This is a genomic window from Streptococcus sp. oral taxon 061 (assembly GCF_964211575.1).
Taxonomy (GTDB): Bacteria; Bacillota; Bacilli; order Lactobacillales; family Streptococcaceae; genus Streptococcus.
Genome location: NZ_CAXOQQ010000003.1, coordinates 1 through 115,343, shown reverse-complemented (window position 1 = coordinate 115,343; position 115,343 = coordinate 1). Strand labels below are relative to the sequence as shown.

Below are 115,343 nucleotides of genomic sequence, written 5' to 3'. Positions count from 1 at the left end.
TAGTAGGTTGTATCTGGCAAGATAGTTCCTGGAGCACTAGCCCAAAGAACATTGGTTCTAGCATCCATAAAGTCTGGTGATACACCAAATGGAAGGAAGTTTGGTTTGCCAGCTAATTCAAACACTGCTAATTTGCTTGCGAAGTCCTCAAAACTTTCCAAATCTTGGTATTCCTTGAGCAAAGGAAAGACTGGCTCGATCCCATCAGCTTCTCGCTTGTCGAAATCTCTCACCATACGATGGTATTTGACAAAGTTTGTTAGGATAGGATCTTCTGGAACATCTTCTCCTGCCAACCACTTGTCCGTCGTCGTTAGCATCAACTCTTCGATTTCTTCGTCAAGGTCGATAAAACCACCCGTTCGTGATTTATCAGCTGGAATGACTGCAGTCTTTTCCCATTCACCATTTATAGCATCATAAAAATCATCTTGATAACGTGTCATCTTGTTCTCGCTTTCATTTTTCACTTATTCCTAGCTTAGCAAAAATCCCTGGGGAATGCAATTAAAAATGGCGCCTCCTCCTATTTGATTTTATTATTAATATTTTAAATTTTTAAGAAAATTAACTTGACTTAATTTTTTTTTTAATGTATATTAAAAGGCAGGAGGATTACAACTGTATGATACGTATCGAAAACCTCAGTGTCTCCTACAAAGAAACGTTGGCACTAAAGGATATTTCACTAGTGCTCCAAGGACCAACGATTACCGGAATTCTTGGTCCAAACGGTGCTGGAAAATCAACCTTGTTAAAAAGTATGTTGGGTATTATCCCACATGAAGGACATGCTTTTATCGATGATAAAGAAATGAAAAAATCTCTTAAGAAAGTTGCTTATGTCGAGCAAAAAATTCATATCGACTACAACTTTCCTATCAAGGTAAAAGAATGTGTCTCTCTGGGACTCTATCCATCCATTCCACTCTTTCACACTTTAAAAGCAAACCACTGGCAAAAGGTGGCTGAAGCACTAGAAATTGTTGGACTTTCTGACTACGCAGATCGTCAGATTAGTCAACTCTCTGGTGGCCAATTCCAGCGTGTCTTGATTGCCCGTTGTCTAGTTCAAGATGCTGATTATATTCTCTTAGACGAGCCCTTTGTGGGGATTGACTCTGTCAGTGAAGAGATCATCATGAACACGCTGAGAGAACTTAAAAAAGCTGGCAAGACTGTCCTTATCGTTCACCATGACCTCGGCAAGGTTGCCCATTATTTTGACCAAGTACTCCTTCTCAACAAGGAGCTAATTGCCTTTGGTCCAACAAAGGAGACCTTCACCCAAGCCAATCTCAAACAAGCTTATGGTGACCGACTCTTTTTCAATGGAGGTGACCTATGATTGCAGAATTTATAGATGGATTGCAGAACTTCCACTTTCTCCAAAATGCCTTGATTACAGCTGTTGTGATTGGTATTGTTGCTGGAGCGGTCGGATGCTTTATCATTCTCCGTGGTATGTCCCTTATGGGAGATGCTATCTCGCACGCTGTCTTACCTGGTGTAGCTCTTTCTTTTATTTTAGGAATTGACTTCTTTATTGGTGCTATCATCTTTGGACTGCTTGCCTCTGTCATCATCACCTACATCAAGGGGAACTCTATTATCAAGAGTGACACTGCCATTGGGATTACCTTTTCATCTTTATTGGCTCTGGGCATTATCTTGATTAGTGTGGCTAAAAGCTCGACTGACCTCTTCCATATTCTCTTTGGGAATATCTTAGCTGTGCAAGACATAGACATGTATATTACCATCGGTATGGGAGCTCTCATTCTATTGATTATCGGGATTTTCTTCAAGCAACTCTTGATTACATCCTTTGATGAACTCCTAGCCAAAGCTATGGGCATGCCAGTTAATTTCTACCACTATCTACTCATGATACTCTTGACTTTGGTGTCAGTGACTGCTATGCAAAGTGTCGGAACCATCCTTATCGTAGCCATGCTGATTACTCCAGCCGCGACAGCTTATCTTTACGCCAATAGTCTAAAGACCATGATTTTTCTTTCATCAGGCTTGGGAGCTCTAGCTTCTGTCTTGGGACTTTTTATCGGTTATAGCTTTAACCTGGCTGCAGGTTCAAGTATCGTGCTGACATCTGCAAGTTTCTTTCTCATCAGTTTCTTTATCGCACCAAAACAACGTTATCTGAAGCTGAAAAATAAAAAAATCAAACAATAATGAGGGAGCCCCTCTGGAGGAATATAATGAAAAAATTAGGTACATTGCTTGTTCTTTTTCTTGCTATCATTGGATTAGCTGCCTGTGCTAGCGGAAAAAAAGACACAGCATCTACAAACCAAAAACTAAAGGTTGTAGCAACTAACTCTATCATCGCTGATATTACTAAAAATATCGCAGGAGACAAGATTGATCTTCATAGTATCGTGCCTGTAGGACAAGATCCACACGAGTACGAGCCACTACCAGAAGACGTCAAGAAAACTTCGCAAGCCGACTTAATTTTCTACAATGGTATCAACCTTGAAACAGGTGGAAATGCCTGGTTTACAAAATTAGTTGAGAATGCTAAGAAAACTGAAAACAAAGACTACTTTGCAGTCAGTGAAGGCGTTGATATCATCTACTTAGAAGGCCAAAATGAAAAAGGGAAAGAAGACCCACATGCTTGGCTCAACCTAGAAAACGGGATCATTTATGCGCAAAACATTGCTAAGCAACTCATCGCTAAAGACCCTAAAAACAAGGAATTCTACGAAAAAAATCTCAAAGAATACACTGAAAAACTAGACAAGCTTGACAAGGAAGCCAAAGAGAAATTTAACGCTATTGATGCGGACAAGAAACTCATCGTAACCAGCGAAGGATGCTTCAAATACTTCTCTAAAGCTTACGGTGTCCCAAGTGCTTACATCTGGGAAATCAATACTGAAGAAGAAGGAACACCTGACCAAATCAAGACTTTGGTTGAAAAACTTCGCCAAATGAAAGTTCCATCACTATTTGTTGAATCCAGTGTCGATGATCGTCCAATGAAGACTGTTTCACAAGACACAAACATCCCAATCTATGCTCAAATCTTTACGGACTCAATCGCTGAAGAAGGTAAAGAAGGCGACAGCTACTACAACATGATGAAATACAACCTTGAAAAGATTGCTGAAGGATTGGCAAAATAAACATTTAAAAAACGTCATTCTCCTTGTATTGGCGTTTTTTGTCTAATCAATTTTCGGTCAAACTATTGGAAAAGTCTGAACGTTTAATGTAAAATGAAAGAAAAAAGATTGGAGTAGCTTATGACTACATTCCTCGGAAACCCTGTTACGTTTACAGGAAAACAACTACAAGTAGGAGACAAAGCACTTGACTTTTCTCTTACGACAACCGATCTCTCTAAAAAAACGCTAGCCGACTTTGATGGAAAGAAAAAAGTCTTGAGTGTTGTCCCTTCTATCGATACTGGTATCTGCTCAACGCAAACACGTCGTTTCAACCAAGAACTTGCCAACCTTGACAACACGGTCGTTCTTACCGTTTCTATGGACCTACCATTTGCTCAAGGACGCTGGTGTGGGGCTGAAGGCCTTGACAATGCCATCATGCTTTCAGACTACTTTGACCATTCTTTCGGACGTGATTATGCCCTCTTGATTAACGAATGGCATCTCCTTGCACGTGCCGTCTTTGTTCTCGATGCTAACAATATCATCCGTTATGTAGAATACGTTGACAATATCAACACGGAGCCAGACTTTGAAGCTGCTATTGCTGCAGTTAAAGAACTAAACTAAAATCACAAGCATTATGACAGAAAGCTAGAGAAATCTGGCTTTTTTTGATATACTAGTTACAGATATTAAACAAGGAAAAAGCAATGACCCCAAACAAAGAAGATTACTTAAAATGTATTTATGAGATTGGCATGGAAGTTCCTAAAATCACCAACAAAGAAATTGCTGCTCGGATGCAGGTATCTCCTCCAGCTGTAACTGAAATGATTAAGCGCATGCAGTCTGAAAATCTCATCTTAAAAGATAAGAAAAAAGGATACTTGCTAACCAATATTGGTCTAACACTTGTATCAGAACTTTATCGTAAACATCGTCTGATTGAGGTTTTTCTGGTTCACCATCTAGACTATACCAGTGACCAAATTCATGAGGAAGCTGAAGTATTAGAACATACCGTTTCAGACTTTTTTGTAGAGAGATTAGAAAGTATGCTAGGTTTCCCAAAAACTTGCCCTCACGGTGGTACCATTCCTGCTAAGGGAGAGCTTTTGGTTGAAATCAACAACCTACCACTATCAGAAACCAAAGAAGCTGGAACCTATCTCCTAACTCGGGTTCACGATAGCTTTGATCTCCTAAAATATCTGGAAAAACATGCCATCAATATCGGAGACAAACTCCAAGTTCAACAGTTTGATGATTTCTCTAATACCTTTACTTTGATTCACAAGAATGAAGAACTCTTGGTAAGTCTAGAAATCGCCAAACAGCTCTATGTTGAAAAAATGAACTAAATACGTCACAAAAAAACCAAGCTAACAAGCATGGTTTTTTTTATCTATTTTTTGTATCAAGGATGATAGTTACCGGCCCATCATTGACCAGTTGAACCTGCATATCTGCTCCAAAGGCTCCTGTCTCAACAGGAACTTCCTTGGCTAGTTCCTTGTTAAAATCTTGATAGAAGGCCTCAGCCATATCTGGTTTAGCGGCGCCTGTAAAGGCTGGACGATTGCCTTTTTTGGTATCAGCAAACAGAGTGAATTGAGAGATGGAGAGAATTTCTCCTTGGATATCCTTAACAGATAGGTTCATCTTGCCTTCGTCATCCGAAAAGATCCGCATATTGACCAGTTTTCTAACTGCATACTCCAAATCCTCTTGCTGATCCTCAGGTCCAACACCCACTAGGAGCAAGAGGCCTTGTTTGATTTGAGCATGAATCTGCCCCTCAATAGAAACCTGAGCTTGCTTGACTCGCTGAACGATGATTTTCATAGAAATCCTTTCTGACTGTATCGATCATACTTAACCATTGGTCCGTTTAACTGAGTACACTTCAGGTACACTCTTAATCTTATCAACCACCGTTGTCAACATTGAAAGGTTAGAAATTCCAAAGGATACATGGATATTAGCAAATTTCATATCCTTGGTCGGTTGGGCATTAACCGAAGAGATATTCTTAGTTGTGTTTGATAGGACTTGCAAGATATCATTCAAAAGGCCAGAACGGTTGAGTCCATAGATATCGATATGAGCCATATATTCCTTGGTTGAGAATTGGTCTTCCCATTCAACATCTAGCAGACGTTGCTCGTAATTTTCCTGCGAACGAAGGTTCATACAGTCAACACGGTGGATGGCAACTCCGCGACCTTTGGTAATATAACCAACGATATCATCACCCGGAACAGGGTTACAACATTTGGCAATTCGGACCAAGAGCCCAGAAGCACCTTGGATGACTACTCCACCCTCATGCTTCACCTTAAGCGTGTCCTTGTTCTCTACCTTGACTTCACCACCCTTGACCAGTTCTTCTGCTTCTGCCTTAGCCTTGGCACGCTCTTCTTCACGACGTTCTTTTTCCGTCAAACGGTTGAAGACGGTAATGGCTCCGATTTCTCCAAAACCAATGGCTGCAAAAAGGGCTTCTTCTGTCTTGTAGCTGGTTTTTTGAAGGACTTCATCCATGTGGCGCTTGTCCATAAATTTATTGGCCACATAGCCGTTTTCTTGAAGCTGACTAATCAGCATTTCACGACCTTTATTGATGGATAATTCTTTGTCTTGATTTTTAAAGAACTGACGAATTTTGTTACGGGCCTTGCTGGTCTTCACCATATTGAGCCAGTCACGGCTTGGTCCAAATGAATTTGGATTGGTGATGATTTCAACCTGGTCACCCGTTTTCAGCTTGGTAGTCAAAGGTACCATACGACCATTGACCTTGGCACCAGTCGCTTTTTCCCCAATCTTGGTATGAATCTCATAGGCAAAGTCAATCGGTCCAGAATCCTTTGGAAGAGAACGAACCGCCCCATCTGGAGTAAAGACATAAATCTCTTCTGCCAGATAGTTTTCTTTGACAGTATCTACAAATTCCTTGGCATCATCCGCCTGGTCTTGGAGCTCCATCATCTCCTTGATCCAGTTCATCCCAATGGCAGATTCCTTGCTATTAACTTGACCTTTCATTCCTTTTTTGTAGGCCCAGTGAGCCGCAACCCCGTACTCAGCAACCTCGTGCATTTCCTTGGTACGGATCTGGAACTCAATTGGTCCTTTTGGTCCATAAACAGTCGTATGGATAGACTGGTATCCATTGGCCTTACGATTGGCAATGTAGTCCTTGAAACGTCCTGGCATTGGTTTCCATAGCTCATGAACGTAACCCAACATGGCATAGACATCACTCTGAGTATCTAGGATACAGCGAATGGCAATCAGGTCATAGATTTCCTCAAATCGTTTTTTCTTGTCCTGCATCTTACGGTAAATAGAGTAGATATGCTTAGGACGGCCATAGATTTTTCCTGTAAGATTGCGCTCAGATGAATACTCCTCAAGTTTTGTCACAACTTCATCGACCAAGGCTTCACGTTCTTGACGTTTCTCCTTCATCATATGAGTTATCTTGTAAAACTCTGTCGGATTGAGGTAACGGAAGGAAAGATCCTCTAGTTCCCACTTAACACTTGAAATCCCCAGACGGTGAGCAAGTGGTGCGTAGATTTCCATGGTTTCTCGGGAAATACGTTCTTGCTTGTCCTTACGAAGATGAGTAAGAGTACGCATATTGTGCAGGCGGTCAGAGAGCTTGACCAAGATAACGCGGATATCCTCTGACATGGCCATAAGCATCTTGCGGTGATTCTCAGCCAACTGCTCTTCGATAGACTTGTATTCGACCTTACCAAGCTTGGTAACGCCGTCTACAATCACTCGAACATCATGGCCAAACTCGCGCTCTAAGTCATCCAAAGTAGCATCTGTGTCTTCTACCACGTCATGCAAAAAACCACAGGCAACAGTGACAGCGTCCAGCTTGAGCTTAGCCAAGATACCTGCTACCTGGATAGGGTGGATAATGTAAGGCTCGCCTGATTTACGATATTGGCCACTGTGGCACTCTACAGCATAAACCAAGGCCTTATGGACAAAAGCCACATCTTCTTTCGATAAATATTTTTGCGTTAAAGCGACGACTTCATCGCCAGAATAAATTACTTCTTTTGGCATGCATACTCTCCAGTTCTTCCTACCATTTTAACACTTTTTAGTGAATAAGAAAACTAGTAAAGTCTCCTTCTATCCGAGTTTCTAAACTTTATAAAAAAACACTACTAGAAAAACTCTAGTAGTGTTGTTTTATTCAAATCTATCTTAGTAAACTGTCTTTTCAGTTTCTACGTCAAAGAAGTGAGCTTTATTCAAGTCAAATCCAAGTTCCACAGTTGCACCAGCTTGCAAGTAGTCACGTGCGTCAACCTTAGCAACGAATTCATCTTTACCAACTTGGCAGTATAGGTGAGATTCTGAACCAAGCAATTCTGATACAGAGATAGTTGCTTTCACAACTGATTCTGGGAATGTTTCAAGGAAAGCAGGTTCTGCGTTCACGTCTTCTGGACGGATACCGAAGATCAATTCTTTACCTTCGTAACCTTTATCGCGAAGAACTTTCAAAGCACCTTCTGGAACTTTCAAGTTAAAGGCGTCACCAACGATGTGGTCACCGATCAATTTTACGTTGATGAAGTTCATAGCTGGGCTTCCGATGAATCCTGCTACGAATTTGTTAACTGGGTTTTTGTAAACTTCTTGAGGAGTACCGATTTGTTCAACACGTCCGATAGTACCAGTACCAGCAGGGTTTTTAGTAGCTGACATGATAACGATACGGTCTGCAAGTGTCATCGCTTCTGTTTGGTCGTGAGTTACGTAGATAGTTGTAGCTCCGATACGACGGTGGATTTTAGCGATTTCAGCACGCATAGATACACGAAGTTTCGCATCCAAGTTTGACAAAGGTTCGTCCATCAAGAATACCTTAGCGTCACGGACGATCGCACGACCCATGGCAACACGTTGACGTTGACCACCTGAAAGGTCAGCTGGTTTACGATCCAAGAATTCTTTCAAACCAAGAATTTCTGCTGCTTCTTGTACACGTTTGTCGATATCTTCCTTGCTGTATTTACGCAATTTCAAACCAAATGCCATGTTATCGTATACAGTCATGTGTGGGTAAAGAGCGTAGTTTTGGAATACCATGGCGATGTCACGGTCTTTTGGAGCTACGTCATTGACAACAACGCCATCGATAGATGCAGTACCTTCTGTGATATCTTCAAGACCTGCAATCATACGGAGAGTAGTTGATTTACCACATCCTGAAGGTCCTACGAAAACGATAAATTCTTTGTCTTTGATGTCCAAGTTGAAGTCTTCAACTGAATAGTGCTCGCTGTTTGGATATTTTTTGTAAATGTTTTTAAGATTTAATTCTACCATTTCGGTGAACTCCTTTTATTTTTGATAGTTTTATTATAAATGAAAACGCTTTACATTTCTATGGCAAGGTGACCAAAAAAATAAAAAAGTTCTGTGCAACTTGCACAAAACTTTAAATAATATCTGGTAAAATCAATTGATAACACAAGGTCAAATCTGTCAATTCTTTCAACTGAAGTCCTGTCAATTCTTCCCATTTATCAATCTTGTATTGGAGAGAATTGCGGTGTAGATAGAGCTGCTGTGCTGTTTTAGTTAGGACTGCACTATTTTCCCATAAGGAGAGAATGATTTCCTGAATTTGATCCTGATCCAAAATCATCTGGTGGAGATAATCTTTTATCAAACCAAGATCCACCATTTTTTCACCCATACCCCAAAGGTAGAGCTGAGAAAATGTATGGAATCCTTGGTGACCTTGACGCCACCAGTTTTTAAATAAGTCACGTTCTGCTTTGATGAGATCTGTCAAACTCTGATTTCCTGTTTGCGACCAGACCTGACCAAGCATGATGGATAAGCGAACCCCAAAGTCATACTCTACTGCTTCCAAGGTATCTGTTAAGATAGACCGAACAGAAGTGTATTTGTCCTGTTGGAGAACAAACAGGTAATCCTGAGCTCCCACCTGAAGCACTGTCTCGCAATTAGGAAAGAGGGTTCTCATCATATCCAACCAAGAAGTCAGGTTTTCCTGTTGGTAATAGGAAAGGTGACAATAGACAACTTGTAGCTTTTTAAAACTTTGCGGTGCTTGTCCCTTGCCCTCAATCAAATAACTATACCAAGGATTTAAAGAGATGGTTTGTTCCTGCTGGGTTAAGAGAGCTACCAACTGTTTCTCACGTTCACTGAGTCCAACTTCCTCCAGTAAAATCCACTGTTGGGAGGAAACTGGTAGCGTAAGAAAACCTTCCTTATCAATTGGCTGGTCTACGATTTGAGCTTGTGGAAACCAATCTAGTAATTCTTTTGCAATCATTCCTAGCCCTCCACTTTTTGGATACACCAAGAAATCAAGGTTTCAAGGCGCTCCACATTTTCAGTCATATGAAGATAACCCATGACCGCTTCAAATCCAGTTGACATACGGTAGGTCACTACATCTGCGTTCTTTGCCTTGGTATGACTATTGGTATTGCGACCCCGTTTATAGATTTCTTCTTCCTTTTCCGTTAGGACTTCTTCTTCCAGCATGAGGGAAATCAAGCGTGCCTGAGCCTTGGCCGATACATACTTGGTCGCCTCTTGGTGGAGTTTATTGGGCTTGGTCATGCCTTTTAGGATGAGGTGACGACGAATATACATAGAATACACCGCATCTCCTTCAAAGGCTAGCGCAATCCCGTTAATGAGATTGACATCAATCACGTGTCCACCTCACTCCATCCTTGGTATCAAGCAATTTAATCCCTTGAGCAGCTAATTGGTCACGGATTTGGTCAGCTGTCACAAAATCACGATTGGCACGCGCTTCTTGGCGTTTTTGAATCAAGGCTTCAATCTCTTCATCCAAAACTTCCTCGACAAAAACAATACCAAAGACCTCTAACATAGCCGTAAGTGCTTCCTTAACCGCTGCATCATAGTTGCCTGAGTTGATCCACTTGGCCATTTCAAAGACGACTGTGATACCATTTGCTGTATTGAAATCCTCATCCATAGCAGCTACGAACTTATCTTTAAAAGCTTGCAACTCTCCCGCATCTACAGTTCCAGTAAATGGTTGCTCATAGGTATTTTTCAAATACTTGAGATTAGTCTCCGCATCACGCACTGCTTTTTCCGTAAAGTTGATCGGTTTGCGGTAGTGTTGAGTCGCAAAGAAGAAACGAAGCACTTGGCCATCAATGGTCTTGAGGGCATCATGTACTGTGATGAAATTCCCCAAGGACTTAGACATCTTGACATTGTCGATATTGACAAAGCCATTGTGCATCCAGTAGTTAGCAAAGGTCTTACCTGTCTTGGCTTCTGACTGGGCAATTTCGTTGGTGTGGTGTGGAAACTCAAGGTCAGCTCCACCACCGTGAATATCGATAGTATCACCCAAAATCTCCGTTGACATAACCGAACATTCGATATGCCAGCCTGGACGACCAGGACCCCAAGGGCTGTCCCAAGAAATCTCACCTGGTTTGGCTGCTTTCCAAAGGGCAAAGTCCACAGGATTTTCCTTGCGAGCCGTTTCTTCATCTGTACGACCTGAAGCACCTAACTCCAAGTCTTCTAGGGTTTTATTGGCTAACTTAGCATAGTTATGGGATTTTTCCACACGGAAATAGACATCCCCTTGACTCTCATAGGCATAGCCTTTTTCAATCAAGTCAGAGACAAAGCGGATGATATCTGCCATAAACTCGACTACACGAGGATGACGAGTCGCAGGCTTAACACCAAGAGCCGTCACGTCTTCACGAAAGGCAGCGATGTACTTGTCCGCTACTTCTTGGGGTGTGATACCTTCTTCCTTGGCACGGTTGATAATCTTATCATCCACATCCGTAAAGTTAGAAATATAGGCAACCTCATAGCCACGGTACTCAAAGTAGCGACGAATGGTATCGAAGGCTACTGTCGAACGGGCATTCCCCACGTGGATATAATTGTATACAGTTGGCCCACAGACATACATCTTGACCTTGCCGTCCTCGATTGGGACAAAATCTCGCAAATCACGAGACATGGTGTCATAGATTTTAATCACTCACTGACTCCTTTCTGTGTCTTGTTTATCGTAAAGAGTCGTTTCAATCCAACTCTCTAGCAATTACTAATGCTATCTCAAAGAAAGTCATAGCATCTGCTTTTCTTTCTTCGTATCTTGCATCCCACTCATGATTATGATGGTCAACATAATCAGCTGTATAAAAAAATTGATAAACTTTTGCTTGTCGAAATTGTGCCCAAGCCATGATTGCTGAGGCTTCCATATCTACAACAGTCGCACCTGCTGCTAGTCTACGTTTGACCTTATCAGCTGTTTCACGATAAAAAGCATCTGTGGTCCAAGCCTTTGTTCGAATGTGCTCAATATCAGATTTGTTTAAAGCTTCTTCTATGGTTAAGAGTAGAGTTTCATCATAAGCTATTTCATCACTTGCAGGAGCGTAATGGTAACTTGTACCTTCATCACGTAGAGCTGAACTTGGTAGGATAATCTTATCTGCCTGAATAGACTGATCTAGAACTCCGCAAGAACCCAAAACAATAAAGTTCTTAAATCCTCTTGCTTTGAGTTCTTCTAAGAGTCCAACAACCATCGGGGCTCCAATCGTAGCTATAGCAACTGCTACCTTACTCCCATCTTTTTCATAGATATACCATGGAAATCTACCATTTAGATTGGTTAGATAGCCACCTTCGTAAACATCTTCAAACTGCTTTACTCGTTCAACGATTTCTCCATTAAAAGATAAAATAATCGTATCACAGATTTCTCCACCACTAAGGAGGCTTCGATCAGTTGGCTCGATAACAGCAGGTACATTTTCAAATTCTTCTAATAGCATCGGCCTAACCTCCTAATTAAAGAGTCACTTCTCATTACAAACCAGACGACCTGTGACTGGCTTCTCTAGCATGCTCAAGTTTATTGACGTAGTATTCACGTTTTTCTTCGACTTCGTGAATGGTTGGTTCATCCTTTTGCCCATGTACTCGGACAATCTTAGCAGGAATGCCAACAACCGTCACATCACTAGGAACATCTGCTACAACAACCGCAGCGGCACCGACTTTGGCATTTTCACCGATTTCTACAGGTCCGATAACTTGGGCATGAGCAGAGATAAGAGCTCCTTTGCGAACAGTCGGATGGCGTTTGCCACTATCCTTACCTGTCCCACCGAGAGTCACTCCGTGGTAGAGAAGAACACCTTTTTCAACGATAGCTGTCTCCCCAATCACAAGTCCTGCTCCATGGTCAATAAAGACACCTGATTCGATCTGGGCTCCAGGGTGAATCTCAATCTGAGTCCAAAAACGCCAAAACTGGCTATGCATGCGAGCTAAAAGCTTAAAGCCGTGTTTCCAGAGAAAATGAGAGAGACGGTGAGCAGCCAAGGCTTTGACACCCGGATAAGTCAGCAAGACTTCCAAGGTAGTGCGAGCCGCTGGATCATTTTCTTTGACGATATCAATGGTTTCACGCCACCATCCCATACATTTCTCCTTTCTTATTCTGAGTCTTTTGGTGTTTCTGTAGTTTCTTTCTTAGGTTTGTGGTCCTTGTGGTGGTGACGAGGACGATCGCCATGACGATGACCTTTTTCCCCTTTTTCTTCTGAACGTTCAGGTTTTGGCGGACGCGGCAAGAGTGCCTTCATAGAAGCATCTACACGACCTTTTTCATCGATCTTAATAACCTTCACATCTACAAAATCACCAATTTGAACTAAATCTTCTACATTATTGGTACGAGTCCAAGCCATTTCAGAGATGTGTACGAGGGCATCTGTCTTATCAAAGAGGTTGACAAAGGCACCAAATTTCTCGATACGAACAACTTTGGCATGGTAGACTTCGTCCACTTTAGCTTCACGAACCAAACCAGCAATGATTTCTTTAGCACGGTTGATGGCATCTTGGTCGCTAGAGTAGATAGATACGTTACCTTCTTCGTCGATGTCAATCTTAACGCCTGTTTCAGCGATGATCTTATCGATGGTTTCTCCACCCTTACCGATGACAATCTTAATCTTGTCAACATCAATCTTGATGGTATCAATTTTCGGAGCTGTTGGAGCCAATTCTGGACGAACTTCTGGAATAGTAGCTTCAATCACATCAAGGATTTCAAAACGAGCTTTCTTGGCTTGAGCAAGAGCTTCCGTCAAGATTTCTGCAGTAATCCCTTGGATCTTGATATCCATCTGAAGGGCTGTAATACCATCACGAGTACCTGCAACCTTGAAGTCCATATCTCCAAAGTGGTCTTCCAAACCTTGGATATCTGTCAATACTGTGTAGTTGTTACCATCTGAGATAAGTCCCATAGCAATCCCTGCTACTGGCGCCTTGATTGGCACACCACCAGCCATAAGGGCAAGAGTTCCCGCACAGATAGATGCTTGAGATGAAGAACCGTTTGATTCCAAGACTTCTGCTACCAGACGGATAGCGTATGGGAATTCCTCCAAGCTTGGCAATACTTGAGCAAGAGCACGCTCCCCAAGAGCACCGTGACCAATTTCACGACGACCAGGTGCACCGTAACGTCCAGTTTCACCTACAGAGTATTGAGGGAAGTTATAGTGGTGCATAAAGCGTTTCTTGTACTCTGGATCCAAACCATCGATGATTTGCGTTTCACCCATTGGCGCCAAAGTCAAGATAGAAAGAGCCTGAGTTTGTCCACGAGTAAAGAGACCTGAACCGTGCACACGGGGAACGAAGTCAACAACCGCATCCAAAGGACGGATTTCATCGACCTTACGACCATCAGGACGAACTTTGTCTTCAGTAATCAAACGGCGCACTTCTGCGTGTTCCATTTGTTCCAAGATTTCAGCCACATCACGCATGATACGGTCAAATTCTTCGTGGTCTGCATATTTTTCTTCGTAAACTGCTGTGACTTGGTCCTTGACTGCTTGAGTCGCAGCTTCACGAGCCAATTTTTCTTCAACTTGAACAGCTTTTTGAAGGTCGCTGTTGTAGGCTGCGATGATTTCTGCTTGCAAGTCAGCATCTACATGAAGCAATTCAACTTCTGCTTTTTCTTTACCAACTGCCGCTACGATTTCTTCTTGGAAGGCAATCAATTCTTTAACAGCTTCGTGTCCTTTGAGAAGAGCTTCCAGCATGATTTCTTCTGACAATTCTTTGGCACCAGACTCTACCATGTTGATAGCGTGTTTCGTACCAGCTACTGTCAATTCAAGAAGCGATTGCTCTGCTTGTTCTTGGGTTGGGTTGATGATGATTTCCCCATCGACATAACCCACTTGTACCCCAGCGATTGGTCCGTCAAACGGAATATCTGAGATAGAAAGTGCCAATGATGAACCAAACATAGCTGCCATTGGTGCAGATGCATTTTCATCGTAAGAAAGAACAGTATTGATGACTTGCACTTCATTACGGAAACCTTCCGCAAACATTGGACGGATTGGACGGTCAATCAAACGCGCTGTCAAAGTCGCATCTGTTGAAGGACGTCCTTCACGTTTCATAAAGCCACCAGGAAACTTCCCAGCTGCATACATTTTTTCTTCGTAGTTGACTTGAAGCGGGAAGAAATCCCCAGTTGCCATCTTCTTAGACATAACAGCAGCAGTCAAGACAGTTGACTCACCGTAACGTACCACAACAGAGCCATTTGCTTGCTTAGCAACCTGACCAGTCTCTACGATCAACTCACGACCCGCAAAAGTCGTTTGAAACACATGTTTTGTCATTTTAATCCCCTTTGGATTGATAAAATTATACGCCTTGCCTACAAAAATCAAGATATTTTGGACGTTTCGGCTTGCCGAACATTTCTGTAGAAAAATAGGAAGGTGACGCCGCACTCGATGAGTGCTAGAAAGCTTATCTTTTTTCCTAAGAAATGAGGCCAAAATTCAATTATGAATCTTTTTTATATTTCTCTGAAACAGTGCGGACGGGAGGTAAAATTATCCAGTGGATGATTTTAGAAATCCAAGGAATTTCACTATAGCGTGAAATATCTTTTAACACTCACTTCGTTCGTATTTTTTATAGACACCAATTTTTAGATTTTGATTAAAAATTAATCGACTATTAAAAATCGTTAAAACCTAAATACCCTCATCTTTGTATCAAGTACGTACAGAGTCTATTTTATCATATTTTTCTTAAAAAGTACGGTCTTTTCTATAAAAAAGGAACCATTCTGCTATGAAAAGAAGAATGGTTTGCTTTTGATTATTTTAAGGTTGGTGATTGAACAAGGCATGGGTTGCTTGGTGAATGTACTGAGCAGTGTCTGCGTTGTTCATGGTGTAGAGATGCACGCCTGCTACGTCTTGCGTTACCAAGTCCACGATTTGATCTACTGCATAGGCAAGTCCTGCTGCTCTGAGTGACTCAGGGTCATTCTCATACTTGTCCAAAATAGCCTTGAACTTACGTGGGAGATGGATATTCTCACAAGTCTTCAAGAGACGAAGCGCTTGGTTACGATTGAGGATTGGCATGATACCTGCATGAATGGGAACATCAATCCCTGCCAAGGTACACTTGTCTTGGAAATCGTAGAAACGCTCATTATCAAAGAAAAGTTGCGTTACTAGACTAGAGCATCCTGCATCCACTTTTTTCTTGAGATTTTGGATATCTGAGATTTGGTTTGGCGAATCCGGGTGCCCTTCTGGGTAACAAGCTCCAATAATATCAAAGTGTGGCGCCTGTTCAGTGATAAACTCAATCAAGTCTGTGGCGTAACGGAAATCCTTCTGTGGCTCAACACCTGGAATGATATCCCCACGCAAAGCCAAGATTTTCTGAACACCAACTTTATCCAAATCCGCAATGGTCTCAGCCACCTTATCCTTAGTCAAATAGATAGCTGGCAAGTGAGCAATGGTTGGAATCTCCAAGTCATTTTGGATATAGTCTGCCAAACGAACCGTCGTCTCTTTGATATTAAATTTATTATTACTAGCAGTCACACTGATGAAGTGTGGTGCCAAGCCCTGCATGTCTTTCAGGGCTGCGATAATTTTGTCATTGCCTACTTCTGGGTTTGGAGGGAAAACTTCAAATGAGAGGGACGGTGTTTGACGTGACATATGTATGAACCTTTTCTAGTTGATTTCTTACTGATCAACCGTGTAGAGAGAACTGTCTTTTCTTACAATTTCTCACGCGCAGCTTTCGCAGCGTCTACAAGGCGGATCAAGCTTTCTTTCGTTTCTGGGATACCACGTGTTTTCAAACCACAGTCAGGGTTGATCCATACTTTCTTGCTTGGTACTTTAGCAAGGATGGCTTCGATGGTGTGGTCGATTTCGCCTTCGTTAGGCACACGAGGAGAGTGGATATCGTAAACTCCAGGACCCACTTCTGTCTGGAAGTTTTGAGCTTTGAGTTCGTCCAAGATTTCAAGATTTGAACGGCTAGCTTCAAATGAGATAACGTCCGCATCCATGTTGTCGATAGCTGGGATGATATCTGTAAATTCTGAGTAACACATGTGAGTGTGGATTTGTGTATCTGGTGCTACTGTTGAGTGTACCAAGCGGAAGGCTGGAATAGCCCAGTCAAGGTAGTCTTCGTACCAGTCGCTACGACGGAGTGGCAATTTCTCACGAAGAGCAGCCTCGTCGATTTGGATGATTTTCACGCCTGCAGCTTCAAGGTCAAGAACTTCATCCTTGATTGCAAGAGCAATTTGAAGAGTAGAATCCTTGATAGAGATGTCTTCTCGTGGGAATGACCAGTTAAGGATGGTAACTGGTCCAGTCAACATACCTTTAACAGGTTTGTCAGTACGGCTTTGTGCATAGCTAGACCATTTCACAGTGATAGGGTTGAGACGAGTGACATCACCCCAGATGATTGGTGGTTTAACACCACGCATACCGTATGATTGTACCCAACCATTCTTAGAGAAGAGGTAACCTGACAAGTTTTGACCGAAGTACTCAACCATGTCATTACGCTCGAATTCGCCGTGTACAAGCACGTCAAATCCAACTTCTTCTTGCCATTTGATCCATTCGTCGATAGTTTCAGCAAGGAAGGCATCGTATTCTTCTTGAGACAATTCACCCTTACGGAAGGCCAAACGTTTAGCACGAACTTCTTTTGTTTGAGGGAATGAACCGATGGTTGTTGTTGGAAGAGCTGGAAGTTTGAAGGCATCTTCTTGGATAGCTTCACGTTCTGCAAAGGCTGGCAAACGAGTGTAGTCTGCATCTGTCAATCCAGCGATACGAGCACGAAGTTCCGCATTTTCGCCAACACGTTCAGTCGCAAAGAGTTCTTTGTTAGCTGCAAGAGCCTCTGCTCCTTGACCGTTGCGGATAGCATCCAAGTCACGGATTTCATCCAATTTTTCAACTGCAAATGCAAAGTGGTTCAAGATAGCTGGTTCAAATTCTTCATTAGCAGTTGTAAATGGCACATGAAGAAGTGAACATGAGCTTGTCAAAACGATGTTTTCAGCTGGGATTTGCTCAAGAACAGCCAAGCTCTTTTCGTAGTTGTTACGCCAAATATTCTTACCATTGACAATACCTGCATAAAGAGTCTTGTCAGCTGGGAAGCCACCTTTAACGAGTTCAAGAGTTTTCTTACCTTCAACAAAGTCAAGACCGATCGCATCTACTGGCAATTTCACAAGGTCAGCGTAAACGTCACGAACGTCACCGAAGTATGTTTGAAGCAAGACTTCAAGGCCTTTTTTGTCAGCCAAAAGCTTGTTGTAGATGTTCAAGAAGAGTGCTTTTTCTTCTTCTGTCAAATCTTTGACAAGAGCAGCTTCATCGAGTTGGATACGAGTCGCACCAAGTTCAGCCAATTTAGCAAAAACATCTTGGTAAGCAGCTACTAAGCTATCTACGAAATCTTCTGCTTTCACACCTTCTTCAAAATCTGATAATTGAAGGAAAGTGAATGGACCTACAAGGACAGGACGAGTGTTGAGACCAAGTTCTTTAGCTTCTTGGAACTCATCAAAGATCTTGTGACCAGCCAATTTTACTTGAGTGTCTTTTTCAAATTTAGGAACGATGTAGTGGTAGTTAGTGTTGAACCATTTCTTCATCGGAAGGGCACGCACATCCCCTTTTTCTCCTTGGTAACCACGTCCCAAAGCAAAGTAACGTTCAAGATCAGACAATTCTAAGTTTTGTACTGATGCAGGAACTACGTTGAAAAGGAAAGCAGCATCAAGGAAGTTGTCATAGTGAGAAAAGTCATTTGATGGGATTTCAGTGATGCCTTTTTCTTTGACGATGTTCCAGTGTTTCGCACGTAATTCTTTAGCAGCAGCCAAAAGTTCTTCTTCTGAGATTTCTTTTCTAAAGTATTTTTCAGTTGTAAATTTTAATTCGCGGAATTCACCCAAACGAGGGAAACCGATAATTGTAGTTGACATGTTTTGTCCTCCAAAAATTGTTGTTGAAACTATCTTAACAGAAAAGAAACTGTCTGTATAATTGTAAAAAATTAGGCTTTGATATAGTTTGAAACTATATCACGATTTAAAAGACAAAAAAAGATTTAGAGAAGATTCCCCAAATCCTTTGGTAAATATAGATTGATAGCCTTTCAAGGTTGCTATATTCTTCATAAAATGACAGTGAACTGACAGATACCTATGGCTTGTTATTATAAAAGACTATAGGTTGATCCCCTTTTCACGGAGATTAGCCAGACACTCCTCATAGTAGGCATGGTCATGCTCACTATAGATAGGACTTCTCAGCTTTTCCTCTGCTAAGTCTTGATAAGGAGGGCAGATCTTGCCACGGTAGTTCTTATCCAGCCACTCTGTACTGACCTTGTAGCCACGGTCAGTCATCTCCTCCATGATCAAGCGATGATAGGCATAGAGACGATAGGGCGAGTGGGTAAAGACATAGTCAACCGTCGCATGCTTTCTGCCCCAGCCATTGCCACGAAGGGCGCAACACTCTCGATGTTGCCCCAAGAGCTGAGGGCGGGGAAGTTGTGGTATCAAAGCTTCATGCCAAAGTCTCATGGGAGTCTCCTTTCAACAAGGTCGAATCTTGCAGATAAGCATTTGGGTAACGCTCAAGCAAATCTCTCGTCTTAGCAATTAATTCTTCTTTGGTGGCTTGACCAGAGTGATAACGATCCAGTAAAAACATATAATCCTTGCGTTCAGTCTCCGTTGCTTTCTTCTTAAAATAGCCCCAAATATGCTGAAAGGCATTGCAAACCTGACCCCTGTGCTCTGGAATCTGGCAGGCACGGTCAATCATCTCTTGAACCTGACTCACTTCTACCACTTCTTGCTTGAGATACTGGCGAATGTCCTTGTAAATATTGCTGGAATGGCTCAAAACAAGGTATTTGTTTTCCGCCCAGAGTTGCTGACAAAGGGCACGTTGGTTGTTATTTTCCATATTTCTCCTTAACTTCTACTAGTTCCCAGGAAATACGGAAACAAAGTTATTACTAAAAAATGAGCGAATTGATTACTCCATCATCCTTTAAAGTTTTTCAAAAACTCTTTGAGTTCAGCATCGGCTTCTGGTGTAGTTCCGTGGAGTTGGTTGAGCATTTCAAGCAATGAAGTTGTTTGGCTTTCGATTGCTTTATTTGTCTTGTTAATCTTGCTGACGATGTCTGTCAATGGCTCTACTTCTTCTTCCTCAAAGGTATCTACATAGCGAGGGATATTGAGGTTGTAGTCATTTTCGACGATTTCTTCATAGCTTGCTAAGTGGGCAAACTTGTCAATCTCTTCACGAGACTTGTAGGCTTCCAGAATCTTCTCGATATGAGCATCCGTCATGATATTCTGGTTTTTACCTTTATCAAACTCCTTAGAAGCATCGATAAAGTAAACATCACGATTGGTACGGTTCTTTTTAAGAATGATAACCGTAGTCGGAATGCTGGTATTAAAGAAGATATTGGCTGGTAGACCGATAACCGTATCAATAGCTCCTTCTTCTAACAAGGCCTTACGAATGGTTCCCTCCGCATTTCCACGGAAGAGAACACCGTGAGGAAGTACGATAGCCATGACTCCATTATCCTGCTTGAGGTGGTAATATCCATGCAGGAGGAAGGCAAAGTCAGCCTTGGACTGGGGCGCCAATTTCCCAAAAGGAGAGAAACGAGGGTCAGCCATAAAGCCAGAGCTTGCAGACCACTTAGCAGAGTATGGAGGGTTCATGAGAACCCCATCAAAGTTGGTCGGTTCTTGAGTTGGCCAGTCTTCATCCAGTGTATCGGCATTGTGTAGGAATTGATTCTCAACAGGAACGCCGTGTAGGATCATGTTCATCCGAGCTAGGTTATAGGTCGAAGTATTGAGCTCCTGACCAAAGTAGACGACTGTCTGCGGTTTATGAGAATATTTCTTGGCATTGAGCAAGAGAGAGCCAGACCCCATAGTCGCATCATAGATGGTAAAACCTTCCTGATCCTCACGACCCAAAAAGGCAATCTGAGTCATGAGCTTGGCAACAGGCTGAGGTGTATAGAACTCACCAGCTTTCTTACCAGAGTCGGTCGCAAACTGACCGATCAGATACTCATAGGCATCCCCCAGCATATCGCCAGCATGACCAGCCACATCTAGCACAGCCAACTCTTTCATGACTGCTGCTACCGTTTGGTTTTGCTTTTGCGGAGTTGCTCCTAGCTTTTTAGAGTAGAGGTCGATATCTTCAAAGAGATTTTCATAGAGGTCGTCACTCTGCTCGATATCACGAAAACCTTGAGCTAGATCTTCCAGCTGAAAAGTTCCCTCATTGACACGTGCTACCAGAGCCGTAAAGGTCAAGTCTGGCTTGATGATATAGTTGAGCTCGTCGTTCATGACAGAGACTAGATCCTCATGAGTATCCGAATCCTCGTAGTAGTTGCGATAGACCTCAAGCGCATCTTCAAGACTATCCGTCCCTTCTTCCATGGTCTCCGCCACGAAAAATAGCATCTTGTCAGATAGGTATTTGTAAAAGACCATGCCCAAGAGATAGGACTTGTAGTCGTTGGCATCCATCTTGGAGCGGAGAACATCCGCTGAGTTCCACAGGGCTTGGTAGAGCGACTGGGAAGTTTGTGTTGTTTCCATAATGTTTCTTTCTAATTTTTTAAAGAGATTGATATTAGTTTATAGGTCTCCAATCATTATCAATCCTGTTCTTAGATACAACCCATGAATTAGTAATTTCAAAAATTTTAAACTCATGGTATTTATCTTTTGAATCAAAATATGATATTCTAACCTCATCAAAATCATCGTTAACTTCTTTTTTATAAATAGAAAAACATAGGTCAAATCTTTTGATTTCATAGGCATCAATTAGAAATGAATATGCTCCATTATCGCCATAAAATAATATCTGATCGAATTTTTCATAAGAATTCGCTTGTTTCATTTTCACAACTTGTCTATTATTCTTATAGAGGACTAGATTTAGATTTCTAATAATTTGTTTCTTTGCTGTTGTATTATGTATTTCAATCCATAGAGGAACTGTAAAAATCATTCCACTTGCTGAATTTTCAAATCCCCAAGGCCTGCTAGATAGTTTATGATAAACCGATTTAATATAAACTTTAACTTTTCCTCTATTGGATAAAATAGTTGAAACGATTACTTGCAATAGAAATCCTATAAAAGAACCTATGAGTGAAAATAAAGCAGAATAAACTAACAAGGTAAACTCAAAGTGCTGAAATAAATCATTCAAATTAATTTCCCCCTATATAAACATATCCTGCAATAATTTCTTTTTCAGTGTTTCAAGCTGAGAAATTTTTTCTTGGTGGTCAGAGATGAGGTCATCGAGGTTGGAGAAATAGGCACTGATGGCACGTTGTTCCTCCATAGACGGGTAGTGTAAAACAACTTTTTCTAAATCGTTATTTCTTAAATGTACAACTGATTTACCTTGTGCTCTTTTAATCAATTCTTTCTGTTGACTCCCATTTGAAATGGTTAAAGCTAAAAAGATAGAATTCACTTTATTTTCATCTGGATAGATTATATTTAAATCACCACCCAAAATAATTCCTGATTTCTCAACAACTGATGCTCTTGAAATATCTTCTGCAGTTTCACCAGATGCTGGAACTATAACTTCTCCACCTTTACTAATCACAGTATTTATTTTTACTGTAGTAACAAAAGTATTAACTTTAGAAATTACAGTTTGATAATTAGTATAAAGTCTACCATATAGAATTATCTCTTTGCCCGAATTAACCAAGTCATTTTTGGTATAACCATTCCCTTTAGAAAAACTAGCTAATTCTTTTAAAGCTTGAACTTCCCACTCACCTTCAAATCCATTCAAACGAATCTCAGGAACTGTCTGTCTAACTTTAGGAAACATCTTGGAGAGCATGGTCACCTTGAGAGATTGGTAATTGACAAGATTGTTCTTGTAGCTAGCAAGAAGATCGTCGAGGGTGCGAAAGAGGGAACCGATAGCGGATTGTTCGGGATAGGATGTCATGCCAATCTTCCAATCTCCATATTCTTTCCCATTAACCCCTGGTTGACCTGAACGTTGTGAGGTGATCTCAATAAACTGCTTATACTTATCAGTAAGCGTCTGTTGAAAAATAAAATTCCCATCATATGAATCATGTAATCTTGCTCTGATTAAGAATCCAGCATAATAAACTTCACCATCTGATTCTCTGTAAAGATAGGTTTTCCCAACACTTGCACCAGTACGTGCGAATAGGAGATCATTAATCCGCAATTTATAATTTTCATATTCCTCTTCAGTAAAATTGACATCTGGAGAACTAAGTTTATCAGTTAAAAACAATCTAGAAGAATCATCTATATCTGTGATTCTAAGATATTTATGAATACCATCAAAATCCTTAGCAGAAGCATTTAAACCATATTCAATAGAATTTGAGACTTTACTCAAACAATCTTTAAACCAATTATGTTCGAATTTCTTAAATCTTATATTAGGAGTTTTTTCTTTTTTCATAATTTACAGACACATATTTTATAAAAAGTTTCCGACAGAGCATTTAACTTTATATATTTCTTTCTTTCTTTGACCTCATGGTTGATCATATTGGATGTTTTTATTTCACAATTTAACTTTTCGTATGTCTTAGCATACGTTGAGGATAAACGTACTAAATCATAATTCGAATCATTATTATAGTTATAACCATCAGGAATTTCAATCAAGCCTAATCTTGCCAAATTTGCTAATGCAACCAAAACAACATCATAATCTCTATTTAGCCATGTAATATTTTCAATTGTAGAAACTTCAGAAACTTCATCACTATTAGAAACATATAAATCAATAATAGGTCTTATTGGCATCTCCATTATATCTTTAAACACAATCGCATCTATCGGACTAAGCTGTTTTATTATCTCAATAAAAGATGGATGAACTTTGTCTTTCTTTCCTAATACCATTGCTTTTGATAATAAATTTGCATACAAGTCTCTAAGTTCCTCACTATCCATCGAATACGAGAGCGCAATAATTGCAGGTATAGCGACATGTGGCTCTGGGCTAACCAAATCATCTTCCTTAACATGCTTTAATCGTTCTGCCAAAAGTAATTTAGTTTTTTCAATATTATATTCTTTATTCAGTAACCACATATCTAAAGGCTGAAAAAGAGCATTAATCAGTTTAAGAGGCCTCGCGATAAATTGACCTACCTCCCTTATAGCTGGTTTCCCTCCGTCATCATAAATATTCGGAATTACTTCCTTACCGATTTTAATAAGATCCTCTTCCTCAAACATTAAATACCTCTACAATAAAATCTAACTAATAAAATTTACAAAGAACTTATTGCTCTATACTTTTCAAAACTATACATATAAATTTCGTCAACTCTCAGCATCTGATATTTTTCTTTAACTTTTACAAAGTAAGAGCCAATTAGTTCCTTTGGAATTACCTCATTAGATGGTTCTTCTGCTTTCGAATCACCACGCATAGTCAACCATGGTTCTTCTTCATGAGTAAATTCTTCTAATACTTTTCCATTAAATATAGCAAAATTCTTCAATATACTATCGATCAAACTACGTTCAAAAAATGTAAGTCCATCTCCAGGATTACTATTTAAATTCAATTGGATTGGATTATATCCAAAACTGCTATATTTAAAATAAACATCTCTATATACAGGACCATGTACCCACGCCTCACAGTCACTAAGAAAAATATAATCTTTCTTAAAAGCAAAATAAAATCCTTGTACATAATATAAAAGTTTTTGTAAAGCTAACGGTGTAATCTCATTATTTTTTGATAATAAATAGTGAATAACTTGAGTAAGTTTATCATCATTTTCATTATTTAAAATTTCGTCAACCTTTTCTACACTCTTATTAAATGCTACATCTGAAATATTATCTTTATTTGTGACCAAAATTTCTTTAAAAGTATCGGGTTTTTCTAATATTTCTTTCAATTTATCAGAATAAGCAGGTTTTGGAATATCACCAGTTAAATATCTTTGAATAGTATTAACTCCCCATCCCAAAAGTTGAGCTAATGGTTTAGCTCCAATACTATATTTTTTCGTAATATTTATTATATCTTCATTGGAGATAATACCATTCTCGCTCCTAAAAGCTTCATAGATAGCTTGTTTATTATATTCGTTAATTTCTTCAACATAAACAGGCTTATTACAATTAACACAATAAGCAGTCTTACCTGAAAAAGTATATTTTTTTCCTTTTAATGACCGTGTTAATTCTTCATCCACTACTTTATAATTTACAGACTCTAAGCAATTTTCGCATAATATTTTTTTATTATTCATTATTAGTCTCCTTTCAAGAGAGAGGTCTTCTCTTAAAGAGGGAAAATTTATTTGAATTGATAATTCAACGCTTTTGATTCATCCGGCCTATGAAAAGATACAACAACTAAAAAAGGTTGGTTTGCCTTATCATTTTTAATTATTATTTTAACGTAAACAATAACTTGCAACTCGTCACCAAATAAATCTGTTAAAGTAAATTCAGGCGCAAACAGATAATAATCTTCATGATTCCGTAAAACATCATACGGATGTAAACACTCACAAAAATCGCTATACTCGATTTGCATTAATAACTTACAAATTTCTTCATCCTTCAAATTAAATTCACTCATGAATTCTTCGTTCTTTTCACGATTTTCTCCAGTTGAAATCATGTAGCTTTTACTCTGAATTAGGCTTTTAATTTCTTCTAATAAATCTTCGATTTCTAATTTACTATACATTAAAAAGTATTAACCTTTCTGTTTAATTGCCATTTAGTTCCCTCCTTAATTACACATTAATAGTAACATTTTTTTTAAAAAAAGTCAAAAAAAGCACTATTTTTTTAAAAATAGTGCTTTTTATCTCCCAACCCTGAGTGGCTCAATCACTTCTTCAATCAGTTGGGTATAGGCTTCTTTGATTTGTTTTTTATAGAGGAGTGGGTTGAGGGCATCTGTCACCTCAACTTTATAGTCCTTGTAGCGCTGACTCTTGGTCAGTTGGCTTTCTCCTAGTTGTTTTTTAGCTCCCTTGCGGTAGTGATTGACATAGTAGCGGAGTTCATCTTCACCCACATACCAGGTCTTGCTAAAGTCTTGGATATGTTGCTGGATGACTGCTTCAATCATCTGGTCAAGAATATTAGCGATGGATTGACCTCTGTAGCGGTCAGGATTTGCCTGTACTTCTTGCCAAAGCTCTGAGATGATCTGGGCAAGGTTTGGATTGGTCTTCTCCAGACTTTGGATATAGGTATCCACTGCTTCTCTGTCCTGTACGCTGAGACTCTTTTCCTGACTTTGCTCTTGCTCGATCAGGCTTTGGATCAGGGTCAGTATATAGGCGTAGTTAATCTCATCGACTTGGATAGACTCTAGTTCGTAGTGGATATCCAGTGGCTCCCCATCCTCATCACCATCTTCTGAACGACTTTTAAGTTCGGCAAGGATATTTTGATAGAAGCCTAGATAGTTTTCCAATTCTTCTGCGGTTAGTCCAGTCTCTGCATAGATTTCTTCCTCGTCGTACTCTTTATAAACTCGGATAGAAGCCAAGTATTTATCAAAGGATTGATAAGCCTTGGCTAGTTTTCTCAATTCAGGTGTAGAGATTTGTTCGATTTGGAGTCCTTCTTCGGGGTCATCGGTGATTAGATTTCGGAAATCACTACAACTTCTCAAAAAGTTTCTCTTTTCTTCTTCCCAGCTAGGTGCTAGGACATCATTTTCTCCACCATTTGAGTAGAGTTTGAGGGCATTATCCACCGCTTCCTTAAAGGCTATAGGCTTTTGGAAAGTAATGATATGCCCATAGGTCTTACTAGAATCAAAGATACGGTTAGTTCGGCTAAAAGCCTGAATCAAGTCCTGCGGTTGCATGGGCTTGCGGTCGATAAAGAGGGTCGATAGACAAGGTGCATCAAATCCTGTTAAGAGACGATTGACCACGATAACCAAGTCTAGCTGTTCATTGCGATAGAGATACTTGTCTTGCTTACGGGCAAGGCGGTTATTAACATCAGTATTAAAGCCACGAAGATCCGCCATAGTAAAGTGAGTATCAAACTCTTGGTTATAGTCCTCTAAGACCTGTTTCATGTGGTCTTGGTTGGCTCTTGAGTCTTCTTCATTTTCAGTGACAGAGTAGGTGATGGTCGCCTTTGGGAAGTCCGGAAGAACCATCTTGACCCTCTCAGATACCTTGACTCTTGTCTGACCAGCCTTGACTCTTTTTAGAAGGTCATAGTAGGCTTGGGCTTGAGGGATGGACTTAACCGTCAGGATGGCATTGTAGGTATTGCCGACTCCTTTTTGGAAGCCTAGTTGTTGGCGGGATTTATTGATAATGGCATCCAAGACTTCCAGCATGTGCTCCTCATTCTCGTAGACGGTATCTGGTATTTCATTTTCAGACTGGTCTGTAATGAGGGTATTGCGATAATCCACCTTAAATCCTAGGACAGCTCCGTCATGGATGGCTTCCTTGACTGTATACTCATGGAGGCGGTCTCCATACTGTTGCTGGGTGGTTTGAGCTAGGTCGCCGACTTGCTGGCGTTTATTTTCCTTAAAGATAGGGGTGCCTGTAAAACCATACCAGAGGGACTGAGGGAAAAAGACTTTAATGTCCTTTTGTGTTTGTGGCGTCACGGCACGGTGGCATTCATCTACGACAAAGGCCACTCGGAGTCCCTTGATTTTGTCCGCATCTCGTTGGTAAAGGCCTTGGTCAAACTTGCGCATCATGGTAGTGATTTTCTGGATGGTAGTCACCACGACACGCTTATCATTACTACCTAGTCGCTTGACCAAATCATGGGTATTATCCGTTTCATCGATATCAATGACATCATTGGTGGCATAAGAGAGGAAGGATGAAGTGGTCTGTTGGTCCAAGTCCCTGCGGTCAACGACAAAAATCGTCTTTTGGATAGATGGGATTTGAAGGAGGTTCCTCGCCACCTTATAAGAAGTCAGGGTCTTTCCTGAACCAGTTGTATGCCAAACATAGCCTGATGCTTGTTGGCGAGAGGCTTCTTGCACTGCTTCGATGGCATGGATCTGGTAGGGGCGCAAGAGGATGAGAGACTTCTTGCTATCATCAATGACAGAATACTGCATGACCATCTGATGGGCACGAGGGATAGAAAGAACTTCATGGGCAAAACTAGTCAGGTTTGTCACAGGATGATTATCCTTATCCACCCACTTTGTTAGAAATTGCTTGTTGAGTTTATTTTCACGAGCTGCAGCGATATAGCGAGTATCTACTTTGTTCGTCACAACAAACATCTGCAAGCTAGAGTAGATGCCACGGAATTTTCCTTCACGGTCATATTTTTTAATCTGATGAAAGGCATCGATAAATGCTGCTTGGGTGCTCTTGAGCTCGATTTGAATCATGGGTAAGCCGTTGATGAGAAGAGTAACATCCAGTCTACGGTCTTGGTCCAGAGGATTTACTTTTTCTCGTTGGACTTGATTGACAACTTCGTAGCTAGACTTTCCTGCTGCGATATTGTCACGCCAAATGACTGACAAACGGATGGTACCTAGGCTCGCATCTTCTCTTTGAACCTCGACTTTGGCAATGCCGTTTTCACCGACCAACCACTTGGCAGCATCATAGTAGCTGACAAAGTTGAGTTGGTTCTGAATTTGGCGTTTTTCCTGCTCAGTCAAGGGATGGTCTGCTAGCAGAGCAACGTTGTTTTGGGCTAGTTTCTCAAAGAAATTGTCCCATAGTTGTTCTTCTGTTTTTAGGTCTTCTCTATAAGTCCATTGGCTTTCACCAGTTACCAGCTGGTTTATCAGTTGTTTTTCTATTTCCAGTTCTGGTTTTACCTGCATCTATATTTCTCCTTCAGGGACAAAATTCTCCCTATTATTATATCATATTCCTAGAAGAAAACGCTCACTTCCTTCTATTTCAAAGCACTTTTGACCTTTTTCTTGGTGATGATGCGTTCGTTTTTGTTGGCTAGGGATTTGAGTCTGGCTTCGAGCAGGATTTTTCGGCCTGCTTCGTTGCGGGTGTAGACGAGTTGGTAGTTGCCTATGTGTGGTGCAACGGCATTTTGGAAGAGCTGGGCATCTTCCTTGCGTTTTTCAAAGAGGCTAGGGACTACGAAATACTTGGACTGACCTGCTGGTGCTTTTTTAGCGACTAAGAGGTAGCGTTGATTGTCCACTGGGGAAAAGAATTCTCCCAAGGTCTTGGAAAAAAGCTCCTTGTCTCGCATACTGCCACCTTTTAGATAGGCAAAGACGTTAAAGCTTTCCTTGTCCTCATCGACCTGCACGCGCGACTGGTCATCAGACAAATGTCCGGCAGTCACCATGGCTTTGCGAATAGCTTCACCGATCAGGCGCAAGCGTTTATAAGGACTCTTGTAGCTGTAAAAGCGAAAGGCAGTGATAGCTAGGAAGAGGACACAAAGAGCTGTCAACCATGGCAAGGCAAATAAGGTTAGTCGAACGACATAAGCCAGGAGACTAATGGCAAAGACCATCAGAGCGTAGCGAAGCCACTTTTCAGCATCCGCTAGGGCGAGCAGAGGGATTCGTTTGCTGTCGGTCGCCACTTCATTGACAATCTCAATCTTATCAGCAACAATGAGAGATTCCTGCCATTTTTTACGTAAGGAGGCGCGATCCTTGGATAGTTCCATGATTTTCTCGTTATAGTCTTCGAGTTTCTTTTTCTTAAATGGGAACTCAGGAAAGTTCAAGCGATCCAGACCTGTTTCAATGGTATCTTCCTTATAGGACAAGCCAAGGAAATGGTCCATACGACGGGCAAGAGTTTGGAGGTCCTGATATGGATTGAGGTCTAGTTCTTCTTGATCCTCCTTAGAAAAGACTGGATTTTTGTATGGTTTGATGGCTACTAGGTGCCAGATGTTGCTGGTCTTATCTGGATGTCCTGGCCAGATACGGATGGCACGGCCCCGCATTTGATTGCTGAGCATAAAGCTTCCGACAAAACTTCCGAGGATGAGAGAGTTGACACAAGGTGCATCCCATCCTTCTCCCAAAAGAGACTTGGTTCCGACCAAGACCTGGATAGAACCACGTTGGAAGAGCTCGGTCACTGCTGCGACCATCCCCTTAAAGCTGGATGGAAAGCCTACTTGGAGATAGGCACCTTGATCGAGTTTTCCGATGGCAGAGAAGCTTAAGCTAGTGTTTGGAATGAGTGCTTGAAGTTCTGCCTTGACACTGGCAGGTATGATCACGACACTACCAGAAAGGACTGCTATGGGGACAGAAATACCTTGTTTTTGCGCACTTCTACGAATGGTTTCAAAGTATGGGAGGACACCTAATTGCGTGATTGGTGCTTGGTCATCTCCCAGATAACTGGCAAAATCCTTGCGGATATAGTCCGCTAAGACTAGCTGTCTCAAGTCCTGACCTAGACTGGCATACTCAGTCTCAAAGATAGATGCGATGCCAGCCAGTTTTCCTAGAGATTGGTTGAGGATTTGGTCATTGGCCTTGGATTTGACCAAGAAGACCTGACGTTTTTCAATCAATCCTCTTGATTTCAATTCGGCTTCTATCTTTTTCTTTGTCTCCTGCGGGTCCTCATACCAGTCAGGAGTCTGATAGAGAAGGCCTTGCAAGAGAACTTCTAACCAATAATAATTGAGGGCAGGCAAGCCCTCAGCACCTAGTAAATCTCGTAGATACTTGGGAATTTCCAGTTTTTGAGCATGTAGATAAACGAGAAGGGCTGAGAGATACTTGGGATCTTCGAGGAGCATATCCGCAGATATTTCCCCTTTAAGAACCTTGGAAGACCTAATGAGCGTCTGAAAATCAGAATCAACCACTAGTTGACTGACATACTGCCACTTGGTGTCTTCAAATTCTTCCAGGCGCTTGTCTTCTTCCTTGGTCGGAAAACAGATATAGACAAAGTCCTGGTGAGGGCAGAGGGTGTCTTCCTTGACCAGTTCTGGCACTGTGATTTCTTGGTCGATCTCGCCACACATCTGGAGATAGCGATCCCAGAGTTCTGGCTCACTGTCATATGGCGGTGTTGCAGTGAGTGAGATGACTTGTAGTTGCGGGTAATTTTTACGGAAATCTTCTAGGCTTTTCCACCATTCATTTCTCAAGTGATGGCATTCATCCAGACAAAGAGTCTCTACTCCCTTTTCCTTGAGTCTAGCAAGCAGGTCAAAGCCGACAAAGTCTTCAACTTCGCCATTATCTTCTTGAGATTGTAGCTGTTGCATAGCGCTATGAAAGGCTTGATAGGTGGCGATGGTGATTTGCTTCATGTCCTTGAGATTTTGAGACACAAGACTTGTGACCTGGTCCTCATCCTCTAAAAAAGCCTGACGAATCCTGTCCACCCATTGTTCCCGAATGGTAACAGTCGGTACCAAAACGAGAGCAGGCTTATCAAAACGGGCAATCAACTCGATACCAATGGTTGTTTTCCCAGAACCTGGTGCTGCCACCAAGTGGACATGCCCATCTGCTTGGTATTCCTGAAAGTTGTCCAAGACCTGTTTTTGGTAGTTGCGCCAAGTGCCATTAAACTTCAATCCTAACATGATTTCCCTCATTCTAAGCTGTCATTTTCTTATTCCCATTTTACCATACTTGAGGCAAAGTCACACGAAGCATCCCATATAGTCTTTCTCCTCAAAATATGATATAGTAGAATCATACTACACAAGAGGAGTTTACATGTCACACGATAAAGAAATGAAAGCTGTTTCTCCCCTTCTACAGCAAGCAATCAATATTTCATCCATCATCGGTGGAGTTGGTACTTTAATATTCTGTATCTGGGCCTATCAAGCTGGTATCTTGCACTCTAAGGAAACCCTATCTGCCTTTATCCAACAGGCGGGTATCTGGGGGCCACCACTCTTTATTTTTTTACAGATTTTGCAGACAGTTGTTCCTATCATTCCAGGTGCTCTTACCTCCGTTGCAGGTGTCTTTATCTATGGGCATATCGTGGGGACTATTTATAACTACATTGGTATTGTCATTGGTTGCGCCATTATCTTTTACCTGGTGCGTCTCTACGGAGCACCCTTTGTCCAATCAGTCGTCAGCAAACGAACCTATGATAAGTATATCGGTTGGTTAGACAAGGGCAATCGCTTTGATCGATTCTTTATCTTTATGATGATTTGGCCAGTTAGTCCAGCTGACTTTCTCTGTATGTTGGCAGCTCTGACCAAGATGAGCTTCAAGCGTTATATGACTATTATCATCCTGACCAAGCCCTTTACACTGGTCGTTTACACTTATGGCTTGACCTACATTATCGATTACTTTTGGCAAATGGTTGGCTAATAGACAAAAAACTCAAGGATTCTCCTTGAGTTTTTCTTTGTTAGGCTTCTTTTTTCAATAAAAGGGAAATAATGATTGATGTGCCAATCATCCATGCTCCTAGAATGATAAAGGTCATTCGACCATCTGTAGTCACCAAGCCAATCCCTGAAAGAACGAAGGGTGTTAATGATGCTCCAAAAGAACATCCCAAAACAGCATAGGAAGTTGCTTTATTGAGGAGTTTTGCTGGGATTCGCTCAGATATCAACTGAAAGACTGTCGTCAGAGCGATGCTGTAGGCAAATCCTCCTAAAACAGAACCTGCAACGACAACCCAGAGTGATGGTGCTAAGGCAATGATGATTTGTCCGATTCCAAAGGTAACTCCTGAGACCAATAGAAGTTTTTCCTTGAAGGCCGAGATGAGGAATGAAAAGCTGATTCCTGCTAAAATACCGATCAACTGCATGGCACTAAGGACCAGACTAGACAACTGAGCATCTCCAAAACCTGCCTCAATCATGAGGCTAGGAATACGGAAAGTAATGGCAGTATTTGTACACACGACGACAGCAGCACCAATGGCAAGGAAGAAAATCAGCTGTAGCATGGAGCGAGTTAGTTTGGCTGCTTCTTCTGTCTGATGCTTGGACTCATGAGTTTCTCCTTTTCCATAAGGTACAAAGAGAAGAAAGAGTACGAGAACCACTAGACCTGCTGCATAGGCTAGGAAGGTTGCGGTCCAACCAAATGCTAACAGTTGCCCAACTGCCAATGTCAAGATAGAAGCTCCCACTACCTCAGCTGATCCACGAAAACCCAGCATCTGGATACGAGTTTTACCATGGTAACGTTCACTGATGATTGAGATGGCCTTGGCGTTCAGCATCCCCACTCCAATCCCGAAGAGAAGACGTGTAGCAAAGACAAAGTAATAACCCTGATACCAGAAGGGAGCGATCCCGCTGATTGACAAGATCAAAAGTCCTAAGGTCAACTGGAGGCGTTCAGGAAAAATACGCTCTAAAACTCCATTCAATAAAAGCATGGCCATAATTCCAAAGGATGGGAGGCTGACCAAGAGTTCGACCTGACCAGTCGAATAGCCCTGATAATAGTCAAACATGGCAGGTAGGGCGCTCGAAATAGAAAACGATGTGATCAATACTAACGATAGGGAGAGTATGCTCACTTTTTCCAAAAATTGTTTCATCTTTTCCTCATTCATTGTTCATTTTTCATATTAGTAAAAAGGTCCTTTCCTATCATACACTCTTTAACCAAAATTGGCAAGCGACTGAGCACCAAGACCAAAAGAAAAAGCGGGGCATCAAGAGCTGTGAAGTCTTGATGACATCCCACTTTTTTATGTGTTTTATCCAGTTATGTGACTTAGATTTTCAAGAATCGACGCATTGAGATTCCTGAACCAAGTGAACCGATACAGATTCCGATGAGGAACAAGAGACCGATCATCATTGGAATAAAGGTATTCGGTGTAATCAAGGATAGGTTTTGACCAACCAAGGATGGGTTGACAGATTGGAAGACTTTATTATAGATAAAGTAAACCAAAGCTGATGGAAGAGCAGCTCCCAATAGTCCGATAAAGGCACCTTCTAGCAAGAATGGGCCACGGATGTAGCTGTTCTTGGCACCAACCAAACGCATGATTTGGATTTCACGACTACGTGAAATGATAGTAATACGGATGGTATTTGAAATCAAGAAGACTGCGATGAAGATCAAGAGTCCTGCAATGACCAATCCCCATACACGGATGAAAGAAGCCAACTTGAAGAGACGTTCAGTATTGGCACCACCGTCTTGAACTTCAGAGACACCTTCGATTTTCTTAGCTTCTTCAGCTACTGGTTTTACATCACTTGGTGAATTGGTATCTACGATGTAGGCATCATGAAGAGGGTTTGCGTCTCCTTCAAACACCTTCCACTCGTCACCCATGGTTTCAGTCAGCTTTTGGTACTGTTCTTCTTTACTTGAGAAGGTTACATTTTTAACAGCTGGCAAGGCTTTGAGGGCATTATAGACCTTGTGGTAGTCATTGTTCGTGACTGTCTGGCCTTCTTTTACAATGGTTTCACTGTTGTCTTCAACGTCTTTACGAACATAAACCATGACGCGGACGTTGTTTTCGATATCAGTTGCTAATTTCGCAGTGTTAAAAATAACTGAAGCAAAGATAGCAACCAAGGTCAAGGTAATCATTACTGAACTGATGGCAGCAATGGTCATCCATCCATTACGCTTTAAACTCTTTAAAGCTTCAAACAGATGGCGGAAAAATCTACTAATCATCGTATCCGTACTCTCCTTTCGCTTCATCACGTACCACGCGACCATTTTCGATGGCAATAACGCGGTGGCGCAAGGTATTTACGATTTGGCTGTTGTGGGTCGCCATCAAAACAGTTGTCCCTTGAAGATTGATACGTTCCAAGAGGTTCATGATTTCCCATGAGTTATCTGGGTCCAAGTTACCTGTTGGTTCGTCGGCAATCAATACTTTAGGATTGTTTACGATGGCACGCGCAATGGCGATACGTTGTTGCTCACCACCTGAAAGCTCATTTGGGAATGAACGAACCTTGTGCTTCAAACCGACAAGGTCCAAGACTTCCATAACACGTTTTTTGATGTTACGACGACTTTCACCAACAACCTCCATTGCGTAGGCAATGTTCTCATAAACGGTTTTCTTTGGCAAAAGTTTGTAATCCTGAAAGACTACTCCGACGTTTCTACGCAAGAACGGAATATCTTTCTTTTTGATCTTAACCAGGTTATAACCTGCAACTTGCAAGCTTCCTTTATCGATTTTGACCTCACGATACAAGGCACGGATAAAGGTTGATTTACCAGCACCTGAAGGTCCTACGATGTAGGCGAATTCTCCTGCATCGATATTTACAGTGATGCCACGTAGGGCTGTTGTCCCGTTGTCATATTTTTTGACAACATCTCTCATTTCAATGATTGACATGTGACTTCCTTTCTTTTAACTGATACGCCATTTCAGATAAGCATCGATGAAACCATCTAGGTCTCCATCCATAACCTTATCTACTTGCGCTACTTCAAAGTTTGTACGATGGTCTTTTACCATTGTATAAGGCGTAAATACATAGGAGCGGATTTGGCTTCCCCATGTAATTTCCTTTTTCTCACCCTTGAGCGAGTCTACCTCAGCAGCTTTCTTTTCCTGCTCCATCTGGTAAAGTTTTGCCTGAAGCATCTTCATAGCACGGTCACGGTTTCCGTACTGGGTACGATCGACGGTTGATGCTACGACTATACCTGTCGGAATGTGAGTCAAGCGGACACCTGTTGAAACCTTGTTGACGTTTTGTCCACCTGCTCCACCTGAACGGAAGGTATCCATCTTGATATCATCCTCACGGATTTCAACTTCGATGGTATCATCCAACTCTGGCATAACTTCTACAGAAGTAAATGAGGTGTGGCGACGTTTAGCAGAGTCAAATGGTGAGATTCGGACCAAACGGTGAACTCCCATCTCTGACTTGAGAAGACCATAAGCATTTGGTCCTTCAAAAGACAAGGTTACTGACTTGATTCCTGCCTCATCACCTGCTTGGTAATCCAAGACCTCAACCTTGAAGCCTTTGGCATTTCCATAGCGAGTATACATACGAAGGAGCATATCGCCCCAGTCTTGAGCCTCTGTTCCCCCTGAACCCGGATGGATTTCTAGGATAGCATTGTTGTGATCATACGGCTCTGACAAAAGAAGGGTCATTTCATAGCTGGTCATCATTTGAGCTAACTCATCGAGTTTTTCGACCAACTCATCCTTCACGGATTCATCTTCTGCCAAAAAGTCTAGTAAAATCTCAACTTCATCCTGCAACTCATCCATCTTGTGGAAGGTATTATAGGTATTTTTGAGTTCGTTTAATTCTTGCGACGTTTTTTGGGCCGCAACATTATCGTTCCAAAAATCAGGTTCTGTCATTTTGTTTTCCAAAATGGCAATTTCTTCCTCTAAACCTTCGAGGTCAAAGAGACCCCCTGAAAGAAGCTAATTTTTCACGATTTGCGTCAATTTTTTGACGAATTTCTGAAATGTCCATACATACTCCTTTAATTGTATCGTTTTATTATACCACAATTTTTCTTATTTATCTAATCGGTGTTTCTCCAATTTATTATCCGTATATTTCTGTAAGAGGTCAAACCAGCAATTCCATAAGCAAAACTAGAAAATCTCACAAGAATTTTCCCATGAGATTTAGCAAATTTATACTACTTTTTTACAAGTTAACAGTCAACACTTGACTGTCTTTCACGACTTGCTCACCAGCGATATAGACATCATCAACATCACTGGATTTGACAGCGTAAACGAGGTGAGATAGCATGTTTTCTTGAGGTTGGAGATGGATTTTCCCTTGGGGTTGGATGACTAGAAAATCAGCCTGCTTACCGACTTCTAAACTACCAATCTCATCTTCCATTCCCAACACCTTAGCTCCTTCAATCGTCAGTGCCTTGAGGGCAGTTTCAATAGGAAATTGACTGGCATCACCGCTCTTCATTTTCTGTAAAAGAGCTGCGGTGCGTCCTTCCTCAAACATATCGAGGTTATTGTTAGAAGCAACTGAGTCCGTCGCAATACCGACCGGTACTCCTGCCTTTTGAAGTTGAACGACTGGTGCAATCCCCGAAGCTAGTTTGAGGTTGCTGATAGGATTGTGGGCGATAGCGACTTGTGAATCTGCCAAGCGCTCAATTTCCCTTTCATTTAACTCCACACCATGGGCAAAGACAACTTTATGATCTAAATATCCGAGCTCATCTAGGAAGGCTAATGGGCGTTTGCCATAGCGTTTCAGGATAATGCCTGACTCTTCCTGGGTTTCTGCCACGTGGATATGAAGAGGAATGTCTTCTTCTTTTGCTAGTTCTAAGCTAGCTTCCAGCAATTCTCGACTACAACTGTAGGGCGAATGCGGAGCCACCATCACCTTGAAATTGGGATCCTGATAGCCTTTAATTGTCTCGATAACAGCACGCGTTCTTGCAACAGTTTCATCTGTCGTCTCCACGTCTGAAGAAAAGAGGGTTGGAGAAAAATAGCAACGCATCTTGGATGCCTTGACTGCTTCATAAATCTTCTCTATCTCTACTCCATTAGGATTATACATATCATTGAAAGTTGTCGTTCCCGACTGAAGCATCTCTGTTAGCGCCTCTTTGACGGCCTTTGTAGTCATCTCTGGTGTGAACTCTGCTTCTGCTGGCCAGATATAGTCCTCCAGCCATTCGTGAAGATTGCTATCATCACGAATGCCTCTCAAACCTGTCATGGCAGAGTGGGTATGACAATTAACCAAGCCAGGCATGATCCAGGCACCTTGATAGTCTATGATGTATTCTGCTTGATTGAGAATCTCTGGATTTTCCTGACCGACATAAACGATTTGGGATTCTTTAACAGCTAAAATCCCATCCAGATAAACGTGGAAATCTTGGTCACAAGTCACGATATTTACATGCTGAAAGACTTTCATCACTAGGCTCCTTTTCTATATAAGTATTCATACTGGATAATTTTTCTAGCTATTGTAACAAAAAAGTCACCCGAAGGCAACTTTTCTTATTGTTTATGGGGTTTAAAGTAAGAAAGTAATTGTTTCATGTGTCCCTTCTATTTCCAAAATGAAGAGAGTGTGACAAAAGCCCTAGCCTCTCAATTGTCTTTGGATTGTCGAGAAAGACGCAGTGGTTGAGTGGGCTCTACTACGCTGATTTCATCAGCTTTTACAGCCCTACTCAACTGTGCGGAGGTGGGACGACGAAATCGAATTCTAACGAATTAACGATTTCTGTCCCACTCTCTCTTTTTACTTGTTCAAATATGGAAGCAGGTAGCCATAGCCGGCTTCCTCCATTTCACCCTTAGCGATAAATCGTAAGGATGCAGAATTGATACAATAGCGTAAACCACCTAGTTCCTGAGGTCCATCTGTAAAGACATGTCCCAAGTGAGCATTTCCTGAACGTGAACGGACTTCGATTCGCTCCATACCGTGGCTTAGGTCTTGATAGTAATGGATAAGTTCTTTCGAAATTGGTCGGCTAAAACTTGGCCAACCACAGCCTGAGGCAAACTTATCCTTAGCAAAGAAGAGAGGCTCACCAGTCGTGATATCGACATAAATTCCTTCCTCAAAAGTTTGGTCATAAGCATTGCTAAAAGGAGCTTCCGTCGCAGCCTCTTGGGTAACTCGGTAGGACTCTTCTGATAAACTTTCTCGTAAAACTGCCTGACTCGGTTTTTCATAGTTGGCGGCATCTATCAGTGGTTTCTCAGCATCCCTCACATCGATATGGCAATAGCCTCCAGGATTTTTCTTGAGGTAGTCTTGGTGATAGTCTTCAGCCAAGATGTAGTGACGTAGTTTCTCCACTTCCACTGCAATTTTACGACCGATGAGGAGTTCTTGTTCACGAACCACTGTATTGATAGTCGGTAAATCCTCTTCATCTTTGTAATAAATCCCTGTGCGGTATTGACGACCACGGTCATTCCCTTGTTGGTTGACAGATAAAGGATCAATGACTCGGAAATAATAGAGTAGAATCTCACGGAGCGAGACCACCTTTTCGTCGTAGACGACTTGCACAGTCTCTGCGTGATCTGTTTCTTTGATTAATTGATAATTGGTAGTTTCAACTTGACCATTGGCATAACCAACACTGGTTTGCAGCACTCCAGAAATACGTGAAAAGTATTCTTCCAAGCCCCAAAAACAACCGCCTGCTAGATATATTTCTGCCATTTCAAATCCTCCTTGACCGTCTGTCGGACGCTAAACACGGGAATCATTTCATATCCCATGTTTCATTTTCAAAAAAAGGACAGGAAGCCTCTAATAGAGAGTTTCCCCATCCCATTGTTCTGTTTATTTTGCTTCGACGCGAACGCCTTCTGTATCTACTTGCAACTCATGAAGTTTGCCTTTGAACGGTTGCTTTTCAAGCTCAGCCTTAATCTTAGGCATCTTGTCAGGATCAGCCAAGACCATAACAGTTGGGCCAGCACCAGACAAGTAGGTCGCATAAGCACCATTTCTCTTAGCAACTTTCTTGATGGTCGCAAATTCTCTCACCAGTTCTTGACGGTAACGCTCATGGAAAAGGTCACTCTCAATAGCCTGGCCTGCTTTGACCATATCTCCAGTCAGTAGGGCTGCAATAGCCACATTGGCGATAGAACTTGCAGCAACGGCTTCCTTGTAAGAGAGTTTCTTAGGCAAGACACCACGACTATCGCGAGTTCGCAATTCATAGTTTGGAATATAAGCTAGGAAGGCACACTCTGGGAAAGGCGCCACAACAGCTGAAACCTGACCTTCTACCGAACTGGCAATGACGAGGTTTCCATAGATAGCAGGTGCAACATTATCAGGATGCCCTTCGATTTTAGTTGCCAATTGTAATTTTTCATGTTTGCTTAGTTTCAAGTTTCCGAGTTGATTTGCCAGTTCAATCCCAGCAACGATGACCGAGCTCGATGAACCTAGTCCACGCGCAAGCGGAATATCACTGACCATCTTCAGACGTCTAGGTTGGAGGTCTGGAACAATTTGTAGAGCAATCTTCAGCAAAAGATTACGTTCATCACGTGGAATCCATTTGCCTAATTGGTGCTCAATCATCCATTCTTCACGTTCCTCACAAACCTGAATTTCTAGATACTTAGTTACAGCTACACCAACCGAGTCAAAGCCAGGACCCACATTGGCACTTGTAGCAGGTACAATAATCTTCATCTTAGTCTCCTAAAACCTTGAAGGTGTTGAGAAGTTCAAACTCGGCTACACCCTTCAAAGCTGCTGTAATATTTTCAAGTTGCGCCTTGTTGATTTTATGAGTGATGATGACAACACGAGCCTTGCCTTCTTGCTTACCATCTTGAAGGATTTGCTTGAAGGAGATATCTTCTGCATTAAAGAGCTCAGCCAATTTCAAGACTTGACCTTTTGAATCTGGAGCCAAGATTGAGAAATAGTAGTTAGCTTTGACATCTTCTGGCTTAGCCAAGACTACTGGACGGCTGTATTCATTAAAGGCTTTTCCAATTGTTCCATCATTCAGACGACGAACGATGCGGGCAATATCAGCCACAACACTTGTTGCAGTTGGTTTTTGACCAGCACCTGGTCCATAGTACATAGACTCCCCGATACCGATAGACTCTACAAAGACTGCATTCATAACACCATTAACACTCGCAAGTGGATGTTCTTTAGGAAGGAAGGTTGGCGTAACCTCAGCAGCAATACCAGATGCCGTTTCTTCAACAGAACCAACCAATTTGACTACGTAACCAAGTTCTTGAGCTACTGCTACATCTTCTGGAGTAATGTTGCGAATTCCTTGGTGGCCTACATCTTCAAACTTGACATTCATCCCAAAGGCGAACTGACTGAGGATGACCATCTTGTAAGCCGCATCAATCCCGTCAACGTCATTGGTAGGGTCGCTTTCAGCAAAGCCAAGTCGTTGAGCTTCTGCCAAAGCATCTTCATAAGACCAACCTTCTGTTACCATTTTGGTCATCATGAAGTTAGATGTTCCGTTGACAACACCAAGAACACGTGTGATTTTGTCTGATGCTAGTGAGTTGACCAAGGTACGAAGGATTGGGATTCCTCCTGCAACAGCTGCTTCATAGTATAGGGCAACATTGTGAGTTTTGGCAATCTCAAGCAATTCTGCACCATGAACAGCCAAAAGGTCCTTGTTAGCTGTCACGACGTGTTTCCCTGCTTCTAAAGCACGAGTGATAAAGGTTTTAGCAGGTTCGATACGCCCCATCAACTCAACAACAATCGTGATGTCTTTGTCTGACAAGATTTCATCGATGTTTGTTACAAAATTAAAATCATTTCCTGCTTCAAGCAAGCGGGCTTTCTCTTGATCGTCTTTGACCAAAACTTTAGCTACTTCAATTTCTGACTGGGCTGCTTGAACAATTTTTTCTCTATTTTCCTTTAGCAAGAATGGTACGCCACTGGCTACTGTACCAAATCCAAGTAAAGCAATCTTAACTGACATGTTTGTCTCCTCGAAATTTTCTAATAGTCCTATTATACCAAAATTGTGAGAAAATTCCTACCATTCTAAATAAAAAATAGCAAGGCCAAATCATAAAAAGCTTGCTCCTATAAAGATAGGGAGCAAGCTCTTCTTTCATTCTATTTTACAAAGGCCAATTCCTTATCACTAGACAAGTCTTCTCGATAATTGAAACCTGCAAAGCTGAGCTTTTTAATCTCTTCAACCGAGGTTACCTGATTTTCCATCAAGGCTGTTAAGAAAGCCCCTCTAGCTTTTTTAGAAATGGTTGAGTGGATTTTTAGTTTTCCATCTCTTTCTTCCATGAACTTGAAGGTCACCATTTTCTCACGGATTTCTTTAGGAAAGACAGTTTCAAACTCTGAAGACAAGAGTGAAAAGATTAACTTCTGGTCTTTCATTGACTCTTCATAGGCTGCCTTCCAATGACTTTTCAGACTTTTCCCAACGACTTTGAGCTTCATCAAAAAGTCCAGTCTGTGAGGTGCAATCGGCGCAAAGGCTGGGATCACACCATAGAGAGCTGACGTTATCATGAGATGTTTCTCGAGATAGGTTTGCTCCTCCTTGGTGAGATCGTCCCGTTTGATGTTGCGATACATGAGTCCATCAAAGAGGTGCAAGGCTGGATAGTTTGTCGCAGTTTCATTTTTCAAGGCCTGGATATGGTCATACTCCTCTTGCGCTTTTTCGGCAGATATTTTGTAAAAACTCTCCAGCTCTTGGGCAGAATATCTGGCCAATTCATCCAGCACTGCCTGACTTTCAGGACGCAAGGGTTTAGCCTCTAAACTAGGGATTTCGGTATTCATTTCTTTTGCGGTTGGGATTAGAATTTTCATAGTGTTAGTGTAGCATATTTTTTTAGGACTACCAAGGATTTGAGCTTAAATAATACGACCTTCCAAATGATCCAATTCATGCTGACAAATCTGAGCAGGAAATCCTGTCAGGGTAATGGTTTGCTCTTGCCAATGGATATCTCTGTAGCTTACTGTAATCTTCTCATACCGAGTTGTAGGTCTGACACCTGTCAAAGATAAACAACCTTCCTCTGTCTCGTATGCTCCTTCAAAAGATTGGAGAACTGGATTAAACATAACCATGGGAATCATTCCGATATTAAAAATAATGACACGTTTTTGTACCCCAATCATATTGGCCGCTAGTCCAACACAGGTTTCTCGGTTAGCCAATAGGGTATCCTGCAAATCCTTTGCTAGGGGTAAATCTTCCTGACTAGCAGGCTGGGATACCTGCGACAAAAACAAGATATCTTTTACTATTTTCTTTTTCAAGATTCTTTCCTCCATGCGATATCATTCTCCTTGATTATAGCATAAAATCTTTGTCAGTTTACCTTTATATACAAACAAAAAGCCATCCGAAGATGACTTTTCATAATTGTTTAAATAGCGTTTTTATCTTTTCCAAGTGCTCGTTGGATTGCTTTAACAATCTCAACAAGGACCACGATCATAAGTGCTCCTACGGCGACCACCATCCATTGAGTCAAACTCAAGTGTGACACGTGGAAGAGATTATTAAATCCAGGAACTAAAATCGTCACCACAAAGAGGACAAAGGCAACTGGGATAGACCAGTTAAAGGTCTTGTTGGTAAAGAGTCCCACTTTAAAGATTGATTGGTAAACCGACTTAACGTTAAAGGCATGGAGCAATTGGATCAAACCGAGAGTTGCAAAAGCCATGGTAAGGGCATCCGCATGGATTTCAGTATGACTTTGGTGCTCTGGGAAGAGAAGAGCCCAACCATAAACACCCAGAACCAGCATGGTTTGGAAGATCCCTTGATAAATGATTGCTCCGAAGACACCACCATCAAAGAAGTTAGACTTACGACCACGAGGTTTGTGGGTCATGACACCTGGTTCAGCAGGTTCCACACCAAGGGCGATGGCTGGTAGCGTATCTGTTACCAGGTTAATCCAGAGAAGATGCACTGGTTGAAGCACATCCCAACCTAACAATGTTGCAAAGAAGATGATGAAAACTTCAGCCATATTAGCAGACAAGAGGTATTGGATGGATTTTTGGATATTTGAGAAGACCTTACGTCCTTCTTCTACCGCTACGATAATGGTTGCAAAGTTATCATCAGCAAGGACCATATCAGAAGCTCCCTTAGAAACTTCTGTACCTGTAATCCCCATACCGATACCGATGTCAGCTGTCTTAAGTGAAGGCGCATCGTTGACCCCATCACCCGTCATAGCGACAACCTTACCTTCATTTTGCCAAGCTTTAACGATACGAACCTTGTGTTCAGGAGATACACGCGCGTAAACAGAGTATTGCTTGAAGACTTTTTGGAATTCTTCATCAGTGAGTTCATTCAACTCAGCACCAGTGAAAACATGGTCTTCTGTATCATTTGGATCGATGATACCGAGACGTTTAGCGATAGCTTCCGCTGTATCTTGGTGGTCACCAGTGATCATAATCGGACGGATACCTGCTTCTTTAGCGACACGTACAGCTTCTGCAGCTTCTGGACGCTCAGGGTCAATCATGCCGACCAAACCAGAGAAGATGAGGTCAGACTCAACAATTTCAGATTCCAAGGTTGGAATTTCCTTACTTGTCTTGTAAGCCATCATCAAGACACGAAGGGCTTGTTTAGCCAAGTCTTTATTGATAGCAAGGATAGCTTTCTTATCTTCTTCTGTGATTGGGCGAACTTCCCCATTGACTTCAATACGAGTCACACGTTTGAGCAATTGGTCAGGGGCACCCTTGACAGCGATAAAGTAAGAGCCATCTGCTTCCTTATGAATGGTAGACATGAGTTTTCGGTCTGAGTCAAATGGCAATTCAGCCACACGTGGCTCATCCTTCAAGACTTCACGAACATCGAAGTTGTGATCCAAACCAAACTGTACAAGGGCTGTCTCTGTTGGATCCCCAATCAACTTACCAGATGGGTCCACCTTTGTATCATTGGCAAAGTTCATGATACGGAGGGTATTATTGTTAGCAGTAATCTCAGTTGCAGCACTTTGCAATTGACCGTTGGTATAAACTTTTTCAACCGTCATTTGGTTCATGGTCAAAGTACCTGTTTTATCAGATGCAATGATTTCTGTTGAACCGAGAGTCTCAACCGCTGGCAATTTACGGACGATTGAATTCCGTTTGGCAAGGGTTGTAGTTCCCAATGATAGAACGATGGTTACAATGGCAGGAAGTCCTTCTGGAATAGCCGCAACCGCAAGAGCAACCGCCACCATCAAGCCTTCTAATGGATGTTCACCACGAACGAATACACCAACCAAGAAGGTAATCACTGCAATCACAATAATCAAGTAAGTCAAGACCTTAGATAATTGTTCCAAGCTTTGCTTCAATGGTGTTTCAGTTTCGTCTGCGTTGGCTAACATATCCGCAATCTTACCAACTTCTGTATACATACCAGTGTTGGTCACGACCCCAATACCACGACCGTAAGTTACGTTTGAGTTTTGGTAAGCCATGTTAACACGATCCCCGATACCAGCATCTGCTTCAACAAGTCCTGTCACATCTTTTTCAACTGGGACAGACTCCCCTGTAAGAGCTGCTTCTTCGATTTTAAGAGACGCCGCTTCAAGCAAACGCATGTCGGCAGGCACTACATCTCCCGCTTCAAGCAAGACGATATCTCCGGGTACCAATTCTTTCGAGTCAATCTCAATAACATTACCATCACGACGAACACGGGCCATGGGGCTAGACATATTTTTCAGAGCTTCAATAGCTGCTTCTGCTTGACCTTCTTGGTAAACCCCAAAGGCAGCATTCAAGACAACAACGGCCAAGATGATAAGGGCATCTGTTAAACCATCCATTCCTTCTGTAATGACAGACAGTGCCGCAGCCGCAAGCAAGATGATAATCATCAAATCCTTAAATTGATCAAGGAATTTAGCTAGTAGGCTACGTTTCTCTCCCTCTTCCAACTCATTACGACCATAAGTCGCTAGTCGTTCTTGAGCTTGAGCAGTTGACAAACCTTCGATAGATGAGTCCAAGTTCTTTAGGACTTCTTCTGAGGTCTGTGTGTAAAACAAGTCTTTATTTTGTTCTTTTGACAAAACAGTCTCCTCCTTTTTGGCCTCTTTTTACAAAAAAAGAGACCTGTTTTTAAAAAAACAAGTCTCGCTGTTTAATATAGTGCCGGAAATAATTCGTAATGACGACACTATCGCGGTTAACCGCCAGCTACTCCCTTGAGTAGTTCTATTATATCAGAATTTCAAAAGTTTTCAAGTTTTGAGGTGTATTTAACTTACTTCCCACATTTGAATTTTCCTTGGAAAACCAGTATAATGAAAGAATACTAAAATGTTAGAAGGGGAGTTAGATGAATCAATCGGTTTCAAACTTAAAATTAGCTGAGCGTGGTGCCATTATCAGCATCTTGACCTATCTATTCTTGTCTGCAGCTAAGCTAGCGACCGGACACCTCCTCCATTCATCCAGTTTGGTGGCAGATGGTTTTAACAACGTTTCAGATATTGTTGGAAATGTAGCCCTTCTCATCGGGATTCGTTTGGCTCGCCAACCGGCAGATAGAGATCATCGCTTCGGTCACTGGAAAATAGAGGATTTGGCAAGTCTCATCACTTCCATCATCATGTTTTACGTTGGATTTGATGTTTTACGGGACACCATCCAAAAGATACTCAGCCGAGAGCAAACGGTCATTGACCCACTTGGTGCGACTCTGGGAGTCATCTCTGCTATCATCATGTTCGCCGTTTATCTCTACAATACCCATCTGAGTAAGCAAGCTAAATCAAAGGCCCTCAAGGCAGCTGCTAAGGATAATCTGTCAGATGCAGTGACATCTCTTGGAACTTCTATTGCTATCCTGGCAAGTAGCTTCAACTATCCAATCGTGGATAAGTTGGTCGCGATTATCATTACCTTCTTTATTCTTAAAACTGCTTATGATATCTTTATCGAGTCATCCTTCAGCCTTTCTGATGGTTTTGATGAACACTTGCTCGAAGATTATCAAAAGGCTATCATGGAAATTCCTAAGATTAGCAAGGTCAAATCTCAACGCGGTCGTACCTACGGAAGCAATATTTATCTGGACATCACACTTGAAATGAACCCAGATCTGTCTGTTTTTGAAAGTCACGAAATTGCGGACCAGGTTGAATCCATGTTATCAGAACGCTTTGGTGTCTTTGATACAGATATTCATATCGAACCAGCACCAATCCCTGAGGATGAAATCCTAGATAATGTCTATAAAAAATTGCTCATGAGAGAGCAACTAATCGACCAAGGAAATCAACTGGAAGAGTTACTTGCAGAAGACTTCATTTATATTCGCCAGGACGGACAAGAACTGGACAAGGGAGCCTATAAGGCTGAAAAAGAATTAACCTCTGCCATTAAAGAGCTTCATTTAACCTCTATCAGCCAGAAAACAAAGCTCATCCGCTACCAAGTCGGTGATACCATTCATACCAGCATCTGGCGTCGCCACGAAACTTGGCAAAATATTTTCCATCAGGAAACAAAAATAGAAAAAGACTAAAGCAAAACTCCCAACTGAGAAAGTTGGGAGTTTTTTATATTCTTATTTTGCAACGCTCTTAGCAAGAACGAAGTTTCCTAGTGTAGCTGAACCATTGCCAGCAACAGCTGGAGTCACGATATAGTCACGTACATCTGGAACTGGTAGGTAGCCATTGAGTAGGGCTGTGAATTTCTCACGTACACGGTCAAGCATATGTTGTTGAGCCATAACCCCACCACCAAAGACGATGACATCTGGACGGAAAGTTACAGTCGCATTCACTGCGGCTTGAGCAATGTAGTAGGCTTGAACATCCCAGACAGAGTTATTCAGTTCAATGTTTTCCCCACGAACACCTGTACGAGCTTCCAAACTTGGACCAGCTGCATAACCTTCCAAACATCCATTATGGAAAGGACAAACACCATTAAATTCTTTTTCAATATCCATTGGGTGTCTAGCCACATAATAGTGACCCATCTCAGGGTGACCAACACCGCCAATAAACTCGCCACGCTGGATAACACCAGCTCCGATACCTGTACCGATTGTGTAATAAACCAAGTTTTCAATACGACCGCCGGCATTATTACGAGCAACCACTTCACCGTATGCAGAACTGTTTACGTCTGTCGTAAAATACATAGGCACGTTTAGAGCGCGACGAAGAGCACCAAGCAAGTCGACATTTCCCCAGTTAGGTTTTGGAGTTGTTGTGATAAATCCGTAAGTTTTTGAGTTTTTATCGATATCGATTGGACCAAATGAACCAATGGCAAGTCCTGCAAGATTGTCGAATTTTGAGAAGAACTCGATGGTTTTATCGATTGTTTCAATAGGTGTTGTTGTAGGAAATTGTACCTTTTCTACAACATTATAGTTTTCATCTCCGACAGCACAGACAAATTTTGTACCGCCTGCTTCCAAACTTCCGTATAGTTTTGTCATGATAAACCTCTTGTATTTATTTTCTCTATTATAGCATATTCCCATAAGGAAAATTACTCTATATTTTAGTTTTTTCTCTGTAAATTTTACCATTCAAGCAAAAACGAACAAACATGACATTTGTTCGTTTTTTTGATTTATTAAGCTTTAACTTCGATGATTGCGTCACCCTTAGCAACTGATCCAGAAGCAACTGGATTTACTGAAGCAAAGTCTGCAGTGTTTGTTACGATAACCATTGTTGTGTTATCAAGTCCTGCAGCAGCAATCTTAGCTGAGTCAAATGTTCCAAGAACATCTCCAGCTTTAACCTTGTCACCTTGAGCAACTTTATGGTTGAAGCCTTCACCGTTCATTGAAACAGTATCGATACCAACGTGAATTAAGATTTCAGCACCGTTAGCTGTTCTCAATCCATAAGCATGGCCAGTTGGGAAGACGATTGTCACTTCAGCATCAGCTGGTGCATAGACAACATCTTGACTAGGTTTCACGGCGATTCCTTGTCCCATAGCTCCGCTTGAGAATACTGGGTCATTCACATTTGAAAGAGCAACAACGTCACCAACGATTGGTGTTTGGATGACACCTTCGCTAAGTGAAACAAGATTACCAGTTACTGCTTCTTCTGTTAAACGGTCAGTTTCAGCTTCAGAAATTGCTCCTGCAACCTCTTCTACTTCATCTTCGTAACCAAACATGTAAGTAAGAGCAAAACCAAGTGCAAAGGATACAGCTACCATAAGAAGGTATTGTAGAAGTTGTCCATTCCCAATGTAAAGCATTGTACCAGGGATGACTGTGATACCATTACCAGTACCAGCAAGTCCAAGGATTGAAGCAAGTCCACCACCGACTGCACCAGCAATCAATGAAAGGAAGAAAGGCTTACGGAAACGCAAGTTAACCCCGAAGATAGCAGGCTCAGTAATACCTAGGAAGGCAGAAAGAGCAGCTGGGAAAGCAAGTGTTTTAAGTTTAGGATTTTTAGTTTTCACACCAACGGCTACTGTCGCAGCACCTTGAGCAGTCATGGCAGCTGTGATGATAGCGTTGAATGGGTTAGCATGGTCAGCAGCAAGCAATTGAACTTCAAGCAAGTTGAAGATGTGGTGAACACCTGATACGACGATCAATTGGTGAACTCCACCGATTAAGAAACCACCAAGACCGAACGGCAAGTTAAGGAGTGCTTTTGTTCCAAGAAGGATGTAGTTTTCAACAACGTGGAAGACTGGTCCGATAATAAACAAACCAAGAATTGACATGACCAAAAGTGTTACGAATGGTGTTACCAAGAGGTCAAGAACATCTGGAACAACCTTACGAACAGCTTTTTCAAATTTAGCTCCGACAACCCCGATGATGAAGGCTGGAAGAACAGAACCTTGCAAACCTACAACTGGAATAAATCCGAAGAACTGCATTGCAGTTACTTCACCACCAGAAGCAACAGCCCAGGCATTTGGAAGTGAGTCAGATACGAGCATCATACCAAGAACGATACCAACGGCTGGATTACCACCGAATACACGGAATGTTGACCAAACAACCAATCCTGGCAAGATAATAAAGGCTGTATCAGTCAAGATTTGAGTGTAAGTTGTCACATCTTCTGGAAGTGTCATCCCAAGAGCAGTCAAGAGACCACGAACACCCATGAAGAGACCAGTTGCTACGATAACTGGAATGATTGGTACGAATACGTCACCGAAAGTACGGATAGCACGTTGGAACCAATTCCCTTGTTTAGCAGCTTCTGCTTTCATATCTTCTTTAGAAGAAGTTGGCAAACCAAGAGCTACGACTTCATCGTACATCTTGTTTACTGTACCAGTACCAAAGATGATTTGGTATTGACCTGAGTTAAAGAAAGCACCTTGAACTTTTTCCAAGTTCTCGATAGCATCTTTGTTAATTTTCGCTTCATCTTTCACCATAACGCGAAGACGAGTCGCACAGTGAGCTACACTATTAACGTTCTCACGTCCACCTAAGGCTTCGATGACTTTTTTTGCAATTTCTGTATTCGTCATTTGCAAAAATCTCCTTATAAAAAAAATTTGTTCTTGTTTGAAAGCGATTTATTCGCCCTACGATTATTATTTTATCATCTTTCAAAAATATGTCAAGCGTTTTGCAGAAAAAAGTTTTTGATTGCTAAAGTTTTTGATAGTTTTTGCTACTTTCTTGATAAATTTCTCTTAAAATTGCTTATTATTATGTGTTTTTGTTTGTATCTTTTCAAAAACTTTCATATTTTCATTGATTTTCATAAAAACAGGTTTCTAATTATCTATCAATCGTTTGACATTTTTTTCTTAATTTTATGATAAAAGACTTGCTTTTTTAAAAGGAAACGTTTACTATAAAGATAGTAGAATTTATGGAGGGAATATAAATGGAATGGACTACCGAGCGTCGTTATAGACGCTATGAAGATTGGACACAAGAAGAAAGAAAAGAAATCCAAGAAAAGATGGCACAATCCCCATGGCACGTCAGCTATCACATTGAGCCAAAAGAAGGACTCCTTAATGATCCAAATGGCTTTTCTTATTTTGATGGCAAATGGGTTGTTTTTTACCAAAATTTCCCCTTTGGTGCAGCTCACGGTTTGAAATCTTGGGTTCAGCTTGAAAGCGACGACTTGGTTCACTTTACTGAAACAGGTGTAAAAATATTACCTGATACTCCTCTGGATAGCCACGGTGCTTACTCTGGATCTGCTATGCAGTTTGGCGATAACTTGTTCCTATTTTATACAGGAAATGTCCGTGATAAAAACTGGATCCGTCACCCATACCAGATTGGGGCTTTGATGGGTAAGGATGGCAAGATTACGAAAATTGATAAGATCTTGATTGATCAACCTACTGACGCTACTGACCACTTCCGTGATCCACAAATTTTTAACTTTAAAGGACAATACTACGCCATCGTTGGTGGTCAGGACTTGGAGAAAAAAGGATTTGTTCGTCTCTATAAGGCTATCGATAATGATTATATAAACTGGCAAGCAGTCGGAGACCTTGAATTCAACAATGACCGCACTGCTTATATGATGGAGTGCCCAAATCTTGTCTTTGTCGGAGAACAACCTGTCCTTCTTTACTGTCCACAAGGTTTGGATAAAAAAGTTCTTGACTATGACAATATCTATCCAAATATGTATAAAATTGGTGCTTCCTTCGACCCTGAAAATGCTCGTTTGGTAGATGTGTCTGAACTACACAATCTAGACTATGGTTTCGAAGCCTATGCCACTCAGGCCTTCAATGCTCCTGATGGACGTGCCTTAGCAGTAAGTTGGCTTGGTTTACCAGATGTTTCTTATCCATCTGATCGCTTTGATCACCAAGGAACTTTCTCATTGGTCAAAGAATTAACTATTAAAGATGGAAAACTCTATCAGTATCCTGTAGCAGCCATCAAGGACCTCCGTGCTTCAAAAGAGGAATTTTCAAATCGTTCTGAAACTAAGAACACCTACGAACTTGAACTAAACTTAGAGGCTAATAGCCAAAGTGAAATCATCCTTCTTGCTGATAAAGACGGCAAGGGGCTCTCTATCAATTTCGATCTTGTCAATGGCCAAGTAACCGTTGACCGCAGTCAAGCAGGTGAGCAATATGCTCAAGAATTTGGAACTACTCGCTCATGTCCAATTGATAACCAAGCCGCTACTGTAAATATCTTCATCGATAATTCAGTCTTTGAAATTTTCATTAATAAAGGAGAAAAAGTATTTTCTGGTCGTGTCTTCCCACATGAGAACCAAAATGGAATCGTGATTAAATCTGGAAACCCAACTGGAACTTACTACGAATTAGAATATGGTCGCAAAACTAACTGATGTCGCAAAATTGGCTGGCGTCAGCCCTACTACTGTTTCACGTGTCATCAACAAAAAGGGGTATCTTTCAGAAAAAACCATTCAAAAGGTTAATGATGCTATGCGTGAGCTGGGCTATAAACCCAATAACTTAGCTCGAAGTCTTCAAGGAAAATCAGCCAAGTTAATCGGTTTGATTTTCCCTAAAATCAGCCATGTGTTCTATGCTGAATTGATTGACAAATTGGAACACGAACTCTTCAAAAAAGGTTACAAGACTATTATTTGTAATAGCGAGCACGATTCTGAAAAGGAACGTGAATACATCGAAATGTTAGAAGCCAACCAGGTGGACGGTATCATTTCGGGAAGTCACAACCTTGGGATTGAGGATTACAATCGCGTAACCGCTCCAATCATTTCATTTGACCGTAACCTATCACCAGACATACCTGTCGTTTCTTCTGATAACTATGCTGGCGGTGTCCTAGCTGCTCAGACCTTGGCTAAAACCGGAGCCAAGTCTATCATTATGATTACAGGTAATGACAACTCCAATTCACCAACTGGACTTCGTCATGCTGGTTTTGCTTCAATCTTGCCAAAGGCTCCTATTATCAATGTTTCCAGTGACTTTTCACCCCTTCGTAAGGAAATGGAAATTAAAAATATCCTGACCAAACAAAAACCAGATGCGATTTTCGCCTCTGATGATTTAACTGCTATTTTGGTTATTAAGATTGCCCAGGAGCTTGGTCTCTCTGTGCCTGAACAACTCAAAGTGATAGGCTATGACGGGACTTATTTCATTGAGAATTTCTACCCTCACCTCACTACCATTAAACAACCCTTGGAAGAGATTGCTCGCCTAACAGTTGATTTGCTCTTACAAAAAATTGAAGGTAAAGAGGTTGCTACCACTGGTTATTTCTTGCCAGTTAGTCTCTTGCCAGGTAAAAGTATTTAAACAAAAAAACTCGGACTGAATCAGTCTGAGTTTTTTCTTATGATCTAAATTTTTCCAAGAGTGTTTGGGCTTTTTCTAAATTAAAGGTTTTTTCAGCAATCAAGCTTTCTACCAGCTTAGGCACTTCAGCCTCTGTGGCTCCTGCAAGGAGGGCTAGTGACTTCGCTTGAAGTTTCATATGTCCATGCTGAATTCCTGTGCTGACAAGAGCTTTAAGAGCTGCAAAATTTTGTGCAAGACCAATTGACACGATAATTTGAGCTAATTCCTTAGCTGATGGATGACCTAGCAACTCATGGCTGAGAACTACACGAGGATTAAGACCAATTGATCCACCCTTGGTAGCAACTGGCATCGGCATAGTCATCTCTCCGATTAGCTCTTCTGTTTCCAAATCCATCGTCCAACGACTGAGACCTCGATAAGCACCATCATGACTGGCATAGGCATGCGCTCCTGCTTCGATGGCACGCCAATCATTTCCAGTAGCAATCAAAAGAGCATCGATTCCATTAAAAATTCCCTTATTGTGAGTAGCTGCTCGATACGGATCTGCTTGAGCAAACTGGCTGGCTAAAACCATTTTTTCAGCTAGTTCACGCGCTTCATCCTTCTGGCGACTCAAATAACGAAAGGCAATCCGACAAGTTGCAGTTACTAGAGAATCTGTGGCATAGTTGGATAAGATTCCCATTAAACTTTGCCCTTGACTTAGAGCCTCTAAGCTAGGTTTTAAAGCTTCAAGCATGGTATTGAGCATATTAGCTCCCATGGCTTCCTGAGTATCGACATGGAGATAAACCACTAAAAAGTCAGCCTCACCAGAAATTTTCTCAACTGTTAGCTCTCTGGCTCCACCACCACGTTTGACAATAGATGGATAGGCTTGGTTTGCTTGTTCGAGTAGCTCTGCTTTCTGACTCAAAATAGCCTGACATGCTTTATCCCTATCTGGAACCTGATAAAGAGCTACCTGACCAATCATTTGGCGTTGATGAACCTGAGCAGTAAAACCACCCGCACGTTTGATAATCTTACTAGCAAAACTAGCTGCAGCAACAACAGATGGCTCTTCGGTCACATAAGGAACGGTGTACTCTTGACCATTTACCAACACTTCTGGAACTACTGAGTAGGGTAGTGAAAAGGTCCCCACTACATTTTCACTCAGTTGGTCCGCAACTGCTATACTAAGATTTTCATTTTGCTCAAGACTGTCTTGGGCTTCCATAGAAGTAAGCGCCTGAGACTTAACGAACTCAAGGCGCTCTTGAATTGATTTTTTAGCAAATCCATTCCAATTTTTTTTCATTATTTTTCAACCTTGCTGTAGCGACGTTGGTGTTCTACAATCTCAACCAGAGCATAGTCCTGTCCTTCATAGCCTGACATGGTTGCAGAACCGGACTCATCCAAGTTTGCTTCCTCAAAGAAGATTCGTTCATAATCAGCTACGCTCAATGCTTGACGCTGGTCTAGCAATTCTAAGCGATTTTTCTGCAATTGCTGTTCATAGCCTTCAACCAATTCCACACTGAAGAACTCAGATACAGCACCACTTCCGTAGCTGTAGAGAGCTAGCTTGTCCCCTGCTTTGAGACTATCAGAATTTTCAAGAAGAGACAAGAGTCCTAAAAAGAGTGAACCTGTATAGATATTCCCAACCTTTTGGCTGTAAATAATGGACTCATCAAAGTGTTTTTGAAGTAAATCCTTTTTCTCTTGAAGTAGAGATTTATCAAGAATTTTTTTCAATCCCTTGAGAGCTAGCTTTGGATATGGCAAATGGAAACAAATAGCTTCAAAATCATTCAAGTCGCAATCATAACGCTTTTGGTACTCTTCCCAAGTCGTTTTTAAGCTATCCAAATACTGCTGTGTTGAGTAGACTCCATTTACAAATGGGGTCGTTGAATAATTTGGACGCCAAAAGTCCATGATATCACGAGTCTGCGCAACGTTATCGTTGTTGAAGACCATAACACGTGGATTTTGACTAATCAACATGGCAACACAACCTGCTCCTTGAGTTGGTTCCCCAGGAGTTTCGACACCATATTTTGCAATATCACTAGCTAGTACCAAAACTTTTGATTTAGGAGAATTTTCTACGTGTAACTTAGCATAGTGAAGGGCCGCAGTTGCACCATAGCAAGCTTCTTTGATTTCAAAACTACGAGCAAAAGGTTGAATTCCAAGTAGACCGTGTACAAAAACCGCAGCCGCCTTACTTTGATCGACTCCAGATTCTGTCGCTACGATAACCATATCAATCTCTTGCTTCTCTTCTTCAGTCAGGATAGAATTTCCTGCACTGGCAGCCAAGGTAACAATATCCTCTGTTAAAGGAGCAATACTCAATTCTTTTAAAAGGAGTCCTTTACTCAATTTTTCAGGATCAGTCCCTCGAGCTTCTGCTAAATCTTGTAATTTCAAAACGTATTGACTGGTCGCAAAACCAATCTTATCAATACCGATTGTCATATTTACCTCTATTTTTATCATTCATTGTAAAAATTCGTTCACCTCTATTTTATCATAATTGAGGTCAAATGAGCGAAAAAAGACTTGATTCCCCAAATCAAGTTCATTTCTATCGCCGTACTCATATTCTTTCAGCCACTCTACCCACGAAAAAATCGAGACTTAGCTAGCTCGATTCTTTTTGAGATAGTGATACAACTTCAGTACAACTGTCCCACTTGCCATTCCTATTGAAATAACAAGAGCCAACATCATCACCAACATTGAACTGGCAATGGCGTTTCTATAGTCGCCTGTCACAAAAAATGAAGTCGTTCGATAAGAGAGATAACCTGGTACCAGCGGAGCCAAGATGGCCAAAGCAAAGACAACTGCTGGTGTTTTGTAAATAATACTCATAATCTGGCTGATACAAGAACCAATTACAGCGGCAATAAAGGTCGCCAAAATAACATTAGTTGGCTCCTTGAGTATTAGATAGAGGAGCCAGATTGACATTCCCAAAACTCCACCAGGAATGAGCATGGATCGTTGGACGTTTAAAACGATTAAAAAAGTGATAATTGCTAGCAGACTAGCTAGAGCCTGAAATAAAAATGTTGTTACAGTCATATTAGTTCATGAGTACGAGGGCGACAGAGGTGCCTGCCCCTAAGGCAAGGGTGACAAGCAAGGATTCAAACATCTTGCTCATACCAGAGTTAATGTGATTGGTCATAATATCTCTAACAGCATTGGTCAGAGCAATTCCAGGTACAAAGGGCATAACCGCACCTGCAATGACCAAATCGGCTGTAGAAGGAAAGCCAGAATAGCGAGCCCAAAATTGTGCAATCAAGCCAAAAACAAGAGCACCTGCAAAAGCTGTCATAAAGGGAATTCGAATAAATTTTTCTACGTAAAGGGAAAAGGTGAAAGCGAATATGGTCGCTACTCCTGCACCAATGGCATCGTAGACATTCCCCCCGAACATGATAGAGAAGAAGGGAGCACTGAGGGTAGCTGCAGCGGTTAGCTGAACATTGGTGTAGGGAGATGCCTTGACATTTAATTGCTTGAGTTGAATAAAGGCTGTCTCCAAATCAAGCTGTCCTGATACAAGCTGTCGTGAAATCTGATTGACATCACACACCTTCTCAATATTATAAGCAGAGGAAGTTACTCGTTTCATTCGAGAGATATTTGTATTTTCAATGGAGAAAAAAATAGCTGCAGGCATGGCCAAAACATTACAATCCATAATGCCTTGTGAATGAGCAATTCGAATCATGGTGTCTTCGACACGATAGATTTCAGATCCATTGCGAAGCAGAATTGTTCCTGCTAACATAATGACATCAATGACTGCATTCAGTTTTTTTGATTCGTCCATGTTCTCCTCCTTTTTAAACTCCTTTTATTTTATCATAAATTTGAAGGAAAAAAAATCTTTGCCACAAAAACTGTGACAAAGATTGATTAGTTCTCACCGTTATGGTGCTCTGACTGATTATTCGATGACGGAGATGACGACGCTGTCGTAGTTTGAGGCTCTCTAATCTGTGGTGATGTCTCTCCACGATAAGGATTAGTTTGTGATGGATTTGGTGTCGTTGTAGTCGTTGTTTTAGGTTTGTAGATAGAAATTTTGATACGAGTTGTATTCAAATCTACACCTTCACCTGGTTTTGGACTTTGACTAACCACAGTATCCTCAATTGTCCCTTCTGGTGCTGTAGAGACCTCTACCACTTCAATATTCGCCTCTTTCACACCGACTATCTGAATCAAGTTATTTTTGGTAAATTCAAGGCTTGATCCAATATAACTTGGCATAGGAACGCTAGTCACCTTCTTGGCTACTGTCAAGGTAATCTCTGTCGCCTTACTGAGATCATAAGTGGTTCCTTCTGACAGGCTCTGTTTCATAACAAGCCCTGCCTCTGTTTCACTTGATTCTTCTTCTACAATCTTAATGAGATTTTCAGGAACTTTTTTCCCTTTCAACTCTGCAACGACGTCCGTAGATTTTCGTCCAATATAATTTCCAATCTTAAATGATTGCTGACCTGAAGAGATAATAAGATTAACTTTTGTTCCTTCTTTTCGTGCCGAGCCAGCATCTGGATCTGTTCGAATCACTCGGCCTACTTCTACCGTATCACTAGCTTCAGTCTTTTCCTCACCAATTTCAAAATTAGCTTTTTTAAGGTTTTCCTTAGCTTCAGCTACAGTTTGACCTGCAACTTTTGGAATCTCAACAGTAGCTGGTGTTTTCGATACAATCCAAAAGAGAGAAGCCAAAACAAGTATAAAGCTAGCTAAAAGCACCAAATATCTTGCTTTGAAACGACGTTTCTTGACTGGTTTTGGAGCAGTTTCTTTACTAGTTGCCTTTTGGATCGGCTTTTGGCTCTGAGGACTTTCTTCCTTTGGTTGCACTTTGGGAATCGCTGTTAAAGTAGACTGTGAAATTTTCGGTAAGGTTTTTGTGTCAACTTTACTTGTATCTTCAAATACCAGCTTTGGTTCATTGCGACGGTTATAAGAAAGACTGCTCAATAAGTCAACATACATCTCTGAGACAGTTTGGTAACGGTCTGTTAACTTTTTAGCTGTCGCTTTTATAACCACGTTTTCCAAGGATTGTGGCACTGATGGGTTTTCTGCAATGACAGAAGGAAGTGGTTTTTGGAAATGCTGAAGTGCGATGGTAACGGCACTATCGCCATCATAAGGAATATGACCTGTCAACATTTCAAAGAAAATAATCCCCATGGCATAAATATCACTCTGTATGGTCGCCTTTGAACCACGCGCCTGTTCAGGTGATAGATAGTGAACAGAACCTAACATAGAGTTGGTCTGTGTCAAACTTGTTTCTGCAAAGGCTACTGCAATCCCAAAGTCTGTAACTTTCGCAGTACCATCAGGAGTCAAGAGTATATTTTGAGGTTTTAAATCACGGTGAATAATCCCCTTTGCATGCGCTAAACGCATAGCCAAGAGAATTTGTCCCATGATACGAACAGCTTCCTCGTTTGATAGAGGGTAGTGTTCTTTGATATAACGTTTGAGGTCAAGCCCAGCTACATATTCCATAGCTAGATATTGTTGACCATCTTCTTCACCGATATCCGTAATTCGAACGATATGAGGATGATCTAGGTCCGCCATCGCACGTGCTTCACGCTGAAAACGTGCAACAGCGATTGGATCCGTTTGGTAGTTGGTCCTCAGGACCTTCACCGCTACCTCTTCCCCATCCAGAATCAAATCTTTGGCCAGGTAGACATCTGCCATCCCTCCACGGCCAATTTGTTTGATAATCCGATATCGTCCGGCAAATATCTTGCCGATCTGGATCATTTTGATTCCTCCTCAATCGCAATCAAGGCAACAGTAATGTTATCAAGCCCTCCGGCATTGTTTGCAAAACGTACTAAGGTTGCCGCCTTGTCTTCAAGTGAAATATCACTTGTCACGATGTCATAGATTTCACTTCCTGAAATCATATTCGTGAGACCATCACTGTTCATAACGATATAGTCACCAGGTTCCAAACTTACAATCCCTAAATCAGGTTGAATCTCATCTTTTTGTCCAATAGACTGGGTAATGATATTTTTTTGTGGATGCGCTTCAGCTTCTTCAGGTGTTAATTGACCTGCCTTGAGCAACTCATTGACTAATGAATGATCACTCGTTAATTGGTGGTACTCTTCTCCACGAACCAAGCCGATACGAGAATCACCAATATGAGCATAGATGGCTTGGTTATCAATGATTGCAAGAGCTTCTAGAGTTGTACCCATTCCTTTATATGCTTCATCACGCCCCAATTGATAAATCTTTTGATTTTCAATTTCTAGGTGTTCTGCAAACCATTCACGAACTTCATTCACGGTATCAATCTGAGTATCTACCCAGGCAACACCTAAGTCCGTAACTGCCATCTCACTGGCAATATTACCCGCTCGATGTCCTCCCATCCCGTCAGCCAAGATAATCATCGTACGACCGGCACGGTTGACAAAAAGATTGACATAGTCTTGATTATTTGTACGTTTCTGACCCACATCTGTTAATAATGAAATCTCCATTGTGTCAGTTCCTTCCTAATTGGATATCTTACGAAATTGGCTAATAAAGAATCCATCACTTCCATACAATTCAGGAGTAATGAGGATGCAGCCGTCTTTTAGGATATCCTTGCATTCGTGTTCTAGTTTAACCTGCTCGAACTCTGGATGACTTTCTAAAAATGCTTGAACCACTTGAAAGTTCTCCTCAGAGACAATAGTGCAGGTACTATAAGTTATTATACCACCTTTACGTAGCGTTTGACAAACACTACCTAATATTTCCAACTGAATTTCCTGTAATGACGCGAAATCAGCAGTTTCTTTGTTGTATTTGATATCTGGTTTCCGACGCAAAAGTCCAATCCCTGAGCAAGGGGCGTCGACTAGAATTTTATCAAATTGGTCCTTGCCAAAAAACTCATGCACTTTTCTAGCGTCCATTTTTTGTGTTTGTACACGGTCTGCTACGCCTAAACGTTCTGCATTCTCTTGAATCAAAGTGAGTTTATGGTCATAGAGATCCAAAGCCGTTACTTGACCTGTCGTCAAATAAGATGCCATATGGGCTGTCTTCCCACCTGGAGCTGCACAAGCATCCAAAATCTGCTCAGGGCCTTGTAAATCAAGAGTTGGTGCAACCAGTTGACTAGACTCGTCCTGAATAGTAATAGCACCTTCTGAAAACAAGTCATGACCAGCAAAATGCCCCTGCTCTTTGACCAAACCTGTGGCTGACAACATGGAATCACTTGCACCGAGCAATTTTTTGATTTCCTCTTTTCGACTCAAATCTGTCACACGGATACTGGCCTTATTCCTTTGTAAAAGACTTTCAAAAATCGCTTGTGCTCGCTCTTCTCCATACTCTTCCTTGAGCTTAGAAACCAACCAAACTGGAAGAGAGTAGGCGATAGAATCACGCTTGTTCTTACGTTTGATACTGGCAATATCTGGCAAACCTTCTCGCAGGATACGGCGAAGGACTGCATTGACTAGTTTTTCACTGCCTTTTTTACGAAGTTTAGCCAGTTCCACCGCTTCATTGACCACTGCATGGTCAGGAACCTTATCCAGATATTGGAGTTGGTAAGTACTCATGAGAAGAAGAACATAAAGCCAATTGTCTAGCTTGTCTCGGTCTTCGATAAAGTAAGACAGATACCATTCTAAGGTGAGTTTACGGGTTACAGTCCCATAAACAAGCTCTGTCACCAAGCCTTTGTCAGCTGCTGACAGTTGACTTCCCTTGAGGTGTTTGTTTAAGGCGATATTGGAGTAGGCTTGATTGACAAAGACATCCTCTAGCACCTTTAAGGCTAAGTTTCTAGCCGTTTCTACTTTAGTCACCAAATCGTTCTCCTACTGCCAAAGTTCGTCCCACACCGTTGAGGAAGGAAGCAATGTCCATTTTAGGTTTTCCTGCTGGTTGAACCTGCTTGAGAGACAGGGCTCCTTCTGCTGTTGCGACAATCAATTCTTTCTTACTGATGGAGAGTATCTCTCCAGGATTCCCCTGACCTTCAACCGGCATCGCTTCATAGATTTTGAAACGTTCGCCCTTTAGGAAAGTGTGGGCAACTGGCCATGGATTCATCCCACGGATTTGGTTAAAAAGTTGACGGTTGGTCTTGTTCCAGTCCAATTTTTCTTCCTCAGGTTTGATATTTGGTGAGAAAGTTACTTTGCTTGGATCTTGCGGTTGAGGCTGAATTTCACCAGCTATATAAGCAGGTAGAGTATCCAAAAGCAAATCACGCCCAACAATGGCCAATTTTTCAAACAAAGTTCCAACATTGTCCTCATCAGTAATGGGAATACTGCGACGAGAAATCATGTCCCCTGCATCCATTTCCTTGACCATTTCCATAATGGTTACTCCTGCCTCCTCATCACCTTGAATCAAGGCATAATGGATAGGAGCTCCACCACGGTGTTTGGGAAGGAGGGAGGCGTGAACGTTGACTGCAAAATCCATGCTATCAAGGAGTTTACTTGGGAGAAACTGCCCAAAAGCTGCAGTCACAATTCCGTCAGCTCCCAAATTCATGATAGCTTCCATTTCTGGACTACCTGATAATTTTTCTGGTTGGTAGATAGGTAGGCCTGCCTCTTTGGCAGCTTGTTTCACTGGGGTCTCCTGAATAACTTTTTTACGTCCAACCGCACGATCTGGCTGCGTTACAACAGCTACAATCTCGTAGCGGTCATCTGACAAAAGCCCCTTTAAAACAGTTGCTGAAAAATTGGGAGTTCCCATAAAGATTAGTTTTGTCATCTTTTCTCCTTCTATAAAAATTGTTGCGGTTCGTGGTCAATACTGAGACGAAGTTCGCTATTTTCCCGTTCTTGTGTCAAGGCCAAGACCTGGTTAAGGGTTGGACCCAGCTCATCTTCTAAACGGTATTTAATTAAAATCTGATAATGATAGAGGTTATGGGTTCGAGCGATAGGTTTTGGTGTTGGACCGAGAATTATACTAGCATCCGACAAACCTGACCGCAAAATCTCCATGACTTGATAAGCACGTCTAAGAACCTCTTCTTCTTTCTTATGAGATAAGGTGATTCCAATAGTGAAATAATAAGGTGGATAACCCAACTGACGTCTGATACCCATTTCATAGGCATAGAAACCTTCGTAGTCCTGATCCTTGGCGAACAGAATGGCATAATGCTGAGGATTATAAGACTGAATCAAGACCTGACCTGTCTTTTCAGCACGACCGGCGCGACCTGCAACCTGGGTCAAGAGTTGGAAGGTTCTCTCAGAAGAACGAAAATCAGGCAGGTTCAAGGCTGTATCCGCATTGAGAACACCAACCAAGGTCACATTTGGAAAATCCAAGCCCTTGGCAATCATCTGGGTTCCCAACAGGATATCTGCCTCCCCTTTACCAAACTGCTCAAGTAAAGCTTGGTGACTGCCCTTTTTACGAGTTGTATCCACATCCATGCGCAGAATACGTGCCTCTGGAAAGAGTTCTGTTAGCTCATCATAGGCCTTTTGAGTCCCTGTTCCATAATAACGAATGCTACGACTCTGACAGTTTGGACAGACATGTGGAATTTCCTTCGAAAAGCCACAATAATGGCAGTTCATGGTTTTGGTATCCATATGTAGCGTCAAGGAAATATCACAGTTTGGACAGGTATCCACGGTCCCACATTCCCGGCACATGACAAAGCTAGAATAACCACGACGATTGAGCATGAGAACAACCTGCTCTTTTTTATCCAGTCGATCTTGAATGGCCTCAATCAGTGGTGGTGTAAAGTTTGATGTTTCATTCTGTCCGATGTAATCACGGAAGTCAATCAGTTGAACTTCAGGAACACTTGCTAAAGGATTGGCCCGTTGAGTCAGGCGCAGATGTTGATAAACACCCTTACCAGCACGCGCACGGCTTTCTAGACTCGGTGTTGCAGAACCAAGGACTAGGGCAGCTTGATTGTACTGGGCACGTAAAAGAGCCACATCTCTAGCATGGTAACGAGGATTGCTGTCTTGCTTATAGCTAGCCTCATGCTCTTCATCGATAATGATAACACCTAGATTTTTCAAAGGTGCAAAAATAGCAGACCTAGCCCCAACAACTACCTGAGCATCTCCACGCTCCACCTTGCGCCACTCATCGTACTTTTCACCATTGGACAACCCAGAGTGGAGGATGGCGACTTTATCGCCAAACCGAGCAATAAAGCGCTCGGTCATTTGAGGTGTCAGAGAGATCTCTGGAACTAGAACAATCGCTGTTTTTCCCATATCCAAGGCACCTTGGATAATCTGCAGGTAAACCTCGGTTTTACCACTTCCTGTAATTCCTTGAAGAAGAAAGGGAGGATGTTGCTTTCCAATCGCTCCAACAACCGCCTCACAAGCTTGTTTTTGCTCTGGGTTTAACTCTAATGCTTGATTTGACTCGATTCCTTCAAAGTAGGCAGCTGAACGTTGAACTTCCTTTTGAAGAATCGTCAAAGCCCCCTGTTCCACAAAGAAGTTAACTTGTTCCCGTGAGTAATGTTCTAACAAAGTAGCCAAAGGAGTACTTTCTGGATGTGCTACTAAATAATCTCGCAGTTCCAATTTCTTCTTGGCACGGTTTGAGATTTCTAGCTTTTCTAATTTGTCAAGATTCACTTGAATCCAAGACTGTGTTTTAACCTTCTTCTGGTCTATAGCCTGATACTCTAACTTCAAAAGTCCTTTTCGAGTCAATCGCATCATCTCGGCCTGCTTTTTCAAATCAAGTGATGAAAATGCTAAGGACTCTTGCGAACCGAATAAACGCTCCTTGTCCTCCTGACTCAAGCCTTCCAGAGGATAGAGGATTTTATCATAGCTAGAATTCAAAAATCCTGGAAGCATGGCTTTTAGAATTGAAATCTTGTATGAAAAAACTGACTTACGTAGTTCTTCAGCTAGCCAGAGTTGTTCCTCCGTTAAGACAGGAGAAAAGTCCAGCACTTCAGCAATTTCTTTCAAGTCCTCATCTGCCATTTCCGATTCTTGTTCCATTCCAAGAACAATTCCCTGAATCAAGCGATTGGCCTTCCCAAAAGGCACATGAACCCGCATACCAACTTCCAGCATGTCTACAAATTCCTCAGGGACCTTATAACTGTATGGTTGGTCCGTCTGCATCAAGGGAACATCCACAATGATTTTTGCAATAGCCATATCCTCACCTCCTTCTCTACTTAAATTCTTTTAATTGATTGAGTATTCTTGCAATAGAAAAAATAAGATTGAGTCCCCCCAACCTTAAATTTTTTCACCTTCTTCTTTTTCTTTCGCGATTTGCTCTTTGATTTTCTTTTCTTCTTCTTCTCTCAATCGTCTTTCTTCTTCGATACGACGACGAACAGCTTCGCGTTTTCCTTCTGGATCTGGGTGGATGGTTACATTCCCTGATTCAATTTCTTCCAAGGCACGAAGTGTAGATTTTTCAGATTTGAATTCTTGTGTTGGAGTTGCTCCAGCTTCTAATTCGTGAGCACGTTTTGCTTCCAAGATTACGAGTGAATATTTTGATGGTACCTTGTCAAGCAAGGTATCAATAGAGGGTTTAAGCATCATTTGTTTGTACCTGTTTTCTATAGTTTATCGAATAGTTGGAGACTTTGGTAGCATATCCTGGTAGTGACCGATGACACGATCGACGCGGAAATGTTCTGCTTCAATCACACGTTTGACACGTTCTGCGGCAAGAGGAACATGATCATTGACAATAGCATAGTCATACTCACGCATCAAAGCAATTTCTTCTTTGGCTTTTTCGATACGTTGGGCGATCACTTCTGCACTATCGGTACCACGGCCTACGAGACGGTCTTGCAATTCTTCCAAATCTGGTGGTGTCAAAAAGATGAAGACCGCATCTGGAACTTTTTTCTTGACCTGAAGAGCTCCCTGCACTTCAATTTCAAGGAAGACGTCAATCCCCTTATCAAGGGTTTCATTGACATAGGTCAGAGGAGTTCCGTAGTAGTTACCTACATACTCTGCATACTCTAACATCTGTCCTTGACGAATCAATTCTTCAAATTCTTCACGCGTACGGAAGAAATAGTCAACTCCGTCTACTTCACCTGGACGTTGAGCCCGTGTTGTCATAGATACAGAATATTGGAATTGATTTTCAGAACTCTCAAAAATTTCTCGTCTAACCGTTCCTTTTCCAACTCCTGAAGGACCTGAAAAAACGATTAGTAAGCCACGGTCTGCCATGATGTCTCCTTTGGATAGTTTGTGAAATGCCTTGGAAATTCATTCAAAATTCTCTTTGTGAAGGCATTTCTGCTTACTACAATCTTTCTATCTAGTGTAACAAAAAAGCAGTAATTTTTCAACTGCTCTTTCTTATTTATTTTGCATAATCAACTGCACGAAGTTCACGAATCACGGTTACCTTGATATTTCCTGGGTAATCGAGGTTGCTTTCGATTTTCTCACGAACTTTGTGAGCTAAGATTGTGACCTTATCGTCCTTGATTTGACCTGGATTTACCATGATTCGGATTTCACGACCAGCTTGAAGGGCAAAGCTATTTTGAACTCCTTCAAAGCTATTAGCGATTTCTTCTAAATCATGGAGACGTTTGATGTAGCTTTCAAGTGATTCGCTACGAGCTCCTGGACGGGCTGCGCTCAAGGCGTCCGCTGCAGCAACGAGAACTGCAATCACACTTTCAGGTTCTACATCTCCGTGGTGACTAGCAATCGTGTTAATCACAACTGGATGCTCTTTGTACTTGCGAGCTAATTCAGTACCAATCTCAACGTGGCTACCTTCTACTTCTCGGTCAATGGCTTTACCAATATCGTGAAGGAATCCTGCACGACGGGCAAGGGCTGCATTTTCACCAAGTTCGCTAGCCATGATACCAGCTAACTTAGCCACTTCGATTGAGTGACGCAAGACATTTTGTCCGTATGAAGTACGGAACTGTAAGCGACCCATGATCTTCATCAAGTCTGGGTGAAGGTTTGGTGCACCGATTTCGTAGGCTGCAGCTTCACCATATTCACGAATTCTGTTATCAATTTCTTGACGGTTTTTCTCAACCAACTCTTCGATACGAGCTGGGTGAATTCGTCCATCCTTAAGTAAGGTTTCCATCGTCATACGGGCAATCTCACGGCGGATAGGATCGAAACCTGACAAGGTTACCACTTCTGGCGTATCATCAATGATGACATCAACCCCTGTCAAACTTTCAAAAGTACGGATGTTACGACCTTCACGACCAATGATACGACCTTTCATCGTATCATCAGGCAGATGAACTGTCGAGTTGGTAGACTCAGCTACATACTCACCAGCAATTCTCTGCATCGCTTGGGACAGGATATCCTTAGCAAGCTTATCTGAACGTTCCTTGACTTCTTGCTCCGCCTCACGAATGCGGCTAGCAATTTCCTTGGTCAAGTCTTCTTCTGTTTGAGCTAAGATAATATCTTTTGCCTCTGACTGAGTCAGACTTCCGACACGCTCTAGTTCTGCTTGCTTTTGCTTTTCAATTTCCTCTAGTTGCTCTTCACGTGCATCAAGGTTTTTTGCTCTATCAGAAATACTTTGTTCTTTTTGTTCAAGTGTTTTTTCTTTGTTCGTCAAATTATCGTCTTTACGGTCAAGGCTCGTAGCTCTCTCCGTCAAACGACTTTCGATTTGCTTGAGTTCTTGACGCTCCGACTTAAATTCAGCGTCCACTTCTTCGCGGTATTTTCTGGCTTCCTCTTTAGCCTCCAATAGTGCTTCTTTTTTAAGGGATTTGCTTTCACTCTTGGCTTCATTTAGTAATAAATCCGCTTCGCGCTCAGCTTGTCCTCGTAAATTAGTTGCTTCTTGTTCAGCATTTAAAAGCATCAACTCTGCAGCCTCTTGTGATGATTTCATCTTGACTGAGATGCTGACATATCCAATGACTAAACCAATGATGACGGCAAAAACAACTATAACAATTGTCATAATTTCCATGTTTTTACCTCAATTTATTTGTTTATCTGAATGACATGCATTCTTATACATTTTACCACAAAAAAATATTTTTAACAAACCTTAAATGGAAGTTGTTTTAGTTATTTTTAGGAGCAATATCTTCATTTTCCTTAGTAAAATAAGCTTCTTAAACCTAACTATTTTTTTAAAGAATTTTTTTGCAAAAAACAAGAAAAAAGTCCACTTCAAAGTAGACTTAGTTTGTTTCGATTCTGATTGGCACTCTGCCAAAATTTTGTTCTGCGATACTCGGGTGTCCCAGCTGATAAATTTGGTCTGCCTTTTGAGTCATAGCATCCCAGGGTTCTTTACCGATTCGGCTGACGAGATTGACCTGCTCTTTGAGAGCTTTAAGGTGTTGTCTGCCTTTTTCGGTAAAACCAAGGATGTGAATACCTTCTGGCAAGTCACTTTCTCTGACTTGCACCAAGATATAAGTCAAGAGGCGTCGCACACGCGCTTTGGTGTACCGTTTGGTGGAAACTATCTCAACCAATTCGTCAACAGTCTGGGCTGTCTTGATTGCATCCTTGATACGCACTGCCATTTCTTGATTAACCTGATAAATAGTAGTTAGGTCAGGATTTGATAAGATTTGATAGCGTAAGAGTGAAAAATAATCTTCCCAGCTCACCTTTCTAGCATTTTCAAAAAGTTCAACAGAAGGCATAAAACGCTCTAGAAAATTCTGATCTGTTTGGTGCTGACGGAGGGCTGTTGCAGATGCAAAGTCAACATCCTTGTCCACCGAATGGTATCCTGCCCCCTGACGCTTGATTGGATGAAGTTTGATATCTCTCCCAGCAACTGCCTTGGCGTAGGCAAGAGCAAGGACATGATTGGGGGTATCACCTGAAAAATCAAGGCCTGCAAATTCCTTCCACATAGCTTGGGTTTTCTGAGGATAAGAAAGAGAATCAGGTAAGTTTTCCATGAAGAATTCCATCTCTTGACCACGTTCTGCATATAAATCAGCAATTTGCTGGTAATCCAGAACTTCTTCTGTCCCAAAGGCAAGGGTCTCAATCCCCAAACGAGCCAAGATAGCCACTGCACCTTGACCAAAAAAGTCCGCCGCTTGGACACTGACTAAAAAGGGCAATTCTACAACTAAATCCGCCCCATTCTCTAGTGCCATTTGAGCCCGTGTCCACTTATCCACAATAGCAGGCTCTCCCCGCTGCATGAAATTCCCAGACATAGCAACGATTTTCAGGCCATCTGCCTGTTCCAGCAGGTACTTGTGTCCATTATGAAAAGGATTGAACTCGGCAATAATACCTGTAACGGTCATAGTAATCTCCTACTTCTGCGCGACGAAAAACCAACGGGTACTAGTCTCTGTTGGCTCCTTGTCTTCAAAGTCCGCAAAGAGTTTAAAGGACTTAAAACCAGCTTGTTCCAGCAAAATATCATAGGTCAAGACCTCATAAGTACGCTCTTCATGGACTTCATCATGACGACTAAAGGAACCGTCTGCTTCCTTGACAAAGAAAGTCAACTCATGGACGATAGAATGAGGCGCAGCATCCTCATAGGTATCCCAGAGCATGGCAAAATCTTCCGCATTTTCATGATAAGAATAACCTGGGAAAACCTCATCAGTCTGGTAGGTCGAATGCACATCAAAGATGAAAACTCCGTCTTCGTTTAGAGCATTGTAAACTTCTTTGAAGACGTCTCCCACTTCTACCTCATCTTGCATGTAGCAGATAGAGTCCGAATAACAAGTCACAAAGTCATATTTACCAGCCTTGGATAAATCCAGCATATTGCCTTCAATAAAGTCAATCTTTTGCTTGGCTGAAGCCGCTCTCTTCTCAGCAATCTTCAACATATCCGCACTCAAGTCAAGTCCAGTCACATCAAAACCAGCTTGAGAAAAGCGCACAGACTGGATGCCTGTACCACAAGCCAATTCCAAGAGTCTCTTTCTCTCCTTAGTCTTAGGTAGATGACGGAGGGAAAAGTCCGTCCACTTGTCGTATAAACTATCATCCATGACTGCATCGTAAACAGCCGCAAAGGTTTCATAAGTAGCCATAATTAAGATACAAAGAGCGTTAAAAGCAAGGAGAAAATAGGAAACTTTCTGCTGTATCGTCAGATACAAAGAAAGTTTATCTTTTTCTCGCAGCTTTTAGCTCGTGTTCAGTTTCGAGATGAACAAAACACGACGCTCTTACCTTTCAATCAATTTTTCTAAAATAAGCAAATAAAACCCAGTTGACTACAACTGAGTTCAATTGTAACGCTATAGTCTTTTCGTTTGCTTTTAGTACTAGGCAACGAATTTCAGGCATAACTAGAGTTAGGCAAAATGAGTTAACGCAGTAATAAAAGATAAAGGAAAAGACTATAAAGTTTCTGAGAGGTCTACTGACTCTGCCTCATGCCAAAGTTTTTCTAGATTATAGTGGGCACGCATTTCTTCTGAGAAGATATGCACAACAACACCACCAAGGTCTAGCAAAACCCAGCCACCAGCTGCATCTCCTTCAACATGGCTACCTTTAAAGCCTGCTTCAGCAACTTTTTCACGAATATTGTCAGCGATAGCATCCAACTGACGGCTATTCATTGAGCTAGTGATAACAAAATAGTCTGTCACACTGGTCAATTCTTGTACGTCAAGCGCGAGGATATCCTCCGCGCGTTTCTCATCAGCCGCTTTCACGACTAGTTGTAATAATTCTTTTTCGTTCATTTAATCCTCTTTCTAGAAAATATGTTTGTAATCTAGGACATCTGCAAAGCGCCCCTCCCAAATGCCCTCATAAAATTCATTTATCGTTTCTGCTGGAATGTCATCGCCATCAAACGTTGTGCAAGTTCCTTCTGGAATAATAAGCTGATAGCCATATTCAAAGGCAACCTTGACAGAGGTATCCACACAATATTCTGTCTGCATACCACATAAAACTAATTTTTCAATCCCCTGTTTATCCAAGTATTCTTTTAAACCAGTTTCTTTGAAAATACTGTTATACTTCTTCTGAAAGACCTTTTCATTAGGTTTTCGACTTAAAAGCTCAGATAACTGCCAATCTTCTGATGTTTGAGCTTCAGAGTTCTCAATATGTTGAACATAAATAATTTCGATATTCTTGCTTCTAGCCTGGTTTTGTAAGTAAGAAATTTTTTCTAATAGACTATTTGTCTGAAAACCAGTTTCCACTAAAATATTCTGAACATCAATGATTATAAAAGCCGTCTTCATTTAGTCCTCTTTCAAATAGTGCACATAGGCGTTATAGGTTTCAAGGGTTTGGGGATAGATGGGAAATCCTTGATGAGCTAAATGCTCTACTGTGTGAACTGTCTCGTAGGCCACCGCCTTATTTAGCGATAGTTCAGCAATTTCACGCGCCTCATCCACTCCTGGAAAGGCACGATTGTGCTCGATATAGTCTGCGACGTAGATAACCTTGTCAAGGTCCGTCATCTGAATCGCTCCTACTGTATGAATTTCAATAGCTCGTAGGATTTCAGGATCTTGTAAATCCAAATCTTCCTGAATTTTGTAAATACCGACCATACCATGCCAGACATTATTGCCCCAGTTTTTGAGGTCAGGATCTAGCTGATAACGGTCAATCAAGTCTAGAAATTCTTGATCTGATAGCTTTTTAGCATAGTCATGAAGGAGACCTGCTAGACCTGCTTTCTCGGCATCCACTCCAAATCGTTCTGCAAGTTCAATGGCTGCGCGCTCTACACCCAAACAATGGGTCAAACGTTTCTCGGGTAGAAGCTCTGCCATTTTTTTCAATAATTCCTCACGGGAACAGTTGATATAGTCCTGGTATGCCATCAGTAAAGCCCTTCTTTCTCGATATAGTCTAGCACCGGCTTAGGTAGGAGAAAGTTAGGTGTGCGTCCTTGGGCAATGAAATCACGCACCATGCTGGATGAAATATCCATAAGAGGTACATCCACCCAGATAACTGGATAAGAAGTCCCTGCCTTGTAACGCGGACGTTGAACCCCTACAAACTGAACTAGTTCCACCAACTCATCAATTCGGTACCATTTAGGCAGATAGTCTACCATATCTGCACCGATAATGAAATAGTAATCTGTATCTGGATTCTTCTCTGTTAGAAGTTTCATAGTGTCGTAGGTGTAGGAAATACCCTTACGCTCTAGTTCGATGGTCTCAATAGCTAGACCTTCAACCCCATCAATCGCCAATTCTAACATCTTGAGGCGATGGTGTTCAGGAATAGTTTCCTTTTTGTCTACGTGAGGTGGTTGATATTCGGGCATGAGCAGAACCTGATCCAATCCCAACTGTTGGCGCACTTGATCTGCAACAATCAGATGGGCATTGTGAACAGGGTTAAAATTTCCACCCAAAATACCGACTTGTTTGCGTTTTTTATCCTTGATTTCTGGCTCTAACTCCACTTTTGTAAAGGGAGTTAATAATTCAATTGCCATAGGTTAATCTCCTTTACTTTTCTGTAAAAACAGTTTTTGGGAGTGCCATTCTTAGATTTCTTTAACTTTTTTAGAAATCTTGCGATTTTCTTTCTTGCTGGATTGTTTATACAAAATCAAGATGCGTCCGATTTTTTGAACTGTGTCCACACCGATTTCTTCTTCCAAGATTTCAGCTACTTCGTGGATGTTTTCATCTGTGTTTTGTAAGAGAGTAACCTTGATCAATTCACGAGCGTCAAGAGCCTGACGAACACTTGTTTTAATTTGGTCGTTGAGACCATTTTTCCCGATTTGGATGATGGGTTTAAGGGTGTGTGCCTGGCTGTTGAGGAAGGCACGTTGTTTTGATGTTAATGACATAATTCATTTAAAAGAGTTTCTTTTTATACTTTTCTGAAGTGGTGACGGACGTCAGCAAAGTCCTCTGGACTTTCATGACTAAAATTTGAGCCTAAGGTCTCAAATTTTCCGCAGTTGGTACAATCACTTGTACCAACTAACACCACGGCGAAAAGTATCTTCTATGGGCTCGCTGTGCTCGCCTTTATATAGACAACCCTTTCCTTTCTGTGTTTAAATAATTGCTTTTCGTGTGACGACTGCGACGCCTTCTGGTGCCCAGACGGCGACTTTGGCGTTCCCTGTTACACGAATCCAGCCTAGTCCTGAAATAACTAGATCTGTCTTGTCCTTGATAGTAAAGACATGTTGGACCAGTTTTGGAAAATCTTCTTTTTCCTTGCTATTTGGCGGTGTGAGAAGAGTTCCCAGGTGCTTGTCGTAAAAGACACTTGCTCCTTCTAGCTTGGTGCGGTGAAGTTTGAGTTCATTGTCAAAGAAAGCTGTGAAACCTTGCTTTTCTCCTGCAATAAAGTCAAAACGTCCCAATCCACCTAAAAACAGAGTTTGTGCAGGGTTTAGCTGATAGGTTTTTGGTTTGATTTCCTTTTTAGGACTGACATACTTGAGGTTTTTATCCGTCAAGTAGTGAGCCATCTGATGACGGTGAATAATCCCCGGTGTATCATAGATATAAGATCCATCATCAAGCGGAATCTCAATCTTGTCCAAGGTCGTACCCGGGAATCGAGACGTCGTGATGACATTCTGGTCACCCGTGATTTCCTGGATGATGGCATTGATAAGAGTTGATTTCCCAACATTGGTCACGCCGACCACATAGACGTCACGTCCCTTACGGTATTGCTCAATCTTGTCGATTACTTCTCTAATAGCATGCTTGTTTTGTGCTGAAGTCAGGACAACATCCACAGGACGAAGACCTTCTTCGTGAGCGCGCTCCATCAGCCAGTGTGTTACCTTGCTGTCCTTAACAGACTTAGGCAAGATGTCTTTTTTATTTCCAACCAAAAGCACATCATTACCTGACACAAAGCGTGGCAAACCTGGGATAACAGAGCCATTGAAGTCAAAAATATCAATGACATTGACCACCAAGGCATCACTGTCTCCTACCTCGTGCAAGAGTTTGAGGAAATCATCATCTGTCAACTGCACATCTGTAATTTCATTATAGTGACGGAGACGGAAACAACGCTGGCAATAAACTTCTCCAGTTTCCAAACCTTTTTCCAATGCTGACTGAGGTGTAAAACCCAAACCAGTCTTATCTTCCGTCTGAATGGTTGCTCCACAACCAATACAGAGAATTTCTTCCATAGTTAAATTCCTTTTTTATAAGTAATAGATCCGTACTTTTCAGTGATTTGCTTCATAACACGACGTTCACGAGCTCGGTTGATTTGCGTTTTGATGGAATCGTGCCGCACCAAGGGTTTAACCAAAATCGAGCGAATTCCTGCACGGTGAGCTGCACGAATGTCTGTCATGAGCTGATCCCCAACCATGACCACTTCGTTTTTCTCATAGTGGAATTCTTTCATCGCTCGATCAATCCCGAAAGTGAAAGGCTTTAAAGCCCAGTAAACATAATCAATTCCAAATTTTTCAACTGCTCGTTGAACACGTTTCTTAGAATTGTTTGAGACTACGATAATGCGAATCCCTGCATCACGAAGGTCGTGCAACCATCGTTTCATCTCTGGAGTCCCGTCAGGGTTATTCCAAGCAATGAGAGTGTTATCTAAATCTACCAAAACAGCTTTTATTCCCTGTTTTTGCAGGCTTTCTACTGTCAAATCATAAACTGCTTCCACAGCAAAATCTGGCATGTAATTTTCAATCGCCATTCTGGCTCCTTCTCTTTTATTTTCTAGTAATTTTCTTCAGCCATTGAGATAAGGCTGCCCATAAAATCAAGCTAGCCATTAAGATATAAATCCAAGCATTTGGCTCTTCTGTAAATGGTAGAGGAACATTCATTCCGAAGAAACCTGTAATAACCGCAAGGACTGCTAGCAATACTGAGATAATGGTCAAAATTGTCAAACTGTCATTCAGATTATTGTTAAGGATGTTGTTGTAAGAAGCTGAGAGTTGTTGCAAGACTTGAGAAATCAAATCTGTCATAGACACCAACTGATGGGCTTCAATCATCGCATCATCAAACTGCTCTCGTTCGACTTCGTTAAATCTCCGATACAAAGCGTGGCCCTGGATATGTTCCAATAGAAGTCGATTTTGTTTTGCCGCTGCTGTCAAGTAAACCATACCAGTCTCCAAGTCAGAGAGAGCAAAGAGATTTTTCTTTGTCGTGGTTTGACGTAGCAAGGCACTAATTTCGTCCTTACTTTTATCCATTTCTTCGATGACAGGATAATAAGCGTTACTAATAATCTCTAAACCGGCAAAGAGAAATTTGTAAATAGAAAGGGACTCATGGCTATTCAGATAAGATAACATTTGATCAATGACATAAGCATTCTTATGGTTACTGATCGTAATCATTCGTTGTTGTTCAACGATAAAGGTCATGGGGATGGCTTCATAGTATTCCTTGTCCTTCTCTAAGTCAAGAACATTATAGATAAAGGTCACAGTCCCATTTTCACGGTCATAGTCCATGTGGGCTCGTTCATTTCTATCCAGAGCATATTCGATAGTTTCTTTATCCAATCCATAGATTTCTGATAAATCTTCAAGATTTTTAATTTTTTCGATATCAAGATTTATCCAGGTACAACCATTTCCTAATTGTTTATCTAAAACCATCATTTCTCCTCTGTCAAACTCCCTCTATTGTACCACAAATCAAGTAAAATTTCAGTTCTGTTCATCTCTTGAAAAATTGCTAACTACAGTGATATTACGGTTAGGAACAAAATGGAGAGCTTGGTCTTCGCCTCTTAGTTGAGTGGTTCGAATTCCAACACTAACTACTTTCCCCGATACAGTAATGGGACCATTTGTCAAAACGACCTCATCTCCCACATCCAACTGACGTTCAAAGAGAATAAAGAAACCATTGATGACATCCGACAAAAATCCTTGGGCCCCCATACCAATTGCAACCCCGGCAATCCCAGCACCAGCTAGTAAACTTGATACAGGCAGTCCTAGGATAGATAAAATACAGTAGACTAAGAAGAAATAGAGAATGTAATTAAAGACATTTTCAAGCAAACGCGAAATTGTCTTCTGTCTTCCCGCGTCCCGATTTGAAAATTTAAGCGATGGTTTCACTATTTTCTTTACAGCCGCATGAAGTAGCTTTTTAGCAATGTAAAATAGTACAAATAAAATTAAAAGAGAAATCACTTTGGTCAAGAGATTCTCAAATACTGAGGTTAAATCTAGCTTATCAAAATAACTTTTAAAAAATTCTTGCATGTAAAACTCCTTTCTACTATTATACCATAAAATGACAGAGCTATATTCTTTATAAATATGCGTTTTCATTATGTAAATTTACATTTTACTTGATTTTCAAATATTTTTATACTATAATCGTTACTATTACTCAAAAAAGGAGAAATGTATGAGAAGAATCATTCGTGCCTGGAACAAGGCAAGCCTTATCAAACGTATCCTGATTGGAATGATTCTTGGAGCTCTATTTGGAATATTTTCCCCTCAGTTTTCAGGAATTGGACTCCTAGGCGATCTTTTTGTTGGTGGTCTTAAAGCCATCGCACCCATTCTAGTCTTTTTCCTTGTAGCTAATGCCCTGTCTCAGCACCAAAAAGGAAAGACTACAAATATAAGAACAGTTATTTTACTCTATTTACTCGGAACTTTTGCTGCCGCCCTTGTAGCAGTTTTCATGAGCTTCCTCTTCCCGATTCAGATTACCCTTAGTAATACCAACACAGAAGTAAGTTCACCAGATGGAATCGGTCAAGTTGTCAGCAATCTCTTGCTGAATATGGTCGATAATCCTCTAAATGCGATTATCCAAGCTAATTACATCGGTATTCTATCTTGGGCAATTGTCTTTGGAATTGCCATGAGAGAAGCAAGTAGCCATAGTAAAGACCTTTTGAAAACCATGTCAGATGTTGTCTCTAAAATTGTTGGTTGGATTATCAACCTAGCTCCTTTCGGTATCCTTGGCCTAGTTTTTCAAACCATTTCCAACCAAGGTATTGCCAGTCTTGCAAACTATGGTATTTTACTTATACTTTTGATTGGAACCATGCTGTTAGTAGCCCTAGTCATCAATCCACTGATTGCCTTTCTTTTCATGAAGCGAAATCCCTATCCACTGGTTTTAAAATGTCTACGTGTCAGCGGTGTTACTGCCTTTTTCACTCGTAGCTCTGCTGCAAATATCCCTGTCAATATGAAACTCTGTGAAGAACTCGGTCTCAATCCAGATACTTATTCAGTCTCAATCCCACTGGGTTCAACTATCAATATGGCTGGTGCTGCTATCACCATCAATATTTTAACCTTAGCTGCTGTCAACTCTCTAGGAATTACGGTTGATTTTGCTACTGCATTTGTACTAAGCATCGTCGCAGCCATCTCTGCATGTGGAGCTTCTGGTATTGCTGGTGGTTCACTCCTGTTGATCCCTATTGCTTGTAGTCTCTTTGGGATTTCTAATGACATAGCCATCCAGGTTGTTGCCGTCGGTTTTGTGATTGGTGTGGTTCAAGACTCTTGTGAAACTGCCCTCAACTCTTCGACAGATGTCCTCTTTACCGCAGTCGCAGAATATGCAAGTCAGAAGTCTTGACCTATTTCAAATTCCTTTTATAATTAATAGTGTAACGATTATTCATTAGGAAAGTGTTTTATGTCTATCACACAACGTACTCTAAAACTAGTCCTAGCAACCTGTTTCGCTTGTTTGCTAGCCTACTTTTTTGATTTATCATCTGCTGTATCAGCTGGTATTATTGCCATCTTGAGCCTTTCAGACACTCGAAGAAGCACTATCAAACTAGCTCGAAATCGCCTTTTCTCAACTCTCCTTGCACTACTGGTTGGTGTCATAGCATTCCAACTGACTGGATATCACATCTGGAGTTTTGGACTGTACTTAGCAATCTATGTTCCCCTGGCCTATAAACTAGGTTGGGAAATCGGTATTACCCCTAGTAGCGTCTTGGTCAGCCATCTCTTAATCCAGCAATCAACCTCACCAGAACTTTTACTGAATGAGCTCTTACTCTTCCTAATCGGTACTGGCTTTGCACTGCTGGTCAATCTCTATATGCCTTCGCGTGAAAAAGAAATCCAACGCTATCATATGCTTGTTGAAGATAAACTCAGAAATGTTCTTCTACGCCTAGCTTACTATCTAAAAAGAGGAGACGGTCGTAATCAAGCACAACTCGTAAATGAACTTGACCAGTTGCTCGAGGAGGCGCTTAAGTTGGTTTATCTCGACCACTCTGATCATCTCTTTCATCAGACAGATTATCATATTCACTACTTTGAGATGCGGCAAAGACAAACTCGTATCTTGAGAAATATGGCACAACAGATTAATACTTGCCAACTAGCCGCAAGTGAGAGCCTTATTGTCGCACAGCTCTTTTCAAAAACAGCTAATCAACTGAGTCAAACCAATCCAGCCAATGACTTATTGAATGATATTGAAAGCTATCTGCAGGTATTTCGTAATCGTAGCCTCCCTAAAACAAGAGAGGAGTTTGAGACACGGGCGACTCTCTTGCAACTCTTCCGTGAATTAGAACACTTTATCCAGATAAAAGTCGATTTCTACAACCGTTATTCTGACAATAACAGTAACAAATAAAAACTTCTATCGGCAACTCAGTTGCTAATAGAAGTTTTTTTGTTATTAATAGATTTAATTTTCTCGCTTCTTCCGAATAGACATGAGACTGATATCTCTCAAACTAAAGTAGGTAAGAGCTAGCATCCCCAATGTAATAAAGATTTCTGCTGGAAGTTGGAAGATTTGTAGAGCTGACAGCATCAACAAGATCAAGAGGGCAACTAGTCCAAAGACCAGAATAACAACATTGACCGTCCCCTTGATACTTTGAGGTGTCGCAAAGATATAAAGTAAGATCAATAAAATCCCTATGATTAGATAGACCATTTTTATCTCTTTCTAGCTCTTATTCAGCTGATTTTTTCTTTTTGTTTGCTTTCTCACGCTCTGCCTTATTAAGGATTTGTTTACGCAAACGGATTGATTCAGGCGTTACTTCCATGTACTCATCGTCATTCAAGAACTCGAGTGATTCTTCAAGCGTCAAGATACGAGGAGTCTTGATAACCGCAGTTTGGTCTTTAGTAGCTGAACGAACGTTGGTCATTTGTTTAGCCTTCGTGATGTTAACAGTCAAGTCATTTTCACGAGAGTTTTCACCGATAATCATTCCTTCGTAAACCTCAGTACCTGGGTTAACAAAGATGGTTCCACGTTCTTCGATAGACATGATTGAGTATGTTGTTGCCTTACCAGTATCGATAGAAACAAGAGCACCACGGTGACGTCCACCAATTTCACCTGGAATCAATGGTAAATATTGGTCGAAGGTATGGTTCATAATTCCGTAACCACGAGTCATTGACAAGAACTCAGTTGAGTATCCAATCAAACCACGCGCAGGAACTAAGAAGACCAAACGAGTTTGACCATTACCAGTTGCAATCATATCCAGCATTTCACCCTTACGTTCAGAAAGGCTTTGGATAACAGATCCTTGGTATTCTTCTGGTGTGTCAATTTGCACGCGTTCAAACGGCTCACACTTCACACCATCGATTTCTTTGATGATAACTTCTGGACGAGATACTTGAAGCTCATATCCTTCACGACGCATGGTTTCGATAAGGATTGACAAGTGCAATTCTCCACGTCCTGAAACGGTCCATTTATCTGGTGAGTCAGTTGGATCTACACGAAGAGAAACGTCTGTTTGCAATTCTGCTTGAAGGCGCTCTTCAACCTTACGTGAAGTCACCCATTTCCCTTCACGACCAGCAAAAGGTGAGTTGTTAACCAAGAAGGTCATTTGAAGGGTTGGCTCATCGATATGAAGAACTGGAAGAGCTTCAACCGCATCTGTTGGAGTAATGGTTTCACCAACGAAGATATCTTCCATACCTGATACGGCAATCAAGTCACCAGCCTTAGCTTCTTGGATTTCACGACGTTCCAAACCAAAGAAACCGAAGAGTTTTGTAACACGGAAGTTTTTGGTTGTTCCGTCAAGTTTAGAAAGGGTAACTTGGTCCCCAACCTTGACACTACCACGGAAGATACGTCCGATACCGATACGTCCTACGAAGTCATTGTAGTCAAGAAGAGACACTTGGAATTGAAGAGGCTCATCAGAGTTATCAACCGGAGCTGGAATGTGATCGATAATGGTGTCAAAGATTGGCGCCATAGTCTTTTCTTGGTCTGCTGGATCATCTGACAATGAAGATGTTCCGTTGATCGCTGACGCATAAACGACTGGGAAGTCAAGTTGGTCATCATCCGCACCAAGCTCGATGAAGAGTTCCAAGACTTCATCAACTACTTCTGCTGGACGAGCTGATGGCTTATCGATTTTGTTAACTACAACGATCGGCACAAGGTCTTGTTCCAAGGCTTTTTTCAATACGAAACGAGTCTGTGGCATGGTTCCTTCGTAAGCATCTACGACCAAAACAACACCATCAACCATTTTCATGATACGCTCAACTTCTCCACCGAAATCCGCGTGTCCTGGTGTGTCCATGATGTTGATACGAGTTCCATTGTAGGCAACTGCTGTATTTTTCGCAAGGATGGTGATTCCACGCTCTTTCTCGATATCGTTTGAGTCCATTGCACGCTCAGCCAATTCTGTACGTGCGTCAAGAGTTTCAGATTGTTTCAACAATTCGTCAACGAGGGTTGTTTTCCCGTGGTCGACGTGGGCGATAATCGCGATATTACGGATATCTTCTCTTAATTTTGTCATGATTTCCTCTATTTATTCAAATTTATTTTCTAACTGAACGATTATACCACAATTTTAAGCAAATGGCATAACTCAAGTAAGTGTAAATGTTTTCAAAAGAAAATTCATTTCTTCTCTTTTCTTTTCAAAAATATCGACTTGTGATAAGATAGGCTGGTATGCGTTTAGATAATTTATTGGCCCAGGAAAAAATCAGTCGGAAAGCCATGAAACAGGCTCTCCTAAAAAAAGAAATCTTAGTAGATGGACTAGCTGCTACTTCCCTTGCACAAAATATAGATACAGGTCTCCAAGAGCTGATTTTTCAAGGCAGAAAAATCCAAGGATATGAGCACATCTACCTTATGCTTCACAAACCAAATGGTGTCGTGACAGCAAGTAAAGACAAGGAACTGCCAACAGTTATGGATTTACTTCCTCAACATCTCCAGTCGGCTCAACTTTACGCAATTGGTCGATTGGATCGAAATACGACAGGACTTCTCCTCTTGACAGATAATGGTCCTTTAGGTTTTCAACTCCTTCATCCTCAATACCATGTCGAAAAAACCTATCAAGTCGAGGTAAATGGACCACTGACTCCTAATCATATCCAAATGTTCAAAGATGGGATTGTCTTTCTTGATGGAACTGTCTGTAAACCTGCTCAGCTTGAAATTCTAGCCTCAAGTCCTAGCCACAGTAAAGCCACCATCACCATATCAGAAGGAAAATTTCATCAAGTCAAGAAAATGTTCCTCTCAGTCGGTGTCAAGGTCACTGCTCTCAAACGAGTTCAGTTCGGAGATTTCACATTAGATTCAGAGCTAGCAGAGGGTCAATATCGGCCCTTGAATAAAGAAGAATTGGAAATCATTAAAAAATACTTAGAGAAAAGTGAATAGAATAAAAAAGCTTTAAAACTAAAGCTTTTTTAGATTCTTGCTAAGCTATAAAATAAAGCGATGTCCACAATCCAGCTAAGGACAGAAACTACGATCCCCACGGTACTTAGGATTCTTTCTCTTTTAAAGTCTAGACCAGATTCTTTTTGACTTGAATTAGCCATGACTAGTCCACAGATACCTAGAATCAGTCCTACAATTGGAGATGGCAATCCAAGGACGATAGATAGGATACTCAAAACAAGTGAAGCTTTTTTCTTTTCTTGCATGCTCTAAAATCTCCTTAAACTAATTACGCAATCATTATACCATACAAATCGGCTTTATCTATTAGGTAACAAGTATTTCCTCTCTGTAACCATCCCTAACCAAAAGAATTAGAAATGATTAAAAACCACTTAACGAAAAATGGGTAAAACAAAAAAGCTTTAAAAATAAAGCTTTTTTTGTTAGAATCCTGATTAGTGCATCATCAAAATGAATCCTGCAATCCAGTTAAGGACTGAAATAACAATCCCTACGATATTGAGAATTTTTTCTGTTTTATAATTTAGTCCAGATTGATTTTGGTGTGAATTACCCAATACTAATCCAATGATACCCAAAATAAGACCTACGATTGGAGATAACAAACCAAGGACAATAGATAGGATACCTAAAACAAGCGATGCTTTTTTCTTTTCTTGCATAATAAAAACTCCTTAAAATTTATATAAATTATTATACCATAAAAAATCGGTTTTCTATATTAAACATATGTGACAAGTTGTTTTCACATTGTTAACTAGATTTAACCTTCCCAGTCCAAGAATCCAATCCATAAGAGAGGATATAGATTTCTGAGAAACCTTGTTTTTTCAAGAAAAGCGCTGCATTTGTAACACGTTGCGCACGTTGGTTCTCATAAAGAAGGACAGGTTTATCCTTACGAAGCGCTGCAAGACTTGTCTTCAATTGATTTGAAGGGATATTACGAGCTCCGAGGATATGTTTTCTGTGGAAGTCAGCTGGATCACGCAAGTCAATTAACTGACCTGTACGAATCAAAGACTCAAACTCTGCATTGTCTACGATTTTCGCTGCACGACGAATGCGAAGATAGTTGTACCCCATCCATGCCAACATCGCTACGACAAGTCCCCACAAAACCCAAGTTACCATAATACTTAATCTCCATTTTTTTCTAAATAGTCTAATTCTAGTTTGTGCTCTCTACGAAGAACAGCTTCCGCTTCTAAATAATCTAACTTGTCCATCAAGCCTGCATCATAGATTCGAGATAGTTCAATCTTCATCAGTTCAATGTCATAGAGACGTTTCCCCATGTAGACAATGATACCGAACTGTTTGAGAAATTGTTGCACATCATAGAGTGTTTTCATAGCTTTCATTTTAGCAAATAATCAGAGTTTTTTCAATAGTTCCCGCAGAGGATTCTCTTTTTCACGATTATCTAAATTTCTTTACACTATGACAAAGAAGAAATCCTAGAGTCATTCCAACGATATTTTGCAAGAGATTTGGGATGATTTCTGGAATAGCTGCACCCCAACCATTCATCCAAGCTGATGCCAAGGCATAACCAGCTACCATGAAAATAGTCGCCAAGACTAAGCCTAGCCATTGCCATTTCCCTTTAACACCTGCGAAATAGCCTTGGAAACCATGATTAAGTAAGCTAAAAAACATCCACTGAGGATAACCTGAAATAAGGTCAATGAGAAATCCTGCTAAACCTCCGACAATGGCTCCTTCACGACTGCCAAAGTAAAAGGCTGTAAAGAAGACACCGACGTCCAAAAGTGTAAAAATTCCGGTTGGGGTCGGGATTTTAATAAAATAACCTAATACAACCGAACTGGCTGCTAAGATGGATACTAGGGCGATTTTAGTTGTTTTGGTTTGCTTCATATTGTCTCACTCCATATTGATCTGCTTGTGCAATAGCTCGGTAAACAAAGGCTTTGGAACTTTCAATTGCTGGCAAGAGTTCCTCTCCCTTGACTAACTGGCTGGCAATACTTGATGCAAAGGTACATCCTGCACCAGCATTTTGTCCTTGGATGACTGGATTTTCAAGGATTGTGTAATTTTCTCCGTCATAAAAGACATCCACAGCCTTATCCTGACTGAGGCGATTCCCACCCTTGATAATCACTGCTGGTGCACCCAAATCATGTAGTTTTTTGGCTACAGCCTTCATATCTTCTAAGGTTTCAATCTTTTGGTCTGCAAGCAACTCTGCTTCAGGAAGATTCGGAGTAATCACTGATACATAAGGGAAAAAGCGAATCAACTCTTGACAGAGCTCACTGACTGCAACGTCGTGCGTTTCCTTACAAACCAATACAGGATCCAAGACGACAGGAACACCTGTGCGCTCCTTGATAAAGTGAAGGGCTTTTTCAGCAACACCAACAGTCGGCAAGAGACCAATCTTAATCCCTCCAAAGTCTACACTCTTGAGGCTATCCAACTGTTGTTGGAAAATAGTTTCATCAGTTGGAAAGACTTCAAAGCCATTTTCTGTCAAAGCAGTCAAGCAGGTCATGGCTACAAATCCATGCAAACCATTCAAAGTATAGGTGGCAAGGTCAGCAGCTAATCCACCACCACTAAAAATATCATTTCCTGAAAGTGCTAAAATACGATTATTCTTCATAACGAATCTCCTTCAAATACAAACCATTGGGTGCTGCAGTTGGGCCAGCCAACTGTCTGTCTTTTTTCTCCAAGATGAGGTCAATCTGTTCAATCGGCATCCGATTGTTACCAATTTTCAGCAGGGTTCCAACCATATTTCGAATCTGCTTATAGAGGAAACCATTGCCTGAGAAGGTAAAGGTCAAAAACTGCCCTGTTTCATCAACCCTAAGACTAGCTTCCGTGATCGTTCTTACCTTGTCTTCCACACTAGTCCCTGATGCCGTAAAACCAGTAAAGTCATGCGTTCCTTCCAGTTTTTTTACAGCTTCTTGCATCCGCTCTACATCGAGTGGATAGGGATAATGAGTCGCATAATGGCGACGCATAGGATTTTTAGGACGTCCTCTATCTACGATAAACTCGTAGGTCTTGCTATGCTTGGCATAACGGCAATGAAAATCATCGGCCACAATCTCAATCGAAATCACATCGATATCTTCAGGACTTTGGGTATCAAGTGCAAAACGAAGTTTTTCCTCATCCATCTGATAGGGAAGATCAAAGTGGATGACTTGTCCTAAAGCATGAACGCCACTGTCCGTTCGCCCAGCTCCATGAATGGTAATAGCTTGTCCTTTATTTAATTTTTTTAAAGTTTTTTCAATTTCCTCCTGAACACTACGCGCGTGTGGTTGCCGCTGAAAACCAGCAAAGGCGTAGCCATCATAGGAAATGATTGCTTTATATCTAGTCATGTATCTATTTTATCAAGAAAATTTCTCTGCAACAAGTTTGAGAATTAAAAATTGTAAGGGGACAGTTCCTCGAAGTTATTTATGTTCTATCTGACCTTTTTCATGATGTATTTTCGTATAGGTACTTCAATCATTTGAACGATTTCAAATCCTTCCTTTTGGTAAAGATTATAAGCTGTTTGATTTGCCTCGTAGACATTTAGAGAAATAGTATCTATGTCTTCATTTTCAAAGGCCAAACTAACAAATTTCCTTAAAGCCTGGCTACCTAACCCCTGCCCCTGTTTCTGGGGATTGATAAAAAATCTCCCGATATGAAGATTCCTGTCTTCTAGCCTGATTTTCTGGATGATGCCTACAAACTCTTCTCCAACAAAAATGGAAAAAATCCCTTCCATCTTTTGTAAGGATTGGACAATCAAGGGATAAAAAATCTTTGGCCCCATCCATTGCTTCTGAAAACTTTCTCCCAAAGCATTAGACCAGTGACAAATGAGTTGGGCATTTTCTAACTGAAGTCCTTTTTCAAAGTGAATTTTCATATTTGCTCCTATAACTTCTCCTATATCCAACTATTATACTCTTTCTCTTATTTTTTCCGAATAAATAAGTATGATTCATCTTTACTTTTTTCTTGTTGGAACGATTCTTGCTTCCTTTCTAGGCTTGGTCATTGATCGCTTCCCTGAACAATCCATCGTCTTTCCTGCAAGTCACTGTGATTCTTGTCAGACTCGCTTGAGACCTCTGGATTTGATTCCAATTGTCTCTCAAGTAGTCCATCGCTTTCGCTGTCGCTATTGCAAGGTACGATATCCTTTCTGGTATGCTTTCTTTGAGTTAGGCTTTGGACTGCTCTTTTTAGCTTTTTCTTGGGAATTTCTAACTTTGAGTCAAGTCATCCTAATCACTGCTGGCTTAACTTTAGGAATTTATGACCTTCGACATCAAGAATACCCCTTAATCATCTGGCTAATATTTCACTTAATCCTCATGATTTGCTGTAGTTGGAATCTAATCATGGTTTTCTTCCTAGTTCTTGGAATCATTTCCCATGTTATTGATATTCGCATTGGGGCAGGTGATTTTCTATTTCTGTCTTCTTGTTCCCTAGTTTTTACACTTACAGAAATACTGATTCTCATTCAATTTGCTTCTACAACAGGCATTCTAGCCTTTCTCCTACTAAAGAAAAAGGAAAGACTTCCTTTTGTGCCTTTCCTCTTGCTGGCTGCTTGTATGATTATTTTTTGTAAGCTACTGCTTCTCGGATAAAGTCAGCGATTTCTGCTACTTGTCCTTCATGTAGAGCCTTAACAATCTTGGAACCGACGATGACGCCGTCTGATACTGCATTAAATCGTTCTACATCATCCTGTGTGGATACACCAAATCCTGTCAAGACCGGAATATCTGCCACTTGATGCAGTTGAGCCAAGTGCTTGTCCAAGTCATCTCGGTAATTACCTGCTTTCCCTGTCACCCCGTTAATAGCGACAGCATAGACAAAACCTTCAGCCTCTTCAATGAGTTCCTTTTGACGCTCAATTCCTGTCGTCAAGCTGACAAGTGGAATCAAAGCAATGTCTGTACGTACCAAGAAGGGCTCCACAAAATTAGCATGTTCATGAGGCAGATCTGGAATAATCAAACCTTTAACCGCTGTATCAGAAAGGTCTTTAACCAATTTCTCCACACCGTACTGAAAGAGGGGGTTAAAATAGGTCATGATGACAAGCGGGATTTCTGTTTCAATGGTTTTCAAGGTTTCAACCAAAGCCTGGGTAGAGGTTCTGCGATCTAGACTGCGCAAGCCTGCTTCTTCGATAACTGGACCATCTGCAACTGGGTCTGAGAAAGGAACTCCCACTTCAATAGCAGACACTCCCAAATCTTCTAAAAAGTGGATTGTTTCAGCAAGTCCATCCAAACCTTTTTCATGGTCTCCAGCCATGATATAGGGAACAAAAATTCCTTTTCCAGCTGCTTTTATAGCATTTAATTTTTCTGTTAAAGTCTTAGGCATGAACTTCTCCCTTCTTTGCTGCATCTGCTTCCAAGCGGTCTTTGACTTGAACCACATCCTTGTCTCCACGACCTGATAGGCAGACAATCATAGACTTATCTGGTCCAAGTTCTTTGGCTAATTTCACCGCAAAGGCGATGGCATGGCTGGACTCTAAAGCTGGGATAATTCCTTCTACACGAGACAAGAGTTGGAATCCTTCCAAGGCTTCCTCGTCTGTCACTGGTACATAGGTCGCACGTTTGATATCGTGGTAATGAGAATGTTCTGGACCGATACCAGGATAGTCCAAACCTGCTGAGATTGAGAAAGCTTCTAGGATTTGACCATGAGCATCTTGGAGCACATCCATGAGAGAGCCGTGGAGAACACCTGGACGACCCTTGGTCAAGGTTGCTGCGTGGTGCTCCGTATCCACACCTAGTCCTGCTGCTTCAGCTCCATACATAGCCACTGACTCATCTTCCACAAATGGATGGAAAAGTCCGATGGCATTAGAGCCACCACCAACACAGGCTACTAGGGCATCTGGTAAATTTTCACCTGTCAATTCACGGTACTGTTGTTTGGCTTCTCGACCGATAACACTTTGGAAGTCACGAACAATTTCTGGGAAAGGATGAGGTCCCAAGGCAGAACCAAGGATATAGTGGGTATCATCGATATTTGCAACCCAAGAACGAAGGGCTGCATTGACTGCATCCTTGAGCACGCGCGAACCATCAGTCACTGCCTCTACCCTAGCTCCTAAAAGCTCCATGCGGAAAACATTGAGGGCTTGGCGTTTGACATCTTCCTCGCCCATGTAGATGGTACATTCCATGTTAAAGAGTGCTGCAGCTGTTGCAGTTGCCACACCGTGCTGGCCAGCACCTGTTTCAGCGATAATTTTCTTTTTGCCCATACGTTTAGCGAGGAGAACTTGTCCCAATGCATTGTTAATCTTGTGAGCACCTGTATGGTTAAGGTCTTCGCGTTTAAGATAAATCTTGGCTCCGCCGATATGCTGGGTCAAGTTTTTTGCGTAGTATAGAGGAGTTTCGCGACCTACATACTGGCGCAAAAGTTGATTTAACTCCTCTTGGAAACTTGGATCTGCCTGACTTTCACGATAAGCCTCTTCTAACTCCAATACTGCTGTCATCAATGTTTCTGGGACAAAACGTCCACCGAATTTCCCGTAAAATCCATCTTTATTTGGTTCTTGATATGCCATTCTTTACCCTCTCTATAAATCTTCTAATCTTTTCATGATCTTTTTGTCCGTCTGTTTCTACTCCGCTTGATACATCTACTGCAAAGGGAGAGAAATGTTGAATTGTTCTTGCTACATTGTCCTCATTTAGCCCACCTGCGATGAAGAAAGGCTGGGCTAGTTTTGTCGTATCCAGTCGGCCCCAGTCAAAGGTTTGTCCACTCCCTGCAACAGGAGCGTCAAAGAGTAGATAGTCTGCCTGAGAATTGGGTACATGCCCCCCTTCATCGACCTGAACAGCCTGAATGCTGCCACAAGGTAAATTTTCAAATAGTTTATCTACTACCTGACCATGAACCTGCACCAAGTCCAAGCCAACCTTTTCAATCGCTTCTAGTAAGTCCGCCCGACTGGGTGAAACAAATACTCCAACCTTTTGAATATGGCTAGGAATAAACTTAGCCAGCTCTGCTGCTTGTTCCAAGGTCACCTGTCTTTTGCTAGGAGCAAAGACAAAACCAATATAGTCTGCTCCAGCTGACACAGCCGTTTTTACCGCTTCTATATTCGATAGTCCACAAATCTTAACCTTTGTCAATCTGCAACTCCTTGATTCTCTGGGCTACATCTTCTGCCTGCATGAGGGCTGTTCCTACTAAAATTCCGTTAAAGAATGGTGCTACTCGTTTTGCATCCTCCTCTGTAAAAATAGCAGATTCGGAAATGTAGAAGCAATCATCCTTGAAATATTTGGCCAAGTCTACACTGGTCTGCAAGTCAACTTCAAAGGTTGTTAAATTGCGATTGTTGACACCAATAATTTGAGCTCCAAGTCTATGAGCCACTTCCAGTTCAGCAAGATTATGAGTTTCCACCAAAACTTCTAGACCAAGATCTGTCGCGTAGTCGTAAAGCTCCTTGAGTCGTTTTTCAGATAAGGCCGCTACGATGAGTAAGATAACTGTTGCACCTGCATTGCGAGCACGGATGATTTGCTTTTCATCGATGATAAAGTCCTTGTTGAGCGTCGGAATCTCTACCTGACTGGAAATTTCCCGCAAATAATCCAAATGCCCTTTAAAGAAAACCTCATCTGTCAGAACAGAAATCATAACCGCGCCGTTAGCCTCGTAAGTCAGGGCCTGTTGTACGATATCCACATCAAGATTGATATCACCTAGACTTGGGCTTGCCTTTTTGACCTCAGCAATGATTTGCAAACGGTCTTGATGATTTTTTAAATATTCACTCAATCGATAAGTTTGACGCAAGGATTGAAGCTCCTCTCGCTCCATCTTTTCAACTTCACGCGCCTTTTGCTCTAGGATACGTGATAAAAATTCCTGACTCATCTTTGATACTCCTGTAATAGTCTGAGTTTTTCAAGGGCCTTACCACTGGCAATCACTTGACGTGCCAATTCAACTCCGTCCTTGATACTATCTGCTTTACCATTGGCGTAGAATCCTAGACCTGCATTTAAGACTGTTGTTTCCAAGAATGGACTTGGTTCGTTATTAAGAACACTGACAAGGATGGCTGCATTCTCATGAGCATTTCCACCACGAATGTCTTCAATAGCAATGCGTTCCATTCCCAAATCTTCTGGAGTAAAGGTTGATAAAGTAATTTCGCCATTTTCAAGAAGGGCAATGCTGGTAGTTCCATTCAAACCAGCTTCATCCAACCCTTCTGGACCAGCTACTACAATGGCACGTTTGCGACCCATGTTTTTCAAAACCTGAGCAGTACTTTCCAGAAGTTCCGGACGACTGATTCCTAGAAGCTGTGTTTCCAAAACCATTGGGTGAATGAGCGGACCTGTCAAATTCATGATGGTTGGAATTCCCAACTCCAAACGTGCTGGCATAATGTATTTCATGGCTGGGTGCATGTTTTTGGCAAAGAGAAAGACGATTCCTGTTTGGTCAAATACCTTACCCAATTGTGATGGTTTGAGATCAATATTGATTCCCAAAGCTTGCAAGACATCTGCTGACCCAGATTTAGAAGAAATAGAGCGATTTCCATGTTTGGCCATGTGGATTCCTCCACCTGCCAAAACAAAGGCTGCAGTTGTAGAAATGTTGAAGCTAAATGACTTATCTCCACCTGTACCACAATTATCCATAGCATCTTGAATATTTGTTGGAATGTGTTGAGCATGTCCTCTCATGACTTGAGCGAGGGCTGTTCTTTCTTCAGGTGTTTCTCCCTTCATCTTAAGGGCTAAAAGGAGTGAAGCGATTTGTGCTTCTGTCACTCGCCCTGTCACGATGCGTTCGATCACATCTGTCATTTCAACACTTGATAGGTCTTCAAAGTTTGCTAATTTTTCTATAATTTCTTTCATTTTGTGTTCCTCACTTTACAACTTTCTCGATAAAATTCTGAATAGAAGATAGGCCATCTGGCGTTCCAATACTTTCTGGATGATACTGCAAGCCATAAATTGGCAAGGTTTTGTGTTGAATCCCCATAATAGCTTGATCATCTGTCGAACGAGCTGTCACTTCAAACTCTTCTGGCATCTCTTCAATTAAAATACTATGGTAACGCATGACTGGACGATTGTCCTCAATTCCTTGATAGAGAACTGATGGAGTCTCAAATCGGATTTGACTTTGTTTACCGTGCATAACTTTAGGAGCCAAGCCCAACTTACCACCAAAGACTTCTGCAATGGCTTGGTGCCCCAAACAAATCCCTAGAATAGGTTTCTTACCTGCAAAATCACGAATCATTTCTTCCATTTTCCCAGCATCAGCTGGCCAACCTGGACCAGGAGAAAAGACCAGTCCATCTGCCTTTTCAGCATGTTCATAAAGATGTGGATCATCATTTCTCAAAACCTGAACTTCTGCGAAATTCCCGATATATTGAGCCAAGTTATAGGTAAATGAATCATAATTGTCAATCAATAAGATCATGGTCTTAGTTCTCCCATTCTAGTCATAGATTTAGCTTTGTTAATCGTTTCTTGGTATTCGTTCTGAGCGATGGAATCATAAACAATTCCTGCACCAGCCTGTACGTATGCTCTTTTATTTTTAAGAATCATGGTTCGAATAGCAATGGCGAAATCCATATCTCCAGTTGCTGATAAGTAACCGATAGCTCCTGCATATATGCCTCGCTTCTCTGTTTCTAGTTCATAGATGCGTTTCATGGCCCGAATCTTTGGTGCTCCCGATACTGTTCCTGCCGGAAGTGTCGCCTTCAAGGCATCCATGGCAGTCAGTTCTGGTAATAAACGTCCTTTAACCACGCTGGTCAAATGCATGACATAGCGGAAAAGTTCGACTTCCATATACTTAGTTACTTGGACACTTGCTGTTTCAGCAATTCTACCGATATCATTTCGTCCCAAATCCACCAACATTCGGTGTTCTGCCGTTTCCTTTTCATCAGAAAGTAGATCACTTGCAAGTGCTGCATCTTCCTCGTCATTGGCACCTCTAGGTCGTGTACCTGCAATTGGATTGGTTGTCACGATGCCATTCTTGACAGAAACCAAGCTCTCAGGACTGGCACCGATAATTTGATAATTTCCAAAATCATAAAAGTAGAGGTAATTTGATGGATTGGTCACTCGGAGATTTCTGTAAAAGTCAAAAGGATTTCCAGTGACCTCAGCAGAGAAACGTTGACTGAGTACACATTGGAACATATCTCCATTGCGAATCAAGTCACGAGCTGTTTCTACCATCTCTTCAAATTTCTGAGGTGCAATATGTGGTCTAAACTGAAGTGGAGAAACGTCCAAATCTTCAAATTCGTTTGGAGCAGGGATTTTCAATTCTTCTAAAACCTGATCTAAAGCCACTTCTAGTTCTTCATTACTACGTTCACTGTAGAGAGCATCCTCGATAACATGAATTTTTTCTTTCTTATGATCAAAAACTATGTAACTCTCATAGACGAAGAAATGCATATCTGGCGTCCCAATCGTATCTTGAGGGATTTGGCCAATCTCTTCATAGAGAGAAATCATATCGTAACCAACAAATCCAATAGCTCCACCACCAAAAGGTAGATCTGAATGGTGCTGACTCTTGTAAGTCACCTCATAAAGGAAATCCAAAGGATCACGATCAATCACCTGGCCATTTTGATAAAGGACTCCATTTTCAAACTTAATCTCAAAAACTGGGTTATAGGCCAAGATAGAAAAACGAGCATTTTCCTTTTCTCTTGGGATACTTTCAAGTATGACCTTGTGTTCTCCGTTCAAACGCATATAAGCCAAGATTGGTGATAAAACATCTCCATGAATGATTCGTTCCATTGTAATTTCCCTTTCAGTTCTTCTTAAATCCCGTGTTGATTCTACAAAAAATCCCCACGCAAAATAACTTGCGTGAGGACGAAATTCGCGGTGCCACCTCAATTATAGGATTTCTCCTATCTCTCATTCCTGTCTCAGATAGTTCCTGTAACAGGTTGTGCGATAAAGGGCACCCCCTTGAGAATTATGTTTTCTTCTCTCATTTTCAGATAGACCCAATCTTACAGCTTTCTCTGCTTGTTTTCAGCAACCACAAGCTCTCTGTGAGAGAAATCTCTGTATATTTTCCATCTTTTATTTTTTAGCTTCAAGGTAGTCTGCAATGGCAGCTACGTCCTTGTCTCCACGACCAGAGACATTGATGATGATAATCTCATCTTTACTTAGTTTTGGTGCGCGTTTGACTGCTTCAGCGATAGCATGTGAGCTTTCAATTGCAGGGATAATTCCTTCTGTTTTGCTTAATAAAAGCAAGGCTTGGACAGCTTCTTCGTCAGTCGCTGCAACATACTCTACACGACCAGAGTCTTTAAAGAAGGCATGTTCTGGTCCAACCCCTGGATAGTCCAAACCTGCTGAGATAGAGTAAACTGGCGCGAGCTCTCCATCTTCCTTAAAGACTGCATAGGTCTTCATTCCATCAACAATACCAACACTACCCTTGGTCATAGTTGCTGCGTGCATGTCTGTATCAACTCCGTGACCAGCAGCTTCTACTCCAACCAATTTTACTTCTTCATCAGCTACATACTGTGAAAAGGCACCGATGGCATTAGAACCACCACCCACACAGGCAATGACGTAGTCTGGCAGTCGTCCTTCTTTTTCCAAGATTTGACGACGTGATTCTTCACTGATGACTTTTTGAAATTCATGAACAATCGTTGGATAAGGGTGAGGGCCTACAGCAGAACCTAAAACGTAGAAGGCTTCAAGGTCATTCATCCATGCTCCAAAGGCTGCATCAACCGCATCCTTCAGGGTACGAGTTCCAGTTTCAACTGCGTGAACAGTTGCTCCCATCATCTCCATGCGGAAGACATTGAGACGTTGACGCTCCACATCTTCTGCCCCCATATAGACGTCACAAGCCATACCAAATTTGGCCGCAGCTGCAGCTGTCGCAACACCGTGCTGGCCAGCTCCTGTCTCAGCAATGACACGCTTTTTACCCATGCGTTTTGCTAGAAGGATTTGACCCAAAACATTATTAAGTTTGTGAGATCCAAGGTGGTTAAGGTCTTCACGCTTGAGATAAATCTTAGCTCCACCTAGGTGCTCTGTCAAGCTTTCAGCAAAATAGAGTGGTGTTTCGCGACCTGAATAATCCTTCAAGTAATGGCGAAACTCAGCTAAAAACTCTGGATCATCCTTGTATTTTTCAAAAGTCACTTCCAATTCATCTAGTAAAACCTGAATTGGTTCTGGTACAAAACTACCACCAAATTGTCCAAAATATCCTTTAGTTGTCATAAATTTTTCCTCCTTCTGTATGAATCCGGCTTTTTGTTTGCTTTTAGTAGTAGGCAAGAAGCTGTAGATAGAATTCAAGTTCATCAAAGCGACTTAACGCCCTAATAAAAGATATACAAAATGACGGATAGAAAAAGCCCACACACGGAATATATTTCCATGTGAGGGCGTTCGTAACGCGGTACCACCTCAATTGTAAAGAGAATATCCCCTTTACATCTCTGCCTTGTCTATCAACAAGTTGCACTGTAAGGTGTGCGCACCGAATTTTCATTGTTTCAAATTCATTTTTTCAAATCAGCCCAATTTCACTACTTCCAACCACCTGTTCACAGTAACCACAGGCTCCCTGAAGATCAAAAATAACTACTTTTCTGATTTGTTGAGTTAATTATATGTCATTGTTTTTTCTTTGTCAACCGTTTTCATTCATTTTTACTAATTTTTTTAATTATTTTTGTGAAGCGCCTAGAACTTCTTCGGAAACTCTGACAAAAGTTTCAATGATATAGTCTACTTCTTCATCTGTTAATTTCGTGTGAAGTGGCAGTGTAATTTCGTTTACAAAGAAGGCATAAGCTCGCGGATAATCTGCCATGTCAAACCCAAGATTCTTATAGGCTGTCAAAAGCGGAAGTGGTTTGTAGTGAACATTACTTGCAATTCCTGCCTTAGCCAATTCTTGAATGATTTGGTTGCGTTGTTCGAGACTAGCTCCTTCCACATAGGTAATGTAAAGGTGACGACAAGATTCAACAGTATCTGTCTCATGAGCCAATGGGTGAATACGAGTTCCTACAAATCCACGGTCATAGCGATCCACGATGTCCTTACGACGTTGTAATAAAGCAGGATAACGGTCCAACTGAACCAGACCAAGCGAAGCCATGATATCCGTCATGTTGCACTTGTAGGCTGGTGTTACGATATCGTATTCCCATGAACCCAGTTGCATCTTGGCAAGAGCATCTTTGGTTTGACCATGAAGAGATAGGATTTGGAATTCCTTGTACATTTCTTCATCGTCAATCGCTGGATTGGCTTTCCAGGTCGCACTTCCTCCCTCAGCAGTTGTAAAGTTCTTGACTGCATGGAAAGAGAATGATGTAAAGTCAGCAATTGAACCGGCTGGTTGTCCCTTGTAGGTTGAACCCAAAGCATGGGCACTATCAGAGACAATCACAATACGGTTAAAGGCCTTTTGCCACTTGCTAGCAGCTGTAAAGAGGTCGCGTTTCTTTTCTACAACTTGGAACAAACGGTCATAGTCACAGATAATCCCTGCTAGTTCTACTGGGATGATAACCTTAGTCTTCTCAGTAATTGCTTGTTCAAGCTTATCATAGTCCATTTCAAAGGTATCATCTTGGATATCAACCATCACTGGTGTCGCACCTACGTGAGTGATGACACTACATGAAGCTGTATAGGTCATAGCTGGAACGATGACTTCATCGCCAGGCCCCACTTCAAGCACGCGCAAGATTAATTCAAGAGCTGCTGTTGCAGAGTTGAGGCAGACTGTCTTGGGCGTTTGAGTATAGACGGACAGACGACGTTCTAGTTCTTTTGTCTTTGGACCTGTTGTAATCCATCCTGAACGGAGGGTATCAGCTACTTCAGCAATTTCAGCTTCGGTAATATCGGGTGGTGAAAATGGAATATTATACTTTGTCATTGATTTACTCCTTTTACTGTATTCACTCTTGTGACTACTTTATTTTAAAACTTCAACTACAGTCTGGAACATGATTTTGATATCTCCGAAGAAATTAAAATCACGTAGGTAGGCTAGGTTAAAGTGCATTTTCTCTGGAAGGACTCTTTCCACATAAGCCTGGTCAACTGTCATACCTTTTGCAGTCATTTGACTGATGATGGCATCCTCATCCTTATAGTTAATGCTGGCAAGCGATGTAATCCCCGCAGGTAAGAGCAAGGTAGCCATCATTTCAGGGCTATACTGCTCTGTGTAGCGTGGTACTTCTGGGCGTGTTCCTACAAAAGACATCTCTCCTTTGAGGACATTGACCAATTGCGGCAATTCATCCAAACGAACACGTCGAATGAAATTTCCAACTTTAGTGATGCGACTGTCATTTGCAGAAGTTACTAGACTTCCTTTTTTATCAGCATCCGTCACCATGGTCCGGAATTTCCAAATCTTGAAATGACGGTTGTACTGGGTTACCCGCACTTGCTTGTAAATAACTGGACCCTTGCTATCTAGCTTGATCCAGATGCTTAGAATCAGAAATAAAGGGGAGGTCAAGATTAACAAGACTACGGCTAGAAACAAATCTAGACAACGCTTAAAAATCAGTGAGCCTTTTCTTCTAGACACAAGCTGGTAGTATGGTTTTACCTCGCTCAATTGCATTTCTTGAGGTAGTTCATCCCATTTCAGCATGCACATTCTCCTCTGTTTTTTATATATAATCTTTATTAACATTCTACATTATACCACAAAATGAACGAGGCAGTGCAAGAAATCTATGTTTTAAAGGAATTCTTCCTTAGGAAAGAGCCCCTGCCTGCAAACTATACATCTTGTGATAGGTTCCACCCAATGCTAGGAGTTCCTCGTGAGTTCCACTTTCGATGATACGTCCCTTATCAAGAACATAGATACAATTAGCATCTTGAATGGTAGAAAGGCGATGGGCGATGGCAATGGTTGTCCGACCTTGTCTCATCTTAGCTAGGGAATTTTGGACCAGAGCTTCTGTTTCAGAGTCGATATTGGCTGTCGCTTCATCCAAAATCAGAATTTTAGGTTGACTGGCAACAGTTCTAGCAAAGGCAAGAAGCTGACGTTGACCAGTTGAAAAACTAGAACCACGCTCAGATACAGGAGCATCATAACCTAAAGGGAGATCTTGAATGAAGGAATCTGCATCAACAAATTCTGCTGCTATCTTAACCTGGTCATCGCTGATATCTTGGTACATAGCGATATTGGACTTAATGGTCCCATGATAGAGGAAGGGGTCCTGTAGAACCAAACCGATGTTTTTTCTCAGCTCCTCTTGACTATACTCTCGAATATCCACACCATCTAGTAGTACCCGACCTGACTGGAATTCATAAAAGCGCATGAGAACATTGATGATAGAAGATTTTCCCGATCCTGTATGTCCAACAAAGGCAATGGTTTCACCTTTATTGACAGTAAAGGAAATATCATCGAGAATTTGGTGTTTTCCATCATAAGAGAAGGACACATGCTCAAAGCGAATATTTCCTTCTTGAATCTTGGATTGGCCATTTTCTTGGACCGGTTCATAGTTGGACTCATCGATCAGTGCAAAGACACGACCTGCTGACACCATGGATGTCTGAAGAGTAGAAAAGTTTTGCGTTACCTCAATGAGAGGATCAAAGAGACGATTGATGTACTGGATAAAGGCATACATGGTCCCTGCCGTTATGCCTAAATAGAGACCACGATAGCCGAAGTAGGCCATCAAAACCGCATATCCCAACAGCTTCAACAAACTCATAGCTGGACGTAAAAAGAGAGAATCCAAGGCTACTGAACGGTTAGCGTAGACTAGGTGTTCCTGGTTTATCTCATCAAACTCTTCTTGCAGGCGTTTTTCTTGGTTAAAGGCTTGAATAATACGAATTCCTTCGATATTTTCTGCCAGCTGACTGTTAATATCTGACAGTAGACTTCTGGTTTTTTCAATGACCTTGACCGATTTTTTACGGTAGAGATTGACCAAAAGGAAAATCAAAGGCAGAAAGAGCAAGACTAAAGCAGTCAGTCGATAGTCCAGAACTAACATGGTATAAAGGGTCGTCACGAATATAAAGACAGCCGAGATAAAGCTAGATAAGATTCCCGAAAACATATCACTGATAGTCTCGGTGTCATTTGTCAAACGAGAGACAATAGAGCCTGCAGGCGTTTTATCAAAGTAAGACATGCCTAGCTTCTCCATATTGGCAAAGGCATCACGTCGGATATCTCTAACGATGCTGTAGGACACGCGCGCAAAGAGGAGATTTCCCACATATTGGACAATCGTTTGAAGAATGTAGAGACCATAGTAAACTAGCAAAACTGTAACAGCAAGCTGATTGAGATTGTTTAGATACTGGTCGATAAAGTGAGAAGCTACCAGGGGGATAATACTCTTAACAACAGTCGTCGCGAGGAGAAAAGCCAGGGCTAAAAAGGTTAGGAGACTATAGTGCTTAAGATAAGACAACAAGCGCTTCAATACAGCCCATTGTTCTTGTTTATTCCGCATCTTCTTCTCCTTTCATTTCTAACTGTTGGGACTGGTAGGTCTGGGCATACCAACCATCCAAGGCTAGTAAGTCTTCATGCCTACCTCGTTCAATAATGCGACCATCCTGCATGACCAAAATCAAATCTGCATGAACAACTGCACTGAGACGATGGGCAGTGATGATAGTCGTTTTATCTTTGCGAGTTTCCTTGAGATTATCGATGATCGCGAACTCTGTCTTAGCATCCACTGCTGACAAGGAATCATCTAAAATCAAGATATCAGGATTTAAAATCATAGCCCGACTCATTGCCAGACGCTGCTTTTGCCCACCAGATAGACTGACACCTTTTTCCCCGATAACTGTATCAAATCCCTCAGGCATGGCTTGAATGTCTTGATAGACTTGAGCCAACTGAGTCGCTTCTTCTACTGCAGAGAAAGGTAGGTCGGGATTTCCAAAACAAATATTCTCTAAGATGGAACTAGCAAAGAGAAATTGGTCCTGTGGGACGTATCCCATCAAACTTCGTAAGTCAGCTAGTCGATAGTCACGAATGTCATGACCATTTAGATAAATAGCTCCTTGGTCAACGTCATACTCACGTAGGAGCAATTTAATCAAAGCAGTTTTCCCTGAACCAGTCTGCCCAACCAAGCCCAAGGTTTGCCCTTTTTCGAGGCTAAAATGTATATCTCTCAGCGTCTCTTCGTCTTCAAAGGCAAAACGATCAATGGCATAGTCTAAGCGCCCATTTTCAATCCCGTCAAGTGGAGATTCTGGATCTTTGACAGGTGATTCTTGAGACAAAAGACTCTCAATTCGTTGATAAGAAACCTTCCCTCTTTGAGTAATATTAAAGAGGAATCCAATCGCCATTAAGGGCCAGACCAACATATCCAAGTAAGAGATAAAGGTGACTAGATTTCCGACAGTTACCTGCCCTGCTTGCACCATAAAGGCACCGACTAAGAGAGTTAAGGCATAAGAAGAACCAACAAAGAGTAGAACCATGGGGTCAAAGAGACCATCATATTTCATGGTTTGCAGATTCTTTTGGAAGGTCAAATCATTGACTTCCTGGAAAGATGCCAATTCATCAGACTGATAGCCAAAGGACTTGGTTACCTTGATACCTGATACAGATTCTTGAACCTTATTGTTGAGTTCAGAAAAGGCTGCTTGTGATTCTCCGAAAGCCTTATGGGTCTTTCTCCCCAGACGACTAGTCGCATAGGCCATAAATGGTAAGGGAAGAATAGCAACCAAGGTCATCTGCCACGAGATGCTAAAGAGCATAGTTAGTAAAGTCACCAAGGCTGTTATGGAAGCATCTACCGCAGACATGACACCTCCACCAGCTAAACGAGTCAGGGCATTGATATCATTGGTTGCGTGAGCCATCAAATCCCCTGTTCGATAATTCTGATAAAAAGCAGGCGACATTTTTGTAAAGTGCTCAAATAGTCTTGAACGCATGATTTGTCCAAGTCGGTAGGAGGTTCCTAGGATATACATGCGCCAAACGTAACGCAGATAGTACATCCCGAAAGCTGCCAGCAGGAGATAAAAGAGATGACGTAGGAGCTCATCTTGTGTTAATCGTCCCGAAGTAATGGCATCAATCACGCGCCCCATGACCATAGGTGGGATAAGGTTTAGTACAGAAACCAAAACCAAAGCTACGATTCCAACTAGGTAACGGCGTTTTTCTAATTTAAAAAACCACCAGAGTTTTTGGATGATGGACATAAAATTCCTTTCTAATGACAAATGGAAACCTGAGGCGACTGCCTCAGGTTTTTCCTATTCATAGGTGATGACACTAACTTAAACTTTGTCATATTCAGCGATAAAGATACTCAAAGGAGTAACATTTCATTTATTTTCAATCTTTTACATAAATCATTCTTTATTATATAGGAATGACCTTGATTTTTCAAACTATACGCTGGGGAATTGCTTCTTTTTCTGGTATAATATTGTCTATAATCTGAATGAAAAGGTAAACATTATGAAATTGATCTCATGGAATATTGATTCCCTCAATGCAGCATTGACAAGTGATTCTGCGCGTGCGAAATTATCACAAGACGTCCTCCAAACCTTGGTAGCCGAAGATGCCGATATTATCGCTATCCAAGAAACCAAGCTTTCAGCTACAGGGCCTACTAAAAAACACCTCGAGGTGTTAGAAGAACTCTTCCCTGGATATGAAAATACTTGGCGTTCCTCTCAAGAGCCTGCTCGTAAAGGCTATGCTGGAACCATGTTCCTCTATAAGAAAGAACTGACTCCAACTATCAGCTTCCCAGAAATCGGTGCTCCTTCTACCATGGACTCTGAAGGCCGTATCATTACCCTAGAATTTGATACATTTTTCGTGACTCAAGTATACACTCCTAATGCTGGAGATGGCCTCAAACGCTTGGAAGAACGTCAAGTCTGGGATGTCAAATATGCGGAGTACTTGGCTCAACTAGACAAACAAAAACCTGTCCTAGCAACCGGAGACTACAATGTTGCCCACAAGGAAATTGACCTTGCAAACCCAGCCAGCAACCGCCGTTCACCAGGATTTACAGACGAAGAGCGTGAAGGATTTACAAACCTTTTAGCCAAAGGATTTACAGATACCTTCCGCCATATCCATGGCGATGTGCCAGAACGCTATACTTGGTGGGCACAACGGAGCAAGACTTCAAAAATCAACAACACAGGCTGGAGAATCGACTACTGGCTCACAAGTAACCGTGTAGCAGACAAGGTTACCAAGTCAGACATGATTGACTCAGGCGCACGCCAAGACCATACACCAATTGTCTTGGAGATTGAGCTCTAAGGAGAAAGCTAATGGACTATCAAGCTGTCATTCCTGAATTTGTAGTATCTGACCTCGAAAAGTCACGCCACTTCTACTGCGACTTGCTGGGATTTTCTGTCGAATACGAGCGTCCAGAGGAGAAATTTCTCTTCCTCTCGCTTGAAGACTGCCAACTTATGCTAGAAGAAGGCAACGCAGAAGAATTATCCCAACTGACTTATCCTTTCGGTTGTGGAGTCAATATCTCCTTTGGCATAAAGGATGTTCCTAGACTCTATCAGAAAGTAATCGAGTCTAACTATCCTATTCATCGTCCTTTGACTAAAAGAGAATTTCGGGTTGGTGAACAATATATCTACCCTCATGAATTTGCAGTTCTAGACCCAGATGGCTATTTTTTAAGATTTAGTGAATAGAATAATAAAGCATTAGAGTGGGAAAGTAATAAGAAAAAGAGGCATGTGCCTCTTTTTCTTATTTCTTTTGTCACTTACCTAATTTTAAAGTTCAACAAGTCTATTGTCGAAACAATTCAGATAAAAATCCTTCTCTCAACATTTCTAAGTTAAACACATTAGTAATATGACTAAATGCTTCTGCTAATGGTAAGTGTGCAGTTTTCCATCCTTGACCATCCGTAACCCATACAAATTCAACAGCATCATCTGATGTGACCACGAATTGACTAAGTTCAGTAAATTCACCAGCTACTGCTTTTAATTTACTTCCTCCTCCACCATAGTAATTTGTTTCAATCAGCCAAACCTTATGTTTTTCTCGGGAATAAACTGCAACATCAAATCTTCTCTCAGATTTATCAACAGGTACTTTAATTCCCCACTTATCCTTAATAAATTGGGCTGTAGCTTGAGATTTCCATTCCAATTTTTGTTCCTGAGAAATTTTTGCTACATGTCTCTCTAAAATCCCCTCCATGGTTGTTCCACTTCGGTTTTTTCGTGCATTGCTATCTAATCCAGTCTCTACTCCATAAACATAATCAACTAATGAACGATTAGCATGTTGTTGTAAAAAATTTAATAAACCAGATTGCTCGATAAATTTCAAGTAATCATCTATTCTACTAGTGTCTATCGTTTTGAAATCCAATTGCTCAAAAGACATATTATCATCATTGTCTATTGTAAGAATATCTAAAACTCTATCACGACTTGCAATTAGGCTAGGAATTGCTTTTAACAAATTAGGTTGTTTAGTGAATAAACGTAAAGCTTCTGAATAAATATCATCTTTACCAATTAAGTAGTTCAAAGTATTCAATTCTAATTCATACTTCTTTGTCTCACGGTCAACTTTCTTCCAATTCACATAATACTCTGGAGTTCTATTGGTAATTGATAATGATTCTAAGAAAATCGTTAACCTTTCTTGTGGGGATTTTATTAAATAATTTTTAAAATTCATAATTAATTTTCCTCTTGTTTAGGTAATGGTAAGCCAATCGCATCTAATGGAATATAATTAAAATAATATTTACATCCAACACTAATAATATAATCTAAAGTATCTTTATAACGAGGATTTTTAAACCAATCTTTATCCAATAAATAAGAATAGCAAACTTCTTTATTTAACGGAGAAAAGAGTTTTTTATATTGTTTTAATTTAAAATCACATGTTTGCAACTTTTCATCTACACTTCCTCCACCACTCTGTGTTTTTTTCTCTATGATATATACAGTATTCTTACTAATAACAAAGATTGCTTCATCAGGCAATAATTTGGCGGATATGATTTTAGTATAATCAAAATCATCAATCTCATCAAAATAGCGATATAGGCCGTCTTTTTGGAAAATCTGTCCAACTTCTTCTCCTAAAAAATCGATTCTCCATCTCATTGGTTTTGAACGTTTTTTCGTTCCTTTGATAATTTTTGCCTTTTCACCCTTCCCCTGTCTCTTTGTATCAAGGTCAATATTTTTAATACTATAACCTGATTGTTTGGATAAAAATGTAGGGAAATCCGTTTGTATTTCAAAAGCTAAACCTGTTTTAGTGTTTGCTCCTCCAATGCCACCCTTTTTCATTGTGTATATTCCAACCTCTTCTTTGCAATTTTCAAATATTCTTTTTCAGCATCAATGCCTATAAATCTTCTACCTAAGCGTTTAGCAACTACTCCAGTTGTTCCACTTCCTACAAACGGGTCTAAAATATAGTCACCTTCTTTAGTAGAAGCCAAAATTATACGTTCCAATAAATATTCTGGTTTTTGTGTTGGATGCTTGCCAGCCCATTTCTCAGCTTTTTTCGTCAATGAACCTGTCCAAACATCTTTCATTTGCTTACCATCATTTAGCTCTTTCATCAAATCGTAATTGTAATAATGACGAGCTTTTTTATCATTTTTTCTTGCCCATAAAATAGTTTCAGTAGAATGAGTAAAATAACGACAGGATAAATTGGGTGCAGGGTTTGTTTTCTGCCAAGTAATATTATTTAGAATTTTAAAACCTTCTTGCTCTAATGACATTCCAACTGAGTAAATATTATGCAAACTCCCTGAAATCCATATAGTCCCATTAGGCTTCAAAACTTCTTTTGCTAAACGAATCCATCTGCGGTTGAACTCATGCTTTTCCTCAAATGAAGAAATCTTGTCCCAATCTCCTTTATCAACGGAAACAACTTGTCCCCCCGAATTAGATATCCCACCATTACTTAAAAAATATGGCGGGTCCGCAAAGATCATATCCATACTCTCTGGTTTCATTTTTGATAATAATTTAAACGTATCTGCATGAACAAGAATCATTTTGTCTTTATTATAGTATGGTTTTGTCATTAAAACACCCCCATACTTATATTCGTTAATTTTCATAATTTGTGACTATAATTTCAGAAATTTTTCCTCGACTGGAAGATTTAGCTCCATTTGTTCGTGTAGCCTCTACATAATGGATATTAAAATCTCGATATAATTCCTCTACTAAATGACTCGATGAATTTGACAACATTACATAAGCGCCTGCATCACTTAGTCTCCTAAATGTATCTCTTAATCTAACTTGGTCCTCATAAGAAAAACCTTCATGAGTATACGATGTAAAAGCGCTTGTCTCAGATAATGGAATATAAGGAGGATCGAAATAGATAAAATCACCTTCTTTAACATCTAAGAGTGCATCCTCAAAATCGCCTGTTCTAATCTCTATTTGATTTTTATTTAGAAAATTTGAAATAACAGATATCAACTCTTCATCAACAATTTTAGGATTTTTATAGCTACCGTATGGTACATTAAATTGATTTTTAGAATTCACTCGATATAAGCCATTAAAATCGACTCTTAGCATATATAGAATTCGAGCAGCTCTTTGGACATCGGACATATTGTTTATTCTATCATCACGATCAGCTGAGCGTAATTGTAAGTAATAATCTTTTGAATTATTTTCTTGATGATACTTCAATAAGTCAATTAACTCCTGAGGATTATCCTTAATTTGTTGATAACAGTTGATTAACTCGGCATTATAATCATTAATAACAGCCCTTTCAGGAGCTAAATCAAAAAATAATGCCCCCCCTCCGATAAAAGGTTCATAATAATCATTATACGTTTCAGGCATAAGTTCTTTTATGATAGGTAATAATTGTCGTTTACCGCCTGTCCATTTAGTGAATGGTTGTAGAATAACTTTTTTCGTTTGTTCAATATTCATACTTATTATTATACCACATATAAGTAACCATTAGCTTGGTATTTTACCACTCGTCTATATTTCTATGGAACTTCATTAACAAGCTAAAATGAGTAGGATAATTTTTCCTACTCATTCTTTCTTTTATATCCTCACCTGTCTATCTTCAGACCGTTGGCCTGTGACAAACATGGTGAAGGTTGCCTTGCAGACATTTCGACCATCTTGGTTAGTGATATCAACATCGACGACACAAGTGGTACGTCCATGATGGACACATTCTCCTTTGATAGTGAGAACATCCCCTAGATTTCCAGCTTTCAGATAGTTGATAGAAGACTGGAGTGTCACTCCATCTAAGCCTAGCGAAATCACCACAAGACCACTGATTTGGTCACAAAGGGTAAATAGATAGCCCCCATGAGCATTCCCATAATAGTTGAGTGATGAGTCCACTACTTTTGTCGTTACCACAACGTGGCCATCTCTCATTTTTTCAATTTCGTAGTTTTCAAAGGCAGATATAGCGTCAAAGTGAAAATCTTTCATACGTTCCTCCTGATATTTCAAACGACACTATGATACTACTTTTCAAGACTCTGTGCAAGGGAGAAGCACTCATTCAGGTAAAACTCCAACTTGCTCGACAAAGCGCATAAAGGCTGCCTGTCCTTCTTCGGTTTGCTTGTAAACCCCTGCATCTTCCAATACCCGAGCAAAGATTTTACCAACAGATTCTTGGACAATTTCGAGAGCTTGGTCTTTATCAGTCAATCCAGGATGGGATTCTTTCAACTCATCTGCCCATTCTTGGTGATAAGTTGCGACTGATACTTCCTCTCCGACTAGATAAGCTGCTACTTGCTCTACTTCTTCCTTCAAGCGTGGGGGCAAGATTGCTAAGCCCATAACCTCAATCAAGCCGATATTTTCCTTCTTGATATGTTGGACATCCTTGTGAGGATGATAGATACCGTCTGGATGCTCTGGGGATGTTTGATTGTCCCGCAAGACCAAATCCAACTCAAACTGTCCATCTCGTTTACGGGCTATCGGTGTGATAGTATGGTGCGGAGTTCCATTGCTTTCTGCCAAGACCTGTACACTTGGATCTGAGTACTGACGCCAAGCTAGTAAGATTTTCTCAGCAAGATTTATCAAATCGTCTTTTGAATCCGACGTCAATCGAATCACAGACATAGGCCACTGAACAATTCCTGCTTTGACAGATTCAAAACCATCAAAAGTAAAGTTTTTCTGTAAAGGAGCCACTTCCATTGGGAAGACATGACGACCGCCTTGATAATGATCGTGTGTCAGGATAGACCCACCCACGATTGGTAGATCAGCATTCGAACCAGCAAAGTAGCCTGGGAACTGCTCCACAATCGCTAACAAACGCTCGAAGCTTTGGCGACTAATGGCCATGGGACGATGTTGGCTATCTAGGAAAATACAGTGTTCATTAAAGTACGCATAAGGCGAATATTGGAAGCCCCACTCCTGCCCAGAAATATCAAAACGGATAATACGGTGATTGCTTCTAGCTGGATGATTGACACGACCGTGGTAGCCTTCATTTTCCATACAAAGCTGACACTGAGGATAGCTGCTAGACTTGACTAACTTAGCTGCCGCAATCTCTTTCGGATCCTTTTCAGGCTTAGACAGATTGATGGTAATCTCCAGTTCTCCGTAGTCAGACGGTACACGATAAGCAATATTTTTTGCAATAGCCTTTAGTTTGATGTAGTCATTCTTTTGACTGAGTTGGTAGAAGTCCGCAATCGCCTGCTCTGGGGACTGGGCATAAGTAGCCCAAAAGTCACGATTAATCTGACTCGGACACGGTGTTACCAAGTCCATGAGGTCAGCTCCAAGAATTTCACGCGCAGCCAGACTATCTTCAATCGTCCCTAATCGAACGGCTTCCTCGACAAGCTGGTCTTTGAGGTCAATCAAGTTATCTTGGTCAGTCTTAACTTCGAGAACTTCATCTCCAACCAATGCTAAGACGCGATTGGTCAGATAGATACGATCCAACTCTTCAAAGCTACTTTCAGCAATGACTTTGGTCACAAATCTTTCTACTAAGGTCACTAGAAAACCTCCTTCTGACTTTCTAAATAGTCTCTAACAGCATCCAAATCCTGAAAAACTTGTTCTGTTTTATTTAAGAAAGACTGTGCTGGTATTTTTAAATCTGGAATACAAATAACTGGAATCCCAGCTCTATACGCCGCTTCAATCCCTGCTTCACTATCCTCTAGTACCAAGCAATTCTCTGGTAAAACGTTCAAATCACTACAGGCCTTTAAAAATATATCAGGGTATGGTTTGCTTCGCTTCACATCTTTTGCAAAAACTAGATGGTCAAATAGGGACAGTATACTATTGCTATCCAAGATCATTCTAGCCCGAGATTCAACACTTGATGTTGCTAAAGCGATTGGAACGCCTTCTTTTTGCAAATAAGTAAGCAAATTTTTAGCACCTTTTTTTAAATTTACACCTTGAGCTAAGATTTGAGCTTCCAGTTCATAAACTTTTGCCAAGGTTTGGTCAAAGTTCCAAGGTAAATCATAGGTGGCCAAAAATCGTTGAACATTCTCCTCTTCCCTATGTCCACTGTAGTCTCTAGAATAAGTTTCTTCTGTGAAAGGAATTCCAAAATCTCTAAGCAGTTCTTGATAAACTTTTAGAGAAATGATTTCAGTATCGGCTAATAAGCCATCTAAATCAAATATTACAGCTTCCATATCCTTCTCTCCTAATCTAAGACGCGAGTACCACCTGCAACTTCAGCGATATAGAAGCTTGGAGCATAGCCAACGACTTCCTCGTAGTACTTGCCAACAGCTGCTTTAAAGGCCTCAACCGTATATTTTTGAACCAGGGCAATGGCACAACCACCAAAACCTGCTCCTGTCATACGAGCACCGAGTACACCTTCTTGAGCCCAAGCTGTATGAACAAGGGTATCCAATTCCAAACCAGTCACTTCATAATCATGCTCGAGAGAAACATGAGAAGCATTCATCAAACGACCAAACTTGTCTAAATCTCCTGCTTGAAGAGCCGCTTGCGCTTTAAGCGTACGTTGATTTTCAAGAACAGCATGGCGCGCACGTTTCAAACGATTTTCGTCTTTGATCAGGTAGCTGTATTCATCAAAAGCCCATTCATCCAATTCACCCAAGGTTTGAATATTTAAGGCCACTTGGAGTTCTTCTACTGCTTTTTCACATTCAGCACGACGTTCATTGTACTTAGAATCCGCAAGTTCACGGCGTTTGTTGGTATTCATGATAACAACAACATTGTCCTTCAAATCAAGGGGAACCAAGTCATATTCTAAACTATTTGTATCCAGATAAATGGCACGTTGGTCTGCCCCCATACCGATAGCAAATTGGTCCATGATACCCGAGTTAACCCCAATAAAGTTATTCTCTGTCAATTTCCCGATTTTTACTAAATCTAGACGATCCAATTTTAGGTCAAAGAGGTATTCTGCTACGACACCAGTCAAAAGCTCTAAGGATGCAGATGAAGACAAACCAGCACCATTTGGGATATTCCCATAGACATAGAAATCAAAACCTTTATCAATCACATGCCCAGCTTCTTGCAAGAAATGAAGGACACCTTTTGGATAGTTGGTCCAGTTGTGCTCTTTCTCAAACTTAAGGTCAGCCAGAGGCACTTCGATGATGCCTTTGTCCTCAAAGTTTGCTGAGTAGAAACGCAACACTTGGTCATCACGCTTACGTGCAGCTCCATAAGTTCCTAGTGAGATAGCTGCCGGAAAAACATGGCCACCATTATAGTCAGTATGCTCCCCAATCAAGTTGATACGGCCTGGTGAGAAGAAAGTTTGATCTGCTTCTTGACCAAAAACAGCAAGAAAATCCTTGCGAAGTGCATCAGCAGTAAGATGTTGTGTCATATGAATTCTCCTTTGACAATTTGTTAGGTAAAAAAGTTTACCTTGTAATCGTTTTCTTCTATTGTACCCAAGGGTTTTGCTTTGGTCAACATTTTTACCGATATTTTACTAAACTATGAGTAAAAAGATAGAAAAATATGCTATAATAACCTAAAAAGGAGGGGAATTATGGCTACACTCAAAGATATTGCTCAGTTAGCCTCTGTTTCAATCGCAACTGTATCCCGTGTCCTCAATCGCGATCAGAGTCTATCTGTCACAGAAGAAACCCGACATCGTATTTTAACTGTCGCCGAAGAACTAGGTTATACCAAACATCTCAAAACAGGCGAAAGTCACAAACTTAAACAAAAGATTGCCATTATCCAATGGGTCAGCGAACAAGGTGAGTTGGAAGACCTCTACTACTACCAGATTCGACTAGGAATCGAAAATAGGGCACAAGAATTAGATTACGAAATCTTACGCTATTTCAATGATCAACCTTTTACGCTTAGCGAAGAAGTCATTGGAATTCTTTGTATTGGAAAATTTAGCCAAGCACAGATTGCATCATTTGAAGAATATCAAAAACCTCTAGTTTTTCTAGATAGTGACACCATAGCCTTGGGACACACCTGTGTCATTACAGATTTTAATAATGCTGTTAGACAGGTAGTCGATTACTTTACAGACCACGGGATTAAGAAGATTGGTATCTTATCCGGTCTTGAAACTACTACTGACCAAGAAGAAGTCATCGCAGATAAACGCTTAGATTACTTTAAATCCTATACACAAGAAAAAGGAATTTATAACGATAAATTTATTTTCCAAGGACTATTTACTGCCCAATCTGGATATGACTTGATGAAAGAGGCTATCGAAAAATTAGGAGATGAACTTCCACAAGCCTTTTTTGCAGCTAGTGATAGTTTGGCAATCGGTGCTCTTCGCTCCCTTCAAGAAGCCAGCATCAGCATACCAGAGCGCGTCAGCATTATTTCCTTTAATGATACTATTCTAACCAAGCAAGTGTTCCCACCCCTTTCCAGTATCTCAGTCTACACCGAAGAAATGGGACGTACAGGAATGGATATTTTGAACAGAGAAGTCCTTCACGGTCGTAAAATTCCAAGCCTCACCATGCTTGGAACCAAATTGACGTTAAGAGAAAGCACCTTGCATTAAGCACAACACTTGAACATAAAAAAACCTAATAGAGATTCTCAAATCCTATTAGGTTTTCTTTTTATACTCAATGAAAATCAAAGAGCAAACTAGGAAGCTAGCCGCAGGTTGCTCAAAGCACTGCTTTGAGGTTGTGGATAAGACTGACGAAGTCAGCTCAAAACACTGTTTTGAGGTTGCAGATAGAGCTGACGTGGTTGGAAGAGATTTTCGAAGAGTATTAATCCATCACAATCATAGACTTGATAGTCTTGCGTTCATCCATAGCCTTATAAGCTTGGTCGATATCTTTCAGTTTATAGCTTGAAGTAAAGACACGACCTGGATTGATATCACCATCAAGAACAGCTTTGAGCAAGAATTGCTTATCGTATGTTGTTGCAGAAGCTGCTCCACCCGCAACAGAAATATTCTGAGCAAAGGTCGAACCAAGGGCACGGTTATTATAGTGAGGCACACCAACAATTCCCATACGACCGCCATTATGAAGGACACCCAGAGCCTGTTCAACAGCCGCCTCAGTACCAACACACTCAAGTGATGCATCTGCTCCTCCTCCGAGGATTTCACGCACCTTTGCAATGCCCTCTTCACCACGTTCGGCCACAACAGCTGTCGCTCCTGACTCCAAGGCCATTTGTTGTCGATCTTCGTGACGACTCATAAGGATAATTTGTGAAGCTCCACGCATCTTAGCCGCAATGACAGCACATTGGCCAACAGCCCCATCCCCAATAACGACAACCTTGTCGCCTTTTTGCACATTAGCCACACGCGCTGCATGATAGCCAGTCGGCATGACATCAGCCAGAGTCAAGAGGGATTTAAGCATCCCTTCTGTATAATCGGACGGTTGTCCAGGGATTTTAACAAGTGCCCAATTGGCATAGTGAAAGCGGAGATATTCAGCTTGGAAATTCCCTCCTAGGTTATTTCCGATATGATTGTCACAAGAACCATCAAATCCAGCACGACAGGCATCACATTCCCCACAACCATGAGTAAATGGCACAATCACAAAATCACCGGGCTTGACCGTTGTAATGGCTTCTCCAGTTTCTTCAACGATTCCGATCGCTTCGTGTCCACTATTTTTATGTCCCGCTTTAATATCTGGATTTCGGTAACTCCATAGGTCTGAACCACATACGCAAGCACGAACTACGCGGATAATCACATCATCCGCTTCTTGAATACTTGGACGTTTAACCTCTTCAATACCAACCTGACCTGCTTTTTTATAGACTGCTGATTTCATAAACATTTACCTCTCTGTATCTAACTTACTTCAAGTATACACTTTTTATGAAGTTTTCGCTCACTTATACTACGCCACATCAATGATGATGATCGTGATCATGGCTTGCCTCTAGCTCAACCATATTGCGCTTATGGACCTGGTGGCTTGCTACATCTGCATCCACTTCAATGGTAATATTTTGAAAACCACAATCTTTGAGTAGGTCGCGAATGGATTCTTTACAAACTTCCATATGTTTGATATGCTCGAGACAAACATGAATAATGGCGTTTTTCTCCAAACCATCCATAGTCCAGAGATTGATCTGATTGACACTGGCCACATACTCCAATTGCTCCAAGTCACTCTTGACTTGTTTGATATCTACTCCTTCTGGCACAGCATCCAAGAAAATCTTGAGAGTAGACCAAAAACGTGGAATGGCTTTTGACAAGATAAAGAAGGAAATGACAAGCGACAAGAGAGGATCTAAGATATACCAATCCGTAAATCGGAGAATAATTGCCATCAGGATGACTGCTATCCAACCAAGGGTATCTTCTAGAAAATGCAGGCTAAGAATAGATTCGTTCTTTGTTTTTCCTTTACGAACCACTAAACTCGCTAGCATATTTATAGTAACCGCAATGATTCCTAGCCAGAGAATACCCTCATCATTGACAGGTTGTGGATGAAAGAGTTTCGTTATATTTCCCAAGATTACCAGAACAGATCCTGTCATCAGAATCACAGCCGTTACCATGGCCCCCAAAAGGCTAAATCGTTTGTAGCCCAAGGTGTAATGACTATCTTCTTCACGATTGGAGATTGTTTCAAGAAAGGCTGATACCCCAATTGCGATTGCATCTCCCATGTCATGAACGGAATCAGCAAGAACTGCACTGGAACCAAATACTCCTCCAGCGATAAACTCGACAATAGCATAACTCAAATTCAAGAAAAAAGCTAACCAAACTGCATGTTTTGTCTTCATAATCCTGTTTCCTCTGATATAATAGATTCATGAACATCCTGTTCATTATCATTATCTAACATTCATTACAGAAAGGATAGGAGCAAACTGTTTACTTTATAAGATACTGAACAGTTTGTTCAAAGTGTCCATATGACTAGTCAAGATCGTCGCATTAGCAAGACTCGAAAAGCTATCTATCAGGCTTTCTTGCACTTACTCAACCAAAAAGACTACGAAGCCATCACCGTTCAGGAAATCATAGACCTTGCTGATGTAGGGCGCTCAACTTTTTACAGCCATTACGAGAGTAAGGAGTTACTACTGGATGAACTCTGCCAAAAGCTCTTTCATCATCTCTTTGAGCGTGCTGAACACCTATCCCCACAAGACTACCTGGCCCATATCTTTCAGCATTTCAAAAAAAATCAAGACCACGTAACCAGTCTCCTTTTCTCAAAAAATGACTACTTCCTCCGTCAATTACAGAAAGAGCTAGAACATCATGTTTACCCCATGGTAGCAGAGGACTTGCAAGTTTCCTATTCTAATATTCCTACTTCCTATCTCAAGCATTTTGTCGTAACTAACTTTATCGAAACATTGACCTGGTGGCTGAAAAAGGGGAAATCTTATAAAGAAGACCAAGTAGTGAGATTTTACTTAGACGTCATGGAAATGAAGTCTGAAAAAAAACTACTCTAGTTCTTACACTTTTAATTCTATTAGATTAGCTAATTGTATTTATTTCTTGACTTAAACTTACACAAAAACCCATCCTGCACAAAAGCAAGATGGGTTTATCATTCTAACTTATTTGAACAAGTTCGTAGCTAAAGCTAACTAGAGTTTACTTCTTCAGCAATCCTTCCTGGACTAGAAAATCACGCGCCACTTCTTCAGCTGATTTACCTTCCACACCAACCTGATAGTTCATCTGACTCATCTGGCTCTCGGTGATTTTACCAGCTAGTTTATTAAGAACAGCTTCCAACTCAGGATGTTTTTCGAGTAATTTAGCTTTCATGAGTGGAGCGCCCTGGTATGGAGGGAAGAGTTGTTTATCATCCTCCAAAACCACTAAATCATAGCGAGCAATTTCAGCATCTGTTGAGTAAGCATCTGTAATTTGAATGTCCCCTGACTGGATGGCTTGGTAGCGAAGAGCTGGCTCCATGGTTGCCACATTGAGATTCAATCCATAAACAGACTGCAAGCCCTTGTTTCCATCCTCACGGTCATTAAACTCTAGAGTGAATCCCGCCTTGAGCTGTCCTTCTACTTTTTTCAAGTCTGAAATCGTCTTAAGCCCATATTCTTGCGCAATTTTTTTAGGAACTGCTATAGCATAAGTATTTTGATAAGCCATGGGTTTAAGAAAGGCTAGTTGATCCTGTTTGGCAATACCATCACGAGCCACCTCGTAAACCTTTTCCGGGTCATGCCCAATTTGTGGAGATGATTGGAGGAGACTCTCTGTCACTGTTCCAGAAAATTCTGGATAGATATCAATGTCCCCTTTTTTCAGCGCTTGATAAAGGAAATCTGTCTTCCCAAAGTTAGGCTTGACCGTCACCGTCATATCCGTATTTTCCTCGATGAGAAGTTTATACATATTCATGAGAATCTCAGGTTCAGGTCCCAACTTCCCAGCAATGACGAGATTGTCTTTCTCATTATGTGGAATGATGCTTGGAACATAACTAACTCCCAAACCAAGGACCATGATAGCAAAGGTCGAAACAATCATACGCAACTTTGCCTTTTCCAAGTATTTGAGAATGACATTAAAGAGAATGGCCAAGATGGCTGATGAGATTGCTCCGATTAAAATGAGACTAGCATTCCGACGATCAATTCCCAAAAGGATAAAGGAGCCCAATCCACCAGCTCCCACAAGAGCTGCTAGAGTCGCTGTACCAATGATCATAACGGTCGCTGTTCGAACCCCCGATACAATGACAGGCATGGCAAGTGGAATTTCAAACTTCTTGAGTCGCTCCCACTTGGTCATCCCAAAAGCAATCCCTGCCTCCTCAAGACTAGGATCAATGCCGTTCAGGGCTGTGATTGTATTTTCCAAAATCGGGAAAATAGCGTAAATGACCAGGGCTGTGAGTGCTGGTAAGGTTCCAATCCCCATGAAAGGAATAAAGAGCCCCAACAAGGCCATTGAAGGAATGGTCTGGAAGATACCCGCAACTTGTAGCACCCAGGTCGCTGCTTTTTTGTGACCATTTAGAAAAACCGCAAGTGGGATGGTCAGAAAAATAGCGACCAATAAGGTCAAAAGAGATAATTGTAAGTGTTGCCCCAGAGCAGTTACCCATTCACTAAATCTCTCCTGAAAGGTTGAAATGAAATTAGACATGAAGGCCACCTCCAAACAAGTTTGCTACAAAGTCTGTCGCAGGTGCTTGTAAAATTGTTTCAGGTTTTGCAACCTGGCGTATTTCTCCATCCTGTAAAACAGCTATTCTATCGCCTAATTTCAAGGCTTCGTCTGTGTCATGAGTCACGAAGATAGTGGTCATACCAAACTCTTTGTGCAATTTTTTAGTCAGAGCCTGCAACTGCTTGCGAGAAATGGCATCGAGAGCAGAGAAAGGCTCATCCATCAGTAAGATTTTTGGCTCTGCAATGATCGCCCGCACAATGCCAATCCTTTGTTGCTCCCCACCCGATAATTCGCTTGGTAAACGATGAGCATAATCTGTAGCGGGCAGACCTACCTTGTCTAAGAGTTCTTCTGTTTTAGAGGCTATTTGTTCCTTACTCCAGCCCTTCATCTCAGGAATCAGTGCAATATTCTCAGCGACAGTTAGATTTGGAAAGAGAGCAATGGCCTGCAAAACATAACCAGTAGAAAGACGTAACTCCCGTTCATCATAGTCCTTGATCCGTTTTCCATCCATGTAGATATTGCCATCAGTCGGCTCCAAGAGACGGTTCACCATCTTGATCATGGTTGTCTTTCCAGATCCTGAAGGACCCACTAGCACCATGAATTCTCCATTTTCAATGCGGAGATTGACATCTTTTAAAATGTCCTTATCCGTGTAGCGCAGGACTACATTTTTATATTCAATCATATTCTTCCTCACCATCTCCTTAAAAGCTAAGATCCTTATCTCACTTTTTATAAGAGTGTAATCATCATTATAATATTGTAATACTAGATATTACATCTGTCAACGATTTTGATTTGAAATCATATATAAGAAAAAGAGCTTGGCTAAGGCCAAACTCTCCATTATGATTGATTATTCTTCTTCTACCAAACGTTTAAACTCTGCTTGGATTTCTGTATTTTCTGTTGGTTTTAAGTACATGATTCCACCATTTGTCGTTGATGAATGAAAAACAATCACTTCTCCTGTTTTAGTTATCGCAAAGAAGTAACTATGAACATCCGGGTATTTATCCCAATTACTATAACGCTCTACTATTCGGTACTGGGCATTTCCTAGACCTGTATCCGTATACTCAGCATTCATTTTCTCACTTGGTCCATCATCCCTAAGTGTATAGAGGTGGTCAGCCCCCACATCTCCTCCTGCGATTCCCTTTTGGTAATTGGGTTGTCCTAGTCTTTCTCCCCAGCCCTTTATAAAAGCTTCTAGTTTGGCAGATTTGTTGGGATTCCATGGTGCTTTTTGCTTTTCTCCCGAAATGGTCGTGCTAGTAGATCTTTCAAATTTCTGCCAATCTAGTTGCTTGAAGCTCATTAATTCAGCTTCTGTCTTATCAAAGTCAGAGTGTAAACTTTTATTCCCAGGAACTCGAATATCCTGTTCTTGTAGTTTACTTGCAACTTGCTGGTTTAAATTCAGATGATAGAGTACTCCTCTACCTTCTCCTGTACCAGAGGACCAACTTAATTCCAGGATATCACCACCCTTATAGATATTCATAGAATTTCTAGCACCACCATGGCCGGCTACAAAACCTTCTGCTAAAAGTATCGGTTTCTCATTTACAAGATAATAAAGACCCGAAATAAAATAATCACCATTAGATTGCTCAACGCCTACTAATAATTCCTCTACACCATCTTGATTAAGATCCGCATAAGCATAACTCATCTTATCTGATTGAAAAACCGCATTTTCAAGAGACCAACTATTGATAGGGCGTTCAGTGCCTTGTAAACTCTTATAGAGATCAGCGATTGCATTTACTTCCTTCGGTGTAGAAAGTATTTTTTTATAATTATCAAAAACTGGCTTGTAGAATTCTTTAAAATTTTTCTTAGACTCTACGGAAGTTTGTTCATTAGTATTAGATTGACTAACAGTTGTTGATAGCCTAAGCCCCTGATTAGAATTTTCGGAGTTATGATTACTACAGCCAAACATAAAAAAACTCATGAATAGAACTAGCAAGACTCCTAAAATACCCTTTTCTTCCATAAAAAACTCCTTTAAAGTTATCTAATTATTGTAGTGACTTCACTTATATTATATCAAATGTTTAAGAGTTATAAAAAAAAATAATATAAGACTAAGGAAATAAAAAAAGAGCTATAAAGCTCTTTAATTACGGAGAATAAGGGATTCGAACCCTTGCGCCAGTTACCCGACCTAACGATTTAGCAAACCGTCCTCTTCAGCCTCTTGAGTAATTCTCCTATTAATGGGCACGAGTGGACTCGAACCACCGACCTCACGCTTATCAGGCGTGCGCTCTAACCACCTGAGCTACGCGCCCAAGTTAAAAACTTGGTACTTGAACAAAGTTCAAAGCGGGTGACGAGAATCGAACTCGCGACAACAGCTTGGAAGGCTGTAGTTTTACCACTAAACTACACCCGCATAGTATCATATTAA

Annotated in this window: 110 protein-coding genes, 3 tRNA genes and 2 other annotated features (1 of these 115 running past the window's edge); of the genes, 17 read left to right on the top strand and 96 right to left on the bottom strand. The window is 41.2% G+C overall.

All coding sequences use genetic code 11. The features are described 5' to 3' along the window. Positions 1-446 carry the 5' portion of a M13 family metallopeptidase gene (locus tag AB8E63_RS03345; RefSeq protein WP_368909930.1) on the bottom strand. The gene continues 1,447 nt to the left of window position 1, outside the view, so only the first 446 of its 1,893 coding nucleotides appear in the window; its start codon is at positions 444-446; its stop codon lies beyond the left edge, outside the window. Between the two features lie 179 nt (positions 447-625). Here AB8E63_RS03345 and AB8E63_RS03340 point away from each other — a divergent pair, with 179 nt between their 5' ends. The 5 genes from AB8E63_RS03340 to AB8E63_RS03320 all read left to right on the top strand — a co-directional run bounded on the left by AB8E63_RS03340 (position 626) and on the right by AB8E63_RS03320 (position 4,501). After that, a complete protein-coding gene (locus tag AB8E63_RS03340; RefSeq protein ID WP_368909928.1) occupies positions 626-1,348 on the top strand; it encodes a metal ABC transporter ATP-binding protein in 723 nt (240 codons plus the stop codon). Then, complete coding sequence (locus AB8E63_RS03335; protein ID WP_004251242.1) at positions 1,345-2,193, top strand: metal ABC transporter permease; 849 nt, start codon at positions 1,345-1,347, stop codon at positions 2,191-2,193. The genes AB8E63_RS03340 and AB8E63_RS03335 overlap by 4 nt, the downstream gene beginning before the upstream one ends. A gap of 26 nt (positions 2,194-2,219) precedes the next feature. Beyond that, a complete protein-coding gene (locus tag AB8E63_RS03330; RefSeq protein ID WP_368909927.1) occupies positions 2,220-3,152 on the top strand; it encodes a metal ABC transporter substrate-binding lipoprotein in 933 nt (310 codons plus the stop codon). 120 nt (positions 3,153-3,272) lie between these two features. Further along, positions 3,273-3,767 carry a thiol peroxidase gene (gene tpx, locus AB8E63_RS03325; RefSeq protein ID WP_368909926.1) on the top strand — a complete coding sequence of 165 codons (495 nt, stop codon included), beginning with the start codon at positions 3,273-3,275 and terminating at the stop codon, positions 3,765-3,767. 83 nt (positions 3,768-3,850) lie between these two features. After that, complete coding sequence (locus AB8E63_RS03320) at positions 3,851-4,501, top strand: metal-dependent transcriptional regulator (RefSeq protein WP_368909925.1); 651 nt, start codon at positions 3,851-3,853, stop codon at positions 4,499-4,501. A 40-nt stretch (positions 4,502-4,541) separates the two neighbouring features. On the opposite strand, the gene dtd is transcribed toward AB8E63_RS03320, so the two are convergent. From dtd to AB8E63_RS03215, 21 genes are all read right to left on the bottom strand, one after another. Further along, the gene (gene dtd / locus AB8E63_RS03315; protein ID WP_223332641.1) at positions 4,542-4,985 is read right to left on the bottom strand and encodes a D-aminoacyl-tRNA deacylase; all 444 of its coding nucleotides are present in this window, start codon (positions 4,983-4,985) and stop codon (positions 4,542-4,544) included. Between the two features lie 30 nt (positions 4,986-5,015). Then, positions 5,016-7,232, bottom strand: a complete 2,217-nt coding sequence (locus tag AB8E63_RS03310; RefSeq protein ID WP_004251252.1) for a bifunctional (p)ppGpp synthetase/guanosine-3',5'-bis(diphosphate) 3'-pyrophosphohydrolase — start codon at positions 7,230-7,232, stop codon at positions 5,016-5,018. Positions 7,233-7,376: 144 nt separating this feature from the next. After that, positions 7,377-8,507: an ABC transporter ATP-binding protein gene (locus AB8E63_RS03305; RefSeq protein ID WP_004251267.1), complete on the bottom strand. Its 1,131-nt coding sequence runs from the start codon at positions 8,505-8,507 to the stop codon at positions 7,377-7,379. Between the two features lie 112 nt (positions 8,508-8,619). Further along, positions 8,620-9,489, bottom strand: coding sequence for a helix-turn-helix domain-containing protein (locus AB8E63_RS03300; RefSeq protein ID WP_368909924.1), 870 nt, complete (start codon positions 9,487-9,489; stop codon positions 8,620-8,622). A 2-nt stretch (positions 9,490-9,491) separates the two neighbouring features. Continuing rightward, entirely contained in the window at positions 9,492-9,878 is a 387-nt protein-coding gene (locus AB8E63_RS03295) for a Mini-ribonuclease 3 (protein ID WP_004251273.1), read from the bottom strand. Beyond that, positions 9,871-11,214: a cysteine--tRNA ligase gene (cysS, locus tag AB8E63_RS03290; protein ID WP_368909923.1), complete on the bottom strand. Its 1,344-nt coding sequence runs from the start codon at positions 11,212-11,214 to the stop codon at positions 9,871-9,873. The genes AB8E63_RS03295 and cysS overlap by 8 nt, the downstream gene beginning before the upstream one ends. Before the next feature lie 43 nt (positions 11,215-11,257). Then, the gene (locus tag AB8E63_RS03285; protein WP_006152602.1) at positions 11,258-12,019 is read right to left on the bottom strand and encodes a nucleoside phosphorylase; all 762 of its coding nucleotides are present in this window, start codon (positions 12,017-12,019) and stop codon (positions 11,258-11,260) included. A gap of 34 nt (positions 12,020-12,053) precedes the next feature. Then, a complete protein-coding gene (gene cysE, locus AB8E63_RS03280) occupies positions 12,054-12,671 on the bottom strand; it encodes a serine O-acetyltransferase (protein ID WP_004251281.1) in 618 nt (205 codons plus the stop codon). 14 nt (positions 12,672-12,685) lie between these two features. Then, the gene (gene pnp / locus AB8E63_RS03275; RefSeq protein WP_368909921.1) at positions 12,686-14,908 is read right to left on the bottom strand and encodes a polyribonucleotide nucleotidyltransferase; all 2,223 of its coding nucleotides are present in this window, start codon (positions 14,906-14,908) and stop codon (positions 12,686-12,688) included. A 495-nt stretch (positions 14,909-15,403) separates the two neighbouring features. Beyond that, a complete protein-coding gene (metF, locus tag AB8E63_RS03270; RefSeq protein WP_036753042.1) occupies positions 15,404-16,264 on the bottom strand; it encodes a methylenetetrahydrofolate reductase [NAD(P)H] in 861 nt (286 codons plus the stop codon). Positions 16,265-16,326: 62 nt separating this feature from the next. Beyond that, on the bottom strand, positions 16,327-18,576 hold the full coding sequence (gene metE, locus AB8E63_RS03265) for a 5-methyltetrahydropteroyltriglutamate--homocysteine S-methyltransferase (RefSeq protein ID WP_075229839.1): 2,250 nt from the start codon (positions 18,574-18,576) through the stop codon (positions 16,327-16,329). Between the two features lie 243 nt (positions 18,577-18,819). Then, complete coding sequence (locus AB8E63_RS03260) at positions 18,820-19,182, bottom strand: TIGR02328 family protein (protein WP_368909919.1); 363 nt, start codon at positions 19,180-19,182, stop codon at positions 18,820-18,822. Next, positions 19,166-19,570 (bottom strand): YbgA family protein, encoded by a 405-nt coding sequence (locus AB8E63_RS03255; protein WP_368909918.1) that lies wholly within the window; start codon positions 19,568-19,570, stop codon positions 19,166-19,168. Before AB8E63_RS03255 ends, AB8E63_RS03260 begins: the two co-directional genes overlap by 17 nt. An 80-nt stretch (positions 19,571-19,650) precedes the next feature. Beyond that, positions 19,651-21,252, bottom strand: a complete 1,602-nt coding sequence (locus AB8E63_RS03250; RefSeq protein WP_368909917.1) for a type I restriction-modification system subunit M — start codon at positions 21,250-21,252, stop codon at positions 19,651-19,653. Positions 21,253-21,286: 34 nt separating this feature from the next. After that, positions 21,287-21,874 carry a hypothetical protein gene (locus tag AB8E63_RS03245; RefSeq protein WP_368909916.1) on the bottom strand — a complete coding sequence of 196 codons (588 nt, stop codon included), beginning with the start codon at positions 21,872-21,874 and terminating at the stop codon, positions 21,287-21,289. 12 nt (positions 21,875-21,886) lie between these two features. Further along, positions 21,887-23,137: a restriction endonuclease subunit S gene (locus AB8E63_RS03240; protein WP_074324835.1), complete on the bottom strand. Its 1,251-nt coding sequence runs from the start codon at positions 23,135-23,137 to the stop codon at positions 21,887-21,889. Beyond that, entirely contained in the window at positions 23,134-23,925 is a 792-nt protein-coding gene (locus AB8E63_RS03235; RefSeq protein WP_006148912.1) for a DUF4393 domain-containing protein, read from the bottom strand. Before AB8E63_RS03235 ends, AB8E63_RS03240 begins: the two co-directional genes overlap by 4 nt. Positions 23,926-23,960: 35 nt before the next feature. Further along, positions 23,961-24,959, bottom strand: a complete 999-nt coding sequence (locus AB8E63_RS03230; RefSeq protein WP_006148913.1) for a type II TA system antitoxin MqsA family protein — start codon at positions 24,957-24,959, stop codon at positions 23,961-23,963. A gap of 47 nt (positions 24,960-25,006) precedes the next feature. Beyond that, positions 25,007-25,405, bottom strand: coding sequence for a hypothetical protein (locus AB8E63_RS03225; protein ID WP_006148914.1), 399 nt, complete (start codon positions 25,403-25,405; stop codon positions 25,007-25,009). A 120-nt stretch (positions 25,406-25,525) separates the two neighbouring features. Then, positions 25,526-28,516 (bottom strand): type I restriction endonuclease subunit R, encoded by a 2,991-nt coding sequence (locus tag AB8E63_RS03220; RefSeq protein ID WP_368909915.1) that lies wholly within the window; start codon positions 28,514-28,516, stop codon positions 25,526-25,528. A 74-nt stretch (positions 28,517-28,590) separates the two neighbouring features. Beyond that, positions 28,591-31,236, bottom strand: a complete 2,646-nt coding sequence (locus AB8E63_RS03215; RefSeq protein WP_368909914.1) for a DEAD/DEAH box helicase family protein — start codon at positions 31,234-31,236, stop codon at positions 28,591-28,593. 136 nt (positions 31,237-31,372) lie between these two features. On the opposite strand from AB8E63_RS03215, the gene AB8E63_RS03210 reads away from it, so the two are divergent. Beyond that, on the top strand, positions 31,373-31,993 hold the full coding sequence (locus AB8E63_RS03210; RefSeq protein WP_368909913.1) for a TVP38/TMEM64 family protein: 621 nt from the start codon (positions 31,373-31,375) through the stop codon (positions 31,991-31,993). Positions 31,994-32,033: 40 nt separating this feature from the next. Here AB8E63_RS03210 and AB8E63_RS03205 read toward each other — a convergent pair whose 3' ends face one another. From AB8E63_RS03205 to AB8E63_RS03155, 11 genes are all read right to left on the bottom strand, one after another. Continuing rightward, positions 32,034-33,188 (bottom strand): MFS transporter, encoded by a 1,155-nt coding sequence (locus AB8E63_RS03205; RefSeq protein WP_368909912.1) that lies wholly within the window; start codon positions 33,186-33,188, stop codon positions 32,034-32,036. 179 nt (positions 33,189-33,367) lie between these two features. Beyond that, positions 33,368-34,294 carry a permease-like cell division protein FtsX gene (ftsX, locus tag AB8E63_RS03200; RefSeq protein ID WP_006149801.1) on the bottom strand — a complete coding sequence of 309 codons (927 nt, stop codon included), beginning with the start codon at positions 34,292-34,294 and terminating at the stop codon, positions 33,368-33,370. Further along, complete coding sequence (gene ftsE / locus AB8E63_RS03195) at positions 34,287-34,979, bottom strand: cell division ATP-binding protein FtsE (protein WP_004251332.1); 693 nt, start codon at positions 34,977-34,979, stop codon at positions 34,287-34,289. Before ftsE ends, ftsX begins: the two co-directional genes overlap by 8 nt. A 15-nt stretch (positions 34,980-34,994) precedes the next feature. Then, positions 34,995-36,090, bottom strand: a protein-coding gene (gene prfB, locus AB8E63_RS03190) for a peptide chain release factor 2 (protein ID WP_368909909.1) whose coding sequence is annotated in 2 segments (ribosomal slippage) — positions 34,995-36,017 and positions 36,019-36,090 — 1,095 coding nt in all. Because the reading frame shifts where the segments join, the coding sequence is not laid out codon by codon here. A gap of 180 nt (positions 36,091-36,270) precedes the next feature. Continuing rightward, on the bottom strand, positions 36,271-37,530 hold the full coding sequence (locus tag AB8E63_RS03185) for a TRZ/ATZ family protein (RefSeq protein WP_368909907.1): 1,260 nt from the start codon (positions 37,528-37,530) through the stop codon (positions 36,271-36,273). A gap of 333 nt (positions 37,531-37,863) precedes the next feature. Then, complete coding sequence (gene msrB / locus AB8E63_RS03180) at positions 37,864-38,802, bottom strand: peptide-methionine (R)-S-oxide reductase MsrB (RefSeq protein ID WP_368909905.1); 939 nt, start codon at positions 38,800-38,802, stop codon at positions 37,864-37,866. Positions 38,803-38,925: 123 nt separating this feature from the next. Beyond that, positions 38,926-39,795 carry a homoserine kinase gene (gene thrB / locus AB8E63_RS03175; RefSeq protein ID WP_368909903.1) on the bottom strand — a complete coding sequence of 290 codons (870 nt, stop codon included), beginning with the start codon at positions 39,793-39,795 and terminating at the stop codon, positions 38,926-38,928. Position 39,796: 1 nt separating this feature from the next. Continuing rightward, positions 39,797-41,083 (bottom strand): homoserine dehydrogenase, encoded by a 1,287-nt coding sequence (locus AB8E63_RS03170; RefSeq protein ID WP_368909901.1) that lies wholly within the window; start codon positions 41,081-41,083, stop codon positions 39,797-39,799. 140 nt (positions 41,084-41,223) lie between these two features. Further along, positions 41,224-41,946, bottom strand: coding sequence for a peroxide stress protein YaaA (gene yaaA, locus AB8E63_RS03165; protein ID WP_368909899.1), 723 nt, complete (start codon positions 41,944-41,946; stop codon positions 41,224-41,226). 45 nt (positions 41,947-41,991) lie between these two features. Beyond that, positions 41,992-42,402, bottom strand: a complete 411-nt coding sequence (locus AB8E63_RS03160) for a peptide deformylase (RefSeq protein ID WP_368910017.1) — start codon at positions 42,400-42,402, stop codon at positions 41,992-41,994. Between the two features lie 110 nt (positions 42,403-42,512). Next, the gene (locus AB8E63_RS03155; RefSeq protein ID WP_368909898.1) at positions 42,513-45,197 is read right to left on the bottom strand and encodes a cation-translocating P-type ATPase; all 2,685 of its coding nucleotides are present in this window, start codon (positions 45,195-45,197) and stop codon (positions 42,513-42,515) included. A 269-nt stretch (positions 45,198-45,466) separates the two neighbouring features. On the opposite strand from AB8E63_RS03155, the gene AB8E63_RS03150 reads away from it, so the two are divergent. After that, positions 45,467-46,657 (top strand): cation diffusion facilitator family transporter, encoded by a 1,191-nt coding sequence (locus AB8E63_RS03150; RefSeq protein WP_075227813.1) that lies wholly within the window; start codon positions 45,467-45,469, stop codon positions 46,655-46,657. A gap of 42 nt (positions 46,658-46,699) precedes the next feature. Here AB8E63_RS03150 and scrK read toward each other — a convergent pair whose 3' ends face one another. Next, on the bottom strand, positions 46,700-47,587 hold the full coding sequence (scrK, locus tag AB8E63_RS03145; protein WP_049484304.1) for a fructokinase ScrK: 888 nt from the start codon (positions 47,585-47,587) through the stop codon (positions 46,700-46,702). Positions 47,588-47,727: 140 nt separating this feature from the next. Further along, a complete protein-coding gene (locus AB8E63_RS03140; protein WP_254723948.1) occupies positions 47,728-49,623 on the bottom strand; it encodes a sucrose-specific PTS transporter subunit IIBC in 1,896 nt (631 codons plus the stop codon). A gap of 365 nt (positions 49,624-49,988) precedes the next feature. Between AB8E63_RS03140 and AB8E63_RS03135 the strand changes: the two genes are divergently transcribed. Next, on the top strand, positions 49,989-51,443 hold the full coding sequence (locus AB8E63_RS03135) for a sucrose-6-phosphate hydrolase (protein ID WP_368909896.1): 1,455 nt from the start codon (positions 49,989-49,991) through the stop codon (positions 51,441-51,443). After that, complete coding sequence (locus AB8E63_RS03130; RefSeq protein WP_049549279.1) at positions 51,424-52,389, top strand: LacI family DNA-binding transcriptional regulator; 966 nt, start codon at positions 51,424-51,426, stop codon at positions 52,387-52,389. Before AB8E63_RS03135 ends, AB8E63_RS03130 begins: the two co-directional genes overlap by 20 nt. Before the next feature lie 37 nt (positions 52,390-52,426). On the opposite strand, the gene AB8E63_RS03125 is transcribed toward AB8E63_RS03130, so the two are convergent. From AB8E63_RS03125 to AB8E63_RS03015, 23 genes are all read right to left on the bottom strand, one after another. Then, positions 52,427-53,701 carry a hydroxymethylglutaryl-CoA reductase, degradative gene (locus tag AB8E63_RS03125; RefSeq protein ID WP_368909895.1) on the bottom strand — a complete coding sequence of 425 codons (1,275 nt, stop codon included), beginning with the start codon at positions 53,699-53,701 and terminating at the stop codon, positions 52,427-52,429. Next, positions 53,701-54,873: a hydroxymethylglutaryl-CoA synthase gene (locus AB8E63_RS03120; protein ID WP_036759237.1), complete on the bottom strand. Its 1,173-nt coding sequence runs from the start codon at positions 54,871-54,873 to the stop codon at positions 53,701-53,703. The genes AB8E63_RS03125 and AB8E63_RS03120 overlap by 1 nt, the downstream gene beginning before the upstream one ends. Positions 54,874-55,035: 162 nt before the next feature. After that, positions 55,036-55,485: a threonine/serine exporter family protein gene (locus AB8E63_RS03115; protein WP_368909893.1), complete on the bottom strand. Its 450-nt coding sequence runs from the start codon at positions 55,483-55,485 to the stop codon at positions 55,036-55,038. A 1-nt stretch (position 55,486) separates the two neighbouring features. Continuing rightward, entirely contained in the window at positions 55,487-56,245 is a 759-nt protein-coding gene (locus AB8E63_RS03110) for a threonine/serine exporter family protein (protein ID WP_368909891.1), read from the bottom strand. Between the two features lie 86 nt (positions 56,246-56,331). Next, on the bottom strand, positions 56,332-58,221 hold the full coding sequence (pknB, locus tag AB8E63_RS03105; protein ID WP_368909889.1) for a Stk1 family PASTA domain-containing Ser/Thr kinase: 1,890 nt from the start codon (positions 58,219-58,221) through the stop codon (positions 56,332-56,334). Further along, positions 58,218-58,955, bottom strand: coding sequence for a Stp1/IreP family PP2C-type Ser/Thr phosphatase (locus AB8E63_RS03100; protein ID WP_036759242.1), 738 nt, complete (start codon positions 58,953-58,955; stop codon positions 58,218-58,220). The genes pknB and AB8E63_RS03100 overlap by 4 nt, the downstream gene beginning before the upstream one ends. Before the next feature lie 15 nt (positions 58,956-58,970). Next, positions 58,971-60,284: a 16S rRNA (cytosine(967)-C(5))-methyltransferase RsmB gene (rsmB, locus tag AB8E63_RS03095; protein ID WP_368909887.1), complete on the bottom strand. Its 1,314-nt coding sequence runs from the start codon at positions 60,282-60,284 to the stop codon at positions 58,971-58,973. Beyond that, positions 60,277-61,212, bottom strand: a complete 936-nt coding sequence (gene fmt / locus AB8E63_RS03090; RefSeq protein WP_368909885.1) for a methionyl-tRNA formyltransferase — start codon at positions 61,210-61,212, stop codon at positions 60,277-60,279. Before fmt ends, rsmB begins: the two co-directional genes overlap by 8 nt. Before the next feature lie 11 nt (positions 61,213-61,223). Next, positions 61,224-63,614: a primosomal protein N' gene (locus tag AB8E63_RS03085; protein WP_368909883.1), complete on the bottom strand. Its 2,391-nt coding sequence runs from the start codon at positions 63,612-63,614 to the stop codon at positions 61,224-61,226. Between the two features lie 84 nt (positions 63,615-63,698). Beyond that, on the bottom strand, positions 63,699-64,013 hold the full coding sequence (rpoZ, locus tag AB8E63_RS03080; RefSeq protein ID WP_004251389.1) for a DNA-directed RNA polymerase subunit omega: 315 nt from the start codon (positions 64,011-64,013) through the stop codon (positions 63,699-63,701). A 24-nt stretch (positions 64,014-64,037) separates the two neighbouring features. Beyond that, positions 64,038-64,664, bottom strand: a complete 627-nt coding sequence (gene gmk, locus AB8E63_RS03075; protein WP_000775049.1) for a guanylate kinase — start codon at positions 64,662-64,664, stop codon at positions 64,038-64,040. A 136-nt stretch (positions 64,665-64,800) separates the two neighbouring features. Next, complete coding sequence (locus tag AB8E63_RS03070; RefSeq protein WP_004251393.1) at positions 64,801-66,414, bottom strand: ribonuclease Y; 1,614 nt, start codon at positions 66,412-66,414, stop codon at positions 64,801-64,803. Positions 66,415-66,631: 217 nt separating this feature from the next. Then, complete coding sequence (locus tag AB8E63_RS03065) at positions 66,632-67,729, bottom strand: nucleotidyltransferase (RefSeq protein ID WP_368909881.1); 1,098 nt, start codon at positions 67,727-67,729, stop codon at positions 66,632-66,634. A 9-nt stretch (positions 67,730-67,738) separates the two neighbouring features. Further along, complete coding sequence (locus AB8E63_RS03060; protein ID WP_045615564.1) at positions 67,739-68,479, bottom strand: class I SAM-dependent methyltransferase; 741 nt, start codon at positions 68,477-68,479, stop codon at positions 67,739-67,741. Positions 68,480-68,791: 312 nt separating this feature from the next. Further along, complete coding sequence (gene rsfS, locus AB8E63_RS03055) at positions 68,792-69,142, bottom strand: ribosome silencing factor (RefSeq protein WP_368909879.1); 351 nt, start codon at positions 69,140-69,142, stop codon at positions 68,792-68,794. A 12-nt stretch (positions 69,143-69,154) separates the two neighbouring features. Then, positions 69,155-69,655: a cysteine hydrolase family protein gene (locus AB8E63_RS03050; RefSeq protein WP_074324810.1), complete on the bottom strand. Its 501-nt coding sequence runs from the start codon at positions 69,653-69,655 to the stop codon at positions 69,155-69,157. Further along, the gene (yqeK, locus tag AB8E63_RS03045) at positions 69,656-70,249 is read right to left on the bottom strand and encodes a bis(5'-nucleosyl)-tetraphosphatase (symmetrical) YqeK (RefSeq protein ID WP_368909877.1); all 594 of its coding nucleotides are present in this window, start codon (positions 70,247-70,249) and stop codon (positions 69,656-69,658) included. Then, the gene (locus AB8E63_RS03040; protein WP_368909875.1) at positions 70,249-70,878 is read right to left on the bottom strand and encodes a nicotinate-nucleotide adenylyltransferase; all 630 of its coding nucleotides are present in this window, start codon (positions 70,876-70,878) and stop codon (positions 70,249-70,251) included. Before AB8E63_RS03040 ends, yqeK begins: the two co-directional genes overlap by 1 nt. 51 nt (positions 70,879-70,929) lie before the next feature. After that, a complete protein-coding gene (gene yhbY / locus AB8E63_RS03035) occupies positions 70,930-71,241 on the bottom strand; it encodes a ribosome assembly RNA-binding protein YhbY (protein WP_000060171.1) in 312 nt (103 codons plus the stop codon). A gap of 213 nt (positions 71,242-71,454) precedes the next feature. Beyond that, positions 71,455-72,561 (bottom strand): ribosome biogenesis GTPase YqeH, encoded by a 1,107-nt coding sequence (gene yqeH, locus AB8E63_RS03030; RefSeq protein WP_368909874.1) that lies wholly within the window; start codon positions 72,559-72,561, stop codon positions 71,455-71,457. A gap of 2 nt (positions 72,562-72,563) precedes the next feature. Further along, a complete protein-coding gene (locus AB8E63_RS03025) occupies positions 72,564-73,091 on the bottom strand; it encodes a YqeG family HAD IIIA-type phosphatase (RefSeq protein ID WP_368909873.1) in 528 nt (175 codons plus the stop codon). 16 nt (positions 73,092-73,107) lie between these two features. Next, positions 73,108-74,013, bottom strand: coding sequence for a magnesium transporter CorA family protein (locus AB8E63_RS03020; protein ID WP_368909872.1), 906 nt, complete (start codon positions 74,011-74,013; stop codon positions 73,108-73,110). Between the two features lie 51 nt (positions 74,014-74,064). Further along, positions 74,065-74,631 (bottom strand): mechanosensitive ion channel family protein, encoded by a 567-nt coding sequence (locus AB8E63_RS03015; RefSeq protein ID WP_368909871.1) that lies wholly within the window; start codon positions 74,629-74,631, stop codon positions 74,065-74,067. A 148-nt stretch (positions 74,632-74,779) separates the two neighbouring features. Here AB8E63_RS03015 and sstT point away from each other — a divergent pair, with 148 nt between their 5' ends. Beyond that, positions 74,780-75,982 (top strand): serine/threonine transporter SstT, encoded by a 1,203-nt coding sequence (sstT, locus tag AB8E63_RS03010; RefSeq protein WP_368909870.1) that lies wholly within the window; start codon positions 74,780-74,782, stop codon positions 75,980-75,982. A 60-nt stretch (positions 75,983-76,042) separates the two neighbouring features. Continuing rightward, positions 76,043-77,011 carry an aromatic acid exporter family protein gene (locus AB8E63_RS03005; protein WP_368909868.1) on the top strand — a complete coding sequence of 323 codons (969 nt, stop codon included), beginning with the start codon at positions 76,043-76,045 and terminating at the stop codon, positions 77,009-77,011. Positions 77,012-77,065: 54 nt separating this feature from the next. Here the strand turns inward: AB8E63_RS03005 and AB8E63_RS03000 are convergent, their stop codons facing one another. Beyond that, complete coding sequence (locus AB8E63_RS03000) at positions 77,066-77,320, bottom strand: DUF3165 family protein (protein WP_024053848.1); 255 nt, start codon at positions 77,318-77,320, stop codon at positions 77,066-77,068. A 19-nt stretch (positions 77,321-77,339) separates the two neighbouring features. After that, positions 77,340-79,181, bottom strand: a complete 1,842-nt coding sequence (typA, locus tag AB8E63_RS02995) for a translational GTPase TypA (RefSeq protein WP_368909866.1) — start codon at positions 79,179-79,181, stop codon at positions 77,340-77,342. 158 nt (positions 79,182-79,339) lie between these two features. Here typA and AB8E63_RS02990 point away from each other — a divergent pair, with 158 nt between their 5' ends. Beyond that, positions 79,340-80,065: a pseudouridine synthase gene (locus tag AB8E63_RS02990; RefSeq protein WP_368909865.1), complete on the top strand. Its 726-nt coding sequence runs from the start codon at positions 79,340-79,342 to the stop codon at positions 80,063-80,065. A 29-nt stretch (positions 80,066-80,094) separates the two neighbouring features. Here the strand turns inward: AB8E63_RS02990 and AB8E63_RS02985 are convergent, their stop codons facing one another. The 8 genes from AB8E63_RS02985 to AB8E63_RS02950 all read right to left on the bottom strand — a co-directional run bounded on the left by AB8E63_RS02985 (position 80,095) and on the right by AB8E63_RS02950 (position 84,008). Next, positions 80,095-80,334 carry a DUF4190 domain-containing protein gene (locus tag AB8E63_RS02985; RefSeq protein ID WP_368909864.1) on the bottom strand — a complete coding sequence of 80 codons (240 nt, stop codon included), beginning with the start codon at positions 80,332-80,334 and terminating at the stop codon, positions 80,095-80,097. A 192-nt stretch (positions 80,335-80,526) separates the two neighbouring features. Beyond that, entirely contained in the window at positions 80,527-80,754 is a 228-nt protein-coding gene (locus AB8E63_RS02980) for a hypothetical protein (protein WP_016465489.1), read from the bottom strand. A 91-nt stretch (positions 80,755-80,845) separates the two neighbouring features. Beyond that, a complete protein-coding gene (locus tag AB8E63_RS02975) occupies positions 80,846-81,226 on the bottom strand; it encodes a rhodanese-like domain-containing protein (protein ID WP_016465488.1) in 381 nt (126 codons plus the stop codon). 5 nt (positions 81,227-81,231) lie between these two features. Next, on the bottom strand, positions 81,232-81,456 hold the full coding sequence (locus AB8E63_RS02970; protein ID WP_000646475.1) for a YqgQ family protein: 225 nt from the start codon (positions 81,454-81,456) through the stop codon (positions 81,232-81,234). Between the two features lie 58 nt (positions 81,457-81,514). Next, entirely contained in the window at positions 81,515-81,976 is a 462-nt protein-coding gene (locus tag AB8E63_RS02965; protein ID WP_368909863.1) for an ECF transporter S component, read from the bottom strand. Next, positions 81,954-82,727 (bottom strand): bifunctional hydroxymethylpyrimidine kinase/phosphomethylpyrimidine kinase, encoded by a 774-nt coding sequence (locus AB8E63_RS02960; RefSeq protein ID WP_368909862.1) that lies wholly within the window; start codon positions 82,725-82,727, stop codon positions 81,954-81,956. The genes AB8E63_RS02965 and AB8E63_RS02960 overlap by 23 nt, the downstream gene beginning before the upstream one ends. Further along, on the bottom strand, positions 82,717-83,466 hold the full coding sequence (gene truA / locus AB8E63_RS02955) for a tRNA pseudouridine(38-40) synthase TruA (protein ID WP_368909861.1): 750 nt from the start codon (positions 83,464-83,466) through the stop codon (positions 82,717-82,719). Before truA ends, AB8E63_RS02960 begins: the two co-directional genes overlap by 11 nt. An 86-nt stretch (positions 83,467-83,552) precedes the next feature. Next, entirely contained in the window at positions 83,553-84,008 is a 456-nt protein-coding gene (locus AB8E63_RS02950) for a GNAT family N-acetyltransferase (RefSeq protein WP_368909860.1), read from the bottom strand. A 70-nt stretch (positions 84,009-84,078) separates the two neighbouring features. Here AB8E63_RS02950 and AB8E63_RS02945 point away from each other — a divergent pair, with 70 nt between their 5' ends. Continuing rightward, positions 84,079-84,741: an A24 family peptidase gene (locus tag AB8E63_RS02945; protein WP_368909859.1), complete on the top strand. Its 663-nt coding sequence runs from the start codon at positions 84,079-84,081 to the stop codon at positions 84,739-84,741. Here AB8E63_RS02945 and trpA read toward each other — a convergent pair. The 12 genes from trpA to AB8E63_RS02885 form a co-directional block, all read right to left on the bottom strand. After that, a complete protein-coding gene (gene trpA, locus AB8E63_RS02940; protein WP_368909858.1) occupies positions 84,710-85,492 on the bottom strand; it encodes a tryptophan synthase subunit alpha in 783 nt (260 codons plus the stop codon). The two genes, AB8E63_RS02945 and trpA, sit on opposite strands and share 32 nt — an antisense overlap. Next, complete coding sequence (trpB, locus tag AB8E63_RS02935; RefSeq protein WP_368909857.1) at positions 85,485-86,708, bottom strand: tryptophan synthase subunit beta; 1,224 nt, start codon at positions 86,706-86,708, stop codon at positions 85,485-85,487. Before trpB (AB8E63_RS02935) ends, trpA begins: the two co-directional genes overlap by 8 nt. Then, positions 86,686-87,285, bottom strand: a complete 600-nt coding sequence (locus AB8E63_RS02930) for a phosphoribosylanthranilate isomerase (RefSeq protein ID WP_368909856.1) — start codon at positions 87,283-87,285, stop codon at positions 86,686-86,688. Before AB8E63_RS02930 ends, trpB (AB8E63_RS02935) begins: the two co-directional genes overlap by 23 nt. After that, a complete protein-coding gene (gene trpC / locus AB8E63_RS02925; RefSeq protein WP_368909855.1) occupies positions 87,272-88,039 on the bottom strand; it encodes an indole-3-glycerol phosphate synthase TrpC in 768 nt (255 codons plus the stop codon). The genes AB8E63_RS02930 and trpC overlap by 14 nt, the downstream gene beginning before the upstream one ends. After that, positions 88,036-89,040: an anthranilate phosphoribosyltransferase gene (gene trpD, locus AB8E63_RS02920; RefSeq protein WP_036759294.1), complete on the bottom strand. Its 1,005-nt coding sequence runs from the start codon at positions 89,038-89,040 to the stop codon at positions 88,036-88,038. Before trpD ends, trpC begins: the two co-directional genes overlap by 4 nt. Before the next feature lie 10 nt (positions 89,041-89,050). Continuing rightward, entirely contained in the window at positions 89,051-89,617 is a 567-nt protein-coding gene (locus AB8E63_RS02915) for an aminodeoxychorismate/anthranilate synthase component II (RefSeq protein ID WP_045615265.1), read from the bottom strand. Continuing rightward, positions 89,614-90,975 carry an anthranilate synthase component I gene (trpE, locus tag AB8E63_RS02910; RefSeq protein WP_368909854.1) on the bottom strand — a complete coding sequence of 454 codons (1,362 nt, stop codon included), beginning with the start codon at positions 90,973-90,975 and terminating at the stop codon, positions 89,614-89,616. Before trpE ends, AB8E63_RS02915 begins: the two co-directional genes overlap by 4 nt. 71 nt (positions 90,976-91,046) lie before the next feature. After that, positions 91,047-91,279: a binding site (T-box leader), on the bottom strand. Then, positions 91,270-92,448: a tryptophan synthase subunit beta gene (gene trpB, locus AB8E63_RS02905; RefSeq protein WP_368909853.1), complete on the bottom strand. Its 1,179-nt coding sequence runs from the start codon at positions 92,446-92,448 to the stop codon at positions 91,270-91,272. (Overlaps the previous feature by 10 nt.) A gap of 160 nt (positions 92,449-92,608) precedes the next feature. Continuing rightward, positions 92,609-92,840: a binding site (T-box leader), on the bottom strand. A gap of 59 nt (positions 92,841-92,899) precedes the next feature. Then, positions 92,900-94,126, bottom strand: coding sequence for a DegT/DnrJ/EryC1/StrS family aminotransferase (locus AB8E63_RS02900; RefSeq protein WP_368909851.1), 1,227 nt, complete (start codon positions 94,124-94,126; stop codon positions 92,900-92,902). 39 nt (positions 94,127-94,165) lie between these two features. Next, positions 94,166-94,858 carry a sugar transferase gene (locus tag AB8E63_RS02895; protein WP_004251491.1) on the bottom strand — a complete coding sequence of 231 codons (693 nt, stop codon included), beginning with the start codon at positions 94,856-94,858 and terminating at the stop codon, positions 94,166-94,168. 106 nt (positions 94,859-94,964) lie between these two features. After that, entirely contained in the window at positions 94,965-96,707 is a 1,743-nt protein-coding gene (locus AB8E63_RS02890; RefSeq protein ID WP_368909850.1) for an ABC transporter ATP-binding protein, read from the bottom strand. Next, entirely contained in the window at positions 96,697-98,442 is a 1,746-nt protein-coding gene (locus AB8E63_RS02885; RefSeq protein WP_368909848.1) for an ABC transporter ATP-binding protein, read from the bottom strand. Before AB8E63_RS02885 ends, AB8E63_RS02890 begins: the two co-directional genes overlap by 11 nt. A gap of 262 nt (positions 98,443-98,704) precedes the next feature. Between AB8E63_RS02885 and AB8E63_RS02880 the strand changes: the two genes are divergently transcribed. Both AB8E63_RS02880 and AB8E63_RS02875 read left to right on the top strand, forming a co-directional pair. Beyond that, on the top strand, positions 98,705-99,532 hold the full coding sequence (locus AB8E63_RS02880; protein WP_006152698.1) for an exodeoxyribonuclease III: 828 nt from the start codon (positions 98,705-98,707) through the stop codon (positions 99,530-99,532). 11 nt (positions 99,533-99,543) lie between these two features. Beyond that, entirely contained in the window at positions 99,544-99,930 is a 387-nt protein-coding gene (locus AB8E63_RS02875) for a bleomycin resistance protein (protein WP_368909847.1), read from the top strand. A gap of 100 nt (positions 99,931-100,030) precedes the next feature. Here the strand turns inward: AB8E63_RS02875 and AB8E63_RS02870 are convergent, their stop codons facing one another. The 8 genes from AB8E63_RS02870 to AB8E63_RS02835 form a co-directional block, all read right to left on the bottom strand. Then, entirely contained in the window at positions 100,031-100,939 is a 909-nt protein-coding gene (locus AB8E63_RS02870) for a type II restriction endonuclease (RefSeq protein ID WP_368909846.1), read from the bottom strand. 2 nt (positions 100,940-100,941) lie between these two features. Further along, positions 100,942-101,565 carry a hypothetical protein gene (locus AB8E63_RS02865; protein ID WP_368909845.1) on the bottom strand — a complete coding sequence of 208 codons (624 nt, stop codon included), beginning with the start codon at positions 101,563-101,565 and terminating at the stop codon, positions 100,942-100,944. After that, entirely contained in the window at positions 101,562-102,359 is a 798-nt protein-coding gene (locus tag AB8E63_RS02860; RefSeq protein ID WP_368909844.1) for a site-specific DNA-methyltransferase, read from the bottom strand. The genes AB8E63_RS02865 and AB8E63_RS02860 overlap by 4 nt, the downstream gene beginning before the upstream one ends. Then, positions 102,349-103,203, bottom strand: coding sequence for a DNA adenine methylase (locus AB8E63_RS02855; RefSeq protein WP_368909843.1), 855 nt, complete (start codon positions 103,201-103,203; stop codon positions 102,349-102,351). The genes AB8E63_RS02860 and AB8E63_RS02855 overlap by 11 nt, the downstream gene beginning before the upstream one ends. Before the next feature lie 123 nt (positions 103,204-103,326). Next, complete coding sequence (locus AB8E63_RS02850) at positions 103,327-103,731, bottom strand: PaaI family thioesterase (protein WP_036759319.1); 405 nt, start codon at positions 103,729-103,731, stop codon at positions 103,327-103,329. 69 nt (positions 103,732-103,800) lie between these two features. Then, on the bottom strand, positions 103,801-105,282 hold the full coding sequence (locus AB8E63_RS02845; protein ID WP_368909841.1) for a UDP-glucose--hexose-1-phosphate uridylyltransferase: 1,482 nt from the start codon (positions 105,280-105,282) through the stop codon (positions 103,801-103,803). After that, the gene (locus AB8E63_RS02840; RefSeq protein WP_368909840.1) at positions 105,282-105,941 is read right to left on the bottom strand and encodes an HAD family hydrolase; all 660 of its coding nucleotides are present in this window, start codon (positions 105,939-105,941) and stop codon (positions 105,282-105,284) included. The genes AB8E63_RS02845 and AB8E63_RS02840 overlap by 1 nt, the downstream gene beginning before the upstream one ends. Before the next feature lie 11 nt (positions 105,942-105,952). Then, positions 105,953-107,131: a galactokinase gene (locus AB8E63_RS02835; RefSeq protein ID WP_368909838.1), complete on the bottom strand. Its 1,179-nt coding sequence runs from the start codon at positions 107,129-107,131 to the stop codon at positions 105,953-105,955. Between the two features lie 168 nt (positions 107,132-107,299). Between AB8E63_RS02835 and AB8E63_RS02830 the strand changes: the two genes are divergently transcribed. Beyond that, positions 107,300-108,301, top strand: coding sequence for a LacI family DNA-binding transcriptional regulator (locus AB8E63_RS02830; protein WP_368909836.1), 1,002 nt, complete (start codon positions 107,300-107,302; stop codon positions 108,299-108,301). A gap of 220 nt (positions 108,302-108,521) precedes the next feature. Here AB8E63_RS02830 and AB8E63_RS02825 read toward each other — a convergent pair whose 3' ends face one another. Together AB8E63_RS02825 and AB8E63_RS02820 are read right to left on the bottom strand one after the other, a co-directional pair. Next, positions 108,522-109,559, bottom strand: a complete 1,038-nt coding sequence (locus AB8E63_RS02825) for a zinc-binding dehydrogenase (protein WP_368910016.1) — start codon at positions 109,557-109,559, stop codon at positions 108,522-108,524. Positions 109,560-109,638: 79 nt separating this feature from the next. Then, entirely contained in the window at positions 109,639-110,535 is an 897-nt protein-coding gene (locus AB8E63_RS02820) for a cation diffusion facilitator family transporter (protein WP_368909835.1), read from the bottom strand. Positions 110,536-110,667: 132 nt separating this feature from the next. Here AB8E63_RS02820 and AB8E63_RS02815 point away from each other — a divergent pair, with 132 nt between their 5' ends. Then, positions 110,668-111,219 (top strand): TetR/AcrR family transcriptional regulator, encoded by a 552-nt coding sequence (locus AB8E63_RS02815; RefSeq protein ID WP_368909834.1) that lies wholly within the window; start codon positions 110,668-110,670, stop codon positions 111,217-111,219. A gap of 145 nt (positions 111,220-111,364) precedes the next feature. On the opposite strand, the gene AB8E63_RS02810 is transcribed toward AB8E63_RS02815, so the two are convergent. The 6 genes from AB8E63_RS02810 to AB8E63_RS02785 all read right to left on the bottom strand — a co-directional run bounded on the left by AB8E63_RS02810 (position 111,365) and on the right by AB8E63_RS02785 (position 115,328). Continuing rightward, the gene (locus tag AB8E63_RS02810) at positions 111,365-112,885 is read right to left on the bottom strand and encodes an ABC transporter permease/substrate-binding protein (RefSeq protein WP_368909833.1); all 1,521 of its coding nucleotides are present in this window, start codon (positions 112,883-112,885) and stop codon (positions 111,365-111,367) included. Beyond that, positions 112,878-113,606 carry an ABC transporter ATP-binding protein gene (locus tag AB8E63_RS02805; RefSeq protein ID WP_368909832.1) on the bottom strand — a complete coding sequence of 243 codons (729 nt, stop codon included), beginning with the start codon at positions 113,604-113,606 and terminating at the stop codon, positions 112,878-112,880. The genes AB8E63_RS02810 and AB8E63_RS02805 overlap by 8 nt, the downstream gene beginning before the upstream one ends. A gap of 171 nt (positions 113,607-113,777) precedes the next feature. Then, entirely contained in the window at positions 113,778-114,926 is a 1,149-nt protein-coding gene (locus AB8E63_RS02800; RefSeq protein ID WP_368909831.1) for a DUF4767 domain-containing protein, read from the bottom strand. A gap of 130 nt (positions 114,927-115,056) precedes the next feature. After that, positions 115,057-115,144, bottom strand: a tRNA-Ser gene (locus tag AB8E63_RS02795). Positions 115,145-115,150: 6 nt separating this feature from the next. Further along, positions 115,151-115,224, bottom strand: a tRNA-Ile gene (locus AB8E63_RS02790). 33 nt (positions 115,225-115,257) lie between these two features. Continuing rightward, positions 115,258-115,328 (bottom strand) — tRNA-Gly (locus AB8E63_RS02785). Between the last annotated feature and the right edge of the window lie 15 nt (positions 115,329-115,343).

Coding starts and splice junctions, on each gene's coding strand:
- AB8E63_RS03340 (WP_368909928.1), top strand. CDS start 626: ATGATACGTATCGAAAACCTCAGTGTCTCCTACAAAGAAACGTTGGCA.
- AB8E63_RS03335 (WP_004251242.1), top strand. CDS start 1,345: ATGATTGCAGAATTTATAGATGGATTGCAGAACTTCCACTTTCTCCAA.
- AB8E63_RS03330 (WP_368909927.1), top strand. CDS start 2,220: ATGAAAAAATTAGGTACATTGCTTGTTCTTTTTCTTGCTATCATTGGA.
- tpx (WP_368909926.1), top strand. CDS start 3,273: ATGACTACATTCCTCGGAAACCCTGTTACGTTTACAGGAAAACAACTA.
- AB8E63_RS03320 (WP_368909925.1), top strand. CDS start 3,851: ATGACCCCAAACAAAGAAGATTACTTAAAATGTATTTATGAGATTGGC.
- dtd (WP_223332641.1), bottom strand. CDS start 4,985: ATGAAAATCATCGTTCAGCGAGTCAAGCAAGCTCAGGTTTCTATTGAG.
- AB8E63_RS03310 (WP_004251252.1), bottom strand. CDS start 7,232: ATGCCAAAAGAAGTAATTTATTCTGGCGATGAAGTCGTCGCTTTAACG.
- AB8E63_RS03305 (WP_004251267.1), bottom strand. CDS start 8,507: ATGGTAGAATTAAATCTTAAAAACATTTACAAAAAATATCCAAACAGC.
- AB8E63_RS03300 (WP_368909924.1), bottom strand. CDS start 9,489: ATGATTGCAAAAGAATTACTAGATTGGTTTCCACAAGCTCAAATCGTA.
- AB8E63_RS03285 (WP_006152602.1), bottom strand. CDS start 12,019: ATGCTATTAGAAGAATTTGAAAATGTACCTGCTGTTATCGAGCCAACT.
- cysE (WP_004251281.1), bottom strand. CDS start 12,671: ATGGGATGGTGGCGTGAAACCATTGATATCGTCAAAGAAAATGATCCA.
- pnp (WP_368909921.1), bottom strand. CDS start 14,908: ATGACAAAACATGTGTTTCAAACGACTTTTGCGGGTCGTGAGTTGATC.
- metF (WP_036753042.1), bottom strand. CDS start 16,264: ATGTCACGTCAAACACCGTCCCTCTCATTTGAAGTTTTCCCTCCAAAC.
- metE (WP_075229839.1), bottom strand. CDS start 18,576: ATGTCAACTACAATTATCGGTTTCCCTCGTTTGGGTGAATTCCGCGAA.
- AB8E63_RS03260 (WP_368909919.1), bottom strand. CDS start 19,182: ATGAGACTTTGGCATGAAGCTTTGATACCACAACTTCCCCGCCCTCAG.
- AB8E63_RS03255 (WP_368909918.1), bottom strand. CDS start 19,570: ATGGAAAATAACAACCAACGTGCCCTTTGTCAGCAACTCTGGGCGGAA.
- AB8E63_RS03250 (WP_368909917.1), bottom strand. CDS start 21,252: ATGGAAACAACACAAACTTCCCAGTCGCTCTACCAAGCCCTGTGGAAC.
- AB8E63_RS03240 (WP_074324835.1), bottom strand. CDS start 23,137: ATGAAAAAAGAAAAAACTCCTAATATAAGATTTAAGAAATTCGAACAT.
- AB8E63_RS03235 (WP_006148912.1), bottom strand. CDS start 23,925: ATGTTTGAGGAAGAGGATCTTATTAAAATCGGTAAGGAAGTAATTCCG.
- AB8E63_RS03230 (WP_006148913.1), bottom strand. CDS start 24,959: ATGAATAATAAAAAAATATTATGCGAAAATTGCTTAGAGTCTGTAAAT.
- AB8E63_RS03225 (WP_006148914.1), bottom strand. CDS start 25,405: ATGTATAGTAAATTAGAAATCGAAGATTTATTAGAAGAAATTAAAAGC.
- AB8E63_RS03220 (WP_368909915.1), bottom strand. CDS start 28,516: ATGCAGGTAAAACCAGAACTGGAAATAGAAAAACAACTGATAAACCAG.
- AB8E63_RS03215 (WP_368909914.1), bottom strand. CDS start 31,236: ATGTTAGGATTGAAGTTTAATGGCACTTGGCGCAACTACCAAAAACAG.
- AB8E63_RS03210 (WP_368909913.1), top strand. CDS start 31,373: ATGTCACACGATAAAGAAATGAAAGCTGTTTCTCCCCTTCTACAGCAA.
- AB8E63_RS03205 (WP_368909912.1), bottom strand. CDS start 33,188: ATGAAACAATTTTTGGAAAAAGTGAGCATACTCTCCCTATCGTTAGTA.
- ftsX (WP_006149801.1), bottom strand. CDS start 34,294: ATGATTAGTAGATTTTTCCGCCATCTGTTTGAAGCTTTAAAGAGTTTA.
- ftsE (WP_004251332.1), bottom strand. CDS start 34,979: ATGTCAATCATTGAAATGAGAGATGTTGTCAAAAAATATGACAACGGG.
- AB8E63_RS03185 (WP_368909907.1), bottom strand. CDS start 37,530: ATGAAAGTCTTTCAGCATGTAAATATCGTGACTTGTGACCAAGATTTC.
- msrB (WP_368909905.1), bottom strand. CDS start 38,802: ATGGCAGAAATATATCTAGCAGGCGGTTGTTTTTGGGGCTTGGAAGAA.
- thrB (WP_368909903.1), bottom strand. CDS start 39,795: ATGAAGATTATTGTACCTGCTACAAGTGCCAATGTGGGTCCTGGCTTT.
- AB8E63_RS03170 (WP_368909901.1), bottom strand. CDS start 41,083: ATGTCAGTTAAGATTGCTTTACTTGGATTTGGTACAGTAGCCAGTGGC.
- yaaA (WP_368909899.1), bottom strand. CDS start 41,946: ATGAAAATTCTAATCCCAACCGCAAAAGAAATGAATACCGAAATCCCT.
- AB8E63_RS03150 (WP_075227813.1), top strand. CDS start 45,467: ATGAATCAATCGGTTTCAAACTTAAAATTAGCTGAGCGTGGTGCCATT.
- scrK (WP_049484304.1), bottom strand. CDS start 47,587: ATGACAAAACTATACGGAAGTTTGGAAGCAGGCGGTACAAAATTTGTC.
- AB8E63_RS03140 (WP_254723948.1), bottom strand. CDS start 49,623: ATGACGAATACAGAAATTGCAAAAAAAGTCATCGAAGCCTTAGGTGGA.
- AB8E63_RS03135 (WP_368909896.1), top strand. CDS start 49,989: ATGGAATGGACTACCGAGCGTCGTTATAGACGCTATGAAGATTGGACA.
- AB8E63_RS03130 (WP_049549279.1), top strand. CDS start 51,424: ATGGTCGCAAAACTAACTGATGTCGCAAAATTGGCTGGCGTCAGCCCT.
- AB8E63_RS03125 (WP_368909895.1), bottom strand. CDS start 53,701: ATGAAAAAAAATTGGAATGGATTTGCTAAAAAATCAATTCAAGAGCGC.
- AB8E63_RS03120 (WP_036759237.1), bottom strand. CDS start 54,873: ATGACAATCGGTATTGATAAGATTGGTTTTGCGACCAGTCAATACGTT.
- AB8E63_RS03115 (WP_368909893.1), bottom strand. CDS start 55,485: ATGACTGTAACAACATTTTTATTTCAGGCTCTAGCTAGTCTGCTAGCA.
- AB8E63_RS03110 (WP_368909891.1), bottom strand. CDS start 56,245: ATGGACGAATCAAAAAAACTGAATGCAGTCATTGATGTCATTATGTTA.
- pknB (WP_368909889.1), bottom strand. CDS start 58,221: ATGATCCAGATCGGCAAGATATTTGCCGGACGATATCGGATTATCAAA.
- AB8E63_RS03100 (WP_036759242.1), bottom strand. CDS start 58,955: ATGGAGATTTCATTATTAACAGATGTGGGTCAGAAACGTACAAATAAT.
- fmt (WP_368909885.1), bottom strand. CDS start 61,212: ATGACAAAACTAATCTTTATGGGAACTCCCAATTTTTCAGCAACTGTT.
- AB8E63_RS03085 (WP_368909883.1), bottom strand. CDS start 63,614: ATGGCTATTGCAAAAATCATTGTGGATGTTCCCTTGATGCAGACGGAC.
- rpoZ (WP_004251389.1), bottom strand. CDS start 64,013: ATGATGCTTAAACCCTCTATTGATACCTTGCTTGACAAGGTACCATCA.
- gmk (WP_000775049.1), bottom strand. CDS start 64,664: ATGGCAGACCGTGGCTTACTAATCGTTTTTTCAGGTCCTTCAGGAGTT.
- AB8E63_RS03070 (WP_004251393.1), bottom strand. CDS start 66,414: ATGGAAATTATGACAATTGTTATAGTTGTTTTTGCCGTCATCATTGGT.
- AB8E63_RS03065 (WP_368909881.1), bottom strand. CDS start 67,729: ATGACCGTTACAGGTATTATTGCCGAGTTCAATCCTTTTCATAATGGA.
- AB8E63_RS03060 (WP_045615564.1), bottom strand. CDS start 68,479: ATGGCTACTTATGAAACCTTTGCGGCTGTTTACGATGCAGTCATGGAT.
- rsfS (WP_368909879.1), bottom strand. CDS start 69,142: ATGAACGAAAAAGAATTATTACAACTAGTCGTGAAAGCGGCTGATGAG.
- AB8E63_RS03050 (WP_074324810.1), bottom strand. CDS start 69,655: ATGAAGACGGCTTTTATAATCATTGATGTTCAGAATATTTTAGTGGAA.
- yqeK (WP_368909877.1), bottom strand. CDS start 70,249: ATGGCATACCAGGACTATATCAACTGTTCCCGTGAGGAATTATTGAAA.
- AB8E63_RS03040 (WP_368909875.1), bottom strand. CDS start 70,878: ATGGCAATTGAATTATTAACTCCCTTTACAAAAGTGGAGTTAGAGCCA.
- yhbY (WP_000060171.1), bottom strand. CDS start 71,241: ATGTCATTAACATCAAAACAACGTGCCTTCCTCAACAGCCAGGCACAC.
- yqeH (WP_368909874.1), bottom strand. CDS start 72,561: ATGGAAGAAATTCTCTGTATTGGTTGTGGAGCAACCATTCAGACGGAA.
- AB8E63_RS03025 (WP_368909873.1), bottom strand. CDS start 73,091: ATGGCGATTGAAAATTACATGCCAGATTTTGCTGTGGAAGCAGTTTAT.
- AB8E63_RS03020 (WP_368909872.1), bottom strand. CDS start 74,013: ATGGTTTTAGATAAACAATTAGGAAATGGTTGTACCTGGATAAATCTT.
- AB8E63_RS03015 (WP_368909871.1), bottom strand. CDS start 74,631: ATGCAAGAATTTTTTAAAAGTTATTTTGATAAGCTAGATTTAACCTCA.
- sstT (WP_368909870.1), top strand. CDS start 74,780: ATGAGAAGAATCATTCGTGCCTGGAACAAGGCAAGCCTTATCAAACGT.
- AB8E63_RS03005 (WP_368909868.1), top strand. CDS start 76,043: ATGTCTATCACACAACGTACTCTAAAACTAGTCCTAGCAACCTGTTTC.
- AB8E63_RS03000 (WP_024053848.1), bottom strand. CDS start 77,320: ATGGTCTATCTAATCATAGGGATTTTATTGATCTTACTTTATATCTTT.
- typA (WP_368909866.1), bottom strand. CDS start 79,181: ATGACAAAATTAAGAGAAGATATCCGTAATATCGCGATTATCGCCCAC.
- AB8E63_RS02990 (WP_368909865.1), top strand. CDS start 79,340: ATGCGTTTAGATAATTTATTGGCCCAGGAAAAAATCAGTCGGAAAGCC.
- AB8E63_RS02985 (WP_368909864.1), bottom strand. CDS start 80,334: ATGCAAGAAAAGAAAAAAGCTTCACTTGTTTTGAGTATCCTATCTATC.
- AB8E63_RS02980 (WP_016465489.1), bottom strand. CDS start 80,754: ATGCAAGAAAAGAAAAAAGCATCGCTTGTTTTAGGTATCCTATCTATT.
- AB8E63_RS02975 (WP_016465488.1), bottom strand. CDS start 81,226: ATGGTAACTTGGGTTTTGTGGGGACTTGTCGTAGCGATGTTGGCATGG.
- AB8E63_RS02970 (WP_000646475.1), bottom strand. CDS start 81,456: ATGAAAGCTATGAAAACACTCTATGATGTGCAACAATTTCTCAAACAG.
- AB8E63_RS02965 (WP_368909863.1), bottom strand. CDS start 81,976: ATGAAGCAAACCAAAACAACTAAAATCGCCCTAGTATCCATCTTAGCA.
- AB8E63_RS02960 (WP_368909862.1), bottom strand. CDS start 82,727: ATGAAGAATAATCGTATTTTAGCACTTTCAGGAAATGATATTTTTAGT.
- truA (WP_368909861.1), bottom strand. CDS start 83,466: ATGACTAGATATAAAGCAATCATTTCCTATGATGGCTACGCCTTTGCT.
- AB8E63_RS02950 (WP_368909860.1), bottom strand. CDS start 84,008: ATGAAAATTCACTTTGAAAAAGGACTTCAGTTAGAAAATGCCCAACTC.
- AB8E63_RS02945 (WP_368909859.1), top strand. CDS start 84,079: ATGATTCATCTTTACTTTTTTCTTGTTGGAACGATTCTTGCTTCCTTT.
- trpA (WP_368909858.1), bottom strand. CDS start 85,492: ATGCCTAAGACTTTAACAGAAAAATTAAATGCTATAAAAGCAGCTGGA.
- trpB (WP_368909857.1), bottom strand. CDS start 86,708: ATGGCATATCAAGAACCAAATAAAGATGGATTTTACGGGAAATTCGGT.
- trpC (WP_368909855.1), bottom strand. CDS start 88,039: ATGAGTCAGGAATTTTTATCACGTATCCTAGAGCAAAAGGCGCGTGAA.
- trpD (WP_036759294.1), bottom strand. CDS start 89,040: ATGAAAGAAATTATAGAAAAATTAGCAAACTTTGAAGACCTATCAAGT.
- AB8E63_RS02915 (WP_045615265.1), bottom strand. CDS start 89,617: ATGATCTTATTGATTGACAATTATGATTCATTTACCTATAACTTGGCT.
- trpE (WP_368909854.1), bottom strand. CDS start 90,975: ATGGAACGAATCATTCATGGAGATGTTTTATCACCAATCTTGGCTTAT.
- trpB (WP_368909853.1), bottom strand. CDS start 92,448: ATGACAACTAAAGGATATTTTGGACAATTTGGTGGTAGTTTTGTACCA.
- AB8E63_RS02900 (WP_368909851.1), bottom strand. CDS start 94,126: ATGACAAAGTATAATATTCCATTTTCACCACCCGATATTACCGAAGCT.
- AB8E63_RS02895 (WP_004251491.1), bottom strand. CDS start 94,858: ATGCTGAAATGGGATGAACTACCTCAAGAAATGCAATTGAGCGAGGTA.
- AB8E63_RS02890 (WP_368909850.1), bottom strand. CDS start 96,707: ATGCGGAATAAACAAGAACAATGGGCTGTATTGAAGCGCTTGTTGTCT.
- AB8E63_RS02885 (WP_368909848.1), bottom strand. CDS start 98,442: ATGTCCATCATCCAAAAACTCTGGTGGTTTTTTAAATTAGAAAAACGC.
- AB8E63_RS02880 (WP_006152698.1), top strand. CDS start 98,705: ATGAAATTGATCTCATGGAATATTGATTCCCTCAATGCAGCATTGACA.
- AB8E63_RS02875 (WP_368909847.1), top strand. CDS start 99,544: ATGGACTATCAAGCTGTCATTCCTGAATTTGTAGTATCTGACCTCGAA.
- AB8E63_RS02870 (WP_368909846.1), bottom strand. CDS start 100,939: ATGAATTTTAAAAATTATTTAATAAAATCCCCACAAGAAAGGTTAACG.
- AB8E63_RS02865 (WP_368909845.1), bottom strand. CDS start 101,565: ATGAAAAAGGGTGGCATTGGAGGAGCAAACACTAAAACAGGTTTAGCT.
- AB8E63_RS02860 (WP_368909844.1), bottom strand. CDS start 102,359: ATGAAAATTAACGAATATAAGTATGGGGGTGTTTTAATGACAAAACCA.
- AB8E63_RS02855 (WP_368909843.1), bottom strand. CDS start 103,203: ATGAATATTGAACAAACGAAAAAAGTTATTCTACAACCATTCACTAAA.
- AB8E63_RS02850 (WP_036759319.1), bottom strand. CDS start 103,731: ATGAAAGATTTTCACTTTGACGCTATATCTGCCTTTGAAAACTACGAA.
- AB8E63_RS02840 (WP_368909840.1), bottom strand. CDS start 105,941: ATGGAAGCTGTAATATTTGATTTAGATGGCTTATTAGCCGATACTGAA.
- AB8E63_RS02835 (WP_368909838.1), bottom strand. CDS start 107,131: ATGACACAACATCTTACTGCTGATGCACTTCGCAAGGATTTTCTTGCT.
- AB8E63_RS02830 (WP_368909836.1), top strand. CDS start 107,300: ATGGCTACACTCAAAGATATTGCTCAGTTAGCCTCTGTTTCAATCGCA.
- AB8E63_RS02825 (WP_368910016.1), bottom strand. CDS start 109,559: ATGAAATCAGCAGTCTATAAAAAAGCAGGTCAGGTTGGTATTGAAGAG.
- AB8E63_RS02820 (WP_368909835.1), bottom strand. CDS start 110,535: ATGAAGACAAAACATGCAGTTTGGTTAGCTTTTTTCTTGAATTTGAGT.
- AB8E63_RS02815 (WP_368909834.1), top strand. CDS start 110,668: ATGACTAGTCAAGATCGTCGCATTAGCAAGACTCGAAAAGCTATCTAT.
- AB8E63_RS02810 (WP_368909833.1), bottom strand. CDS start 112,885: ATGTCTAATTTCATTTCAACCTTTCAGGAGAGATTTAGTGAATGGGTA.
- AB8E63_RS02805 (WP_368909832.1), bottom strand. CDS start 113,606: ATGATTGAATATAAAAATGTAGTCCTGCGCTACACGGATAAGGACATT.
- AB8E63_RS02800 (WP_368909831.1), bottom strand. CDS start 114,926: ATGGAAGAAAAGGGTATTTTAGGAGTCTTGCTAGTTCTATTCATGAGT.